General features: G+C 51.9%; 77 protein-coding genes (1 of these 77 running past the window's edge). 31 read left to right on the top strand and 46 right to left on the bottom strand.

Annotated elements, in window-relative coordinates; genetic code table 11:
- The 4 genes from BM123_RS06100 to BM123_RS06085 form a co-directional block, all read right to left on the bottom strand.
- Positions 1–417 carry the beginning of a SusC/RagA family TonB-linked outer membrane protein gene (locus tag BM123_RS06100; RefSeq protein WP_090166345.1) on the bottom strand. It extends 2,868 nt beyond the left edge of the window, so the window shows 417 of its 3,285 coding nt (coding positions 1–417); its start codon is at positions 415–417; its stop codon lies off the left edge, out of view.
- 281 nt (positions 418–698) lie between these two features.
- The gene (gene glgX, locus BM123_RS06095; RefSeq protein ID WP_090166569.1) at positions 699–2,975 is read right to left on the bottom strand and encodes a glycogen debranching protein GlgX; all 2,277 of its coding nucleotides are present in this window, start codon (positions 2,973–2,975) and stop codon (positions 699–701) included.
- An 87-nt stretch (positions 2,976–3,062) separates the two neighbouring features.
- On the bottom strand, positions 3,063–3,998 hold the full coding sequence (locus BM123_RS06090; protein ID WP_090166343.1) for a T9SS type A sorting domain-containing protein: 936 nt from the start codon (positions 3,996–3,998) through the stop codon (positions 3,063–3,065).
- A gap of 182 nt (positions 3,999–4,180) precedes the next feature.
- Complete coding sequence (locus BM123_RS06085) at positions 4,181–5,041, bottom strand: family 16 glycosylhydrolase (protein WP_090166341.1); 861 nt, start codon at positions 5,039–5,041, stop codon at positions 4,181–4,183.
- A 273-nt stretch (positions 5,042–5,314) separates the two neighbouring features.
- Between BM123_RS06085 and BM123_RS06080 the strand changes: the two genes are divergently transcribed.
- The gene (locus tag BM123_RS06080; RefSeq protein WP_175489265.1) at positions 5,315–6,436 is read left to right on the top strand and encodes an NHL repeat-containing protein; all 1,122 of its coding nucleotides are present in this window, start codon (positions 5,315–5,317) and stop codon (positions 6,434–6,436) included.
- On the opposite strand, the gene BM123_RS06075 is transcribed toward BM123_RS06080, so the two are convergent.
- Together BM123_RS06075 and BM123_RS06070 are read right to left on the bottom strand one after the other, a co-directional pair.
- A complete protein-coding gene (locus BM123_RS06075; protein WP_090166339.1) occupies positions 6,437–7,402 on the bottom strand; it encodes a hypothetical protein in 966 nt (321 codons plus the stop codon).
- 9 nt (positions 7,403–7,411) lie between these two features.
- On the bottom strand, positions 7,412–7,777 hold the full coding sequence (locus BM123_RS06070; RefSeq protein WP_090166337.1) for a CoA-binding protein: 366 nt from the start codon (positions 7,775–7,777) through the stop codon (positions 7,412–7,414).
- Between the two features lie 91 nt (positions 7,778–7,868).
- On the opposite strand from BM123_RS06070, the gene BM123_RS06065 reads away from it, so the two are divergent.
- The 3 genes from BM123_RS06065 (at position 7,869) to BM123_RS06055 (ending at position 14,903) form a co-directional block, all read left to right on the top strand.
- Positions 7,869–8,972, top strand: a complete 1,104-nt coding sequence (locus BM123_RS06065) for a hypothetical protein (RefSeq protein WP_090166335.1) — start codon at positions 7,869–7,871, stop codon at positions 8,970–8,972.
- Positions 8,972–9,907: an AAA family ATPase gene (locus BM123_RS06060; RefSeq protein WP_090166333.1), complete on the top strand. Its 936-nt coding sequence runs from the start codon at positions 8,972–8,974 to the stop codon at positions 9,905–9,907. Before BM123_RS06065 ends, BM123_RS06060 begins: the two co-directional genes overlap by 1 nt.
- Positions 9,908–10,139: 232 nt before the next feature.
- A complete protein-coding gene (locus tag BM123_RS06055) occupies positions 10,140–14,903 on the top strand; it encodes a hypothetical protein (protein ID WP_090166331.1) in 4,764 nt (1,587 codons plus the stop codon).
- Positions 14,904–15,024: 121 nt separating this feature from the next.
- Here the strand turns inward: BM123_RS06055 and BM123_RS06050 are convergent, their stop codons facing one another.
- From BM123_RS06050 to BM123_RS06025, 6 genes are all read right to left on the bottom strand, one after another.
- The gene (locus BM123_RS06050; protein ID WP_090166329.1) at positions 15,025–15,831 is read right to left on the bottom strand and encodes an MOSC domain-containing protein; all 807 of its coding nucleotides are present in this window, start codon (positions 15,829–15,831) and stop codon (positions 15,025–15,027) included.
- Between the two features lie 93 nt (positions 15,832–15,924).
- Entirely contained in the window at positions 15,925–17,178 is a 1,254-nt protein-coding gene (gene lysA / locus BM123_RS06045) for a diaminopimelate decarboxylase (RefSeq protein WP_090166327.1), read from the bottom strand.
- A gap of 176 nt (positions 17,179–17,354) precedes the next feature.
- The gene (locus BM123_RS06040) at positions 17,355–18,131 is read right to left on the bottom strand and encodes an SDR family NAD(P)-dependent oxidoreductase (protein ID WP_090166325.1); all 777 of its coding nucleotides are present in this window, start codon (positions 18,129–18,131) and stop codon (positions 17,355–17,357) included.
- Between the two features lie 49 nt (positions 18,132–18,180).
- Positions 18,181–18,531, bottom strand: a complete 351-nt coding sequence (locus BM123_RS06035) for a hypothetical protein (RefSeq protein WP_090166324.1) — start codon at positions 18,529–18,531, stop codon at positions 18,181–18,183.
- Positions 18,528–20,702, bottom strand: coding sequence for a bifunctional alpha,alpha-trehalose-phosphate synthase (UDP-forming)/trehalose-phosphatase (locus BM123_RS06030; RefSeq protein ID WP_090166322.1), 2,175 nt, complete (start codon positions 20,700–20,702; stop codon positions 18,528–18,530). The genes BM123_RS06035 and BM123_RS06030 overlap by 4 nt, the downstream gene beginning before the upstream one ends.
- 161 nt (positions 20,703–20,863) lie before the next feature.
- Positions 20,864–22,267: a hypothetical protein gene (locus BM123_RS06025; RefSeq protein WP_139211784.1), complete on the bottom strand. Its 1,404-nt coding sequence runs from the start codon at positions 22,265–22,267 to the stop codon at positions 20,864–20,866.
- Positions 22,268–22,611: 344 nt separating this feature from the next.
- On the opposite strand from BM123_RS06025, the gene BM123_RS06020 reads away from it, so the two are divergent.
- Complete coding sequence (locus tag BM123_RS06020; protein ID WP_090166318.1) at positions 22,612–23,577, top strand: SPFH domain-containing protein; 966 nt, start codon at positions 22,612–22,614, stop codon at positions 23,575–23,577.
- A gap of 101 nt (positions 23,578–23,678) precedes the next feature.
- Entirely contained in the window at positions 23,679–24,251 is a 573-nt protein-coding gene (locus tag BM123_RS06015) for an AAA family ATPase (protein WP_090166316.1), read from the top strand.
- Between the two features lie 15 nt (positions 24,252–24,266).
- Here the strand turns inward: BM123_RS06015 and BM123_RS06010 are convergent, their stop codons facing one another.
- The 5 genes from BM123_RS06010 to BM123_RS05990 all read right to left on the bottom strand — a co-directional run bounded on the left by BM123_RS06010 (position 24,267) and on the right by BM123_RS05990 (position 29,833).
- Complete coding sequence (locus tag BM123_RS06010; protein ID WP_090166314.1) at positions 24,267–24,578, bottom strand: low molecular weight protein tyrosine phosphatase family protein; 312 nt, start codon at positions 24,576–24,578, stop codon at positions 24,267–24,269.
- A 5-nt stretch (positions 24,579–24,583) separates the two neighbouring features.
- On the bottom strand, positions 24,584–25,624 hold the full coding sequence (locus tag BM123_RS06005; protein WP_090166312.1) for a hypothetical protein: 1,041 nt from the start codon (positions 25,622–25,624) through the stop codon (positions 24,584–24,586).
- Between the two features lie 78 nt (positions 25,625–25,702).
- Complete coding sequence (locus BM123_RS06000) at positions 25,703–27,220, bottom strand: M20/M25/M40 family metallo-hydrolase (RefSeq protein ID WP_090166310.1); 1,518 nt, start codon at positions 27,218–27,220, stop codon at positions 25,703–25,705.
- A gap of 176 nt (positions 27,221–27,396) precedes the next feature.
- Positions 27,397–29,076 carry a hypothetical protein gene (locus BM123_RS05995; protein WP_090166308.1) on the bottom strand — a complete coding sequence of 560 codons (1,680 nt, stop codon included), beginning with the start codon at positions 29,074–29,076 and terminating at the stop codon, positions 27,397–27,399.
- Complete coding sequence (locus BM123_RS05990) at positions 29,069–29,833, bottom strand: ABC transporter ATP-binding protein (protein WP_090166306.1); 765 nt, start codon at positions 29,831–29,833, stop codon at positions 29,069–29,071. The genes BM123_RS05995 and BM123_RS05990 overlap by 8 nt, the downstream gene beginning before the upstream one ends.
- A 205-nt stretch (positions 29,834–30,038) precedes the next feature.
- Here BM123_RS05990 and BM123_RS05985 point away from each other — a divergent pair, with 205 nt between their 5' ends.
- Positions 30,039–30,416: a nuclear transport factor 2 family protein gene (locus BM123_RS05985; RefSeq protein WP_090166304.1), complete on the top strand. Its 378-nt coding sequence runs from the start codon at positions 30,039–30,041 to the stop codon at positions 30,414–30,416.
- A gap of 27 nt (positions 30,417–30,443) precedes the next feature.
- Here BM123_RS05985 and BM123_RS05980 read toward each other — a convergent pair whose 3' ends face one another.
- Positions 30,444–31,589 (bottom strand): S1C family serine protease, encoded by a 1,146-nt coding sequence (locus tag BM123_RS05980; protein WP_090166303.1) that lies wholly within the window; start codon positions 31,587–31,589, stop codon positions 30,444–30,446.
- Between the two features lie 102 nt (positions 31,590–31,691).
- Between BM123_RS05980 and BM123_RS05975 the strand changes: the two genes are divergently transcribed.
- A complete protein-coding gene (locus tag BM123_RS05975) occupies positions 31,692–31,919 on the top strand; it encodes a hypothetical protein (RefSeq protein ID WP_090166301.1) in 228 nt (75 codons plus the stop codon).
- Between the two features lie 39 nt (positions 31,920–31,958).
- Positions 31,959–32,741: a diaminopimelate epimerase gene (gene dapF, locus BM123_RS05970; protein WP_090166299.1), complete on the top strand. Its 783-nt coding sequence runs from the start codon at positions 31,959–31,961 to the stop codon at positions 32,739–32,741.
- Positions 32,742–32,805: 64 nt separating this feature from the next.
- Here dapF and BM123_RS05965 read toward each other — a convergent pair whose 3' ends face one another.
- A complete protein-coding gene (locus tag BM123_RS05965; RefSeq protein ID WP_139211783.1) occupies positions 32,806–33,267 on the bottom strand; it encodes a 3-oxoacyl-ACP synthase in 462 nt (153 codons plus the stop codon).
- Positions 33,268–33,498: 231 nt separating this feature from the next.
- On the opposite strand from BM123_RS05965, the gene miaB reads away from it, so the two are divergent.
- From miaB to BM123_RS05945, 4 genes are all read left to right on the top strand, one after another.
- Positions 33,499–34,944: a tRNA (N6-isopentenyl adenosine(37)-C2)-methylthiotransferase MiaB gene (gene miaB / locus BM123_RS05960; RefSeq protein ID WP_090166295.1), complete on the top strand. Its 1,446-nt coding sequence runs from the start codon at positions 33,499–33,501 to the stop codon at positions 34,942–34,944.
- An 81-nt stretch (positions 34,945–35,025) separates the two neighbouring features.
- On the top strand, positions 35,026–36,402 hold the full coding sequence (locus BM123_RS05955; RefSeq protein ID WP_090166293.1) for a sigma-54 interaction domain-containing protein: 1,377 nt from the start codon (positions 35,026–35,028) through the stop codon (positions 36,400–36,402).
- A gap of 254 nt (positions 36,403–36,656) precedes the next feature.
- Positions 36,657–38,852, top strand: coding sequence for a peptidase domain-containing ABC transporter (locus BM123_RS05950; RefSeq protein WP_090166291.1), 2,196 nt, complete (start codon positions 36,657–36,659; stop codon positions 38,850–38,852).
- Complete coding sequence (locus BM123_RS05945; protein ID WP_090166289.1) at positions 38,852–40,144, top strand: HlyD family efflux transporter periplasmic adaptor subunit; 1,293 nt, start codon at positions 38,852–38,854, stop codon at positions 40,142–40,144. Before BM123_RS05950 ends, BM123_RS05945 begins: the two co-directional genes overlap by 1 nt.
- Positions 40,145–40,156: 12 nt before the next feature.
- Here the strand turns inward: BM123_RS05945 and BM123_RS05940 are convergent, their stop codons facing one another.
- The 4 genes from BM123_RS05940 to BM123_RS05925 form a co-directional block, all read right to left on the bottom strand.
- On the bottom strand, positions 40,157–41,389 hold the full coding sequence (locus BM123_RS05940; protein WP_090166287.1) for a hypothetical protein: 1,233 nt from the start codon (positions 41,387–41,389) through the stop codon (positions 40,157–40,159).
- Between the two features lie 32 nt (positions 41,390–41,421).
- Positions 41,422–42,426, bottom strand: coding sequence for an HlyD family secretion protein (locus tag BM123_RS05935; RefSeq protein ID WP_090166285.1), 1,005 nt, complete (start codon positions 42,424–42,426; stop codon positions 41,422–41,424).
- Positions 42,427–42,430: 4 nt separating this feature from the next.
- Positions 42,431–43,171, bottom strand: a complete 741-nt coding sequence (locus BM123_RS05930; protein ID WP_090166283.1) for a DUF4956 domain-containing protein — start codon at positions 43,169–43,171, stop codon at positions 42,431–42,433.
- 214 nt (positions 43,172–43,385) lie between these two features.
- On the bottom strand, positions 43,386–44,945 hold the full coding sequence (locus tag BM123_RS05925; protein ID WP_139211782.1) for a T9SS type B sorting domain-containing protein: 1,560 nt from the start codon (positions 44,943–44,945) through the stop codon (positions 43,386–43,388).
- A gap of 623 nt (positions 44,946–45,568) precedes the next feature.
- Here BM123_RS05925 and BM123_RS05915 point away from each other — a divergent pair.
- The 4 genes from BM123_RS05915 (at position 45,569) to BM123_RS05900 (ending at position 52,042) form a co-directional block, all read left to right on the top strand.
- Positions 45,569–47,623, top strand: a complete 2,055-nt coding sequence (locus BM123_RS05915) for a S9 family peptidase (protein ID WP_090166277.1) — start codon at positions 45,569–45,571, stop codon at positions 47,621–47,623.
- Positions 47,624–47,867: 244 nt separating this feature from the next.
- Complete coding sequence (locus BM123_RS05910) at positions 47,868–49,649, top strand: LptF/LptG family permease (protein WP_139211781.1); 1,782 nt, start codon at positions 47,868–47,870, stop codon at positions 49,647–49,649.
- A gap of 368 nt (positions 49,650–50,017) precedes the next feature.
- Positions 50,018–50,767 (top strand): phosphatase PAP2 family protein, encoded by a 750-nt coding sequence (locus BM123_RS05905; protein WP_175489264.1) that lies wholly within the window; start codon positions 50,018–50,020, stop codon positions 50,765–50,767.
- 66 nt (positions 50,768–50,833) lie between these two features.
- Positions 50,834–52,042 carry an NAD(P)-dependent oxidoreductase gene (locus tag BM123_RS05900; RefSeq protein WP_090166273.1) on the top strand — a complete coding sequence of 403 codons (1,209 nt, stop codon included), beginning with the start codon at positions 50,834–50,836 and terminating at the stop codon, positions 52,040–52,042.
- Between the two features lie 12 nt (positions 52,043–52,054).
- Here the strand turns inward: BM123_RS05900 and miaA are convergent, their stop codons facing one another.
- The 10 genes from miaA to BM123_RS05850 all read right to left on the bottom strand — a co-directional run bounded on the left by miaA (position 52,055) and on the right by BM123_RS05850 (position 65,924).
- Complete coding sequence (gene miaA / locus BM123_RS05895; protein WP_090166271.1) at positions 52,055–52,945, bottom strand: tRNA (adenosine(37)-N6)-dimethylallyltransferase MiaA; 891 nt, start codon at positions 52,943–52,945, stop codon at positions 52,055–52,057.
- Positions 52,946–52,982: 37 nt separating this feature from the next.
- The gene (gene trpA / locus BM123_RS05890; protein ID WP_090166269.1) at positions 52,983–53,774 is read right to left on the bottom strand and encodes a tryptophan synthase subunit alpha; all 792 of its coding nucleotides are present in this window, start codon (positions 53,772–53,774) and stop codon (positions 52,983–52,985) included.
- A gap of 103 nt (positions 53,775–53,877) precedes the next feature.
- Complete coding sequence (trpB, locus tag BM123_RS05885; RefSeq protein ID WP_090166267.1) at positions 53,878–55,080, bottom strand: tryptophan synthase subunit beta; 1,203 nt, start codon at positions 55,078–55,080, stop codon at positions 53,878–53,880.
- 145 nt (positions 55,081–55,225) lie between these two features.
- Positions 55,226–55,825: an anthranilate synthase component II gene (locus tag BM123_RS05880; protein WP_090166265.1), complete on the bottom strand. Its 600-nt coding sequence runs from the start codon at positions 55,823–55,825 to the stop codon at positions 55,226–55,228.
- A 2-nt stretch (positions 55,826–55,827) separates the two neighbouring features.
- Positions 55,828–57,255, bottom strand: coding sequence for an anthranilate synthase component I family protein (locus BM123_RS05875; protein ID WP_245748450.1), 1,428 nt, complete (start codon positions 57,253–57,255; stop codon positions 55,828–55,830).
- Between the two features lie 493 nt (positions 57,256–57,748).
- Positions 57,749–59,599, bottom strand: a complete 1,851-nt coding sequence (gene argS, locus BM123_RS05870; RefSeq protein ID WP_090166263.1) for an arginine--tRNA ligase — start codon at positions 59,597–59,599, stop codon at positions 57,749–57,751.
- Positions 59,600–59,795: 196 nt separating this feature from the next.
- A complete protein-coding gene (locus BM123_RS05865) occupies positions 59,796–60,464 on the bottom strand; it encodes a hypothetical protein (RefSeq protein ID WP_139211780.1) in 669 nt (222 codons plus the stop codon).
- A 97-nt stretch (positions 60,465–60,561) separates the two neighbouring features.
- Positions 60,562–64,197, bottom strand: coding sequence for a BamA/TamA family outer membrane protein (locus tag BM123_RS05860; RefSeq protein WP_090166259.1), 3,636 nt, complete (start codon positions 64,195–64,197; stop codon positions 60,562–60,564).
- Positions 64,198–64,394: 197 nt separating this feature from the next.
- On the bottom strand, positions 64,395–65,144 hold the full coding sequence (locus tag BM123_RS05855; protein WP_090166257.1) for a hypothetical protein: 750 nt from the start codon (positions 65,142–65,144) through the stop codon (positions 64,395–64,397).
- 315 nt (positions 65,145–65,459) lie between these two features.
- Positions 65,460–65,924 carry a hypothetical protein gene (locus tag BM123_RS05850; RefSeq protein ID WP_245748449.1) on the bottom strand — a complete coding sequence of 155 codons (465 nt, stop codon included), beginning with the start codon at positions 65,922–65,924 and terminating at the stop codon, positions 65,460–65,462.
- 101 nt (positions 65,925–66,025) lie between these two features.
- Between BM123_RS05850 and BM123_RS05845 the strand changes: the two genes are divergently transcribed.
- The 5 genes from BM123_RS05845 to BM123_RS05820 all read left to right on the top strand — a co-directional run bounded on the left by BM123_RS05845 (position 66,026) and on the right by BM123_RS05820 (position 74,690).
- Positions 66,026–66,952, top strand: coding sequence for a DUF58 domain-containing protein (locus BM123_RS05845; RefSeq protein ID WP_090166255.1), 927 nt, complete (start codon positions 66,026–66,028; stop codon positions 66,950–66,952).
- A 397-nt stretch (positions 66,953–67,349) separates the two neighbouring features.
- Positions 67,350–69,095, top strand: coding sequence for a DUF4331 domain-containing protein (locus BM123_RS05835; RefSeq protein ID WP_090166253.1), 1,746 nt, complete (start codon positions 67,350–67,352; stop codon positions 69,093–69,095).
- Positions 69,096–69,167: 72 nt separating this feature from the next.
- A complete protein-coding gene (locus BM123_RS05830; protein WP_090166557.1) occupies positions 69,168–71,225 on the top strand; it encodes a DUF4331 family protein in 2,058 nt (685 codons plus the stop codon).
- Positions 71,226–71,407: 182 nt separating this feature from the next.
- The gene (locus BM123_RS05825) at positions 71,408–72,649 is read left to right on the top strand and encodes a tetratricopeptide repeat protein (RefSeq protein WP_090166555.1); all 1,242 of its coding nucleotides are present in this window, start codon (positions 71,408–71,410) and stop codon (positions 72,647–72,649) included.
- A gap of 259 nt (positions 72,650–72,908) precedes the next feature.
- A complete protein-coding gene (locus BM123_RS05820; protein WP_090166251.1) occupies positions 72,909–74,690 on the top strand; it encodes a T9SS type A sorting domain-containing protein in 1,782 nt (593 codons plus the stop codon).
- 240 nt (positions 74,691–74,930) lie between these two features.
- On the opposite strand, the gene BM123_RS05815 is transcribed toward BM123_RS05820, so the two are convergent.
- Positions 74,931–76,025 (bottom strand): acyltransferase family protein, encoded by a 1,095-nt coding sequence (locus tag BM123_RS05815; RefSeq protein WP_090166249.1) that lies wholly within the window; start codon positions 76,023–76,025, stop codon positions 74,931–74,933.
- A gap of 332 nt (positions 76,026–76,357) precedes the next feature.
- On the opposite strand from BM123_RS05815, the gene BM123_RS05810 reads away from it, so the two are divergent.
- Positions 76,358–78,772, top strand: a complete 2,415-nt coding sequence (locus BM123_RS05810; RefSeq protein ID WP_090166247.1) for a hypothetical protein — start codon at positions 76,358–76,360, stop codon at positions 78,770–78,772.
- On the opposite strand, the gene tmk is transcribed toward BM123_RS05810, so the two are convergent.
- From tmk to BM123_RS05750, 10 genes are all read right to left on the bottom strand, one after another.
- Positions 78,762–79,391 carry a dTMP kinase gene (tmk, locus tag BM123_RS05805; protein ID WP_090166245.1) on the bottom strand — a complete coding sequence of 210 codons (630 nt, stop codon included), beginning with the start codon at positions 79,389–79,391 and terminating at the stop codon, positions 78,762–78,764. The genes BM123_RS05810 and tmk overlap by 11 nt on opposite strands.
- Positions 79,392–79,543: 152 nt before the next feature.
- Complete coding sequence (locus BM123_RS05800; protein WP_090166243.1) at positions 79,544–81,943, bottom strand: SDR family oxidoreductase; 2,400 nt, start codon at positions 81,941–81,943, stop codon at positions 79,544–79,546.
- 37 nt (positions 81,944–81,980) lie between these two features.
- Positions 81,981–82,961, bottom strand: coding sequence for a threonine ammonia-lyase (locus BM123_RS05795; protein WP_090166241.1), 981 nt, complete (start codon positions 82,959–82,961; stop codon positions 81,981–81,983).
- 116 nt (positions 82,962–83,077) lie between these two features.
- Positions 83,078–84,004: an alpha/beta hydrolase gene (locus BM123_RS05790; RefSeq protein ID WP_090166239.1), complete on the bottom strand. Its 927-nt coding sequence runs from the start codon at positions 84,002–84,004 to the stop codon at positions 83,078–83,080.
- Positions 84,005–84,408: 404 nt separating this feature from the next.
- Positions 84,409–86,940, bottom strand: a complete 2,532-nt coding sequence (locus tag BM123_RS05780) for a carboxypeptidase regulatory-like domain-containing protein (protein ID WP_090166236.1) — start codon at positions 86,938–86,940, stop codon at positions 84,409–84,411.
- Between the two features lie 289 nt (positions 86,941–87,229).
- The gene (locus BM123_RS05770; RefSeq protein WP_090166232.1) at positions 87,230–88,234 is read right to left on the bottom strand and encodes a vWA domain-containing protein; all 1,005 of its coding nucleotides are present in this window, start codon (positions 88,232–88,234) and stop codon (positions 87,230–87,232) included.
- A gap of 184 nt (positions 88,235–88,418) precedes the next feature.
- Positions 88,419–90,800 (bottom strand): endonuclease MutS2, encoded by a 2,382-nt coding sequence (locus BM123_RS05765; RefSeq protein WP_245748448.1) that lies wholly within the window; start codon positions 90,798–90,800, stop codon positions 88,419–88,421.
- Positions 90,801–90,954: 154 nt separating this feature from the next.
- Positions 90,955–91,845: a class I SAM-dependent methyltransferase gene (locus tag BM123_RS05760; protein WP_245748447.1), complete on the bottom strand. Its 891-nt coding sequence runs from the start codon at positions 91,843–91,845 to the stop codon at positions 90,955–90,957.
- A 43-nt stretch (positions 91,846–91,888) separates the two neighbouring features.
- Positions 91,889–92,767 carry a hypothetical protein gene (locus BM123_RS05755; RefSeq protein ID WP_090166226.1) on the bottom strand — a complete coding sequence of 293 codons (879 nt, stop codon included), beginning with the start codon at positions 92,765–92,767 and terminating at the stop codon, positions 91,889–91,891.
- A gap of 449 nt (positions 92,768–93,216) precedes the next feature.
- A complete protein-coding gene (locus tag BM123_RS05750; protein WP_090166223.1) occupies positions 93,217–95,907 on the bottom strand; it encodes a prolyl oligopeptidase family serine peptidase in 2,691 nt (896 codons plus the stop codon).
- Between the two features lie 270 nt (positions 95,908–96,177).
- On the opposite strand from BM123_RS05750, the gene pbpC reads away from it, so the two are divergent.
- The 3 genes from pbpC to BM123_RS05735 all read left to right on the top strand — a co-directional run bounded on the left by pbpC (position 96,178) and on the right by BM123_RS05735 (position 101,437).
- Positions 96,178–98,463, top strand: coding sequence for a penicillin-binding protein 1C (pbpC, locus tag BM123_RS05745; RefSeq protein ID WP_175489263.1), 2,286 nt, complete (start codon positions 96,178–96,180; stop codon positions 98,461–98,463).
- 735 nt (positions 98,464–99,198) lie between these two features.
- The gene (locus BM123_RS05740; protein WP_090166219.1) at positions 99,199–100,065 is read left to right on the top strand and encodes a hypothetical protein; all 867 of its coding nucleotides are present in this window, start codon (positions 99,199–99,201) and stop codon (positions 100,063–100,065) included.
- Positions 100,066–100,111: 46 nt separating this feature from the next.
- A complete protein-coding gene (locus BM123_RS05735) occupies positions 100,112–101,437 on the top strand; it encodes a DUF2254 domain-containing protein (protein WP_090166217.1) in 1,326 nt (441 codons plus the stop codon).
- Between the two features lie 11 nt (positions 101,438–101,448).
- Here BM123_RS05735 and BM123_RS05730 read toward each other — a convergent pair whose 3' ends face one another.
- Together BM123_RS05730 and BM123_RS05725 are read right to left on the bottom strand one after the other, a co-directional pair.
- The gene (locus BM123_RS05730; RefSeq protein WP_090166215.1) at positions 101,449–102,483 is read right to left on the bottom strand and encodes a sterol desaturase family protein; all 1,035 of its coding nucleotides are present in this window, start codon (positions 102,481–102,483) and stop codon (positions 101,449–101,451) included.
- Positions 102,484–102,583: 100 nt separating this feature from the next.
- Complete coding sequence (locus BM123_RS05725; RefSeq protein ID WP_090166213.1) at positions 102,584–104,116, bottom strand: M28 family peptidase; 1,533 nt, start codon at positions 104,114–104,116, stop codon at positions 102,584–102,586.
- Between the two features lie 285 nt (positions 104,117–104,401).
- Here BM123_RS05725 and BM123_RS05720 point away from each other — a divergent pair, with 285 nt between their 5' ends.
- The 5 genes from BM123_RS05720 (at position 104,402) to BM123_RS05705 (ending at position 115,308) form a co-directional block, all read left to right on the top strand.
- On the top strand, positions 104,402–107,779 hold the full coding sequence (locus BM123_RS05720) for a caspase family protein (RefSeq protein ID WP_090166211.1): 3,378 nt from the start codon (positions 104,402–104,404) through the stop codon (positions 107,777–107,779).
- Between the two features lie 197 nt (positions 107,780–107,976).
- Positions 107,977–108,981, top strand: a complete 1,005-nt coding sequence (locus tag BM123_RS05715) for a CHAT domain-containing protein (protein WP_090166209.1) — start codon at positions 107,977–107,979, stop codon at positions 108,979–108,981.
- A 583-nt stretch (positions 108,982–109,564) separates the two neighbouring features.
- Positions 109,565–110,347 carry a hypothetical protein gene (locus BM123_RS23885; protein WP_139211779.1) on the top strand — a complete coding sequence of 261 codons (783 nt, stop codon included), beginning with the start codon at positions 109,565–109,567 and terminating at the stop codon, positions 110,345–110,347.
- A gap of 48 nt (positions 110,348–110,395) precedes the next feature.
- Complete coding sequence (locus tag BM123_RS05710) at positions 110,396–111,712, top strand: IS4 family transposase (protein WP_090166207.1); 1,317 nt, start codon at positions 110,396–110,398, stop codon at positions 111,710–111,712.
- Between the two features lie 173 nt (positions 111,713–111,885).
- Positions 111,886–115,308: a NosD domain-containing protein gene (locus tag BM123_RS05705; protein ID WP_090166205.1), complete on the top strand. Its 3,423-nt coding sequence runs from the start codon at positions 111,886–111,888 to the stop codon at positions 115,306–115,308.
- Positions 115,309–115,343 lie beyond the last annotated feature (35 nt).

Below are 115,343 nucleotides of genomic sequence, written 5' to 3'. Positions count from 1 at the left end.
TTCTCCTTTCACGGTAGTAACGGAGCCCGTAAGGTCTTTTTTATCAACATAACCGTAGCCAACAACTACCACCTCATCAAGCGTTTCCGCATCCGTTTCCATCGTAACATCGATGGTTGTTCGGTTGTTAACCTTAATTGTCTGGCTGGTGTAGCCTGTGTAAGAAAGTAGCAATTCACTATCTCCTCCGGGAACGGTAATGGAGTATTTTCCATCAAAATCCGTTACTGTACCAGTAGTAAGATTGTCTTTTACCCGAATCGTAACCCCAATTAGTGGGTCTCCCTCGTCTGAGATTATGGTTCCCGCAACGGTAAGTTGACCGAAGACCGAACCACCAAAGCCGCAAAACAGCAATAGTAGTGCGATCGCGGGAATCCCTCGGTAACGGGTTAGTTTAGTAAGGTTTCTTAGCATGATAAACTAGTTAAGTGTGAGTGTTGAACGGCCTTTAGTTCTGACAGCCGTTAATAATGTTCCTTCCGGACATTACAAATGTGGAGCTAAGAATTTCTCCATAACGCTACGCATGGTCCTGAAAGTAGAACAAATGGTCAACCCTTGCTTTTACTGGATATTTATCGGTCCAGAGCCGATAAAAACACCCTTCATCACACACTAAACCCCAGCCATTTCCACGCGGGAAAGGCCATTTATGATACAAACAATAAATGGTCTGAATAGCTTTTTTTACGCCACTACTCCTGAATCATATCCCACAATCGACGAACCTGATCGACAATGGTGACCCGACGTTTACCCTCAGAAGTACGATTTGCCTTCCGGGCTTTCAGTCTAAACACCGAAAGACTGCGGGGGCCAAGCAAAAAGCCTTCTTTTGCCTTCACCTCCAGGTTTTGGGAAAGCTCACTGCTATCCGTATGAACGATTTGTTCCCAAATGGTGAATTCCTTTACGCCCGGAAGGGTGAAATCCACTCCTTCCCACCAGCCATTCAGGATAACGAGGAAAATATCGTCTTTGATTCGTCTCCCCCTTTCATCAAACTCAACCATTCCTTCTCCATTGAGGATCATCCCCATGGCACGGGTATTCGTACTGTTCCATTCTTCTTCAGACATCTCTTTCCCGGAGGGACTAACCCATAGGATGTCACCAATATCCGAATCATGGATGGTATGGCCGTCAAAGAAACGTCGACGGTGGAATATGGGGTTATCCATCCGGAGACTAATCATTTTTCGGGTAAAAGAATGCAACGCCCGTTGTTCCGCCGTCCAGTCCCAGTTGAACCAGCTGATTTCGTTATCCTGGCAGTAAGCATTGTTATTCCCCATCTGAGTTCTTCCGTACTCATCCCCCATCGTAATCATGGGTACTCCCTGACTCAACAAAAGCGTCGAAAGCATATTTCGCTGCATTCGCAAACGAAGTTTGTTGATCTCCGGATCATCAGTCGGGCCCTCTACCCCACAGTTCCAGCTGTGGTTATTGTTATCTCCGTCCCGGTTGCCTTCCCCATTAGCCTCATTGTGCTTTTCGTTGTAGGAGTAAAGATCCCGCAACGTAAATCCATCATGTGCCGTTACAAAATTGATGCTGGCTGAAGGTCGACGGCCGCTAAGCTCGTAAAGATCAGAAGAGCCACTTAATCGGTAGGCAAGCTCCGCTACCCCCGTATCGTCCCCTCTCCAGAATGACCGGACGCTGTCCCGGTATTTCCCGTTCCATTCTGACCATAAGACGGGAAAGTTACCCACTTGATAGCCCCCCGGGCCAACGTCCCATGGCTCCGCGATGAGCTTTACCTGACTGATTACCGGGTCCTGATGAATAGTGTCCAGAAAAGTACTCAGCCTTCCAACTTCGAAAAGCCCCCGGGCCAGTGCACTGGCCAGATCAAACCTGAAACCGTCAACGTGCATTTCCGTTACCCAGTAACGCAGACTGTCCATCACTAACTGCAGGCTCCGCACACTGGTCATATTCACGGTGTTGCCCGTCCCCGTGTAGTCCATATAATACTGCGGCTCATCGCTTTTCAGGCGATAGTAGGTAGCATTATCCAGCCCCTTCATTCCCAGCATCGGACCGTAGTGGTTTCCTTCGGCAGTATGGTTGTATACCACGTCCAGAATAACCTCCAGACCTGCTTTGTGCAGCTTCTTAACCATGTCTTTAAACTCCCGAACCTGCCCGCCGGCGCTGCCTGAAGCAGCATAATCTGCATGAGGGGCAAAGAAGCTTAGTGTATTATACCCCCAATAGTTGCGAAGTCCCATCTTCACCAATCTTTCGTCCTGGACGAAATGGTGAATGGGCATCAGTTCTATGGCCGTTACCCCAAGATTTTTAAGATATTCGATAATAGACGGATGGGCAAGGCCGGCATAAGTTCCCCGTAGTTCTTCCGGTAAATCCGGATGGGTTTGGGTTAGCCCCTTTACGTGAGCTTCATAAATCACCGTTCGGTGCATCGGGTGCTCTGGCAACTTATCCCCTTCCCAGTCGTACGATGGGTCGATCACAACACCCTTAGTAATGTACGGACCGGAGTCCAACGTATCCATCGTCAGATAACGGTCTTCGGCCGGATCATGGATGGGGTACGGAAACATGGCATCATGCCATTCAATATTTCCATCAATTGCCTTGGTAAAAGGATCGATTAATAGCTTATTCGGGTTGAAAAGTAGTCCCGCCCGCGGGTTCCACTCTCCATGAGCACGAAAACCATAACGCCAGCCGGTAGCAAGCTTGGGAATGAAACAATGCCAGATCATATCTGTCTGTTCCATCATCTGAATACGGTAAACCTCTTCGCTCGGGTCGGACTCCCGGAAAAGACAAAGGTCTACCCGGGTTGCGTTTCCACTAAAGACCGCAAAGTTCACTCCTTCTTCCGACCAGGTAGCCCCCTGAGGGTACGGCTTACCGGGCCATACCTCAATATCACCAAAAACGCCGTAGGCGTTAATTTCCTGCTGGTCACAAATTGGTGTGTTCTTACTCATAGTTTGAAGTAACCGATCCGTCAGGGAAAGGTTTACTTTCAAGACAAGGGGCCCGGGTTTCTTTTTAGCCCCGGATAGACTCACGGGTCACCTGTTTTTCACAAATGTGAAAGTGTACCGCTCTCCCTCGCCGCTGATCACACCAATATACTTACCATTTGCTAAGCTTCCTACGGCAAAATCATTAGGCAGAAAGCCCAACCATTTAGGAGGCATCGCCTCCTTGCCGTCAACACTGTATACTCTAAGCAGAAAATTACCCGATACGTAATCCCTGCAATCCAATCGTAACCTCACCCACTCATCAATGGTAGCTACCGGATTGGGGAACGCAACGACCGAGCATTCATCCTCCCCTGCCCGGGTAATAACCCTTTCCACCTCCTGTTCCATAAGTGCAAAACACTGACTCCGGGCCACAATCTTTATTTCGGGCGTGTCGCTTGCCCGGTAGGCCTCCATATCCACCCCTCCGAGGCCATCCAGATAGTAACTCCAGTTTTCCATAAAGCCCCGGTCAGGCCCCAGAGCTCCGTACATCGTTACCGGAAGATCCCGGCCAAGCCAGGCAGGCAGATTCATCTTCGCAACCGGTATTTCCACTCCGTCAATCACAGTCTCCTCCACCTCCAAAACATTAAAAGGCTCGTTATACAGCCAGGTAGTAGTCTCCTCTCCCAGCTCATAGCTTTCCTTGAAAAGAAAGACCCTGTCCAATATTTCCGGGACGTAATAAAAAACAGAATCACGGGAATGCTGAATGAGTTCCACTCCGGAGTAGTAACCATCCACGAGCCCGCTTGGCGCCAGATTTTTCGACCGGATACTCATTATTTTTGTCGGCACACCCCGTACCAGGGTATCCCGCTCGTACTTAACCAGCACAAAACCAATCGTTTCTTCCTCACCGTCATAACCCCGCAGGCACCATTCTGCACCCGGTGGAGCGAACTGCCCCTGGGCTGACAGCAAATCAACGATGAGGACGAAAGATAAAAGCGATAGTATTTTTAAATAATGCATCTTAGGGCTAAGATCGGTCTTAATTGGATATGATCACCAATTGCACCTGGCCCTGACTACTTCCTTTCTCTAAAAACCTACCACGAACGTTCATTAGACTTGTTGCGAGTTCACTTTTCGAGCGTGCGAAGGCAAATTTTGTTCTGAATGAAGCCAGAAGAAGGAACTCGCTATACCTTAGGTTAAGGCTTCTTTTGCCAAACCCGTACATATTTCACCTTCATTTTTCCATCCAGCCGATTATCGTCCGGCAAGGCTCCAAACCATTTGTTAGACTCTGCATTCAGATTAATCTCTAATGGCTGATGCCAGTGAGTGTTCTCCACTTCTCTGAACAAAACACCATCCAGAAAAAACCGGATTACTTCTTTGTTCCACTCCAGCCCCCACACATGATAGTCTTGTTGCAATTCAAAAGGGACATAGTATTTCTGTGAACGGGAAAAGTGCTTCTTCACGTCTCCTTTCCCGGGAGGTGCCCGAAAAACGTGAACGTTGGAGTTCAGGTCATGGCGATTCCATTCCACTCCGGGAGCATTTTCACAGATGTCAATCTCCGTCCACCAGTCTTTGCTCACATTAGTCATCCAGAAGCCGGAGACCCAGGGAGCATCCATTGGTTTTAACTCTGCTTCAATGTAACCGTACAATATCTTTTGTTTACTCTTAATAAAGCCTGTGGAGTGCGTGAACTCTTCAGGCAATTCTTCCTCTCCGTGTTGATTGACACGAATGATCAGTTCCCCGTTCTCCAGGGATACATTATCTCCCTGAAAGTAGGTAGGTGGACGCCCCTTCCATTTAGGATTATTGGGATACCACTTTTTTGTGTTCAACCGCTTCCCGCGAAACTCTTCACTCAGGCTGCGAACCATTTTCCAACGCCCCTCATTTTGTTGGTCACTCAAAGGCAATTTTGCAGTGATTCTCGCGGGCGCAGCAGAAAAATCAAGGCTGTCGGCATAGTTTTTCGGCGGCCGGGTTTCCTGGGCGCGGACGCAGGTGCAAAGAAGGCTGATTAAGAGCAAGGAGAATAAACGCATGTATACTGAGGTATTTTTCTGACTGCAAGGTCCTTCCTTACGCCTCTTTTAAAAAGCGCTGATACCAAACGTGATAGACTTATGGCTTTGGGTAGCATTCTTTGCCCGCAGTGAACCGAATCAATGACTGATCCAGCTTCCCGCTTCCCCTCAAAAGTATCCTGTGCCTAATACCAAGTCCTCTTTTAACCCATACGTAGTAATCTTCTGGAAAAAGCTCTCCCCTGCCCCAAACTGTTCAGCCGTAATTTGTGCAACGCAAAACAGTTGATCATGATCGGAAGAAGAAATTTCCTGCAAACAAGTGCCACAACCGCAACCGGACTACTGACCATCCCCCTATTTGCTATCGGCAATAAACAACTGGCGCCCGACGAATCTATCATCGGCCAGGGTGATTTCCGCTACCGCGTACATAAAGACTGGGCCAAAATCAATCCCTTCAACACCTTCATCGATAATTGCCACGAGATGGTCGTCGATCGTAAAGGCCGTCTGATTATGATCGGTGATGACCCGCGAAACAATATCATTGTTTTTGACCGCTCGGGAAAGATCGTCGACAGCTGGGGCACCTACTGGCCCGGAGGACACGGACTAACCCTGATGGATGAAGGCGGCGAAGACATGCTCTACGTCTCAGAAAGCGGTTGGGCCAGAAGTCAGGCCGACGGCAAGTCCATGATCCGTCAAAGTGGATTCGTCGCTAAAACAACCATTAGTGGCAGATTACTTTTCACCATCAGCCACCCCATGACCGTAGGTGCTTACACCCCAGAAATGCTGTTTCAGCCCACCGAAACCGCCGTTGCCCCAAACGGAGATATCTACGTGGCGGACGGTTATGGCTCTGATTACATCCTCCAGTACGATGAGTATGGTCGCTTTATCCGCAAGTTTGGCGGGCACGACAATGCCGATAAAAACTACAACCTCAGCAGCGCCCACGGCATCGCCATTGATCATCGGGATCCTGCGGGGCCCCGGTTGATGGTTACCAGTCGCTCGGCCAAATCTTTCAAGTACTTCACCCTGGAGGGAAAATGGATTAAAACGGTTAACCTGGCAAACCTGCAGGTTTGCCGCCCCGTCATTCACGGCAAGCAAGTCTACAGTGGTGTTTGCTGGAGCCACAACTTTGCCGAAGCAAAAGTGGATAAACCCTGGCTCGTGCAATCGGGCTTCACGATGGTTATGGACGAAAATGACCGGGTAATTTCCTGCCCCGGCGGCGAAGCACCGATCTATAAAAACAAGCAGCTACAGCCCGTTGCGCAAGACGCGCAAAAGACCTTCTTCAACGGCCACGATGTATGCGTAGACGGGGATGACAACGTTTACGTCTGCCAGTGGAACGGCAACCGGACGCCACCGGTAAAGCTGGAGAGGGTCTGATTACCCCTGCTCTTTTAACTTCCCCTGCACCTGCGGCCGCGCCTCCACTGAGCTGGCCGAACGTACCCGAATAATCGTCCACAGAGCCAGCGGCACAAAAACGTGCGGTAAACGAATAATAACTTCCGGAATCCACTGCGTAATCAAGGTTTGGCTATCCACCAGTCCGCCGTAACTCCATAGCCTGGCCAGTGTGGTTAGTATCGCCCACGGAATGATCCAGCCCAGGGCAACAACCCAGGCTTTTTTCCAGGGCAGGAGTAAAAGCCCCGCAGCCAAAAAGTCAAGAATCCCCACCAGCAAGAGCATACTCCTGGCAGCGGACTCCCCTACCCCCAGCCCGGACTGCGTCATCAACACAAAGTTCGCGGGCACGGGGTGTACGCCCGCCGCATAAAAACCATGCCCGATAAAGGTAAGCGCGATTGCCAGCCGAATCACCCACAACAAGCCTTTTCCCTCCCGCTGACCGGGCGCTGCCTTATGGCCTGACCTGCCAAATTCATTGACAAGCAGGACAAAAAACCAAAGCGGAAGAGCGATCATTTGCAAGCTATGCTCCAACAGGTTGCCTGCTTGCCAAAAAGCTTCTTTAAAATTGAGAAAATATTGGATGAGTAAAAAAAACCAAGCTGCAACAAACACCAACTTCGCAAAAGGAAGCATCCTTTTGAACGATTTAAACCTGTTGGCCAGCAGGATCATCAAACCAGTAGCCGTAAGAAACGCTCCAATTGAAAAATCAATCACATTGATCCACTGATCTACCCTTGCGGAGGTCACCCATTCTTTCCAGGTAAACCCAAACATATGAGCGAACCAGGTCCACCAACTGGCATCCCAGAAGAGCGCTCGGAGGGGAAGATCGTGCAGCATCCCGCGCAGTCCCATACCGATGAGGACACCGGCCGCTGCCAGGCGAAGGTAATTAGCTGCTCGTGGTGGGATATACTTTTGGGGGGCCATAAATGAATGTCAATACTGTCCGCTACCCAGCATGACCAGCGTACAGGCTACAGTAGTTTCAATACCGGCCTCCCGGGCCAGCTTTGCCAACTCAGGGTTTTCCGTTCCCGGGTTGAAAATAATCCGGCGGGGTTTCAGGCCGATGATCCAGTCGTAGTAAGGAGGTTGTCGTTTAGGCCCAACATAAAGGGTAACCGTCTCCACATCATCTCGTGCAGGCATTCCATTCAGGATTTCCTGCCCGGCCAACTCTCCCTGCTTGATGCCCACATTAATAATGTCGTGGCCATGGCGCACCAGTTTGTTTGCGGCCAGATAGGCGTAGCGCTCCCGGTTGGGCGTGGCGCCTAAAATGAGGGTCTTATTCTTTTTCATGAAAGCGTAACGTTTTGGGGCATCACATGGATTAATACACGATATATGCATAAACATCGTATTTTGCCTCGACCACCAGTGAAAACAGCTCATGCCCTCCCCATTTGAGGAGATCGTTAATAAGATAGGTGACACCCCGATGATCGAGGTGATCGAAGAGCTACGCGAGCTGGTGTCCGTTAGCTATCCGGCTTTTCTGGCGGAGGTCCTTGCTTTCGCTGCTGAGCAGAACGACATCGACGAAAAAACAGAGAACAGAGCCTGGACGCCTGGCTATGAAGGCCCCGCCCGCCGGCAACTCATCATTGATGTGATGAATCTGATCGAGCGGATAGAAACCCGACAAGACGATCATGAGCCCAGGCAAAAGCAGGCCGTGGACAAATACCACGCCTACGCGGTCAACCGTCATGATCAGATGGACGGCCTGACAAAGCACAAAAAGGAAGGCGGGATCTGCCAGTACTACATTCTACAAGGCAACGAACTGCACGAACACGAGCATTTTTTCCACCGGGTTGCCCGGGAATTAATGGGCTGTTACCGGGATGTAGACAACCCACTTTTGCGTAACGAATCGAAGGTGGAAATGCTTACGCCATACTTTGTCCCCTTGAAACGGGATGAAGAAGCTTACCGCAAAGCTCTACTTCAGAAGCTTTACGATAAAGCGGGCATGGATGCCAACGCCCATGCCCCGCTGCTCGAAAAAGACATCACCCATTTTTGGAAGCAAGGCCCCAGAACCGCTAACCTCGGCTCCGGTGATTACATCTGCATCTTCTTCCAATTAGATGATCCGTCTTACGATCCGGACACCGCCGTGAATACCGTCAACTGGTTCATTGACTATATCGAAAAAGCGCCCCTGCCGGAGGACGCCCCACGGCTGCTCATCTTCTTTTCCTTCGAATTTGATGAAGACGATGAGGACGAAGCACGCGATGTTCGGGATGCCATCGGTATGATTCCCCGGGCAAAATCAATTCCCGAATTTGAGAAAGTTGGTAGCCGCGATGTAATCCGCTGGCTCAAAACCTACCGAAAACTTATTGATCCCATCCACCCTAAAATTTGGGTAGAAGGAGACGAAGACGATCCCGTACGCTTTCAAAAAGGCCGGGATTATTACATGGCGGACATCAACCCCGTCCTTCAGCAATTGATCAAAGACTATAACAAAAAACAAGTCTGATGGCTTTCAATATCCGCAACGCCCGGCCGGCCCCGTTCCGCGCCAGCAACTACATTCTGACCGACGAGGTAAAAGCGGCCGTGGAAACGGCCATTGCGCTCGGGCAACCGCTGCTGGTTACTGGTGCCCCGGGCACCGGAAAAACAGAGTTAGCCTACAAGGTTGCCGCTGACCTGGCGGCTGATAACAATAAGCATGGGCTGAATTTCGGGAACGAACCACTACAGTTCAACACCAAAACGACTTCGGAGGCCCGGGACCTTTTCTACACTTACGATGCACTCGGCCACTTCCGGGCAGCCAACCTGAAGGATCAGGGAATAGACGCCAAAGTGGAAAACTACCTGCAACTGCAGGCCCTTGGCCTGGCCATTGCCCGTAGTAAAACCGGTGCAGCGCCCGCTAACGCCCTCAACGGAGAAAGTTATGAAGGAGCCAGTAGCGTAGTGTTGATCGACGAGATTGACAAAGCACCGAGGGACCTCCCCAATGACCTGCTCAACGAAATCAAGCACAATCGTTTCGAAATTCGCGAGCAGGGCAATCGAAGCCTGACCGCCGGACAAGACCGCAGTATCGTCGTCATCATGACCTCCAACTCCGAAAAAAACCTCCCCAATGCTTTCCTGCGGCGCTGTGTTTTTCATCACATCGAATTGCCGGATGAAGCAACGCTGCTGAAAATTGCCAGGGCTCAGATCAGAGAAGACCATGGCTTTAAAGACCAAGAGCTGCAGGACCTGATCGGGCGCTTCACGCAGGTGCAGGGGATGGACTTGCGCAAGAAACCGTCTACCGCCGAAATGATCGCCTGGCTGCGGATGATATCCGTCCTCGGCCCGGATGGAGACGTTAACCAGCAAGGACTAAACAACCTCTCCCTCCTCGTCAAAACGGAGGAGGACCGACGGAAGATTAAGGAACGCTTTGGGTAACATAAATCATTAAATCATGTCCCCTCAGCAAAAAACGCGAAGCGTTTTCCCTGTCCCCTCCCCCGTGGGGAGGGTTAGGGAGGGGGTTTAAAAAACAACCATCACTCCACAGTCCCACATCCTCCCCCTCGGAGAGCTATTCTCCCGCCTCGAAGCCGTTGGCTTTGATCTGTCTCCGGCCGACCGGCTGAGGGCCTGGAGGCTGCTGTCCGTTACGGAGGCGAAGGAGTGGATGACGCCACAAAGCCTGGCAGACTTTGGAAAGCGTCTTGGCCCCGTACTCTGTCGTAGCGGGGCGGAGCAGGAAATGTTCAAGTCCGTTTACAGTACCTACGTAAAGGAGTTGACAACACTGCCAACAGTAGTTGAGCGTCCGCTTACCCGGGAAGAAAAGTGGTACGACAGGTTCCTGGTGGAGAAGTGGGCCCTGGGGCTCATTAGTCTGTTATTGGGGGGAATGCTGGGGATCTATGTTGTCAATAAACTGAATACTCCCCTCGAGGTAGAGGTTGTCGCTGAAATCATTGGTCCTACTGAGGTAAGAGAAGGAGAAGAAAGAAATTTCTACAACAACAGCATTTTTCCGGGTAAAGACAGTTCTTCGCTTGAATGGGAGTGGCAAATCATAAACGATCAAACCTTAGAAGTTCTCAAGACAGATAGCAGTCACTGGACACTCTCTACCACCATTTTACCTTCCAGGGAAGGTGAAAATACGCGTCAGGTAAACTTAACGGTCACTGATCCGACAACCGGAGCTACGGCAAATGCGACTCATTCTTATCGTGTCAACTGTGCTACTCCACCGCCAATTATCACCATCCTTACTCCCAGAGAGTCAATAGAAATTAACGAATCGGAAGAGGCCAACTATTTTCTCGCCCAATTTGATTCGCTCGAACTGGCGAATTTAGGCTACACCCGCGACGACTTCAATTACCAATGGTTTCTGGATGGAACGCCGAGCGCTGACTTTTCTAATTGGTTATTTCAGCCAGAGCTGGAACCAGGAAAAACCCACGAGATTAAACTGAACGTCGGCACGAAAGCTAATCCGGATTTCTGCACCTCCAATTTCACCATTAACTACGCGCTGGAGCAGACCCGTGTCATCCTCCCCATCTACAACTACCAGCCCGTTCAATACGAGCACATCGCTGGTTTCCGTCCCTGGTGGCCACTGACCCTGATTGCCCTTTGGATAGGTGGCTTATTTTGGAGCTGGCGCCGTTGGAAACAAGAAATTGAGCGCAAGAAGGCGGAAGCCCGGGCGGCCGAGAAAAAAGAAAAAGAAGAGCCTGGCATAACACCTGCTCCTGATGCGGCCCCCTACACCATCCCCTGGATCAGTCAGGAGAACCGCCTGCCGCTGGAGCCCAGTCAACTCGCGCTGGCCCGGGCCATGCGCCACCGGGCGGGGAGCACCGGCAGGAAAGAGCTCGATGCCGCAAAGACCCTAAAGGCCACCATCGCCAGTGGCGGCTTCCCGGAAGCCCGGTTTAACGTGCGGGAGCGCGCCGGTGAATACGTCCTGCTGATCGACGAAGTCGATGGCCTCAGCCATCAGGGCCGCCTCTTCAAGCGTCTGGCCAAAGAACTTACCCGCCGGGATGTCTACGCCGAAGTCTTCTACTACCAGGGCCAGCTCAACCGCTGCTGGAACGAACAGGAACCTCACGGCCTGAACGTAGAAGACCTGGCCGTTCGTTTTGGTGGCCAGCGTCTGCTGGTCATCGGTAGCGGACACGATTTTCTTGACCACCACGCCAGTGAAAAGCCCGGGCTGACGCCCAGACACGAAGAATGGCTTAAAGCCTTTCCCGACCGGACCTTGCTAACGCCCGTGCCACCCGTCGCCTGGAGCTTTGAGGAAAAGGTATTGCACCGCCATTTCAGCCTGTTCCCGGCGGATAGCCGGGGCATTCTTGAAGCCGCTGCGGAGGTCACGGACGGCACCTCTGATGATCAACGCGACTTTGAGACGCACGAAGCTCGTCAGCTAAAGGGCCGTAACGACAAAGACCCCAGTCATATCCGCTGGCGCAGGTCAAGTGATCTGAGCAAGTATTTTGCCGGACGCCCTGATTTGTTGCTCTGGGCAAGAGCACTGGCCGTCCACCCCTCTCCCAACTTCGACCTCACGGTGGCCATCGGCCGGGCGCTGGAGCCTCACGGTGTGATCGTCAACCATGACAACTTACTGGAGCTTAGCCGCTGGGAAACCCTTAATCACGGCCATTTCCGCCGTCGCCTCCGGGAGGAGCTGTTAAAGGAACTAACCCTTGACCGAGAGGCGGAGCTTGCCGCCCGCGCCGCCCTGGCTGAACAACTCCGCAAGGCGCAGCCCGCTGCCAGCGGCGGCTTCGCCGCCCGCGAACTGGAGAATGTGCTGGCGGTGCAAACCTTTGCCCTGGATCACAGCAATACGGAAGCGAAGGCGGAAATCGCTAACCTCATTAAAGCGGATGCACTTGACCCCGACCTGCTCGATACGCTCAATCGGGAAGTAGCCTTAGAGTTTGAGCGGCCCGCTTTAATGAAGGATCCTTTCCAAAGCTTCGAAGAAAATTTCGCGCAAACTTTGGAAGAGATTAGCCCACCCGACTACCGGGACGATGGCCCCGAAGGTTGGTGGGAATTACGGAAAAAACTTGAAACCGCCAGTGAGAGCTATGAATTAAAAGAAATTCTTCAGCTACTAAAACGTGACATACCATCTACATTTAAAGGTTTTGCAGAGCAGTCTCTCCAGCTTGCGGAGCGGCTAGATTCTCAAGGCACAACCTTTGATGTAGAATGGTTCTCTAATGGTGTTACTCCGCAGGTAAGTGCTTTGCTCGACGACATCCGCCATAGCCAGGAAGTATGGACAAGCGAAACTGACCTAAAGAACTTCACAGCAGCAACGGCCGTTGATCGAATGATTTCTACGGAACGGTACGGCGCTACTCTTCCTTATTTTCAGCGCAGGCTTGGCAACACTGCTCCCGATGGTTTCGATGACCGGCTAGCAACGCTGCGAGAGTTACTTGACAAGCATCAACAAAATCAGTCGCCACCTCCTCTGGAGCAAAAAGTTGTCAAGAAAGCTGCTACCAATCCTCTGGCGGGCAACTTCTCCAAGAGACTATTGGTGAGCAACATCACGAAGCTCGCCGAAGACATCGACCAGCTCGAAAAAGAGCGACGCGAGCAAGGCATATTCTCCAACACCTCCTCCGCTTTCAGCAATATGGGCGAAAGCATCTCTGCCCGGGCGGAAACCCCTGACCTGGACACCTATTTTGCCGACGCTACTCCCCCACCCACCGAAGAAAAATCTGCTGAAGAGAAGGTAGCCGAAAAAGTTCCCCGCCCCGTGTGGTGGCCCGTTTTAGCGGCGATCAGTGGCTTGCTGTTGTTCCTCTTATTTATCTGGCTATACCCGAAGCACAATACAGGAGAACTGTACTTCGGGCCAAAGACAAAGCAAAGTTGGCTCGTCAAAGAAAAACCTCCGAAAGAGCAGGCCGTATTGAAGCATCAGGAGGCTGTTGCCAGTTTCCAGGCCGGTAACATCGAAGAAGGGATAGCTGCCGCTCGCGAAGCTGATGCCGCCTCTTCAGATTCAGACCCCGTCCTATTATTGAATGTCCTGACGGCCGTTTACAATTATTACGCAGAGCGTTACAATGATCCGTCCAAGATCAAGGGGTCTCCGGACACAATGATCTGGGATATTCTATATGAAGGAACCAATTATTTTGGTTCATACGAAGAGCTAGTAGGGAGGAACCGCTCATTAGACTATGAGCCCCTCGGCCGGATGAATAATAACTACGAACACTTACAGGCCCTGGTAGATGAAGATTATGCCGTCTTTAATGAGACGCCCATCAACTACGATGATCCTGCATCTCCACTTGCTCAATCATTCTACTCCCTTAAAGAGTCCGGTTATTTTGATACCCTCTCCTACCGGCCGAATTTATTGACCATAATCAGCAAGGAGAAAAGCAGAATTGTCGATTTTACCGTTAAAGAACTTTCGAATAACCGGCGAGGGCTGCATATATCTGCTATCATCTTTCTTTCCGAATCTCAACAACGGGAAGGGACGGAGCTCATTATCGGGCTAAAAGACAACAATGGACAGGTCGTCGACGAGAATACCTTGCTTTATTCCCTGGATCAGTCTGAGGAATGGAGGATAGAATATGACTTTCTTAATGAGAATATTCGCGGGAGAACGGATTCTGTAGTTCTGGTTCTGGCTATACCCGGCGCAGACTCTATAATTGATCGTCGCATAAAAGAATTCAATTACCGTTGGCCCCTCACCATCGGGCAGACTCAGGGCGTTGGTAACGCACCGCCTCCGGAGCGGGAGCAGCAATCCTCCCGGGACACAGCAAGTATTGGGAATGCAACACAGCAGGGTCCCCCAAGGGAAAATTCAGGCCTGCCAACGATGCCCGATGGGAGCTTGTTCTTTATTCCAAAGCCATTTTCACTCTACTTTGGCTCAAACGACCACAATGGCAAAACACCATACTCTGTAGAAGATTTTGCCAGGCTGCTGGAAGATTCCGGTGATCGTATCGTAAACAAGTCTGGCTATCAACGGCAGAGCATTGCCGGTAGTGCGGCCGTACCCAACTGGACGAACCAGGGAGACAAACTTCGGGAACTAAAAAGATCTTTAGAAGAGAACTGTAATGCAGGCACAGAAGTACGAATAAGCCTTCAAGTTCACGCTCCTGGCAGTGACGCTAAGAATACGGCTATGCTCAAGGGCTGGGAGAATCTTTTCCAACTAGCCATTCGAAATGACCCGGACTTAAAAGACTGTATAAACAACCTGGCATTGATTAGTATTGAGAGCCTGCCCGTAATTGCGGAAGAATACCCCATTGGCAGCAATGGTTACCGGCTTTCAGAAGAAGATTACCGGGTTAGAAGGCTTTATCGAATGGACGTAGAAGTTAAGCAAGTAAGTGCTTCAACGGAGGAATAACGGGTAGATCATCCCGGCATACGCGCGCTCCGCGCGCGGCCGGCCAAAGCGGCTTCCAGCCGCGCTATCCATTTGTAGCGCGTGCTGAGCACGCTTCGGCCCGTCGCTGCCGGAGGCAAGCTTACGCCGGTGGCGTAACAGTATCTCCCACCTGGAGCACGCCCTCTCCCCCTTCCCAACATCCGTTCATCCCGAACATCACCTTGTTACCCACTTTCCGGTAGCGGGAGAGTTCGGCCAGCACGCGGAGGTCCTTCTCACCCGTTTCGGGCTGGATGGTGACCATGATGCAGCGGGCGCAGGGCTTGGGCAGGCGGAAACGGTGAGAGCCAAGCTGGAGGGCTGTCCAGTCGTCTTCAGCCCAGGGAGTATCGGTGGAGACAACGATGTTGGGGCGGAAGCGGCGCTCGTCGAGAGAGGCTTCGCCGAGGCGGGAGGCAAGATCATCCAGGCTGGCCGTGTTGGTAATGAGGTAAGGGTAGCCATCGGCGAAGGAGACTTCCTCTCCCGCCTTCGCGTAGCGAGGGTCGACGGGGCGGACGTCTTCCGGGCCCATGTAGACAAGCCTTGCGCCAGGGATGCCGAGCGTTTCCGTCAACTGGTCCAGACCGGGTACATCGATCAGGCTGGCCTGAAAGTTATCATCCCAAACACTGACTTCGATGCGCTTTATCCCTTCCCTTGCACCTGCGACCGCGCCCAGTAATGCTCCGTCCGCAATGCGTCTGAATCGCAGCTCATCGCCCGCTACTTCCGCTGAAAAGAGGAGTAAGCCCGGCACCGCCCGGCAGGAAATGAACTGACCATTCTCTTCCACGAACATCCAGCGGCGGTCATCTTTGAAGCCACGGCCTTCGGGTGTCAAAGTCTGGGCAGACTGACCTCCAAGGGATTTAACGGGATAGCAGTACAGCGAGGATACAAACATATTTACCACAAATTTTCACAGGTCAGGGCACAGATTATCACGGATTATCTGCGCAAATCTGTGCCCTGATCTGCGTGGATTTGTGGTAGAACTTTAAGCCGGCACCGTACTCTTCAACACATCCACCTGCACCTGAGTGCCCAGCAGGTCTTCCATCGTTTCCCGACGGCGGATGAGGTGCGCCTGACCTTCGTAGATCAACACCTCCGCTGGCCGGTAGCGGCTATTGTAATTGCTGGCCATCATGAAGCTGTAAGCACCGGCATTGGCCATCGCCAGAATGTCACCCTCGCGAACTTCGTTTAACTGACGGTTCACACCGAAAGTATCCGTCTCACAGATGTAACCTACAACGCTGTAAATCCGCTGTTTACCTTCCGGATTGGAAACGTTTACGATATGGTGGTAAGCGTCATAAAACATGGGGCGAATCAGGTGATTCAAGCCGCTATCAACGCCCGCAAATACAGAAGCTGTGGTGGTTTTAACGACGTTCGTGCGTACCAAAAAGGTGCCCGCTTCGCTCACCAGAAATTTGCCCGGTTCAAACATCAGTTCCAGGTCGCGGCCATATTCTGCGCAAAACTCGTTGAAGCGCGCGCCTAACTGTTCCCCCAGGTCTTCAATGTCAGTAGCAATACCACCTTCTTTGTAAGGTACCTTGAAGCCGGAGCCGAAGTCGAGATAATCCAGGTCCGGAAAATCAGCCGCTGCGCGAAGCAAGATTTCTATCGCCTGCAGAAAAACACCCGAGTCGTAAATGTCCGAGCCCGTGTGCATGTGCAGCCCTTCCACCTTCAGGCCAAGAGCATTGACCACTTTGAGCACGTGCGGAACCTGGTGGATGCTAATGCCAAATTTCGAATCAATGTGCCCCACACTGATTTTGCTGTTGCCCCCCGCCATAATGTGCGGATTGATGCGGATGCAAACCGGTACGTTCGGGTGAACGGCACCAAATTGTTCGAGGATGGAGATGTTGTCGATGTTGATGCGTACGCCATGATCGACAGCTTCCTGTACTTCCTCAAAGCTGACGCAGTTGGGCGTGTACAGGATATCATGGGGTGCAAAACCCGCCAGCAAACCCATTTCAACTTCCTGCACCGAAACACAGTCAAGACCACTCCCCCACTGTTGGAACAGACGCAGAACGTTGACGTTCGTCAGCGCTTTACAAGCGTAGTTAATCCGCAACCGTTTCACCTTACTGAAAGCTTTCGTCATTCGGTCATACTGCCGTTTCATAGTAGCGGCATCGTAGACGTAAAGAGGAGCGTTGAATTGATCAACGAGGCCGAGAATGTCGACGCCGTCAATTTGATAACGGCCTTCGGAAAGCTGCATCGTTTGGTTGTTTAATGATTTGGAGTTGCGTGTAAATACAGTGCGTTCGCCCCGAAGTTGCATTTTCGGGCGCTAAACGCAGGTGCAAAAGTAGTTTTTTAAAAGCAAGGCTTGCCAATCGAAACGAAAGACTTGTCGGACGGAGACGACTATTTCTCCGATTCCTAAGCCTCCGCCTATTTTTTCATCTGCATTTTTTTGACCATGCCCATGATCGTCCTCTGTGGCACAAAGGGTAAACCGCCCTTTAAAGCGAGCTTCAATACCGGCTCCGATATTATTTCCAATTTACCTGCCTCCATGGCTTGATAGCCCTTCCGGGCGGTGTAACGGGCGGAGCGGGCACCATCCATCAGGGAGGTATCTTCCAGATCAGCGACCTCTCCAAACTCCGTTTTAACGGCTCCCGGGTTCAGGGTGGTCACCGTCACCCCGGTGCCCTCCAGCTCAGCAGCGATCGCCCAACTGAAGGAATTAACGAAAGCTTTGGTCGCGAAATAAACAGCTTGCAGCGGCCCGGGCATATAGCCGGCAGTGCTGGAGGTTTGCAAAATCTTTCCCCTGCCACGGGCTACCATTCCGGGCAGGAACAGGTGCGTAAGTTTTACCAGGGCCTTCACGTTGAGGTCCATCATTCCGTTGATCAAAGACCAGTCCTGTTCGTGCAGCTTTCCATGACCGCCGAAACCGGCGTTGTTAAAGAGATAGTCTACCTCAATACCCGCCGTGGTCAGTTCATCAAAGATTTCCTGCCCGGCATTTTCTGCCGTCAGGTCTTTAGCGATGACCTTCACGCTCACGTCATGCTTGCTTTCCAGTTCGGCTTTAAGATCGTTCAACTCCTTCTCTCGACGAGCGACAATAACGAGATCTCTACCCTTCTCTGCGTGGATGCGCGCTAACTCTTTGCCAATGCCGGAGCTGGCACCGGTGATGAGGCCTACGTCTTTCATGGTTTTAATTTACCCTGAAACGTAGCCTGAAATGGATAGTTCAAAGAGTCTACAGCAGGTGTCGGCTCGTAGGGTTCTCCACTCGAAAGCGCTCTTTGACCAGACGATAAAGCCCGAGAAGAAAGACCAGAGCAAAGCCTCCTCTCACGAGTCCTGTAATGGAGAATACAACTGGAATATCCTCCATTGGTAAATCAAGGGTTGTTATGAAAACAGACAGAAATGGATTCAGCACTGATAACACCAGTCCACCGAGGCTGCCCACGACCATAAGGGAAGTCGCTTTCCCTGGATACCTTTTTTGGGCAGACAGGGAAATGACTAGCTCGAAAATCGCCAGTACCACCCAAAGAAGTCCGGTTAAGGACCCCATTAAGACGGGTAAATCGAAAAAATTCATAATAGCGATTTAAACATCTTCCGCACCTCTGACACCCCGGAAAGGCTGTAGCGCGCCGCCGTCCGATCCGGACCGACTTTGATGCTCACGCCCCATTCCGGCAGCGCCTTGAAAATGTCTTCGTCGGTGGCATCATCTCCGATGCCCAACACGAAGGCCCACTTCTGCCGTTGCACCCAGTGGCTGGTGGCTTTGCCTTTGTTCACACCGGCGTTTTTGATCTCAACGACCTTATTGCCTTCCAGCACCTGCAAGTCCTGATTCTGGATCAGATAGCTGAGCATATCCCGAAATTCCCGGACGCGCTTGGTGCCCAAATCCCGGTCGATGGAACGATAGTGCCAGGCCAGGGAATAATCCTTCTCCTCGATGAAAGAGCCTGGTGTACGGGAAACGAGGTTTTCAAGCAATTCTCTCACCTTCGGCATCCAACCGTCTACTACGTTGGGATTGAGCTGCCACTTACCGTTTTCTTTCATCCAGACACCATGTTCGGCGGCCATTTCCACGTCCAGGTGGCCTAGCCATTTCTCCAGGGTATCCCGATCCCGACCGCTGTTGATTACCACGTTGTTTTTGGGATCAGCAGCCAATCCGCTCAGAATCGAAATCACTTCCTCATCGGGGCTCACGGCCTGAGGGTCTTCGTGAAAATTCATCAGAGTACCATCATAGTCAATAAAGAGGAGTCGGTCTCCTGCATCTGCATAACTTGCCTTAACGGCCTCAAGCGAATCGCCTGAGAGGTGGGTGGTGTTCGCCATTTTGTTTTTGTCTTTCAGTTTATGCTGCTCCTTGATGAAGGTAGCTGCCCAATGCTTAACATCATATTGTTTTAGTTTCTCCTGCATGAGCTCCATGCGGGATCGCTGCTCTTCCGGGCTCATTTCAAGGGCCTCCAGTAAGGCCTCCTCGATATCCTGATGGCTTTGTGGATTAACCGTTATTGCGCCATCATTGAGCTCATAGACAGCACCGGCCATTTCACTCAGGATCAAGACTCCTTCTTTAGAATCCTCTTTGGCGGCAATGTATTCCTTTGCCACCAGGTTCATTCCGTCCCGCAAGGGGGTAATTAGTGCGATGTCCGCCTCTTTGTAGAGGGTCGTTAGCGCAGCAAAATTGAGTGAACGGTAGTAGTAATGAATCGGCATCCAGTCGAAGGTTCCGTATTCTGAGTTCACCTGGCTTACCAGTACATCCACTTCTGCTTTCAGGCTCTGGTACTGATCGACGTTAGCCCGGCTCGGGACAACAATCATGATCAGGTTAACCTTACCGATATACTCCGGGTTATTGCGGATAAACCGGCCGAAGGCCCGTACGCGATGCGGAATTCCCTTGGTGTAGTCCAGTCGGTCAACGCTCAACACAATCTTCCGGCTGGCGTGCAGCCGGCGAATTTCCCCACTGCTTTGGTCGCTGGCAGCATCCACGTCAGGGTGTGCGTATTTGTCGTAGTTGATCCCCATCGGGAATACATCGACGTTTACTTCCCGCTCGTCGATCTGAAGACGGCCGAACTTGTGCTCATGGCCCGTAATCCGGTAAGCAGCGGACAGGAAGTGCCGCATATATCCGAAGGTATGAAAACCAATCTGATCCGACCCTAGCAAACCGTCTAAGATCTGCTTGCGCCAGGGTAGAATCCGGAAAACCTCGTAGCTCGGAAACGGGATGTGGAGGAAGAAGCCAATACTGATATTCGGGAATTTGGCCCGGATTAAGGCTGGCAGCAGCATTAATTGGTAATCATGGACCCAAACCATGTCATCCTCCCGGAGGTGCTTTTCCGTTTCCTGGAAGAACTTAAAGTTTACCTCCTGGTAGGCGTCCCACATGTCATCATTGTAGGCGGTGTATTCCGTGAAGTAGTGGAAGTGGGGCCAGATGGTTTTATTGCTAAAACCCTCGTAATAAAGGTCAATTTCCCGTTCGGTCAGAAACACCGGAGCCAGGCTTCGCTTGGCCAGATCGTTTCGAATTCCCTCTTTCTCCCACTCGTCAGCAATGTCCACTCCGGGCCAACCGATCCATAACTTGTTGTAGCTGGCATCAAGGGAGTTCAGGCCCGTAGCCAGACCTCCGGCGCTTGGGTGGTAATGAAGCTCACCCGCTGAACGATTTATTGTAATGGGTAAGCGGTTGGAAATAATAACAAGTCTGGACATAGATGTGTCTGGGTAGATGGGTGAGTTAGTAGAAGCCCGGACCAAATAAGCCAATAATAATTGGTAAAAAAGAAAACGGCCGGACCTTTATTAAGGAACCGGCCGTTTTTTTTGATGTTCGGAGTTTCAATCGCTTTTTCACGACCAAACCTCAACTACTCTTATTCTTCAATTTTCTTCTTTCGTGGCGTTTTAAAGAATTCTTTGAGTTGCTTCTCCGTCATGAAGCCGTAATCCTGCCAGGTAGCCATCGTAGTTTTCTTAATATCACGATAGTCTTTACCCCGCTTATTGGTGTGAACTTTGATCAAATCTTTGGTATACTTCCGTGCCAGAGCGCGCAGTTGTTGGTTAAAGCTCTCGTTGCCGAAAATTTTAATGTAGGCAGGGAACTGCTTACCCGTGATTTCAAACCACTCCATGTAGTCTCGCTCGTTCGTTCCAAGACCTTTGGCCAGCTGACTGAAATAACCGTGAATAGTTTCCCGGATGTTTTCATTGAAGGGGCTAAGACCAGGGTGTTTGCCCTGTTCTTCCATAATGGCTTCGTGTACGTCGGGGTTAACGTAGCCGTCTCCGTGTATTTTATCTGTCAGGTTAAAGTAAGCGGAGAGGTCATCATCAATCGTCCGGTCAATAACATTACCGAGGCGCTGTTCCTGCTCCGGGCCGAAGGGGACTTCGCGGTTCTGCTTAAGCTCCAGGATAAAGGATAGAATAGCATTTGCCATTCCTTCGGGGTCTGCTTTGCGTTCGCGGTTAATGGCTTCCATAAACTCCGGCAGGCCTTCTTCACTCGGGGTAAAGTAAGCGCCGTAGATCGCCATTGGGCGAAGAATCTCCTTACGACCCGCAAATTCCGGACGGGTTACCATTGCGTGCAGCGTAGGCATCAGCGCATCATTGGGCAGATCTCCACTTACGCGGAAGAGCAAAAAGTCAATTAGCGCTGAGTTGTAGGTTGTTAGTTCAGAAGTAGTAACCGGGAAAGGAGCGTAGTGATAGTTCCGGTTACGGAACTGCTTGCGATAGCGACGTTCAATCCGGCGGCGACCTTCCATCGTCCGTGCATCACTGCTTCGCTGGGCCTGCAGGAACTGACGTACGCGTTTGCTGGGCACACCGTCTACCAGCCCCGTCACAAAAATATCGCTGCTTAGGGCAAAGCCACACTGAACACTCTGACCGATGCGGCTACTGAGCTGATCGAAATTGCTGTTGACAGCAATGGCCTTCAGGATAGTCCCGAAATGATCGTTCTGGCGGGCGTAGTAGTAATGCTCCGTTACCTCACCACGCAAGACAGCGTAGCCCAGGGCCCGGGGAAGGAACAAGCCTTCAAAGCGTTCATCAAGCAGATACCTTTCAAACGCCTCAATCTCCAGCGGGCTGTAATCAATCAGCTGCTGGTGCGCCTGTTCAATCTGGGGTTCAAACTCCAGTTTCAGCGCATCATAAAATTCATCTTCTTCCTCTTCCAGGAAGGTGGCCAGATTTGGGCTCGCCTGGATGGCCTCCGCAATGGCTTCCAGGTGCTGTTTGTAAGCATCGTTTAAATCGTACATGGTATCGTATTCTTGGTAAAAGAAAACCTGGTAATGCATCTTTCAGCATTACCAGGTTTGTCCACTCCCGTGAGTGTTCCGCAAATGTACGCTTTTGGCAAGAATATTGTTGCAAAGAAGATTCACTTTTGTTGGCGGGCGCGGACGCAGGTGCAAAGATTTGCGCAAAAAAGCAGCGGGCAGTTGTCCACTCCTTGCTTTCAACAACTTTCCCTGCACCTGCGTCCGCGCCCATTACTTTACTGTTCGTCGGCTTTCCATCCCGCTCCGTCGAGCCTCTCAACACCAGGTTCAACTTACTTCGCGGGTAAAACATTATATTGGCACAAATACACAGTAACATCATGGAATTACCCATTATTGGCATCATTGCCCTTTTCGCCTTTTTGGTTTTCAACGGCGCTTTTTACATCGTCAAGCAACAATCAATGGCCGTTCTCGAACGCTTTGGTCGTTTCAGCAGCGTTCGCGGCCCGGGCCTTCACTTTAAGGTACCCTTTATCGATCGGGTAGCGGGCAAAATGAGCCTTAAAGTCCGGCAATTGGACGTAAACGTGGAGACGAAAACCAAAGACAACGTTTTCGTTAAACTCAAAGTAGGCGTTCAGTACGTCGTTGGCGAAGACAGTGTGTACGATGCCTTTTATAAGCTCGCCAATCCGGACGAGCAGATCAATTCCTACATCTTCGACGTGGTTCGTGCCGAAGTACCGAAAATGAAGCTGGATGACGTTTTCGAGCGTAAGGACGATATCGCCAACGCCATTAAATCCGAACTTCAGGACGCTATGGAGAGCTACGGTTACAACATCGTCCGCGCCCTGGTAACCGACATCGACCCTGACGCTACCGTAAAATCTGCCATGAACCGGATTAACGCCGCCGAGCGCGAAAAACTGGCCGCCGAGTATGAGGCCGAAGCCGACCGGATCCGCATCGTCGCCAAAGCCAAGGCCGAAGCAGAATCCAAGCGCCTGCAGGGTCAGGGTATTGCCGATCAGCGCCGGGAAATTGCTAAAGGTCTGGAAGAGTCCGTAGACATCCTCAACTCCGTTGGTATCAACAGCCAGGAAGCTTCCGCTTTGATCGTTGTAACCCAGCACTACGACACCCTGCAGAGTATGGGCGAAAACGTAAACTCTAACCTGATCATGTTGCCCAACTCCCCTAACGCGGGCTCCGACATGCTCAGCCAGATGACCGCCAGCTTCATCGCCAGCCAGCAAATGGGTGAGCAGATGAAAGAGTCTACCGACAAACTCAAAGCCGGTAAGCAAAAGCAAAAGGAGAAGATTAAGTTGGAGCGGTAAAAAACACGTTGCTTTTTTTTAGACGCTACGCTTTTAGAAGATCGCTTCGCGATCTTGTAGACGGCTTCGCCTTTTAGGCGCGACCACAACCTAAACCAGAAATGATGAAGTTGGCCCCTAAAAGCGAAGCGTCTAAAGAAAGCGAAGCTTTCTCCATCCTCATAACCGGCCCCGAATCCTCCGGCAAAACCACCCTCGCCAGAGATTTGGCCTTTGCCCTGGATGGCCTCTACGTGGAAGAAGCTGCCCGTGCCTATTTGTTAGAACGAAACGGAGATTACTCCGCAGCAGATTTACCCGCCATCTGGCAAAAACAAAAAGAAGCCGAAGACGCCGCCCGTGCGACTTCGGCTTCTTTTGTGATCTGCGACACCGGTCCGGAAGTGATTCGAATATGGGCGGAGGTGAAGTACGGCAGCTGCCCGGAGGAGGTACTGCACGCTGCCAAAACCCGTCACTACGACCTGATCCTGCTCTGTTACCCGGACTTACCCTGGGAAGAGGATCCTCTTCGGGAGGCGCCGGAGGCAGAAGACCGGTTAATATTGTTCGAGCACTACCTGGCTGTTTTGCCAAAGGAACGTACGGTAATCATCGAAGGAGAAAATCGGCTGCGACAGGCACTGGTTTGTACCGCCGACTTCAGTCGGCGGAATCGGACGTTCGCCGACTGAAGTCGGCGGTACAAACTACACCACATCTTCCAACTCCGCAATCAGCTCCGGGTCCATGTATTTGTAGTTATCCGGAATGTCCAGCACGACGATGTTCTTGTGCTTGGTCAGGCGGGAGAAACGGGTGAGCAGGTAGCGTTCATGTTTGCGCTCCATCACGTAGATCGTGTCCGCCCAGCGGATCATCCCCTCGTTTACGCGGATGCGGGCATTGGAGGCAGTGCCGGCGGATTTCACGTCAAGATCGTCCCGTTTCCGGAAGATGGTTTCAGCGGTTTTGCTTCGCCATTGGTTGCGGGAACAGATAAAAAGAAGTTTACGGGGCATATAGATTAATCAATCACTTGCAGTGCCCCACGGAAACGGCCCTCGAGAACGGGGTCTCCGGAGATAGCCGCTGACGAAAAGTGGATTAAGAAATTCTCTCCCTGGGTTTCCACCGTAGCGGAGATTGTTTCTACTGACTCATCTGCTTCAGCAGTACCCGTAGTGAAGTTTAAGCCTTTACAGTAAAAGGCAGATTGTACCGTTTTACCATGAACTTCTTCCTGATAGGTACGCGACTCACCTCTCGCGGCCACCGTACCATCCAGCAATTCGCCATTACTGCTGACGACCAGCATCAGTAAGTCGCTGCTGCCAACGAATACATTATTCTCAACGATCTCTTCGGTAGAGAGGTAGAGGTAATACCAGAGTTCATTGGAGGGATGATTTTCCATCGGTAGCAGGTAAGCATAATTGAGGTCATGCTTTACCCCGTAGTATGAAAACTCATTAGGGCCCTGAAACAATTCAGGATTAGCAACTTCCTCTTTAGGCAAGGTGAGCGGGATAATCGGACCGACGTACTGCCCCTTCAAATCTTCCGCCTGGTATTCGGAACCGAAGTCAACATCAATGATATAACTGTCTCCATCTTCCTCAATTCTTAGCAGTCCCTGGCTTAAGCGACCGTTGTTGGCCTCCATTTGCTGCGGAAATTCCGTGGTTTCTTTACCGCCATAGCCCAGTACCCCGATCGCAGTATATCGATCCGCCCCTTCACGAATCAGTGGGTGGTTACCTACGATGCTGCTACCCCGGGTACGGAAATTGATCACGATCGCCTGACTGCTTCCCCGTAAATCATTGTTGACATAAACATCAGAGGATGTAAGCACCAGGTGATGGAAGTACTCCTCATCGAGGGATACTTTTTGACTGCTGATATAGGCATGATTAACGCTGTAATCCCGAACACGGAAGGTAAAGTTCGACGCTGTGATGGTGGGTTCTTCCACCATGGGAGGCTCTACAAACGAGGTGGAGACTTCTTCCGTACAGGCAGAAAAAAGGCCAACAGCAAGCAGAAAAAGGAGCAGAAAACGCATCTTAGGAGTGTTTAGGAAAGAGGAAAGCAGTGGCGCATCGCGCAGGTTCAAGGGTAAGTTAGGCAAAGCAATGGGCACTTACAAGCTTTCCGTCAGAACTCCCAGGCAAGTACGGATGCCTTCGAGATAGTTTCCGACGCGGAGATTTTCGTTAGCAGCGTGGATGTTGTTGTCCGGATTAGGGATACGAACAGACACGGCAGGCAGCCCCAGTGCCTGAATGAAGGGTGAGATGGGTTGCGAGCCACCAGTCGTTCGCATCTTGACCGGCGGCGTGCCGAAGGCACGCGTCAACGCCCGCCCCAGCCAGTCTCCAATCGGTGCATCCAGCGGCGTCCGGTAAGCGGCGTAAGAGACCTTCCCGTAGAGGGCGGCGATCTTGTCGTGGGTCCGGCGCTCCGCTTCCGTAGGTTCTTCCTTGACGAGGTAATAGCCCTGCGCCTCGACGTACTCCCTTAGGGCATCCAGCAGGCGCTGACCGTCTGATTCCGGAACGAGACGGATATCGATCATGGCAATGGCCTCCTCCGGAATAATCGTCCGGACAGCCCCACCCACGTAGGCGGCCTTCAGCCCCCGAACGTTGAGCGTGGGATAGGCCAGGGCTTCCTGGTAGGTCTCCCCTACCCGCTCCGGACGGGCAATGCCGATGCGGGCGGCAATGCTGTCGGCGTTTTCGGGTACGGCGTTCATCCGTTTCTTCTCTTCTTCGGAGAGCTCAATACCATCGTACCAGCCGGGAATGAGGACGCGGCCGTCATCGTCTTTCATCCCCGCCAGCAGTTTGGACAATCGGAAGACCGGGTTAGGGACGAAATTACCGTACTGACCGCTGTGCATCGGCTGGCGAGGGCCGAATACCCGCAGTGTCGTCGTAGCAATCCCCCTTGCACCAAAAGTGAGTGTTGGCATGTTGGATACGTGGCGGGTGCCGTCCATGACCACCAGACGATCCGCTGCCAACTCCTGACGATACTGCCTGACCAACTCTGGCAACTGCGGGCTACTCATCTCTTCCTGAAAGTCGAGGATGAGCTTGACGTTAAAGGCAGGCTTTTTGCCTCTGTCCCTGAGTATTTCCAATGCATTGATCAGTGAAAGTGCTGGCCCCTTGGAGTCAGAAGTGCTACGGCCGAAGAAGCGATCATCGGGCTCGGGCACCTTGTCTCCTGCAGGCCAGGGAATGGTCTGCCATTGCCCATGGGCGTCCATCCGTTTTAGCGCCACCTCGAAGGGAGAAGGCTGATCCCACTGGCTGGCATCGACGGGCTGCCCGTCGATCTGGAGGTAGAAGAGTACCCAGGGGCGATCCGGGTGATATTCCTTTGTGGCCAGCACGAAGGGGACTTCGTTGACGGTCAGTACTTGTGTGTTGAAATCCAGCGAGCCCAGCCTTGGGCCTGCCCAGTTGACGTTTGCCAGGATTTGCCCGGGGTAATGGCCATCGTTGGGAATCGCGACGAAGTCGCGGAGGTCCTGAATGGCCGCCGGGAAGCGGGCCTCACTGGCGGAGGTGATGGCTTGCTCGGTCCATCGTTGACAGGAAGTAGTGGAACTTAGCAGGGCAAGAAATACCAGGAAGCAGAATCGGGGCATTTTTCTGGAAAGATAAGAATATACCGCAGGCTAGTCATTGGTCGAGACGCTATGCGTCGAGCCGGGCAAGGGAGCGAAAGCGACTTTGACCGTGTCAGCAACCACTGCTCAAAAACGAAATACACTCCGGGAGCCTTCGGCCCCGTTCGCGGATCGACGCATAGCGTCTCCACCAATCACCACCCTGCTCCTTCAACTTCCATGGCACCTGCGGCCGCGCCCTTCGCATTCCTCATCCAGTACATCCAGCCGATGACCATCCCCCAGACGATCACCGCTGACACCGGCAAGGCATAGGGAATCTCCCGGAGGTAATAATGTCCGAAGCCAAAAAGGGGAGCCAGGAGACTGACGATCAACAGAGGACCGAAATTGGAAAACTTGGAATCATCCTTAGCCCGGGAGAAGGGATGGCCACTATCCACCACATTGTAGATCATGGCAAACAGAATGGCATTTCCGCAGCCAAGCACAACATCCAACCAATAAGACGGGCCCCAGTAGGCTAATACCACGCTATACACCAAAATGGCGGTTGGCAAAAAGAACATGCCCAATACGGCCATCAACTGACCATACTTAATGCGATGAGGATAGGGATTGGCCGTTGCCTCAAAGATCCAGGCAGCGCGGTATTGGTCACTGACCTTGGTCTGCCCGAGGGGAATGACGATAATCCAGATAACGAAGTAAAGCAGCATCAGCATCGTCCCTTCCCCAACAGAAAAGGCTTCCTCTCCGGTGAAGGCATCCCGGAAAACCGTGATAACTAAAACGACCGGCATATAAACCATGGCGGGGTAAGTCCGCTGCTTGAAGGTGAGGTCCCGCAGCATAACGTTCCAGTGAAAGTTGAAAGACACCCGCTCCAGATTCGGGGCTGTAAGCCAACTGGCCAGACGATCCCGGATGGGTGAACCCTTGATCTTTTTCCCGCTGGCGGGCAGATCATCAACCGTAACGGAGCCTACCTCCCGAAGCGCTAACAAACGGTCTGCATAGCCCCTGCTTTGCCGTACATAAAACCATAGGCCACCAACGGCCGCGACGACGGCTATTCCTGCCTGGGCAAAGGTCATCCAGCCTCCCCCCAATTGTGTCATTGCCTTATACAGCCCACCCAGCCATAAGCCGGGAAAGGCAAAGCCTAAGGGCTCTCCGACCAGCACCAGTTCTTTAAACTGGGAAATGTCACCCACCAGGCTGGGCAGTTGGTAAGCGATGAAGAAAATGAACGTTGCCACAATCTGGAAATAGCCGACTATTTTTTTCACCCGCTCCGGGGCTACCCGCCGAAGTAAGATCAGGTAAAACACCAGGGTGCCCGTCATCGTAATCAATAAGGTAAACACCGAAAGCAGCAGGTAGACAAAGAACGGCCACACTCCTACCCAGCCCAGAAAGTAGATGCCCGTTGGCACTCCAAGACACAGCCCGAACTTACTGGCAAACACCCCAATGTGCAGGATGCGGGATAAACTGAGCGTCAGGTCATTAATGGGGCGACTTAGCAGTACGTATAAATCCCGCTGATCAAAGAGGTTTTCACTCATCTCCGTAATGAGCATCAGGCCGATGTAGATCATCCAGAATGAGAAGACGAACCCCAGAGCGGTGGGCACGTCATTCACCAAATTAAAGATCATAACCAAGAAGACGCCGAACATGGCGATGAAGAGGTAGACAAAGGCCTGCATCCCCGACTTTTTCGATTGTTGGCGCCCCATGGCGAAGCCACCCCGGTCATCCATTTTAAGCTTGGCGGAGAGGATAAGAGAGATCGCTTTGGGATCCGCCCCCAGGCGGCTCCAGAGAGGGTTGGCCAGACCTACCAGCCAGACAAACAGCTTATTCATCGGCGGTAAAATCAAAGTCGGAGATGGACTCGTTACCAGCACCCGTCAGTTCAGAAAAGAGGTTCTCCAGGCTGCCACTACGCACCTGGGCGTTGATCTCGGCGAAGGTGCCATTGGCAACGATCTTGCCCTTGTCCAGCAAAATGATGCGGTCGCTGATTTTCTCGACCACTTCCATGATATGAGAGCTGTAGAAGATGGTCTTGCCACGCTCCGTCAGGTTCTGCAGCAACTCTTTGACACGGATGACGCTGTTGGCGTCCAGGCCGGCCAGGGGCTCATCCAGAAAGATGAGGTCAGGGTCGTGCAGCAGTCCGCTGATGAGCAATACCTTCTGTTTCATCCCCTTGGAGAAACTGTCGATGCGTTGATCTTCACCATAACTAAGCTGCAGGTATTCTTCCAGTCGTTGAGATCGCTTCAGGGTAATTTCCCAGGGTAGATCCTGCAGCCCACCCACCAGTTCATAGAATTCCCTGGGGGAAAGCATCTCGTAAATGTCGGCTGCTTCGGGGATGTAACCAATCCGTCGCTTAACTTCGATGGGGTTCTTTTGCACGTCGAACCCCATGACTTCCACCTCGCCATCAAAACGGGAATCCAGCCCGGCTAAAATGCGGATCGTCGTTGATTTCCCCGCTCCATTACCACCGATATAGCCGACGATCTGACCGGCCTCTACCTCAAGATCAATGCCGTGCAGAACTTTCTTTTGGAAATAGGCCTTTCGGAGATTACGTATGCGGATAACTGACATTGCTTGTCGAAGAGTTGGTGTAGGCCAAAGATAAACGTTAACGAGTCATCGGCTGGCTAATTTTCGATGAACAATCAGCTTTATATAGACGACGAAATGAAAACGACAAACCAACTACCAGCACGGCGGGTTTTATCTTCATAGTTGTCATTGTAGTACTTTTTACCAGCGGTAAACAAGTCTCAATGACTTAAATCAAACCAATATGGACACTGACAAAAATAAGAAGAATGCCGTAGCGTTTTACAAAATGGCCTACGAGGGAGACCCCACAAAAGCGGTAGAACTTTATGTTGGTGATCAATACATCCAACACAACCCGGACGTAGCCGATGGACTGAAGGGATTCATCGACTATTTCAACCGAATGCAGAAAGAGTACCCCGAGAAATCCATCAAATTCCTGCGGGTAATCGGAGAGGGAGACCTCGTAGCCTTACACACTCATCAGATTTGGCCAGGGAATGACCAATACGTCACCATGGATTTTTTCCGCTTCAACGAAAACGGCAAGATTGTGGAGCATTGGGATGCGATTCAGCAGGTGCCGAAGGAAATGGCGCATGGGAATGGGGTGGTCTAGTGCAGCCTCTGAAAAAGCCTTCGGCTCCTAATCCTGCACCTCCTCCCGCCCCACCAGCTTCCGGGGGTTATTGTTCTTATCCCTCAGCAAAACTTTCAGTGACAGTGCGCGACCATTGCGGACATAATTTACCCGAATCCGGTCACCGGGCCGGTAGCGGCTGAGTTGTTCCTGAAACTCGCTGGCGGAGTTAATGGCCGTACCGTTGATTGCGGTGATGACGTCATCAACTTTTAGTCCGCCGCGGAGCGCCGGACTGTTATCCCGTAATCCGGTGATCAGGACTCCACGGGCCGCCTTTAGCCCCAGGCTTTTTGCCTGAGCAGCATTCACGCCCTGAATGTAGGCGCCAAGTACGGCCCGGCGAACTTCGCCAAAATCCCGAAGGTCCTCCAGCACCCGCTGCGCCAGGTTCCCCGGGATGGCAAAGGCAAAGCCCTGATGGCGGCCACTGCTGGAGAGGATGGCAGTATTGATCCCGATCAAATCTCCGGAAGTATTCACCAGTGCGCCACCGCTGTTTCCGGGGTTTACGGCAGCATCCGTTTGGATGAAGCTTTCAATTCGGTCTTCTGGCTCCAGTACATCAATACTTCGTCCTTTCCCCGAAACAATCCCGGCCGTGACGGTAGAATTCAGGCTAAAGGGATTTCCCACCGCCAGTACCCATTCTCCTACCTGCAGGCTATCGCTGTCGCCGAAAGTCAGGTAAGGGAGCTTGCCTTCCGGCTTGATCTTCAGCAAGGCAAGATCCGTGCTTTCGTCTTCCCCAATCAAAGTTGCGTCGTATTCCCGCTTGTCCCCCAGTACAATACGAATCCGGTTAGCGTCTTCAATCACGTGCCGGTTAGTGGCAATTAAGCCTCGTTCATCAATGATCACGCCGGAGCCCGTAATTGATCCTCTTGGTCCTGGTTCAAACCGGCTGACGGAGGAAGGATAAGCACGCAGGAATACTACTGCGGGCGTAACCGCTTTGGCCGAAGTGGTAAAATCCGCGGGCAGACCTTTGGCAAAAGACCGCCTGGCTACATCATTCCTTTCTGCAACTGACAGGGAGGAAGAATCAGGGGCGCTTACCGCTGGTGCAAAGAAGGTTTGTTGAGCAAGGAGAGCCAGAGCTGCTGACAAAAGACAGCAAGCAAAAAGGGTTATTAACTGAGATACTTTCATTCGGGTAGGGAAACGTCCGCCACAGATGGAATAGTGTAATGCCCCGCGGCATAGAATTGTCAATTTCATCATTCTATCCCATGATCGCTCTATCTTTGCGGCATGGAAGACAAAGACCCCTACGACGGCGAATACATCGGTAACATTTTTGGCTGGAAGATTTCGTTTATTGGCCTGGGGGTAATCCTTCTCTTTTCGGCCGTAATCGCCTACCGCCATTACACGATGGATGTTCCACTCGGGTTTGATGACCCGCTGGAAAGTGAGGAAGAGAAAGCCCGCTACGCGCCGGCCGGTGCTGCCGATCAGGACACTACCTTCCGCCAATAGAACAACTTCTCCGCCGCTAACTCCCAGAAATACCGCAAAATGCCCACCTTTCACAAATACCATGGCGCCGGCAACGATTTCATCTTATTGGACGACAGGGACGGCGACCTGCTGACACAGTTGGATCAGCCAACCATCGCCGGCTACTGTGCCCGCCACTTCGGCATCGGAGCCGATGGCCTTATGCTATTGAGAAGCCACGCTGAGTACGACTTTGAAATGGTCTATTATAACTCCGACGGAGCGCCGAGTTCGATGTGTGGGAACGGAGGTCGCTGCATTGTGCGCTTCGCGCACGACCTTGGCATCCATAAGGACGAATACAATTTCCTCGCCGTTGACGGACCTCACCGGGCAAAGATCTTACCCAACGGGAACGTTACCCTGGAGATGATCGACGTAGCCTCCATCAGCAGCCCTAGAGCAGAAGCTTTTGTGCTCGACACCGGCAGCCCGCACTACATCGCTTTCGTGGCGGATGCGGCCTTGGTAGACATTGTCTCCCGCGGCCGGGCCATTCGGCAATCTCCGCCCTACGCGGCGGAAGGCATCAACGTCAACTTTGTTAGCGGAGACATTAATGGATTAAGCATCGCGACCTACGAGCGTGGTGTGGAAGACGAAACGCTCGCCTGTGGCACCGGCGTAACGGCTGCGGCCATTGCTGCAGTGCATCGTATCAATGCTCCGACGGGAGACTTCCGCATTCCCGTCCGGGCAAAAGGAGGCCTCCTCGCCGTCAGCGGAACGCATAAAGAGGGGCAATACAGCAACATCTGGCTGGAGGGGCCTGCGGAGAGCGTGTTTAAGGGAGAAATCTGAAGTGTAGAGCTTAAGCTACCTTGCTCCTTTAACCCCGCTACGCACCTGCGGCTGCGCCTTTCTACTACACCACCCCCAGCACTTCAAAGTCCAATTCATTAAACGTAAAGGACTCCCCCACCTGCTTACCGTGTAGTTGCAGCCCGATGGGAGCCGTCAGAGAAGTGCAGAAAATCGTTCTGCCGCCGAGCTTAACCTTACCGATTCCAACGGCCAAAAAGTACAAACCCCGGTTGGTAGCCACCAGGCTGCCCGTGGCAATGCGATCTCCGGAGGCCGTTTCTTTCACTCCCGCCATGGTCTCCCGCAGCTTCATCACTTCGCCCAACTGCGCGTTAAGTTTGGCTTCCTCCATCTGCATCATCGCCCGGCCGGTTTCGAATTTATCTCCGGCACTGGATTTAGTCTCTCCATTCCGGGACTCTTCAATGCTCCGCAAAGAACGGGTGATGGTTGACATTCTTTCGTCTACATGAGCATGACAATGCTCAATAAGCCCCTTCTTTAGCTGTAATCCTTCTTCCATCTGCTTCCGTGCTGGTTAAGTCCGCAAAGTAAGCAAAGGTCTAAAAGAAGGTGGAGAAAAGTATCTGTATCGCAAGATGCTCCGGTAAGCTATACCCCTTACCATCCGTATACCCGCCCACAAGGCTGAGGAAAGATCTCCAGGCTTACGGGACAATCAAAACAACTTTGCATTTCCTGCCAATCTGTCAGCTAATCGCCGTACCTTTGCCCCACTAAAGGGTGCAAACAAATGTACAACGACAATCCAACCATCGCCGGCCTTGATAATAAGGTCGTTGATGAAAGCAAGCAAGGCCAGGTATTTGGTGCTGAATTCGCGGTAAAGAAGCCGGGCGACAAGCATTTCTACATAGAAAGTTATGGTTGCCAGATGAACTTCAGCGATTCTGAAATCGTCGCGTCTATTCTCGGAGAAGCAGGCTACGGCCCGACCCGGGACATGGAGGCTGCGGACCTGATTCTGATCAACACCTGCTCCATTCGCGAGAAAGCCGAAGACACCGTGCGTAAGCGTCTGCGGGTTTTCGACAAGGTTAAACAACGCAAGCCCGGCACAATGGTCGGCGTACTCGGCTGCATGGCGGAACGGCTGAAAGCTAAGTTTCTCGACGAGGAAAAGCTGGTCGATATCGTTGTTGGTCCCGATGCTTACCGTGACCTCCCCGGCCTGGTGGCCGGTGCCGAAGAAGGCGAAAAGGGCGTCAATGTTTTCCTGAGTCGGGAAGAAACCTATGCTGATATCAGCCCCGTCCGGTTACAGAGCAATGGCGTAACGGCCTTCATCTCCATTATGCGGGGATGTGACAATATGTGCTCCTTCTGCGTCGTCCCTTACACCCGTGGGCGGGAGCGGAGCCGCTCCGCCTTCAGTATCGTAGCCGAAGCGACGGACCTTTTTGACAAGGGCTTCCGGGAAGTGACCCTGCTGGGCCAGAATGTCGACAGCTATAAATGGACGAATCCCGAAACTGAGGATACCGTCAACTTCGCTGAGCTGCTAGCGATGACCGCCGCCGTAGACCCGGACCTGCGCATCCGCTTCAGCACCAGCCATCCGAAAGACATCACGGATGACGTGCTCTACGCCATGCGCGACCATGAGAATGTGTGCAAGTACATCCACCTGCCCGTACAGTCCGGCAACAGCCGGATCCTCGACCTGATGAATCGTACTTACGATCGGGAGTGGTATAAAGCCAAGATTGACCGCATCTACGAAATCATGCCCGACTGTGCGATCAGTTCCGACATCATCACGGGTTTCTGCACAGAAACGGAGGAAGAACACCAGGACACGGTGAGCATGGTAGATTACGCTCAGTACTCTATGAGCTACATGTTTTTCTACAGTGAACGGCCTGGCACTCCTGCAGCACGCAAACTGGAAGATGATGTTCCGCTGGAAGTGAAAAAGCGCCGTCTGACGGAAATTATTGAGTTACAGACCAGCATCGCCCGCAAGCTTAACGCTGAACAGGTGGGCAAAACCTTCAAGGTCCTGATCGAAGGCGACTCGAAGAAATCGGACCAGGAATGGAAGGGCCGGACGACACAAAACCGGATGGTAATTTTCCCCAAACTGGAAGGGCAAAAGCCCGGAGACTACGTTACGGTAAACATCCACGATTCTACCAGTGCTACCTTATTTGGGACACAGGTAGAACCACAGAAGTAAACCACAGAGGTCCACAGAAATTCGCTCCGTGAACCTCTGTGTATACCTCCGTGAACCTCTGTGGTTAAAAAAAGCTAGAAAATGCCCAAGATAGACTCCATCAAACGCCGCTACGGCATCGTCGGTCGTTCTCCCGCTCTGGAGAATGCCTTGCAAACGGCGTTGCGTGTTGCCAGTACTGACCTATCGGTTCTGATCACCGGAGAAAGTGGTGTGGGCAAAGAGGTCATGTCGCGGATCATTCATGACAACAGCACCCGTAAGCACGAAGGCTTTATCGCCATCAACGCCGGTGCCTTACCTCCCGGCACCATCAACAGCGAGCTTTTTGGCCACGAAAAAGGAGCCTATACGGACGCCCGGGCAGACCGTAAAGGGTACTTCGAAACGCTGAACGGCGGCACCATTTTTCTCGATGAAATCGGGGAGATGCCCCTGGAAACCCAGTCTTACCTGCTGCGGGTACTGGAAAGCGGGGAGTTCATCCGGATGGGCTCCAATAAAGTACAGCGGACGGATGTACGCGTTGTTGCGGCCACCAACCGCAAACTGATGGAACGGGTGGCAGACGGTAAATTCCGCGAAGATCTGTATTACCGTTTGGCGACGGTGCCGATTGACATGCCTTCTTTGCGGGAGCGGCCCGAAGATATCTACCTGCTCTTCCGTTACTTCGCCAACAACTTTGCGGAGAAGCAAAGTATTGAATCCATTCAACTGGATGAAGAAGCCCGCTGGCTGCTGGAGAATTACACCTGGCCGGGGAATATCCGGGAGCTGAAGAATGTCGCAGAGCGGCTTAGCATCCTGTCCGAAAAGCGGGAAATGACAGCCGTGGACCTGGCCGAAATGATGCCACAGCTGCTGAAGCGTAATTTGCCAGCCATCCGCAATGAGGATAGTCCTGCTGCCGCTGGCGGGCCGTCTATGCAGGAGCGGGAAATTCTCTACAAAGTTCTCTTTGACATGAAAGAGGACATGGCTTACCTGAAAAACCTGGTTCGGGAGTTGATCAGAAACAACGACCTTCGGGTACCGGATGCGGCCCAGGCCCGTGCGCTAAGTATGCCGGGCAATTACCCTGCGGCAGCAGAACAGATTGACCGCTTCATGGACGATGTTGAGCTGAATGATGTTGATCGGCCGTCAGTAACACTGAACGATCTGGGCAGTATGGCTGGCAGCCGGGACGGCCATCGCCGGCCCCATGCACCCTCAGCTCCTGTGTACTCCTCCCCTTCGGCAGCAGACCCCATTATTGTGGATCACAGTATGCGCCGGGCCTACGATGAGAGTGAGGTTGTAGACGAAGACCTCAGCCTGGCTAACGCTGAAAAAGAACTCATTGGCAAAGCTTTAAAAAAGCATAACGGCCGCAGGAAAGAGGCGGCAGCGGAACTGGGTATCAGTGAACGGACCTTGTATCGGAAAATTAAGGAATACGAAGTGGAAGAATAGCCGGCGCACACGCAGGTGCAAAGGAGAGTTGAGGAGCAAAGTGAGGGCTTGCCCCCTGTGTTTTCCCCTGCACCTGCGGCCGCGCCTGAGCTTGCTAAAAGTATCCGTCGCCACAAAGCTTATTCTCTCTCCGAAAAAACTTTCAGGACAAGCGACACCTTTTCCTCACGAAACGGTAGCTGATTACTCGGGAACGGGCTGCCTTTCAGGCGACTGAACTAATTAGCGTTCAAGGCATTATCTTTACTCAACTTATGCTCGGCTTTACCTATTACCAGCAATTGGAGGAAATGGATTGTGGCGCGGCCTGTCTTCGGATGGTAGCCCGGCACTACGGCCGTTATTACAACCTCGAATACCTGCGCGAGCAAACCCGCATCAGCCGGGAAGGCGTGAGCCTGCTGGGCATTAGCGAAGGAGCCGAAAGTATTGGTTTACAGACGCTTGCCCTGCCCGTTTCGCTGGAACAGCTGGAAAGAGACATTCCCCTACCCTGTATTTTGCCCTGGAATGAAGAGCACTTTGTGGTTTTACACAAAGCCAAGAAAGGGCGTTTCTATCTGGCCGACCCTGACCCGGCAAGAGGAAAGTACGATGTTGGCAAGGCCGAGATGCTGCGGCATTGGGCTACGCTGAATAATGATCAGGGCACCTACTCCGGAAACGTTCTGGTGCTGGAAACCACACCTGACTTTTTTGCTAAGGACCGCGAAGGCATTGACAAAAGCAGCTGGAAATACGTACTGGACTACTTCCGGAACTACAGCATTTTACTCTGGCAGTTTGGTGCAGGATTGGTACTGGCCAGTATTCTACAGATCCTCCTTCCCTTCCTGCTGAAGAATATGGTCGATTTTGGCATCGTTCATGACGATTACAATTTCGTGCTCCTCGTTGTGATCGCTCAGGGTATTCTGCTTTTATCCACTACTCTGCTGGGGGCGATGCGGCGTTACATCATGCTTCACATTGGTGGACGGGTGAACGTGAGCCTGGTGAGTGATTACATCCGCAAACTGACCCGCCTGCCGCTTGAATTCTTTGACAGCCGCAGCCGCGGAGACCTGCTGCAGCGCATCAATGACCACGAACGACTGCAGAACTTCCTGACCGGCCCGACGCTCGTCCGGGTCTTCAGTATCTTCAACTTCCTGGCTTTTGCGGTCGTGTTAGCACTTTGGGACAGTATTCTCTTCCTGATCTTCCTCATTGGCACGGCCATCAACATCGGCTGGGTCAGCTGGCAGGAGAGCCGTAAAAGAGACCTCGATTTCCGACTGTTTGAGCAAAGTGCGGCGGGCAAAGAGCAGTTGATGGAAATCATCGACGGCATGCAGGAGATCAAGCAAGGAAATGCCTCCCGCCAAAAGCGATGGGCCTGGGAACGGCAGCGGGCCGGGCTCTACCGTACGCGGCTGCAACTGAGCACCATTGACCAGTGGCAACGCACTGGAGGTACGGCCATCAATCAGGTTAAAAACCTGATGATTACGCTGGTGGCGGCTACTGCCGTGTTAAACGGTGACCTTACCCTTGGCACACTGGTGGCAATCCACTACATCCTGGCACAGTTAGATACACCAATCGAAGATTTCAACGAATTCGCCCGTGGCTACCGGGAAAGTATGATCAGCCTGGAGCGGATGAACGAAATCCATAACAAGGCCGACGAACAGGAAAGGGTTCACCGTTTGGCAATCATTCCTGGTGATGGAAGTCTTCAGTTGAAAGACGTTGGCTTTCATTACAACCTCCCCAATGCCCCAAGAGTATTGAAAGGCATCAATGCTACGATTCCTCCGGGCAAGGTAACGGCTATTGTTGGTGCTTCTGGTTCGGGCAAGTCGACCCTTCTCAAGCTAATGCAGGGCTTTTATCAACCCACTGAAGGAGAAATTTTGTTGGGTGGAACGAATCTATCGACCATTGACCGGACGTACTGGCGATCCATCTCTGGCGTTGTCAGCCAGGAGGGGTACATCTTCAGTGACACCATTGCCCGCAACATTGCTTTGGGCGAAGATTACATTGACCAGCAACGGTTGATACAGGCCGTCAAAATTGCGCAGATTGAACGGTTCATTGACCGTTTACCCAACGGCTACGGAACGGTTATCGGGGAAGCGGGCGTAGGGCTCAGTCGCGGGCAAAAACAACGCCTCCTCATCGCCAGAGCGATTTACCGGCAGCCTAAGTATTTGTTCCTCGATGAAGCGACCACGGGGCTTAACGCCTTTACGGAGGTGACCATTATGGATGAGCTCTTCGAATACATGAAGGGGACTACGATCGTTATTGTTGCCCACCGTCACTCTACCTTTGAACGGGCTGATCACATCGTTGTGGTAAACGACGGAGTTATTGTGGAACAGGGCAAACACACGGAGCTAATGGAGACTCGTTCCAGTTACTTCCGGCTGGTCCGGAATCAAACCCTGTTGGGTAATTGATGGCAGGCCTGGAAGAAAACAGCTCCCTGCCGGTTACTCAGCCGGAGCTACGGAGTCAGGATGTAGAAGAAATCATTGGCACTCCGCCAGCCTGGCTGGCTAAGTCCGGGACGTTCATTCTTGTTATCATCATGTTTTTGCTTGTACTTATGACGTCGATGTATACCTACCCCGACGTTGTAACCGGCAAACTGACCCTTACCACCATTGACCCGCCACGCCCCCTGCGTGCGCCGAAGGATTTTCTTGTTGACCGGGTGCTCATTAAAGACAACGACTCCGTTTCTGCGATGCAGATACTCGTGGTGGCGAAAACTATTGCAGCATTCGACGATGTATCCTCTCTGGATACCCGACTGTTCAACCCCGTTGATGAATCAGACAACGGGCTGGCAAACTTCGACATTCCTACCAACTGGAATCTGGGAGAGATCAAAGAGGCCGTCTTCGAATTTCGGGAGAAGCAAGAGATTTACAAAAACCTGAAAGACCGTCGGCTGGACGGGCTCACTACCCGGGAACTTCAACGTCGTATTGATCAGCAGGAGCGTAAGATCAGAACCGAACGGGCCCGACAGGGCAGACTGGAAGACGAGTTGCAACGAGAGCGGGAGCGGCTAACACGGGAAGAGCAGCTCGCCTCTGACGGGCTGAACAACGACCAACAGCTTACCCTTGCCCGCCGGCAGGTGGAAATTGCGGAAGACAATCTGCAGCGAAGCAGGGCAGCCGTTCGGGCTGCAAGCTTTGACATTGAGTTGATGCGTAACCAAATCGAAAGCTACCGTGGAGGTTTGCCCAGCACGCTCAATCAGGCGGCGGATGACCTGCGCAACAGCTATGACGCTCTGCGAGCGGGCGTTTCCAACTGGATGCAAAAATATACGCTGGTAAGCCCCGTAAATGGTGTGGTCGTACTCGATCAGGAGGTTAGGGCCGAGCAGTACATATTACAGGGAACCAAGGTGGCTACCATCATCCCCGCTAACCCGGGAGACATTATTGGCCGTATCGATTTACCCGTGAGAGGCTCCGGTGCTGTAGACATTGGCCAAAAGGTCATGGTCCGCTTTGCCAGCTACCCTTACCTGGAGTACGGCTCGGTGGAGGGACAGGTAATAAAAAAAGGCAACCTGCAGAGCGAAGGTCGGATCAACGTTGAAGTCGGCTTCCCTAAAGAGTTACTTACCACAACCGGTAATCGCCTGGAAGCCAGTCCCTTTATGGAGGGGGAAGCGAGCATCATTACGGATAGTAAACCGCTGTTATCACGGTTTTTGGATCGGTTTTAGGAGATTGGTCTACTACCGCAATAACTCCCCACTAGTTGCTGTACATAGCTCCCCGCCCCGTTCTCTTATCTTCAGGTAGCTCTGGTACAGATCGGTAGAGACATCGAGCAACTTTAGTTCGTTCCTGATGGCTCTTTCCTGAATAGCTAACAACGGTAGCGGGTTGAACCCTTCTTTCTTTTTTAATTGGTTACTGATCAGCCTCAGTTCTTCTTGTTCTTTACGATGCGTAGCGGTCATAAACCTGAAATGCTCATATTCAATCAGCCATCCGGCTACTTCTGCCTCATACACTTCTTTATCTGTGGCTACCTCTACTTCCTGCTCTTTCCTAAGGCTTTGTACTTCCAATTCCAGCTCCCGCATTTTCAGTTTTTTGTCGCCAGAGTTTGGTAACTGAAAGGCCAGGCCGACGGAAAAACGTTCTTGCAATTCATCGGTGTGTGGCCCCTGGTATTTCAATTGGGCAAAATCAAAGAACTGTTTCTGCTCCGCTTTTTCTAACTCCAGCTCATGGGCAACCGTCGCCAGCTCATAGTCTAGCTTAGGGTCAAGACCTTTTTTAAAATTCCCCGGAAAGGCTTCTCCGATTTCAGACAGAGAGATGAAACCCTCGAAGGAAAAGAACGGATCTTTGAGCCCCAGCTCTTTATTGATCCGGGCCTGCACCGTCTTTAACCGGGACAGCCGCAACTCAAAATCGGAGATATCCTGCCGTAGCCCGATCAGTTTAGACCAGTCAAAATCCAGATTGCCGGCTTGCCGGCTGAGCACTAATTGCCGATCATCCAACACTACTTTTAACCTGTTGAGAATATCCAGCTCCCGGTCCATCAGATAGAGTACCAGCCACTGGTAATACCGATCTGCTAAGTCATCACAACTCGACTCCTGAGCTTCAAAGTCCGGAGCCCTTTCCTGATGATTATACAGTGCCGTTAATGCCCGCCTTTTTCGCCCGGTACTGGGCGAAACCCGAAAAGTGTACTCCTGCCGGTCAATGTCAAAATCTCTGGTTTCTGTTCTCAGTTCATATTCCTCAATCCATGGCATTCGGGAAGAAGAAATTGAATGCTTCTCAGCAGCTAATCCGTTTTCTGCTTCCTGGCCAATCTGAAAAAAATCCGTTGCGTCAATTACATCCTGGGCGAGCAGATCAACTGAGGGAAAGAGAATCAAAGACCATAACAGTAAAGAGAAGAAGACTCTTTGTAGATCAACGGTAACGATGTCCGGTAATACCATGCTTAATTATTGGTTGTTATGGGGGGAGAAGCTTAAGGCACGGCCGTTACCCGCCTGATACCAACTTTTTCCTTTTGCAGGAATAAATTTTCGGGAGAGATTTCCACAATTACCTCCCGCCCGTAAGTTTTAAAGTCGGGCAGTTTTCGTAATCTCGTAGGGGTCTCCACTATGCGGGAGCCCAAACCAATCACCTTTCCAGAATAGATTTGCCCACCTGTTTTTAAGGAATAAACCTCCAGGTCATCACCCAATGCGACTTTTGCCGTCAGGTCTTCATGAACGTAACCACGGACCAAACTGGAATGCGGCTCGTAGAAAGAAAGCAACGTAGAATAAGACTGGACGTGCTCTTCTTCCCTTACTTCTATATTCCCAACGATCCCATTCTCAGGAGCCTTTACGATAAAGGGCTGCACCTTCTGATCATCCTCGAAGGCAATTTCAGCTTCCAGCCGGCGAATTTGTTCGGCATATGGGTTTTGCCCCAGGCTTAACTCCTCTCGAAGGTTCTCCTTGTTCAATGTACTGGCATTGAGCACTCGAGTCTTCCTGGCCTCTAAAACGGAAATCTTGTCCTCAATCGGGCGGTAATCACCAGCCGTAGCAGCAATAGATCCCAGGCCTTCAGCTAGCGATTTTCTGTAGTCGAGTTCTTTTCGCAGGGAAGTAATTTCTTCTTCTACCCGGGCTAACTCATCCATAGACTTTCCAGTCTTTTCCTCTAACTCACTTTCTTTTCGTTGCCGCCACAGCTTTTCTTCCGCCCGTAGTTCTCTGATTCTAAAGGTTTGATCAGCCATAGTTTCTTTTGACTTACGACGACTCACCCTCATTAGTGCTTCTCCTTTCTTTACTGCCTGTCCGGGGCGAACGAGTAACTCATCAATCACGACCGGGTAGTTGTAATTGACCGTTATCTCATTGCTTTCAGCAAAGCCGAAAAAACTCAGATCATTTTCTTCAGGTGGGCGAAAAAGGAAAACGAGTGACAGCCCCAGCACCACAAGAACCAGGTAAAATAAATTGAACCGCATAGCTTTATAGTTTTGTAGGGCGTTTACGGAAATTAAGTTTAAGATCTTCCAGGCCTTCCAATTTGTAAAGATCAGATGACATGTCGTTGATCGATGCCCGGTATTTCAGTCGGATGAGGTAGGTAAATTCCTGAAGGTTTTCCCGGGAGAACTCTTCTATCTTAGGAATACCTTCCTCCGTGTAAGTCTGGACTCTTTTATCGGAGAGAAACCTTATTTGCTCCAGCTCCAAATCCCGACAATGTTGCTTTAACAGCTTTTCAATGATTGACTGTTGCTTATCTTCCTTAGGCACTTTAAGCTTGATCTCCCCAATAAACTCATTGTTGTTGCTCATGGGAGAGAACCGAAGAATAATTGCCCCCAGGCAGAAAACCACTGCCCCCGTAAGAGCGACGCTAAAGCCCAGGACTCCTGTGGCAATGCCTGTACCCAACGAGGCGAACATAAAGGTGATATTACGCGGATCATCCAGAACCGTACGGAAGCGAATGATGGAAAGCGCACCAATGATTCCCAGCCCACGGGCAAGGCTATCACCGATGGCCTGCATCACCGTGGCGGCCACAATCCCGATCAGAATCAGTGATTGTAAAAAGTGTGCTCTTCGGTAAATACTCTGGGTCGTCAGCTCATAAGTGATGGCGATGAGGGAGGATAGAAAAAACGAAAACAAAGTGGTCAGCAACACCACGTAAAAAGAGGGTGTGTCTGGGTTGTAGCTCAACCATTCAATATCGAACATGCAATCTTTTGAGTTTAAAAAAGCTCTGTAAACTTACATTAAGTTTACATTACGTTTACAGTGAATCGTTTTTCAGGCCTGCTCATGCTGCCCGTTGAGACCTTAGACTCTGATTTTAACGATTACCTTCGGTTGAGTTAACATTAGTGGTTAAATGTTCTCCGATCCGCTCATAGCTTGCCGATTTCCCCCTTCGGCGGAGATGATAAAAAATCTACTTCACGAGGGTCAAAGCTCCATTAAACAGTCGGGAGTAGCCGCCCACAAAATCGATGTTGATGGTGTACACGTACACACCTGCCTGTTGATCCCGACCATCCCACCTTTCTCCCTGAAATACCAGACCTCCCCAGCGGTCGAAGACCTGCATGTCTATTGACTCCACCTCCTCTGCCGGAACGAATGGGAAGAAGGTATCATTAACGCCATCTGCATTAGGGCTAAAAGCCGTCGGTATGTAGACATTAAAGTTATTTAGTCGTAAAAGCACAAGACTATCGCAGCCGATGGAAGACACTAATCTGACTTCATATTCCCCTTGAAGGAAAAAGTCATTATCGTCAATCACAAACGCCTGCCCCGTCAGGACTGACGCCTCCACCGTATCGTAACCCAACCCGATCACCTCCAGCTCCAGCGCAACGATACTGTCGCAGTTATTGACATTCTTAAAGGTATCCAGATAGGAGCCGGGCTCCGTAATCCTTAAGTCTCCAAAATCATAATATTCACCTTCACAAATAGCGACAGCGGGAAAGGTATTAACCTGAGGCAGAACATACTCATACTCCATAGAAACCCTGCAGGAGGCTCCATCTAATACCCGGACCTGATAAATTCCTTCCCCATAGTTTTGCGTCAGCTCAGGAAAAACCTCTCCGGAAAGAGCCACACCTGATTTATACCACTGGTATTCAAAAGCATCGTTCGAGGGAACCGACAGGGTGAAATTGTCATTGCAAGGATGAAGGTTCTCAGATATTTCAAAATCGAAAGATTCGATATCCGCCAGCAGTAAGTTGTCAAAGAAGTAGTAAGTGCTAATGGTCGTTGAACCGGCACTACATCCAGGCCCGATGGCAATGGCGGCGATATCTATGTCGGGGGTAATTTCAATGAAGGTATTTACCCAAACGTTTCCGGTACCTCCCGAGACACTGACCTCCCCCAGTTGCAACCAGTCAGGCCCATTTGTAGGACAACCAAATGCTTCATCTCCAACGCCAAAGGGTAAATTATCACAACTACTCGTGCCAAAAAATGTGATATCAAGCGGAGGTGACCGCTGCGAATCAGAAAACCCTACATCAAACTCAAACCGATAGGTGGAACCCGCCAGAAGCGGACTAATCAAACAAGCCCCGGCGTATTCTTTCCAATTCGTTTCCGCCGTAGTATTATTTCGGACACGACCATCGCGAAAACCCATAATGCCATCCCCATCGGGGAATGGTTGAGGTGGCAGGAACTCATCCCTGCCGCCCCATCCGCAGTTATGGATATAATCCGTTGTAGGCTCTGAGGCCTGAATCCAAAGGTCAGCACATTCCAGCTGGCTACGCTCCGTGGGGCAGCAATTCATATCTTCGAAGGACGGATTGGGAATTACGGACACCGGCTCAATTACGGTGCAGGCGCAGTCATCATCATTCAGATCGATCAGGCCGTCCTGGTCATCGTCGATACCGTTGTCACATATTTCGATCTGCCCAAAAACAACAATGGGTGCCAGAAAGCATATTAAACCAAGAAGTCTTCGTAAACCTCTACCCATTTTTCCGTCTTTCAGGGCCAATTAGTGACCATCAAAACTACGCATCCATTTTTTAATGAGAATGACAAGTTGGGACTGACTACAGGGCAAACGCATCAAATCTAAAACTGTAATCTAATAGTTGATTTTTGTTTCGATCGAACGCAGTGAGCTGTCACTTGCGGTAGCAAATCAAGAACCCCGAAGGGCTCAGCGAAGCTAATCAAATATCGAGAATCGCCAATCGCCAATCAAAAACGTAGCAAACGAAGTTTGATGCGTTTGCCCTGGGACTGACTACCCGTTAGGCCTTTGGAACAAACAAGAGCGTTTCGTTAGTGCATCTGGCGATACGCAGCAGGCAGCACTCCATCGATAGACTCAATTATTACCATTTTCCTTCGGACGGTACATGTTTACCGCTTGCTTTAGAGAGAGACTTCAAGTTACGATCCTTTGCTCTTTAGTCAAGCCCCTCCCCTGCTCCCTTAGTTGCTTCCCCTGTACCTGCGGCCGCGCCCGATCTTGCCATGGGGCGCCGTTGCCCAAATCCCGTCTGTTGTTCAACCCTGCACGCTTCCCTGCGTTTCCCTCCAGCGGCTACAGCCGAAAAGACACAAAAACAAACTGACCAACCGACCAGCATGACCCCACCTTTGGCAAAAAAAGTTCCCCATACCCTCACGGCTCACAGCCATGATCGCATCGACAATTACTACTGGATGAACCAACGGGAAGATCCTGAGGTGATTAGTCATCTGGAAGCCGAGAACGCCTATTTTGAGGCGCAAACGCAGGAGCAAAGTGAGTTGCGGGAGACACTCTTTCAGGAAATCAAGGGGAGGATCAAGGAAGACGACAGCAGCGTCCCCTACATCAAAAACGGTTACGAATATCAGACGAAGTACGAAACCGGCGACCAGTACCCGCGCTATCTGCGTCGGAAAGTCGAAGAGGAAGAAGCCCAGCTCATGCTCAACGTCAATGAGATGGCGGAACCCTACGACTTTTACAAGGTCGGCGGGCTGAACATGTCAGACGATAACCGCTACCTGGCCTACGGAGAAGACACCGTCAGCCGTCGCATCTTCACCATCCACGTAAAAGACCTCCTGACCGGGCAGAACCTGCCCGATCAAATCCCCAACACCACCGGTGGCTCCGTCTGGAGTGCCTGCGGGCAATACCTCTTCTATTCCGTGAAGGACGAAGCCCTGCGCCCCTACAAAGTCATGCGCCACAAACTCGGTACTGCTCCGCAGGACGACGCCGTGGTCTACGAGGAATCCGACGAAACCTTCCGTGCTTTCGTCTACCGCTCCAAGTCGAAGAAATACATCATTATCGGCTCCGCCCAGACCGTCAGTAATGAATATCATTTGCTGCCGGCCGACGAGCCGCTGGGCGAATTACGTCTGTTCCAGGCCCGCGAGCGCGACCTGGAGTACAGCATTGCTCACCTCGACGATCAGTTTTACGTACTTACCAACTGGAAGGCCCGCAACTTCCAGCTGATGACTACCCCGGAAAACGCGACGGCTAAAGAGAACTGGACCACCCTTATCCCCCATCGGGAAGACACCCTGCTGGAAGACGTTGACCTGTTCAAAAATTTCCTTGTCCTCAGTGAACGCACCAACGGGCTGACGCGCTTACGAGTGCTGACCAACAGCGGTAGTAAATCCAAAACCGAGAATCGAGAATCCCACTATCTCGAATTCGAAGACGAGGCCTACATGGCCTACACCTCCGTCAATCCCGAATTTGACACCGAAACCCTCCGTTTCGGCTATCAGAGCATGACGACGCCCGCCAGCACCTTCGACTACAACATGGTCACGCGGGAGAAAACCCTGTTGAAGCAGCAGCCCGTCCTCGGTGATTTCGACGCAGCCAACTACGTCAGTGAGCGCCGCTTCTCCGAAAGTCGGGACGGGACGAAAGTGCCCCTCAGCATCGTTTACCGGAAGGGAACCCCAAAAGATGGTAGCGCTCCCCTCCTTCTCTACGCCTACGGCAGCTACGGCTATAGCATGGACCCCTACTTTAGTGTGGCCAGACTGGCACTGCTGGACCGGGGCTTCATTTTCGTCATCGCCCACATTCGCGGCGGGGAAGAAATGGGCCGCCATTGGTATGACAACGGTAAGCTATTGAAGAAGAAGAATACTTTTTGGGACTTCATTGATGCCGGCGAGTGGCTCATCCAAAATAACTACACGACAAAATCCGGTCTTTACGGCATGGGTGGAAGTGCCGGCGGATTGCTGATGGGTGCCGTGGCTAATATGCGCCCCGACCTCTGGGCCGGGCTCGTGGCTCAGGTTCCTTTTGTTGACGTAGTGACGACGATGCTCGACGACTCCATCCCCCTCACCACCGGCGAGTATGACGAATGGGGCAACCCCAACGACAAGGAGTACTATGACTACATCCTCAGCTACAGCCCTTACGATCAGGTGGAAGCCAAGGATTACCCCAATATGCTCGTCACCACCGGCCTCCACGACAGCCAGGTCCAGTACTGGGAACCCGCCAAGTGGGTCGCCAAACTCCGGGAACTGAAAACCGACGATCATCAGCTCCTGCTCCACACCGACATGAAGGTCGGCCACGGCGGCGCCTCCGGCCGCTTTGACTCGATCAAGGATATTGCGCGGGACTATGGGTGGATTTTGACACTGGCGGGGCGTGGATAAGTCCGGTAATCAGTGGGCTTTCGGTTCCCTGACCCAGGACAATCGCTAGATATCCGCCGAGACGCTCAAAGGTCCCTTAAGCAAGGCAAAGCGGACCTCGAAGCGTCCCGCAGTATTGCGGGACCTTCGAGCGTCCGCGTTACCCTGTTCCCCGACCTTCCTCTGGTCATTATTTTCATTAAACCTTCGTTAAGGGCTGTATCATTTTCTCCCTTCCCCCTTTCCCCCCTTACTTTTGCCTCCCATGATCATCAAACGTCTCGACAAATTAATGGCTAAATCCTTCGCAGGGCCCTTCGTGGTAACCTTCGCGATCGCCATTTTCGTCCTGATGATGCAGGTGCTGTGGGTTTACCTCGACGATATTGCGGGTAAGGGACTTGGTTTCTTCACGGTCCTCGAGCTGATGGCCTACAAATGCGTCGGGCTGGTGCCGCTGGCGCTACCGTTGGCCTTGCTCATCTCCTCGGTGATGGTGCTCGGTGGGATGGCGGAGCATTATGAGCTATCCAGTTTCAAGTCAGCGGGGACCAGTTTGCTAAGGGTGATGCGCCCGCTCATCCTGTTTGGTATTATCTCGGCGGGTGTGAGTTTCGCCTGTGCAGATTACGTTATTCCGGCAGCCAACCTTCAGTTCGGTGCCCGGATGTACGACATCCAGCAAAAGAAACCAACGCTCTCCATGGAGCCCGGGGTATTCAATGATGACTTCAGTCAGTCATCGATCAGGCTCGGAAAACGATCGGAGAATGGCCGGGATATTGCTGACATCCTGATCTATGACCACACCAAAGCCTCTACTGGTGATCTTGGCCAGATTGTAGCAAAAACCGGAGAGATGTACTCCGAGAACGACGGTAGCTTCTTCGTCATGAAGCTCTACGACGGGTATCAATATTCAGAGCGAAAAAACACGGGCAAAAACCGCAGTAGCTTGCCCTTTGTACGTACTCGCTTTGACAGTTACACCAAGGTCTTTGACCTCAGTGAATTTAAACTCGGTAAAACGAACGAGACCTTGTTTCGAACGAACCGGAGTATGCTGGCTACCTGGCAGCTGCAGGAGGGGGTGGATTCGATTGACATTGACATTGCCGTTCGGAAACAGACCATCAGCAATCACGTGGTCAACTACCTGCCCCTGGCGCGTAAAGACACGACAGTATACCGGGAAAAATTTGCCCCCCAGTTTGAATCTCCTGATGAAGATGACGCCGAAGCGCGAACACGGATAGAAGGAGACTCAACGGCTGCCACCAGCAGTATCAAAGACATTGTTGATCAACCAGCTACGAGCTCTCAGACCCAACGACAATTGCCTCAGGTTGCCACCAGGGTGAATAAAACCCCCAGCAACATTGTGCGAATTGAAAATGCGCCAACGACCAAGCCAAAGAACGCGACGAAGAGTAAAGATGAGAAGCGGGCTGAGGTAACCTTTCGTCAGACAGAGGCTAAACGACGTTCATTGGAAAACCCATTGGTTCAATACGGGAAAGATTGGCCTGGCGTATCCTCAATAATGGATAGTCTGGAAAAGACGGCCTTTACCCGGGTCATCAACCGGGCGCGATCTGCCGCCCGATCCATTACCAGTCAGGCACAGTCAACGCAACGCATCTTGCCCGGCGTACGGGAGAGCCGCGTAAAGCATATTTATGATATGCACATGAAATACAGTTTATCATTGGTGTGCATTATCTTCATTTTCATCGGAGCACCAATGGGGGCCATTGTTCGCAAGGGCGGTTTCGGCTACCCCATCCTGGTGAGTATTATCTTTTTCGTCATCTTCATCATTCTTACCATCTTCTGCCGAAAGCTGGCGGAGAGCTTTGTGGTCAATGGTGCTTTTGCGGGTTGGTTACCCTGCATCATTCTCTTTCCCGTTAGTCTTTACATTACATCCCGGGCCCTGAAAGACGCCAAGCTGGTAAGTACAGACGGCATAACCCGATTGTTTTCCTGGGCAAAAGGACGGGTTAAGAAGCAGGAAGAACCGGGCGACGGGGCGCAGGTGCAGTAGAAGGTTGCAGGGAAGCAGTGGGGAGGAGGAGCTCCAGCTCCGACCATAAATGAGCCAGTCCCCCGAAGCGGGCAACTACCACAGCTTATCCCGATAGCTTTTCGTGATATGGCCAAAGTCTCTCCGCCCTCTTACCCGATTCGGAGCTGGAGCTCCTCTGCCCATGGTAATTTTGATGCTGGGAACAGGACGTTCGCCCAAGGCGAAATTCGTGAACGGCCACACTTTGGCAGTCGGCTCCTGAGCGTAGTCGAATGGGTGTGGAGGGCGTAGTCAAGGGGCTTGTAATCATTTATTCCTGCAACTTGTTACCCACACTAAGCAAATCCCAACCGACGGGCTTTTCTAAAATTCCATACCTTCACGGCATGCTGCAAACTTCCCCCAATCAGCAAGTCGAAACATCATTCTCCAGCTTCCTTCGCAACAACTGGCTGTTCATTGGTGGGACGATGTTCTTGCTCCTGATTAATGGTTATCTGTGGGCAACCTCTAATCAGGGAGATACGCTGATAGCCATCAATCGGTTACGAAGCCCTTTCTGGGATACTTTCTTTAAACTTGGCACCCAGTTGGCGGAGCCCGTGGCTTACGTGGTTGTGCTAATTATGGTCTCAGCCTACAGTTACCGGAGGGGGATATTTACGGTGGTTGCCGGTGCGACGGCCGGCATTGTAGCCGGCGTTCTGAAGCTCCTTTTTGCGCAGGCCAGGCCCATGCGTTGGTTCTTCGACAACTACGAAGAAATCTGGCATTCGCTTAATCACTTTGAAGAGGCTTACCGGAACTGGTCCCCCGATAGCAGTTTCCCCAGCGGGCATGCCACCTCAGCCTTTGCCCTGTACGGATTTCTGACCTTTTCCGCCCGCAGAGGGAAGCTTTGGGTAGCCCTGCTGTGTTTCGGGCTCGCCGTATTGGTAGCCTTTAGCCGGATGTATCTCCTGTATCACTTCCTTCGGGACGTAACGGTAGGTGCCGGGCTGGGACTTTGCCTGGCCACTATTGTCTATCTTATTCAGCATCGACTTTTCCCCCGTGCTTATAAACTGGACAGGGGCTGGCTTTCCTTCTTTGACAAAACCCCGGCAGCCAGGCGAAGTGTTCCGCCTCCAGAGTAGCCTTTCCTTTGCTCTTTATTCTTTTCTTTGCACCTGCGTATATCGCCCAAATAAAACCAGTCCGCCTTGAAGTATCCTACCATTGCCGTAATCCGTGAAGGAAAAGTTCCACCCGATGCCCGGGTTCCATTAACCCCGACTCAAGTAGCCGGTCTTCGAAAGCAAGGCATCGATATTGTCGTACAGCCGAGCCCGGGACGAACCTTCAAGGATGAGGAATACGCTGAACTGGGTATTCCGATGGTGGAAGACATCTCTGACCGGGAACTGCTTCTGGGTATCAAAGAGGTCCCGATTTCTCAATTGATCCCCAACAAGAAATATTGCTTTTTCGCACACGTAGCTAAAGAGCAACCTTATAATCAGCCACTGATGCGCGCGCTGCTTGACAAGGGCATCACGCATATGGATTACGAATACTTCACCGACGAAAAAGGCAAACGCCTCATTGCTTTCGGCTACTGGGCCGGCATGGTGGGCGCGCATAATACCGTGTGGACCTACGCTCAGCGTACGGGAGCCTTCCAACTCCCCCGCCTGAAGGATTTATATGATTATGCTGCTGCTAAAGAAGTGTACGCCAAACTGACCTTACCTCCAATCCGCATAGTACTTACTGGCACCGGTCGCGTGGGCCAGGGTGCTGCCCAGGTGCTGGAAGATATGGGCTTCACAAAAATCAGCCCTGCAGCCTATCTCAATGGCGAAAAGAAGGACGAAGCGGTCTTCACCCAATTACACGTCCGGGATTACGCCAAACACCCCAAGGGTGGCCCCATTGACAAACAGCATTTCTATCAAAACGGGGAAGAGTACCAGTCAAATTTTGCGCCCTACGCAAAAGTGTCCGACCTTTTCATCAATGGTATTTTTTGGGATGGGAAGGCCCCAGCCTTCTTTACCCGGGAGGAAATGACAACGGATGACTTCCGTATTCGGGTAATCGGCGACGTTACCTGTGATATTGCCCCGGCGGCGAGCGTTCCTTCTACTCTGCGGGCCTCCACCATCGCGGATCCGGTTTTCGGTTATGACCCGCTGACGGGCGAAGAAACAGAGGCATACAGAACGGATGGCATTGATATCATGTCCATTGACAACCTTCCCAGTGAGCTCCCCCGTGACGCCAGCGAAGCCTTTGGGAAAGTGTTCATTGAGAAAATTTTGCCCGAATATGCCCGGGAGAAATCCGGCATTCTGGAGCGGGCCAGTGTAACCGTAGACGGAAAACTGGGCCCTCACTTTGGCTATTTGGAGGAGTATGCTAAAGGGTAAAGCCACAATGTATTAGTTAGCATCAGTCATTTTCTCGACAATGTCTGCCAGATCATTTACCGGTTGATAAAGTCCTCCTTTTTTAAACCATGTCACCTGCCTTTTGGCATACCGCCGGCTATTTTGTTTAATCAGCTCAATGGCCCGGTCACGGGAGTATTCTTCCTCAAAATAAGGCCACCACTCCTGATATCCGACGGTTTGCAGAACGGGTAAATGGCGAAAAGAGGAAAGGGAGCGGGCTTCAGCTTCGAGGCCGGCTTCCAGCATGAGGTCTACCCGTCGGTTAATACGATCATAGAGGAGCGGACGGGGAAGATTGGTGGTAAAATACCGGCAATCAAAGGGGCGTTCGGGGCGATTACCCAGGAAGGAGGAATAGGGTTTACCGGAGGAGAGGCAGACTTTCAGGGCCCGCTCCAGGCGGCGGGCGTTTTGATGATCGACCACTGCGAAATAAGCAGGGTCCAGTTCCTGGAGTAATGCCTGCAGGCCGGTGATTCCCTGCTCCTCCAACAGACCCTGCACCTGCGTTTGCGCCTCCCCGGTGACTTCAGGAAACTCATCGAGCCCTTCACAGAGTGCGCGAAGGTATAAGCCACTACCTCCGGTAAGCACTACTACCTGATGGCGCTGAAACAGCTCCGTGAGCAAATCGAGTGCCGCTTCCGCTAATCTCCCCGCCGTAAGTGGATCCATCAAACTTCGGTCCGCCACAAAATGATGGGGCACCTGCGCCAATTCCTCCTCCGTCGGGCGGGCATTCCCGATTTTCATCTCGGTGTAGAACTGACGGCTGTCCGCACTGATGATTTCCGTCCGGTAATGCTTAGCCACTTCGATGGCAAGGGAAGTTTTCCCGCTGGCCGTTGGGCCTCCGATAACGATGAGCCTGGGCTTCATGATTTGCTTTGTAGCGCCGACTTCAGTCGGCGAAAGTTTATGCGCCGACTGAAGCCGGCGAAAGAATACCGTGAACAAAGCTACGGGTCGCCGCTGCTACATCGTCCACGTCCTTCAGGGCCCGTATAAACGCACTACCGATGATGGCACCATTGGCATACGCACAGGCTGTCCGGAAGCTTTTCGCATCACTGATGCCAAAACCGATCAACTTCGGTTGAGTTAAATCCATGGCTGCAATTCGCGCGAAGTAGGCCTTCTGTCCTTCCGTAATTTCGCCACTTTTGCCCGTGATGCTACTGCTGGATACCACATAGATAAAGCCCGTACTTAGCTTGCCGATCTGACGAATTCGCTCTTCGCTGGTCTGCGGAGTAATCAGGAAAGTTACCTGCATATCGTAGCGATCTGTAATCTCCCGGAATTCCTGCTCGTATTCAAACACCGGCAGGTCGGGCAGGATAAGCCCATCGACACCCGCTTCCCTGGCGGCTTTGACAAAACGCTCCGGGCCATACTGCATCACCTGATTGAAATAGCCCATCAGCACGAGCGGAACCTGGGTATGGTTTCGGGCTTCGGTCAATTGTTGAAACAGTGTTTCCAGTGTCATACCGTTCGCCAGCGCCTTCATGCTGGATTGCTGGATGGTCTCTCCATCCGCCATTGGGTCAGAGTAGGGCATGCCAACTTCAATCAAGTCAGCGCCGGCTTCTGCCAGGTTCCTGATGATGGTTACGGTGCTATCCAGTTGGGGGTAGCCCGCCGTGAAGTAGACGTTTAGCAGATTATCTTTCTTTTTATCGAAGAGTTGAGTTAATCTATTCATGTTTAACTTTTTAGCCCCGGAAGGGCGTCTATCGTAGTGATGGCTGACCGTGGGTTGTTCCGCAGGACAATCCAAAGGAGCACATCGCGATTCGTTTTATTGGTTAACCGGCCAGTCCGTTCAAATAGGTAGTAAAGGCGGCCAGGTCCTTATCTCCCCGTCCGCTGAGGCAAACGACAATTACGTCGTCCGGCCCATATTCCATTTGGTCGAGCGCTGAAAAAGCGTGGGCGGTTTCCAGAGCAGGAATAATACCTTCCGTGCGGGCAGTAAACAGCGCTGCGGCCAGCGCATCTTCGTCGGTGACGCTGATGGCTTCGGCGCGCTTTGAGTCGATCAGGAAAGCATGGAGTGGGCCAATGCCAGGGTAATCCAGTCCGGCAGAAATACTGTAAGGCTCGATGACTTGTCCGTCTTCCGTTTGCATCAGCAAGGTGCGGGAGCCGTGAATAATACCCTCGGTGCCCAATACGGAAGTAGCGGCGGATTCACCGGAATCCACCCCAAGCCCAGCCGCCTCGACGGCGACGAGCCGTACGCGCTCATCGTTCAAATAGTGGTAAAAGGCGCCGGCTGCATTGCTACCACCGCCTACACATGCGACGATGGCGTCCGGATAATCCCGACCGAGCTTTTCCTGCAACTGCCATTTCATCTCCTCTGAGATGACGCTCTGGAAACGGGCGACCATGTCCGGATAAGGATGCGGACCGACGACCGAGCCAATGATGTAATGGGTATCTTCAGGGTTGTTAATCCAGTCGCGGATGGCTTCATTAGTGGCATCTTTGAGCGTTTTAGACCCGCTGAGCGCTGGGCGCACTTCAGCGCCCAGCATCCGCATCCGGGCTACATTGGGTGCCTGCCGGGCGATGTCCACCTCGCCCATGTAGACGATGCACTGCAGCCCGACAAGAGCACAGACGGTAGCGGTAGCTACGCCGTGTTGTCCTGCGCCGGTTTCGGCAATGATCCGCTTTTTACCCAGGCGCTGCGCTACCAGAATCTGACCGATGGTGTTATTGATCTTATGGGCGCCGGTATGGTTCAGGTCTTCCCGCTTCAGGTAAATATTGGTACCGTAATGCTCACTCAGTCGTTTAGCAAAATAGAGCGGGCTTGGCCGGCCGACGTAGTCTTTCAGCAGCGCATCGAACTCTTTTTTGAAGTCCGGGTCAGCCGTCATCTCACGATAGGTGTTCTTCAGCTGCTCAATGTTAGGGTGCAGCATTTCAGGGATATAGGCTCCGCCGAAACGGCCGTAGTAGCCTCTTTCGTCGACGTCTATTTGGAGGTTTTTGGTCATGATGTTTTATGTTTCGGGTACATCTGTACTTGTACCGGTTTCTTTTTCGGGTACATCTGTACTTATACCCGGTTTTTAGCTTATTGTTGTGAAAAATGCGGTGCCTGCTGATTCAGCGTATATCTACCGATATACTCTGCATCCGCTAAGCAACACCCTCTTCCACCCGGTCTTTAGCAAATCTGAGCAAATTCCGGATCATCAATCGCCCGTGTTTCGTCATTATGCTTTCCGGGTGAAACTGAACACCGAAGATCGGATACTCCCGATGTTGAAGGGCCATTACGCCGCCATATTCTCCCGTTGCGGTCATCTCCAGCTCTGCGGGTAAGGTTTGCGGATCGATGACCCAGCTGTGGTAGCGGCCGGCGTTGAAGGCTTCAGGAACACCCGCCAGAAGCGTATCATCGGTTTTCGTGCGGGTCATTTCTGTTTCAATACCGTGGTGGACTTCATCGAGATTAATCAAAGTGCCGCCGAAGGCCTCACCGATGGCCTGATGGCCGAGGCAGACGCCGAAGATCACTTTCTCGCTGGCGTAGCGTTGCAGCAGAGCGGGCATGATGCCCGCCTCTGCGGGTACACCCGGCCCGGGAGAGAGTACAATCAGGTCGTACTCCCCTACGGCCTCCAGGCTGATTTCATCGTTGCGGAACACATCAATATCCTGCCCGAGTTCTTCTTCAATGTACTGCACCAGATTATAGGTGAAGCTGTCGTAATTGTCTAATATTAATACTTTCATCATTACAGATTTTCGGCTTTATCAAGGGCTTTGGTAAGAGCTCGCAGCTTGTTATACACTTCTGCGCATTCGCTCTCTTCATTACTGGCGGCAACGACGCCGGCGCCGGCCTGGTAGTACAGCTTGTTGTCCTGACTGAAGAATGACCTGATCAGAATCGCCTGGTTCATCCCTCCTTTGAAGTCAATGAAGCCAATGGCACCGCCGTAAAAGCCACGTTGTTGGTTTTCGTATTGGTTGATCAACTCCATCGCCCGGTACTTTGGTGCGCCCGAAAGTGTGCCCGCAGGGAAGGTATCCCCGAAAATGCGGACCGTCTCATCCGCTTTCACACTATCTCCTTCCACCGTTGACACCAGGTGAATAACGTGGCTGTAATAATGGACTTCCCGCAAACTGGTCACCTTCACATTCTTGGTATGCCGGCTCAGATCGTTGCGGGCCAGATCCACCAGCATAACGTGTTCTGCGTTTTCTTTAGGGTCGGCCAGTAAGGCTTCGGTCGCCTCCTGATCTTTCTTCTTGTCTCCGGTACGCTTGTAGGTGCCGGCAATGGGGTTCAATCTCGCCTTCCCCTCCCCAATGACCATCTGGCTTTCCGGGCTGGAGCCCATGATCCGGTAATCACCGTAATCAAAATAAAACAGATAAGGCGAAGGGTTGATGCTGCGGAGAGCACGGTAGACTTGAAACTCATCCCCTTTGAAGCTTTGCTTAAACTGACGACTCATAACAATCTGAAATACATCACCTACCCGACAGTGGTGCTTTCCAGCAGCTACCAGCTCCATAAAGCCTTCGTCGGTCAGATTGCTACTCTCTTCTCCCATCCGGCTGAAAGGGTGAACTCCCCCACCCCGTTTAATGGCTGCTTCCACTTCTTCCAGGCGGCTTTCTTCGCCTTCGGGAAGATTTTCAATCAGGATCAACTCATCCCGGTAATGATGAAACACCAGAATAAAACGGTATAAATGATAGCGCAGATCGGGTGCGCTCAAGACTTTAGGGTTATCAAATTTCAGGGTATCAAAATACTGTACTCCCTCAAAGTTGGTGTGTCCGATCAGGCCGTTAAACTGCCCGATGATCGGGTCTTCGTCGTCAGGGGAAAGCTCAAAAGAGGCTAAGAATTCGTGCAAGCGCCTGGACACTGTCTCCACATCTTCGACTCGTTCTTCCTGAATCCAATGCCCCAGGTGCCGGCGCTCCATCACCCCTTCATTCACCTGAAAGGAAGCCAGGGTTTCCAGGCCAACAACGGAATAGTAGTGCTCATTATCGCGGCTCTCATTAGACTCCAGCAATACCGGATCTGTGAAGTTGTCCCGAACGGACAGGTAAAGCCTTACGGGAGTAAGATGGTCAGCGGTAATCCGCTTCGTCAGCACCCGAATATTGGTTTTCACCGAAGGTTTAAGAATCGTTTCCAAATTTTACGTTTTATGTCGCCTGCTACAATCGGAGCACAAAAAAAGCCCGACGGAGCAATCCGACGGGCTTTAAATTTTTCTGTTTTACACAAACAAAGGCCTGATCAGGATGCTCGGAGAGATCTGTTCAGCCACCACCAGTTGTTGAGGTTCTTGTTGTGCATGGCGTAAAGGTAAGTGGCGCCATCGAAATAGCAAAGGATTTTAGGAAAAGAGCGTTTTTTGGGCGCGAACGCGGGTGCAGGGGAAGGTTGGAGTGCATAGTTTTCCCCGGATTACGACTCAGGCTCCGCCTAAGTCTTCATCCGGGGCTAAGGATATTGGATCCCTCCGGGATCGAAATACAGACTCCGTAGGAGTCGAACATCCTTAGCCCCGGATAAAGGTGGAGGCATTGCCTCCGCCGCAATCCGGGGAAGTGCGCCCAGCGCACGCAAAGAAGAAACGCTCCTTGCTCTTTAAGCTTTCGCATCCACCTGCGGCTGCGCCCTTACTACATCCGCTCCGGCACCTCAATACCCAGCAGGCCCATTCCCTTTTGCAAGGTATTGCCCACCGCCTTACACAGCTGCAAACGGAACGCAATGGCTTCGGGAGACTCCGCGCTCAGGATACTGTGATCGTGCCAGAATTTGTGGAGGCTCTTCGCCAAATCGTAGCAGAACATCGCGACGAGGCTCGGGTCATAGCTCTCCGCCGCCGTTTTAACCAGCCCAGGAAAGGCGTAAAGCTGATTGACCAGCTCCCGCTCTGCGGGTGCCAGTCCCGTGTAGTTTTTCGCCAGCGACACATCCGGGTTGCCGGCCTTCCGCCATACCGCCCGGGTCCGGACGTAAGCGTTTTGCACGTAAGGGCCGGTTTGCCCCTGCATATCGACGGACTCTTTAGGGTCAAAAGTCATCCGCTTCTGTGGCCCCACCTTAATGATGTGGAACTTCAGTGCCGACATGCCGATCTGCCGGATAATTTCATCCTGTTCTTCCTGGCTCAGCTCACTGGTTGCCGCCCGCTCCTGGCTCATGAGCCGGGCTTCGTGGATGACTTCCTTCATCAGGTCATCAGCGTCCACCACGGTGCCTTCCCGGCTTTTCATCCGGCCGGAAGGGAGATCTACCATGCCGTAACTCAGGTGATAAAGACCATTAGCATAGGGCTCCTCCAGGCGCTTGAGCAGTTCGAAGAGCGTCGCGAAGTGATGGTTTTGCTCATCGGCAACGGTATAAATCATCCGCTTAGCGCCGAAGTCATCGTACCGCAACCGGGCCGTCCCTAAATCCTGGGTGATGTAAATGCTCGTTCCATCGGCCCGCATCAGGGTTTTTTCGGAAAGCTTGGCGTCGGTCAGGTCCGCGAAAACAGAGCCGTCTTCCCGCTTTTGGAATACTCCTTTCTCCAGGCCGAGTTCCACCATGTCTTTACCCAATACGTAGGTATTGGATTCGTAGTACAGCTTATCAAAACTTACGCCGAGCTTCTGGTAGGTCTCTTCGAAACCTTCGTATACCCAACCGTTCATTTTTTCCCACAGGGCTCTCGTCTCAGCATCACCGGCTTCCCACTGCAGAAGCATGTTCTTGGCGGCAGCACCCAGTTCACTGTAGTCGTTGAAGTATTTCTTGGCGTAGCCCTTAAAGAAAGCTTCTGGCGTTTGCTTTTCCTTTCCAAGCTTAGCAAAAACCTCCTGCCCCTCAGCCGTTTCCTGCCAGGCTTTGTACTCTGCCTGAAACTTCTGTTCAAAAAGCACGTAGTAATCTCCGACGAAGTGATCTGGCTTCGTACCCGTCGACTCCGGTGTAGCACCTTCCCCGAATCTCTGCCAGGCCAGCATGGACTTACAAATAGCGATTCCCCGATCGTTGATGATCTGAACCTTCTTCACGTCGTAGCCCGCCGCTGAAAGCATTTGGGCAGAAGACCAGCCCAGAAGAATATTCCGGACGTGGCCCAGGTGCAAGGGCTTGTTGGTGTTAGGGCTGGAAAACTCTACCACCACACTTTCGCCGTTGGCGGGGGAGCTACCGTAGCCCTCTTTAATCGGGGCTTCCAGCAGGAAATCCCGCCAGTAGTCATCCGCGATGACTAAATTGAGGAAACCTTTAATCACATTATAATCCGCGATTTCGGCCACCTTTTCCTTGAGGTAGGCACCTAATTCCTCCGCAATCTCGTCGGGTTTCTTCCGCGCAAGGCGCGTCAGTGGAAAGGTTACTACCGTAAACTCACCCTCAAACTCACGCCTGGTGCTTTGCAGGGTGATTTCCTGAGAAGAACCATCCGCCTGATACAGGTCGGTGATAGCGGCTTTAACACCGGCTTCGATAATTTCGGGGAGCGTTTTTTCCATAGCGGGGCAAAAGTAAGTAGGATTATCAGGAACGAAGCAGAGTCGTTCCTACTTTATTGAAGGAAAGCCTAAGAAACAGCTGACGGTTTTCTTTAATGAAGCGGTCTGTACTCCATTAAGATTGTTCCCCTTCCGTAACGAAGTGAATAGGTAGTACCGCAGCCAGGAAGTGCAAAATGTGACAGATCACCCTTGGTTAAATCGCCGTAAATCCACCGATAACCGTGAGGAGAAAGAGCAGAATCCAAACGACGAAGATCAGGGAGACAAAAACGATCGCCGCCATTTCAATTTGCTTCAACATATTCTCATCGAAAAAAGGAGGTGGCATATTAGCAGCATCCTCGTTTTCGAAGGTTGGCCTTTGGGCGGAGGGTTCTGTGTCTACTGTGAATTCACGGAAGAAGCGTCGAATCACTTCTTCACGGGTTTCCGGCGTCAGGTCCTTATTGTAGAAAACGGGTTGTGCTGAATCCAGCAGGTTAAGGTCCTGATCAAGTTCGTCAAGGCCGCTGACCATGATGATCTCTTCGTCATAGGCAAGTGGCCGGACTTGTGCAAAAGCCGCTTCCGGTTCAATTTCTCCGGCGATGACGCGCTTTCTCAAATCAGAGATGTAAGCTTCTAAGGCCAGCTCTTCAACATCATATACGACCAGGTTTTGGTCCTGGCAAACTTCAAGGAATTGTTCCAGCTGGAACTCCCGGCTATCTCCTCTCATGGCCGAAAGAAAATGCATTGAATCTGAGGCATGTCCCTTAGCGATCATTGACTCCGCCCAATCCACCAACACATGCTTATCCCATCGGTGTAAATAGAACTTACCGAGAGCAATCATGGCGGATTTAGAGGGATTGAAAGGCATCTTGGGATATTTGCAATTATAACGCCATGACAAGCCGTCTTGGTTGCCTTTTTCGGGCAAAAAATGACCGATTTACCAATCCTTTTTTCAATCGATTTTAAAAATTAGTCCCGGCCGAAACATTAATGACCGAAGCTTCTTCTTTCGTGAAGCCCATTACCGCACTAACCGTAAAAGATCTCGACAGGGGAATCAGGTAAATTCCGAACCCATAAGCAGACTTAAAGTCTCGTGCTTCTTCGCTTTTTTGCAGAATGACCCCACGATCATAGAAAGTTCTCACGCCTACGGCAAAAGGGACAACCCGACTTTCGATCAGGGCTACCGGGCTTCGGAACTCGACGTTGTAAAAGAAGTAGCCATCTCCGACAAAGCGATTGCGCTGAAAGCCCCTCAGACCATTGGCACGCCCCAGGCTGGGCTGTTCGTAAAAAGGTACGGTACCCTGAGTAAGGGCTAACCCGGTCCGAAAACTAAGCGAAATGGGGAAGCGTCTGGTGGAAAAATGTGTTTCCCCGGCGATTTTACTCACCCCGAAGTTATTATTGAAATCGCCAAAGCCCCATTTCTGACTCGCCTCCAGCATTACCCCTTTGGAAGGGAGTTGTGGGTGATCCCTGAGATCAAGCTGTAGCTCCGGCCTCAGGTAGGCAAACCGTAGATTACCGTCGCCGTAGTAGTCCGTCCCGGCGTTCAGGATGGTATTTTCGGTTTCTATCGTTTCATTGATCTGATAGCCAGCTAACAGATTAAAATAACTCCTTCCGGCAAAGCGTCTTCTCAGGCCACCTTCAACGGAAAAATGCTTTAAGCGAATTAGGTTAAAATCGTTGCGAACCCGATCAGGATCAATAACGGTATTGTTGCCCAAGCCGTAAAAAAAGTTAAAGAAATCGGGAAAGCCAGCTCTCGTTCTGGCGATCAGGTCAGCTTTGCCAAAAACTTCTCCGAACTCAGCGGAAGCTTTAACGGCAGCGCTGCCAATGGCGCGCGCCTCGGCAGCAATCCGGTATCGTGCACTAAAGTCCCGACGCGTAAAATTCCGACGGGTGAACTGCACCCCAAGACCAAGCTTAGGCCCGGAAAAACCATTGAAGCCTACGCTTACCAGAGGGGAAATCTCATTGTATTCATGCGCCGTCCGGTCGTAGTAATAGAGCTCATCCCGCCAATTATTCTTGTATTTAAGACCGTTACCTGATACGATCTCCTCCTCCCTGTCATTCTCGTAAATGCTGGCTTTGACCGATTTAGTAGTTGATTCAGCAGTGTATATATCTTCCCCTTCACCGCCAATAAACCGCAGTTTAATGCTGCTTTTGTTTTCACCGGTGATGGTAAACTGATCATCATCGCCCAATCCATAAACCCTGACTTCTTTTGTCTCTTTAGGTGAGAAGACACGGTCATAGAGCACCATTCCTTCGCTCTTACCCTTTAGGTCTACAGAACGGATCCGCAGGGAGCCATCACTCAAACCTTCAGCCGTAAAGGCTTCCTCGTCATTAGTTCCAACGATATCTACCACACTGGCGTATAACTCGTAGTAGGCTTCTGCATAGTCTTGCAGATCATCCCTTCGACGCTTCAACTTGGCAATAATTTCTTCTCCGGAAACAGCAAAAGCGCCCGCAGGCATTTGCTTTACCGCTTGTTCGATGATCTCATCCGTAAGCTCCGTTTGAATTTTTTGTGCTTCCCGTTCAAAGTCAGTGCGCTTCAACGGACTTAGCAGCAGGCGGTCCATATGCCGGGCCTGATGAGACAAGCTGCGGATGTCCGGCGTACGGAAGCCAAAATTTTCCAGATTGGGAACGGCCCACGAGCGGGAGGCAAACCAGGGAAAAAAGCCATCCATTCTGGAGAAGGCATTGTCGCGGTCACGGGGAATAGGACGAATATGGTGAACTCCCCCAATTTTATAGCTGGCCCACTTCCAGTTTTCTTCGTGCCGGCTCCAGTCTCCAATCAACAGGTCAAAGAGACGGGCTCTCAGAAACTCCCGGTTATTGACCACTACTTCCTGGTCATCATAGCGCTCCCGGAATAGTTCATAACTCTTTAGAATATCATCCGCTCCGAAGGTGCCCGGGCGGTCGCTCTTTTGTTTCTCGTCCTGGGGAAAAACCTCCAGTGTACCGAGCATATTGGCAAAGCGGGGATTAAAGTTTCCCAGAGTAGGGCAAGCAGCCATGGAATACACCTGAGGGCTAACGTGCAACACCCCCAAATGATCCAGCAAAGGGGCTACAATCAGGCTTCCGAATGGATGACCACTGGAGGTTTGATCCCGAAAGGCATCACCAATGATGGTAGGTCGAATCTGCCAGTCCAGTGTTACCGCCGGATCCTTATCTATCGAGCGAAAAATATAGGCCGTTCCGTCTTCTGACCTCAATTTAAGGGAAGTCGTTTGTCGGCCGCCACCTTCCCGTTCGGGTGTAAGACCTCCAAAAGCGGTGGAAACATCTAACACCGGAACTTTTACCGGGGTGGCCCAGGTGTCCCGGTAGTGCTTACCTAAAAAGTTTTCACCGAATTTACTGACCTCATACTGGGCACCGGGGACAACTATCTGGCTATCCGGAATATCCACCTTGAACTCCGTCATATCTTCTTCCGTAATTCCACAGGGGCGGAAAGCAGGGTTGACCGGCAGTGTATCCTGAGCATTGTCGCAGGGGGCATGATACAGGATCCGCTCCGCCAGGGGCTTAGCGTCCTTTGCGTCCAGATAGATGTAGTTAACCTCTCCGTCCTCAGAAAAAGTTATTTCCGTAAAGCCCGCCTCGCGGCTGATGTGTTGGGCCGGCTTGTGCTGCGCCGACCAGCGCCCCGGGCCGGAGGCTCCGGCATTGAGGATAAAATTGCGGCGAAACCGGATCAGCTGCTGGCTCTTATCTTGTGCTCCGACAAAAAGAAGCCCATCGTAAAAACCGTTATAGTCTTTCATGGCTTTGGCCAGGGGAGCAAACCTTTCATTGGTAAGTTCTTCCGGCGTGCCTACATTTTGCCGCCAGGAAAGACGTATGCCACCAATGATTGGAGGAGCGAAGTGATCCCTGGCGGGGAATTCACCACCGTAACGCCCTTGTGATTTAGGAGGAAAGTGGCCAGCAACGATAATGTTCCGATCCCGGTTTTCCTGAAAAATACTCTTCATTTCATCCAGGACTGTCCCTGGATCTGCAAAGTCGCAGGAGGACTCAGCGGGGAGCGGCTTGTGGTGAGGATGATTCCACCATTGCGTGTTGATGGGCATCAGCAATACGCTTTCCGACAACTGGATAAGTTCCGGCCCGGGACAGCCATTTTTGAGGGGCCAGATTAAGTTGTCAAGCAACTGGTCTTCCAGATAGTTTTCCATGGCTTTCACACAAGCGAGCCCGTTGACTCCGGACTTGTCCCAGTCCCGATCACCAGGAATGAAGTAAAAATCCGTTTCCGGATTACGGCGAACTAAATCAAGCAGAGGCGCTAAGGAGGAGAATACCTGATCGCCATTACCCTGTTTCCGTTTCCAAGCCGACATTTCTTCGGTGCAGCCATCCACAAAATCACCCGCAAAAAGGACCGTTGCGGGCAAATCAGCTTGCTGTATTCGAAGATCGATTGCTTCAAACAGCCCGGGAACAGCATCGGCAGTGTTACCCGCTACAATCAGGCGAACCTGAGCGGATAAGCAAGAGGACAACAACAAGCAGAGAAGGGTCAGACGGGTGGAATGGAGCATTAGACGAGTAGCGCAGGCTTGAGGTAAGGGGATAGTAACGTCCCCTGGCCAGTTGTATTCTGTGTTTCAGAATATAGCGCAAAAATAAGCTCTCTGGTTCGTTAGCTCCCGGCTTTCTTTAGACTGTTCTTTGCACCCCGTAAGGAACAGGACCCAGAACCTGCGTGCGCGCCGCCTGCTTTGAAAGCCTGCCCAAATCATGGCTTGTAAACCCGTTGGCTAAACGGAAAACGAAAATCTTTTCCCTGCACTTCCAGGTTGAAAGAGAAAGCTGCTGCTTCGTCATTTCGGGGAAATACAACTTTGCCTACCGCTTTTTCGCCCGGACGTATTGTCGTATATCTTACTGCATGATCGAGCCAGAAGAATCGGTTTTCGGGCACTGGTATTTCGTCTGCGTACGGAATAGCATTTCTTCGAAAATCGCTGGCCGCCTGTGCGTTGACCACCGCAAAAGCAAGATTCTCCGTAACGGAAAAGGCCAGCTCGCTGGCAAAAGAACTCCCCACAGGATCGAGACCTTCAAGGCCTGCATCAGAAGTTATCGCCACCACCGTTCCGGCCACCAGTGCACCGGCACCAATCCAGCCCCAGGTCCGTCGTGTTTTTTCCTGCTGAATCGTCTGGATATCCATGCTTAGCAGCTCCATCTCCGGATCGATCGCCAAAGATACCGGACCGACATCGGGCACCAGCAGGCAGGTTGCCGGATCAAAATTAAAGGGTTCCGTGCCCTTATTTTCTACTTCAAGGTTAAAGACGATGTAATTGGGAGAGGCATCATAGTAGCTAACGGCAACGGCCACATCAGCCTGTTCATCCGTCACTATTTTTTCACCGTAACGGTAATGGTCTGGTTCTGCATCAGGCTCTAACCGGACCACCCGAAGGGGCGTGCAGGAGGAAATCAGCAAGGCTAAAAGGACAAGGGTAAATAAAGGTTTCATGTATAGTGGGTTAAGTCAGGTTTGGTAAGAATATTGCTTTAGCTACAAGATAACCAAGCAGTTGCGTTCTATCCGTTTTACCAGCTGCTTTAAAAAATGTTTAAGACTTTTCCCATCGCTACTGCAGCGAAAACTAAATTCTACGGTATAAATCCAGCACCATCGGGCACTTCCTGGCGCACCGGCAAAGTGGCCAATGAAAAGGGAAAGGCTTAGAGAACAGACGCTGGAAGTCGTAGCGCGCTACTATTTATACACCTTGATGCGAATTACAAGCAAAATCGGTGAAGTTTAAGCCCCTCGGTGCACACCTTGTTATTCCCCCAGAACCTTCTTATCAAAAGGATTAAGCCCGACACCCCGCACTACGGCCTCCGCCTCAATCCGGTATTCAGAAACGGCGTTTCTCGTTTTCCTGGCTACCCAGGCCAGGCCGCGGAAAAGAATGTTTCGGTTGCCAAAGTCATCTACTTCAGAAGTCATCGGGGTAAACCTGACCGTAAAGGGATAGTCTACCTCAACGCCATCTCCGGGCACCTCGATGGTGTCCCGGATGATCTCCGTTCCCAGCTCGTATTCATCCACGAGGACTTCAGCATCCCGACCACGGGAGTACTTTTCAATAATCGCCAATTTGATGGCCGTCACCGTCTGCGGGTTTTTACTCATCAGTCGGATCGTCCCCTGAAGGACGCCCTGACGAGGATCAAAATCTTCCGGTAAAATGAGCTCGAGTTTGACGCCCTCGATGCCCAGCCATTGTTTCACTTTGCCTAACATAGTGGAAAAGATAGTACGATGCGTACTTTCGCATTCGTTATACTCGACGAACACCCGCCGCCATCCGATGGTTGGGTCTTCTTCAGCCCCAAATAGCCAACATGCAGTTTATTGACAACGATCAGGTCCGCAACTTAGGTAACTTCGAACTCCTCGCCCGGCAGGTAGTGGAAGGCTTCATCATCGGCCTGCACAAAAGTCCTTTCCACGGTTTTAGCGTAGAATTCGCGGAACACCGGATTTACAACCCCGGTGAACCGACTAAGAATATTGACTGGAAGGTTTTTGCCCGCACGGACAAGATGTACACCAAGCGCTACGAAGAGGAAACCAATCTGCGTTGTCAGATTGTGATTGACACCAGTTCTTCCATGTTCTTTCCCGAGGTAACCACAACTTCTGAGGACCACGTCAATAAAATCAGGTTCAGTGCGCTGGCCGCAGCGGCCCTGATGAACCTGCTGAAGCGGCAGCGGGATGCCTTCGGCCTTAGTTTTTATGATGAGTCCGTCAATCTGCACACCCGTCCAAAATCAAGCACCACGCACTACCGCCTGATGCTTACTCACTTGCAACGGCTGATCGAAAACCCTACCCGGGAGGTCAAAACCACCACGGCCGCCTCTCTGCATCAGATTGCCGAGAGTGTCCACCGACGGTCATTGGTGATCATTTTCAGTGACATGTTCGACGATACGGAGAAGGAAGATGAGCTCTTCGCGGCCCTCCAGCACCTTCGCCACGCCAAGCACGAAGTGGTACTCTTCCACACGGTCGACAAGAAAAAAGAAATCGACTTCGAGTTTGAGAACCGCCCCTACGAATTCATCGATATGGAAAGCGGAGAACGGGTAAAACTGCAACCCCATCAGGTAAAAGAGTACTACGTGGAGCAGGTGGTCGCTTATAAAGAACGGCTGCGCCTTAAATGCCTCCAGTACAAAATTGACTACGTAGAAGCAGACATCAATAATGGCTTCCGAACCGTACTACAGCAGTACATGGTGAAGCGGAACCGGATGGGGTGATGGGGTGCGGGTTGCAGGGTGCAAGTTGCAGGGTGCGGGTTGCAGGGTGCAAGTTGCAGGGTGCGGGTTGCAGGGTGCGGGTTGCAGGGTGCAAGTTGCAGGGTGCGGGTTGCAGGGTGCGGGTTGCAGGGTGCAGGCGAACTGATTACTAAACGGCTTTGGCAGATTCAGCTGGGGGCGCGGACGCAGGATGCAAAGACAGCTAAGAGTAGCAATGTTTTAGGCCATGCCCCTCCGATCATGTGGGATTCATTTTCGTAGGGGCTGATCACTTATTGAAAGCAACCGTACTGATTTAAATAGCCCTTCAGCAAATCCAACAGATAGCTTTTTCTCGTAACTGAGTTTGACAGGTCCGAAATGGCCACTTTTTGCACATTATTCAACTCAGTTTTCAATGAAAACATCCTTACATCAACGTTTGGTGTTTTTCGCTTTGTTTTTCGCACTGACTTTCAGTTTAGCGGCTTCCTCTCACCGGGAAGCGCCCCTGATTGCCGACGATCCACTGGCGGACAATACCGACGTCTATGCTTTTAGAAGCCCGGACGACCCCAGCACCATCACCCTGATGGCTACCTATATTCCCATGCAGCTGCCCCAGGGTGGCCCGAACTATTACACCTTCGGGGAGAATATCCGTTACGAAATCCATGTAGACAACGACGCCAGTATTCCCGGAGATGAAGTGACTTACCGCTTCACCTTCACACGCGTAAACGAAGACCCTACTACCTTCTTCAATATCCGCCTCGGCGCAGAAAACCTCAAGGCTACTTACACGCTTGAGCGTAGCCTCGATGGAGGCCTAAGCTTTGAGACCATTGTGGAAGACGGCCCCGTGCCAGGTTACAACATCGGCCCACGCTCCATTGAGTCTCCGGTTGGTTATGACTCCACCTACACGGAAATGATGACCAACGCCATCGTAACCGCCAGCAGCGGAGAAAAGGTTTGGGCCGGCCCGTCAGACGATCCTTTCTTCGTTGACCTCGGCGGCATTTTTGACCTCGGCGATAGCCCCCGGCAGGGAGACGACGCACAGAATCGTGATGGTCTGGCACAGTTCAATGTCCACACCATCGCCCTTCAGGTTCCTATTTCTACGCTGCTCAAAGCGGGTGCGTCCGTAGGAACGGCAAACATCCTTGACCCCGACCACATCATTGGCGTCTGGGCATCCGCCAGCCGTCCGGCAGTCCGGACGCTTACCGCCGGAGATACTTCCGTCTACTCCGGAGAATGGGTACAAGTTTCCCGCTTGGGTATGCCGCTGACCAACGAAGCCGTCATTCCCGTTGGCATGAAGGATTACTGGAATGCAATTACTCCCTACGAAGAAATTGGCGACGTCCTGCTGGACAGCTTCTTCTTCAATCCTGAACTCGCCCTTTACATGGACGATGATGCTTTCGGCGGGGCTGTTCCTGCCTTCGCGCCTCTACGCATACAGACCAATAGCCTGGGCCAGTTTGACTTCAGTAACGGAGCCGATGGCTTATTCGGCCTGAAGGGAAACGCCGCTCTTGACGGTACGGCACTGGCAGAAGCTGCTTTTGGTAGCCTCTTACTTCCCGGCCCGGGCTTACCCCGCTCCGTGGATCTTTGGCCCATCTTCCATACCGGCGCTCCGAACCTGCCGCCTTACCAACTGGCTACCGGCAAAGCGGGTAATCCGCTGGCAGCGGGCAAACCCTTCATCAACAATTTCCTGCCCAACGGTGGTGATATGCTCCGGCTGAATATGGCCGTGCCCGTAACGCCCAGAAACAGCGAAAGCTTCAGCTCCCTGGGGCTTGTACAGGCAGCTGTTCTTGGATTAACCGACCCGCTTTACAATGGTACGGCCGACATGCAACAGATCCCCAACATGGACGGATTCCCCAATGGTCGCCGTCTCGAAGATGATGTCACCCGCATTGAACTGCAGGCCGTATCGGGTGTCGTTCTTGCCGCCATCGGACTTTGGTATGATGACTATGACCCCACTACCAGCCCTAGTCCGGTAACGGACAATCTGGTGAGCGTACTCTCTTACAGCACTCAGGTAGAAGAAAACGACAAGCCGTTCACGGCCAGTTTCCCCTACGTAGCGGCTCCGTGGAGAGGTACGGTGGTTAAACACACCAACCCAGGAAACTAATCCGGGACTACCACGCATCCAATTTTAATGATCGTTCCGGACTATCCGTTCGGGACTCAGCATACAACCATAATGAATTTATTAACCAACTTTAAGCGGACACTCGTCGTGCTGCTGGCGGTTATGAGCAGCACTGCGCTGTTTGCGTCCAGTCACCGGGAGGCACCGCTCATTTCAGATGACCCGCTGGCGGACAACGTCGACGTCTACGCCTTCCGGTCTCCGGAAAACGAAGACATGATTACCCTCATCGCCACCTACATCCCCATGCAACTCCCGCACGGTGGCCCCAACTATTATCATTTCGGAGAAGACATCCGCTATGAGATTCACATCGATAATGATGCTGCCGTTGCTGGTGATGAGATTACCTATCGCTTCACCTTCACGCGGGTGAACGAAGATCCTTCCACCTTCTTCAATATCCGCCTGGGTAAGGAAAACCTGAAGACCACCTACACCCTGGAACGTAGTGTTGATGGTGGTGCTACTTTTGAAACAGTAGTGGCCAACGGGGAAGTCCCCGCCCCTAACATCGGCCCCCGCTCGATTGAGTCTGCCGTTGGTCTCGGACAGGAAAGCTACGAAGCTTACTGGATGAGCAAGGTTACTACCGCCACCAGCGGTGAACAGGTATTCGCCGGCACGGTGGATGATCCCTTCTTCGTCGACCTGGGTGGTATTTTCGACCTCGGTGACGCTCCTCGTCAGGACGGAGAATCCATCGACGGCCTGGCTTGTTTCAACACTTCGGCCATTGTACTGAATGTTCCGATTGCGACCCTCCTGAAGGATGGTGCAGCGGCGACCCCGGCGAACATTCTCGACGGTGACTACGTGATCGGCGTATGGGCTTCCTCCAGCCGCCCGGCCATTCAAACGCTGCAAACCGACGGCAGCAAGCCAGCAGTAAGCGGCGACTGGGTGCAGGTCTCCCGCCTCGGTATGCCACTGACCAACGAAGCCGTTATCCCCGTAGGCATGAAAGATTACTGGAATGCCATCTCTCCCTACGAAGAGATTACGGATACTCTGCTGGACGGTTTCTTCTACAACCCGGAGCTCGCTCTGTACATGGACGACGACCTGTTCGGCGGAGCCGTTCCTGCTTTCGCTCCACTACGGATTCAGCAGAACAGCCTCGGCATGGGCCTGGACTTCACGAACGGTGCGGACGGCCTCTTCCCGCTGAAGGGTTCCGACGCCGTAGCCGGAACCGCGCTCGATGATGCGGTATTTGGCACCTTACTACTCCCCGGTGCCGGCAAGCCGCGTTCCGTTGACCTGTGGCCCATCTTCCACACCGGTGTCCCCAATGCACGTCCGTACCAACTGGCTACGGGCAAAGCGGGTGATCCGCTGGCGGCAGGTAAACCCTTCATCAACAACTTCCTGCCCAACGGAGGTGATATGCTTCGCCTGAACATGGCCGTTCCGGCGACGCCGCGAGACGATGAATCCTTTTCTTCTCTTGGCCTGATCCAGGCAGCAGTGCTTGGCCTTACGGACCCCACTTACGCTGCAACGGCCGATCTGCAGTTGATCCCTAATATGGATGGCTTCCCTAACGGACGCCGCCTGGAGGATGACGTCACGCGCATCGAGCTACAAGCGGTTTCCGGTGTGGTACTCGCCGCCATTGGCCTTTGGTATGACGATTACGACCCTGCCACCAGCCCGTCCCCCGTTACCGCTCAACTGGGCGGTGTACTGGGTTACACGACTGGTGTTGAAAGCAACGACAAGGACTTCCGCGGAGCATTTCCCTATCTGCCAATGCCCAACAGCGGAACCGGAGAATGTGGTGGCGGACTCGTAGCCACCAGCAATGATTTCTTCGCGCCCGGTGTCGGACTTAACGCTCCGGACGTGGTGGGGATCAACTTTCCGAATCCCTTTTCTACGCAGACTTCCCTTAAGCTTCGCGTAAGACAGCCCATGGCCGTCTCCGTTGACCTCTACGACATGAACGGTCGCCTGCTGAGCAACCTTAGCCGTCGTACGCTCCCCGAGGGTGAGCACGTCATTCCGGTTAACGCAGGCAGGCTCCCGCAGGGAACTTACATCGCCGTTATTTCCGGTGGCAGCGGACAGATTCTGCAAACCATCCGAATGGTTAAGTCAAATTAATCAACCCAATGGAAGATCAGCTTCCGGATTTGCAGAAGCCGATCTTCCAGAAAGTGATTAGTTAAAGATTTAACCTACTCCATTTTATGCGGTGCGGTAGTTCAACTCAACTCCGCACCGCTTTTTATTTCCTCCGGAAAATTCTGACCAAGGATCAGAATGACCAACCCAAGCTCAACAACATGAAAATCACATCATTAACCTTATGGCTATTCATCGGCCTGACGATGATAACCCTGACCAATTGCGGCCAGACAAGCGCAACCAACACAAGTGCCCAAACGGGTACAAATCAAGTTGACATTCCGGAGCTACTCCCCCGCCCCAAAGCGTTGCAGGATGCTACTGAATGGGAACGCACTCAAAGTGGCTACATGAAACTAAGCAGCGATCTTCGCCTTAAAAACGCCAATGCCGTAGAGCCCCGGGTAACGCTGGCGCAGATATTTGTCAATGAAGCCAGGGTGACTGGTGAGCACGGACACTACTACCCTGCAGCTTTGAAGATGGTCGATCAGGCCCTCAACATCAACAAAGGTCTGGACCAGAACCTGGAATTCCTCGCACTCTCCACTAAGGCAAGTGTGCAGCTCTCGCAGCACGATTTTGCCAGTGCGCTGGAGACGGCTAAGCGTGCCATCCGCATCAACCCACATAATGCACAAATCTATGGTGCACTCGTAGATGCTAACGTTGAATTGGGAAACTACGATGCAGCAGTGGAGGCATCAGATCAGATGGTCAGCATTCGCCCTGACCTCCGTTCTTACTCCAGGGTATCCTACCTCCGGGAGATTTACGGCGACGTGGACGGCGCCATCGAAGCCATGGAAATGGCCGTCAAAGCAGGCTACCCAGGCTATGAATCAACCGCCTGGGCACGACTTACCCTCGGTGAAATCCACCAGCGCTACGGCAACAAAGAAGCCGCCCGCAAACAATACGAAACCATCCTCAAGGAACGGCCGAACTACCCTTTCGCCATCGCTGCACTGGGCGACCTCGCGCTGGCCGCAAAGGACTACCCCAAAGCGGAAAAACTACTCAAGGAAGCGGCTGGCATCATCCCGGAAGTTGGCTATTACATGTCTTTGGCTAAGCTCTACAAAGCCACCGGCCGACAGGAGGAAATGAGGTCCGCCGAAGAAGAAATCTTCGTCATGCTGCAAGACGATGTTGACTCCGGCCACAACATGGACCTGGAATATGCCTCCTTCTATCGAGACCAATTCGAGGACTACGACAAGGCGATGGAATACACCCGGCGGGAATACGAGAAGCGCCCCCGGAATATCGACGTTAACCGGTTGATTGCCGCTTTGATGCAGGAAAAAGATATGAAAAAAGAAGCGCAACCCTACCTCGAAGTAGCGGCTTCCACTAATTCCAGGCATCCCGAACTGACGGAGATGATGGCCCGGTAGAATAAGCAGTAAAGGTTGGTTTTTTCCATCCGGCTTTATTGTTTTAGCGAACAGCAATAAATCAGGGCGCGGACGCAGGTGCAAGGGCTGGTTAAAGGGCAGCGTTCAGCGGGCAAAGCATTGTCGCGGAGAACGAACGGCCAACTCCCCCCTGCACCTGCGACCGCGCCAAAAAATGTCGGACACCTGCCAGAACCTGAATACTGACTGCCCCGTCGTGGAGTATTGACTTACCTTCAAAAGGTAAACCCCATACACCATGACTACCCTGTACCGCAAAAGCACACTCTCAGTTCTCCTCATTTTCGTTCTGCATTCTGCGCTTACCGCTCAGCAACGGTCTACGGATTGTGCCAACCCGACCGCCACGGAATATCTGGACATCAACGGTGTCCGCGCGCTCATCACCAATGGTGGCGACCTTTGGTTCGACGGTCAGGATGGCCGTTATGAAGTCACCGCCAGTGCAGACTCTCCTGCCAGCAACCCTGCTGTAGCCATCTTTGCCGGGGGGCTCTGGCTTGGTGCGGAGGACCCCGGTGGAGGACTCAAAATCGCCGCCCAACAGTATGGCCGCGGCCAGGGAAATTTCGATTACTACCCTGGCCCCCTAAGCGATGAGGGGCTGCCGGTAGAAGGCGATTGCTCCGATTGGGACCGACTATTCAAAGTAAACCGAACGACCGTTGATATTTTCCAGACCGTTTACGCAGAAGCTGTTGCTGAAGACAATCTTCCCATCCCCTTCAACCGAATCCCCCTGGAGGTACTGGGCTGGCCGGGCGCAGGCAACCCCAACTTTGAGGGAGTATATGGATTTACACTCCCCCTTAGCCCGCAGGGGCTGGCCCCGTTTTTTGATGTGGACCTTGACGGAATCTACGACCCGCGCAATGGAGATTACCCGCTATTCTGCGGAGATCAGGCTGTTTGGGGGGTATTCAATGACGCTGGTGCTCCTCATGAGGAGAGTGGTACGGTTTCACCATTGCAGGCCGAAATCCATCTGCTTGCCTACGCCATTGCCTCCAACGACAGTATTCTGCACCGGACAACCTTCTACGACTACAAAATCATCAACCGCGCCCAGGAGGACGCCCTGAATCTTTACGCCGGACACTGGATCGACTCTGACCTCGGCTGCTTCACGAACGACCTGGTGGGAAGCTCTCCCGAACACGAGCTGTATTATGTGTACAACCAAAACGGTTTGGAGCCCGAAACTTGTGAAGGTGGCGTGGCGTCCTACGGCAATACTGCTCCGGTAAACATTTTCCAGGTTGTTCGCTCCGATGTTGGCGGTGGAAACACGGAGGTGGAAGATCCTTTGATGCGTTCCGTCACGAATATTTACCGCGCTGACCTGAACCCGCCGGCGCCGGGAACTACTTCGCCCAGAGTAGCAGTCGATTACTACAGCACGCTGCGGGGGCTGTGGGCGGACGGAACTCCCATTACCCGGGGAGGCAGCGGTTATCAGGATGGCAGTGACACCACCCTGTTTGTCTTTGATGGACAGGAGGCAAATGGAGTACCCTGGTCGCAGTGTAACCTCCCTCCCGGAATTGCCGACATCCGCCAGGTTTATGCGACCGGCCCCTATGAATTGCAGCCAGGAGAAGTGACCGGTTTCACCCTGGCAGTAACTACCATCTTCGGGGTAGATTACCCTACCGATTCCTGCCCGGACACTACGGCCATTTTTGCTGCGGCTAAACAGATAAAGGATTTCTACGACGAAGAATGCACACCTTCCGTACTGGTCAGTACCCAGACACCCGACGCGCCCGCTACCATTGGTCTGGAAGTATACCCCAATCCTAGCCCGGGGGAAGTGCGTTTCCGCCTGCCGAATCCTGCCGGTATTGATCAATTAGAAGTATATGACCTGGCTGGCAGACAACTCCTTGTATTACCCGGTCGGGGCAGCCAGCTTCATCTGAATCTGACTGCTTCCGGTCTAAGGCCGGGTGTTTACCTCTACCGCTTGCATAGCACGAAGGGAAAAACCGTTGCCGGACGCATAGTGCTGCAGCAATAACACAAGGCGTCCTTATCCTTACCTCCAGGGCAAACGCATCAAATCTAAAACTGTAATCTAATAGTTGATTTTTGTTTCGATCGAACGCAGTGAGCTGTCACTTGCGGTAGCAAATCAAGAACCCCGAAGGGCTCAGCGAAGCTAATCAAATATCGAGAGCACGAAGTACTGCGAAGCAAATCGCCAATCGCCAATCAAAAACGTAGCAAACGAAGTTTGATGCGTTTGCCCTGCCTTACCTCACACTTTGAAGAATATTCCCCGCCTGTACAACAGGTTTCCGAGCCACAGATAAAAAGCCACCACCGTCAGTCCATACAGCAAGCTGCTCAGCTTTGGCGGGAGGAAATCGTGGACGTAAATCGTTTGGTACATCCAGCCATGCAGGGAGCTGTCTTCAGTTACCTTCAGACGGCCAAACACCTTAGCGATGAAGCTCGACAAAAAGTAGAGAATCAGGGCATTCGCCCCCACCCTTTTGAAGAGCTCTCCGAATTGGAGTTGCCGCACGTCCCGTAAATAGTAGATCAGCCCCAGCAGCAGGCAGGCCCAGCCTGCGGTTACCAGCACGAAACTGCTCGTCCAGAGGGCCTTATTGATCGGGAACACCGTATTCCAAAGGTGGCCGGCGGCCAGCATGCCGGCGCCTGCCATCAGCAGCACCCGCAGCTTATCCTTGCGTCCGGAAAGAAACATCCGCCCAACCAACACACCGATCAGAGCAGAAGCAATACTCGGCAGGGTACTGAGCAGGCCCTCCGGGTCATAATCCGGCTGCCAGGTGTGGGAGCCCAGGATGGCTTTGTCGAGATACATTGCCCAATTGTTGGGCGCTCGCTCGTAGGTCGGCGCGCTGCCATCCGGCAGCGGCAGAAAACCCATGATGCCCCAATAACCCAGCAACAGGGCGGCAACGGTGCCCAGCACCACTTTCCAGTTCCCGTGCAGGGCGATCAAAGCCGCAAAGAAAAAGGCCAGTCCGATACGCTGTAAAACACCCGGAAAGCGGATGTCCGCAAAGTCTTTGACAAAGGGAAAATTAAGAGTAAACGCCCCCAGAAACAGTCCCAGGCCGATCAACTTCAGCGCCCGCACGCTAATCTTTCCGTAAGTCGCCCCGCTGGCCGTTTTGCCGCTGTAAGAAAAGGCAATGGAACAACCTACGATGAACAGGAAGAAAGGAAAAACCAGATCCGTCGGCGTATAGCCGTGCCACTCCGCGTGCAGCAGCGGCGCATAGACGCTGCCCCAACTCCCCGGATTATTCACCAGCATCATGGCGGCAATGGTAATACCCCGCAGGATATCGATGGATTCAATTCTGTTCTTTAGCATGATGACCCTGGATTAGTAGGAGGATAATTTAGGGGTAAATAAGGAGATGGAAGTCAAGTTAAGCTTGCTGTTTAGTTATTACAATATCAGGAAAAGCATGTCATTTCCCGGCACAAAAGACATATTGAAACAAATAAAAGACCCATTTGGGACCTATTCCTCCTTTTTCTCTCTGCGGCTTTGTTATGGATGCCGAATTTAGTTTATTTTGTGGACGACCGCTGAGTTTTACGCGAGTAAATTGATTGAAGCCTATAGAAAGGGCATTGAGTGATGATTTTTCATTCAGACTAATGTCAACAATTTTTCTTACAAATTTTCAAAAACATCGCATGTCCGAAATAGAAAGTTTCTACGAACAAGGTTTATTAAGTCTAGAAGAGCTGATTAGATGGTATAAACTAAGTGACATGACAAGGAACGAAGCGACTACGAGACTTCACCTTATTGATGTCATCCTGAAAGAAGTGTTGAACTGGGAACCTGAAAATATTATAGCTGAAGAATCGCACAACGGTGAATATGCTGATTATGTCCTCAAGTCTACTCGAAGGTTAGCAATCTTAGAGGCGAAAAAAGAAGGTCTATCCTTCGAACTCCCAGTAAAACATAACCGGCTAATTTATTCGCTTAAATCATTATGTAGAGATCATAAAGATTTAAAAATTGCATTAGACCAAGTTCGAGGATATTGCCAAGAAAGAGGAGTTGAAATTGGAATTGTTTCAAATGGCTGGCAATTCGTTGGATTCATTGCAAACAGAACTGATGGGACCCCACCTCTAGAGGGCAATGCAATAGTTTTTGATTCATTTGATAGAATTAAAAATCATTACAAGGAATTTTGGAATTCGTTTTCGTACTCTGGAATTAGTGAAAAATATTTAAAATATTCACTTTTAGGCAAGTCTATTGAAAATTTACCCCCTAAAAAATCTTCTAGAATTCCTGTTTATCCCGGAATAAAGGGCAGAAACAATTTCCAGACGGAGATGCAACTTTTAAGCGAGTTAGTCCTAGAGGATGTACTCAACGAATCAGAAATAGAAGAAATTTTCTTAAAAGAATGCTATGCCAAGAGTGGCGCACTTTCCAAGTATGCATCCCTAAGTAAAGACATACTAACTAGCAGATACAAGTACCTATATGAAGACAATGAAAGTTCTTTTGTAATCGATGAGGCTGCAAATCGAAAAGGCATATCTAGCGACCTTAAAGAAATGTTTGCAAATAGCTTGACTAAAAGGCCTATCATGTTGATCGGTGATGTAGGTGTTGGAAAATCTACATTTATTGATAATTTAATGAAGGTTGAAGCAAAGGAAGTTATAAACAAAAGTATAGCCCTAAAAATAAATCTAGGGTCAAGTGCGATACTCAAAGTCGATTTAGGAGAAGCTATATTAGATGAAATATACAACATCCTATTATCCAATTACGATATAGACATAAACAGCGATGGATTTGTTAGAGGTGCATACCATTCAGAACTAAAAAGATTTAAGAATGGGCCTATTAAAAGACTATTTGAGATTGACGAAAAGGCTGCACTTTTAAAAGAATATGACTTTTTAACCTCTAAGGTTAACGATAGACCTCAGCATTACTTAGTTGCATTTAATCACATTACTAAAGCAAGAAAGAAGCAAGTCGTAATATTTCTTGACAATTGTGACCAAAGGAGTTACGAAACTCAACAGCAGGCTTTTTTGATAAGTGAAGAACTTGCCAACAGCTGGCCCGTTCTGGTATTCTTAGCGCTTCGTCCTGAAACCTTCCATTTATCGCTAAAAAAGGGTGCCCTATCCGGGTACCACCCAAAAGCATTCACAATAGCACCTCCAAGAGTAGACGATGTCATTCTGAAACGTTTAGAATTTGCAAGAAATATAACTCAAGGAAGATTAGAATTGAAGTCTGCACAGGTCACTACTTCTTTTCATAAATTAGACCAATTAATTGAAGTACTACTATATTCTTTAAGAATAAATCCAGACCTATTTGAATTCATTGACAACATTTCAAATGGAAATGTCAGAATTGCAATTGGTTATGTAAAACTATTCCTAGGAAGTGGGCACGTCAATACAGAAAAAATATTAAATATAAAGGAAAAAGATGGGTCCTACCTTATTCCTCTCCACGAATTTCAAAGAGCTGTCATATTTGGCGATAATAGTTATTACAATTCCAGCAATACTACTATTACAAATGTATTTGACATTATAAGTAACGATAAAAAAGAGCATTTTATATCTCCAATACTTTTGGCTATTGTTAAAAACCAATCTACTAATAAGAAGAGCAATGGTTTTATTACTGTTGAAAAAATTTACAATGAATTACAAGGGCTAGGATTTACGGTAGGGCAAATAGACCATGTAATCTCGTACAATCTATCTCGAAAACTTATAGAATCAACGAGAAGAGGAGACGTATTTAGTGAAGACAACATGCCATCAATGATAAGAGTTACAAGTTTGGGAGCTTATCATATCGATAAATTAATCGAACAATTCACATACCTAGATGCAATTATAATAGACACACCTATATTTAATTCAGATAATAGAAAAATAATTAAGACTTCAAGCGACATTCGGGCTCGAGTGAATAACGTATCATTTTTCCAAAAATATCTCGATGAAATATGGCTAGAGCATGACTTAGGGAATCATCTTGACTGGGAAACAATTTCTAGTAACATATCAGCTAATACAGAGAGGGTCTCAAGGATTATTCGATAGTTTCCAGCACCCCCTCCACAATCCCCCATATCTCCTCAGCAATCGTCACCGGATCCCGGGAGGCATCGACAATGTGGATATTTTCGCCTTCTCCGAAATGCTCGAAGGCCAGGTGAAAGCTTTCGCGGACGTGGGTTAATTTCTCTCGCGTTTCGAAGAGTTCTTTTTCTTCGCCTCTGGCGGCGATGCGTTCCATGCTGAGGTCAGGCTCCAGGTCCAGGAAGATGGTGACGTCGGCGGGGAGGGTTCGTTTGGCTTCCATGTTGAGCAGGGCGATCCAGCCCGGATCGGCGAACTCGCTCTGGTAGGCGAGGCTGCTGAAGTAGTAGCGGCTGGCAATCACGTGATACCCCTCTGCCAGCTGGGCCAGCATCCCCTGTTCGGGATGATGAATATGCTCGATGCGGTCGGCGGCGAAGAGCGCCGCCACCGTCTTGGGGTTAGCGGTAATTTCGTGTTGGAGGATAGACCGGATCAGCCGCCCGGTGGGCAGGTCCGTTGGCTCTGCCGTCAGGTGGCAGGCCGCTCCCCCACCCTGAAAGCGGTCGCGAAGCATTTCGATCTGGGTGGTTTTGCCGCTGCCGTCAAGGCCTTCGATGACGATGAAGAGTGGACGCATGGGGAGTATGATAGTTTGGTAGTATGGTAGAGCGGTAGACGGTAGAACGGTAGACGGTAGAACGGTAGACGGTAGAACGGTAGACGGTAGAACGGTAGACGGTAGAACGGTAGACGGTAGAACGGTAGTATCGCCGTCTACCGTCTACAAGACTATTCCTCCTCCGGAGCGAACCGTTCCCGCCCGCTGCGGTCTACTACCGTAGAACTGGCCTGCTGGGTGCCTTGCAGAACGATATCGAGGATGTTCACGTGTCGGGGCTGGTTGATCATAAAGCGAATCGATTCCGCCACGTCCGGTGAGCGGAGGGGCTGAAAATCGCCGTAGATTTTGGCACGTTCGGCGTCGCCGTCGTAGCGAACGAGAGAGAACTCCGTTTCTTCCACCATGGCGGGGGCGACCTGTCCGATCCGGATGCCGTGTTTGACCAGGTCTAGGCGCATAGCGCGGGTCAGAGCGTCCACCCCGTGTTTGGTGGCGCAGTAGACATTTCCGTTGGGGTAAACTTCCTTGCCTGCGGTGCTGGCCACGTTGATCACCATACCGCTCTTCCGGGCCACCATGCCCGGGGTAATGGCGCGCGTGAGGTACAACAGGCCCTTCAGGTTTACGTCGATCATTTCGTCCCAGTGATCAAGACTTCCCTCATGGATGGGGTCTACACCTTTCGCCTTTCCGGCGTTATTGATCAGCACATCGATGGTGGACCAGGCTTCCGGCAGGGAGGCAATAGCTGCCGTAAGGCCGTCTCGGTCCCGTACGTCAATGCTAAGTAAATAAGTTTCCACGCCATGCTTTTCGTGCAGCTCGGCTTCCAGTTCTGAGAGTCTTTCCCGTCGCCGGCCAAGCAGAATGAGGCGGTAGCCGTCTTCGGCCAGGGCGCGGGCGGTAGCCCGGCCGATACCAGCCGTAGCGCCGGAGATGAAGACGGTTTTTCCGGAGCCGATTTTGGGCGAGGACGCAGGTGCAGGGGAAGACTCCGCGGCAGCAGCGTCCCGATCTTTAATCATGGCCTCCAGGTCGGCAATGCTTTTTTTCAGGGACGCCAGAGCATCCTCTTCGGCGGGAGTGCCCGCCACCACGACTTCAGGCATTTCTACTGCTGCCGGGGCCGAAGCGAAAGCCTGTCGGTTAACGGGCGTATCGTAGGCACGATCAAGCCCTACCGCTGTCTTGAAGGCGTTTTGGGCGCCTACGAGTTCTCCTTGTCCGTGCAGTAAGACCGCCAATTGGTAGTGGGCGGCAGCGTGAGAGGGACTGATCTCAATGGCTTTTTTTAGTTGTTTGATGGCTTTTTTGCGGCGTTCAACCGGCCCTGCCAGCAGGACGGCATAGCGGTAAAAAGCATCTCCCGAAGCTTCTTTGGCTTTGGTTGCCCGCCGGAGGTAGGCCGCTGCATCCAGGTAATCTTCCGGAAAGTGATCCGCCAGCAAGACCCCCAGGCGGTAATTCAGGTCCGGATAGAAGGGTTCTACGTCGCTGAGGTTCTCCCAGTTGTCTCTGGCTTTTTGGAACCGACCTCCTGCTTCGTGCAATTCTCCGTTGAGGAAAAGGGCATCGGGGTGGTCGGGGCTTTTGTCCAGCAGCGCTTCGATTTCGCGCTGGGCGGCCGTAGCTTCTCCGGTAGTGGTCGCCAGCAATAAGGCGTAGTGGTAGTGCAGACTGAGTTGGTCGGGCAAGGCTTCGCGCCCCGCATTGAGGAGTTCCAGGCCGGAGGCAGCATCTCCGTCATCAAACAATGCCCAGGCCCGTTCAATCCAGATGCCTGCCTGATCATCCATTCCCTGCATAGGTGCAACTTTTTCTTTGGGTGGCTCCGGGCCATCATTATCATCCATCGGAGGCGGCGTTTGCGCCTCACTGACCAAACTCTGCTCTTCCACCTCCCCCTGCACCGGCGCTCCGGCGCCCAGCATACTCAGCCCCGGTATATCGGACACGTCAATGGGAGGTGCTTCTTCAAAGGTTTTGAACTCCTCCCACAGAGCGGGTCGCTCCGCAAAAATGAACAACTGGTGGTAGTGGTTAGCCGCAAACTGCGCCTCGGTCAATGACCAGCTGTCTTTGAGTGAATGCAGCAGCTCTTCGGCCTGGGTGCTCGTTTCCCGAATTTTCTTCAGGTACTGTTTGAATGATTCGCCCCCCTGGGCCGTAAGCTCTTCGGCCTCTCTGCGCAGGTCGATGTAGCGATCTTGCCAGTGGTTGACATAATGCATTACCTCCGCCTGGTTAGCCAATGAGGTTTGTCGGGAGATCACCTCATCCGCAGCCGCGTCGTAGCTATGGCTTCGGATAAAAACGGGAAGTGTTTCTCTCTGACCATCGAAGATCTTCCGCCCCCGCAGCATACAATTCGGGTTCGTCAGGAAATCATCGCTGATGAGCACCAGCACGGGCGTTTCCACCGGCTCCAACAGGTCGGCCAGCACCGGTCCTTCATTCGCTTTGCCCACCACCACGTGCTCAAAATTGACGTGAGAGGACAGGTCTCCGGTCAGCCGATGAGCCGTTGATTGATTTTCACTGGTGTACGCGAGGGTAATGGTTAGCATGGCGGCAAATTAGGAAGAATATGAGACTTTAACCCCTTCAAAAAGGCAGCTTGTCCACATCCACATTACCTCCCGTAAGAATGATGCCTACTTCCTTGCCCTCAAACATTTCCGGATAACGCAGAACTGCGGCAAAGGGCACCGCGCAGCTGGGCTCGATGATGATCTTCATCCGCTCCCAAATCTGGCGCATGGCGTGAACGATTTCCTCTTCGGACACGACCAGAATTTTCGGGACCCGCTTATGAATAACCTCAAAGGTCCGTTCGCCCAGATTCGTCCGCAGGCCATCCGCTACGGTGAAATTGGTTTCGTTAACCTCAATTTTTCCGCTCTGCAGGGAGCGGGCAGCATCATCTACTTTTCTGGGTTCGGCGCCCCAGGCGACGGCCTGCAGGCTAAAGTAGCGGGCCGCCAGAGCGGTACCCGCCATCAGGCCTCCGCCGCCTACGGGAGCCATGACGATGTCCAGTGCTGCTTCTACGTCTTCGATCAGTTCCATAGCGGCCGTTGCCTGCCCGGCGATCACCCCATAGTCGTTAAAGGGATGAATAAAGGCAGCACCGGTTTTAGCCACGACCTTCTTCAGGGTTTTCTCCCGCTCTGCGGGGGTATTTTCGCAATAGGTGATGCTGGCACCATAGCCTTCCACGGCTGCCACCTTTACTTTAGGTGCATCATGCGGCATGACGATATGTGCGGGTATATTTAACAACTTTGCCGTCAGGGCCACTGCCTGCGCGTGGTTACCACTGCTGTGTGTAGCCAGCCCCTGGGAACGTTCCTCTTCGGTTAGCCGCAAGGCTGCCGATACCGCACCGCGCATCTTGAAGGCACCGATCCGTTGAAAATTCTCACACTTAAAGTGCAGGCTGCAACTCGCCATTACGTTCAGGCTGTGATTGCGCATCACCGGTGTACGGTGTACGAACGAATGAATGGCCTCGTGGGTAAGCAGCAGATCTGCCTGATTAGGCGGCTGAGACAGGGGCTGAAGGTTGATGAGGGAGTTGGGCATAATTTGTTTTCTACGTGTGCGTGTAAAATTGTAACGCAAATGGAAAGCTAAAGTAGCGTTTCAGCGCGGACTTCAGGGCAATCGCAAAACACCGGGACGTTCTTCGGTCTGGCGACCTATTCTACAAATCCCAAACTCTCCAACCAATCCAGCGCCCGATCCAGCCAGTTTCTTACCGGGCCGGAGGAATCTTTGCCTGAGCCGAAGCCGTGCCCTCCATTAGCGTAGATGTGCAGGCTGGCCGGAACTTTATTAGCCACAAGTGCCCGGTAGTAGCGCAGGGCATTTTCTGGTGGGACGGCCTGGTCATCACTGGCGTGCGCCAGGAAGGTAGGTGGAACGTCGGGATGAACCTGCTCCGGGAGGTTGTAGTAGCTCCGCAACTTATGGCGGAGGTAATCCTCTCCCATCAGGCTGACGGCGCTTCCGGAATGTCCGTAGCCACTATCATCCATTATCGTTACGGGGTATATCATCATACTCGCATCGGGGCGGCTGGAGTACCTCGCTGCGGGGAGAGAAGACGTGCTATCGGCCGGCAGCGGGTGGACCGCTGCGGACCCCGACAAATGCCCTCCGGCACTAAAGCCCATCACCGCAATTTTGGCGGGGTCGATCCCTAATGAATCAGCCATTAGCCGAATGGTTTGCACTCCTCTCCGGGCATCGTCTAAGGCTACGTGGCTTTTGCATTCGTCCGTTTCCCAGCGTGGCAGACGGTGCTGCAGGATAAAAACCTGCAGGCCGGCATTAGTAAATCGGTTAGCTATGTCAACTCCTTCAAGATCCCAGGCCTCCACTACGTAGCCTCCTCCCGGAATAACCATGAGGGCGCTTCCCGAGGCCATTCTTTTCACGGGCGCATAATGATGTAATAAGGGCGTATGTACTTTAGTGAGCATTTTGCCATTTGCTGGCCGGTCCTCCATTTCGTCTGCCCAGGCATTTGCGCAGGGAATTCCCTCCGGGTATAACTCAATTACAGACTGTGCATTCATTGACGTGATGGTGACGATCGTAAGAAGTACAAGTAATCCTCTCATGGAAAAGGTATTTCAGGTGGAAGATAGGACTGTGGGCATGATTAATAAACCTGCCTCAATAAAAAACACGAGTCCTACCAGATTTTCGCCAGGAGAGTCCGGCACCAAAACATGGCTCATCCCGGAGTTTGGGCAGCCTTTTCTGTGTTTTCTCGGATGGAACCTGGTTCAGTCGGTATAAAAAAGCGATCAGCGGACAGCATTCAGGCCAAACGGCTCTGAATGCTGTCCGCTGATCGCTAAAAATCCCATTATTTGCCAGAAAACACCGTCATCTAATCCGAAAATTAGGGATGACTCATGTTTCAGAACCGATCTCCTTCGCCTGGACTGTCAAACCCTGGCGGAGGTGGTTTGTTCGATCATAAACAGGGGTGATTCATGCGAATCAGAGGGGATACGCTTTAGTTACTCACCTTCACTAACTGCCCATTCACCCGTTCCAGCACGAAGGCACCGGAATAGCCCATGGACTTAGCCTGCGCCTGAACGCTACGGGCCTCGCTGAGGGAGTAAAGGTTACCGATCATAAAGAGCGTAAGGTTGCCACGGGTAGTGGTCTCCACCGAACCAAGCTGACTGGCTTTACTCCGGTCAAAATTCTCTGGCTTACCGTAGGCGCCAATCTGTACTTTGTAGGTACCGCTGGAAGAGGTGGTCGTGGTCGTGGTGGGTGGTGGCGTGTAGGTAGTCGTAGTCGTACTGCCCGAAGGAATGTAAGTCCGGCTGTTGGAAGACGACGTAGAGGAGCCGTCTGCACGAGTTCCGCTATCCGGAACGATGAAAGCTCCGCTATACCCCGCCTGCTTGGCACGGGCGGCAGCAGCTTCCGCAGCTGCGCGGGTAGTGAAGACACCAAGGCGCACCTTATAGGAATTACCGTCATTCACGTCGTACACCCGGCCCAGGTTAGACACATTGTTGAATTTATTCAGATCGGGAGACTTGCCCAGGCTGGCCAGCTGCACGGAATATCCACTCACCTGAGTATAAGAGACGTTTTCGCCGCCGGTGCTCGGACTGCCATTGCTGGTCGTCCCCGTAGAACTTCCACCGCCCTGAACGGGAAGCAGCGTCATGTTACCAAGAATATTCGGATCGCTGCCATCATTATTCGTGATCGGGAAACGTACCGTCTCGTAACCCGGAGCCGAAATGACCAGGTCGTAAGTATTGTAAGGTTCGAAGGCCATGATGTAGGTCCCTTCGATGTTCGTCAGCACATTCGCTGACGCGCCGGTCGTCCGTTGCGTAATCTGAACGTTAGCTTGTGGAATCGGGGTTCCCGTTTGTGCATTCGTTACCATTCCACGGTAAGTACCCGGAGGTAACACACCTCCAGGAATTGGTGTGGACGTGTTCGGTCCACCTCCGGGGGTAGTGTTTCCGCCACCCTGGACAGGCCCACCTCCGGCAACGCCGCCTCCGGCAGCATTAAGGGAAACGCGAACGATGTTCTGTGCGTCGGGCTGCAGGCTCTGCAGCGGAATACGAACGGCCTGGAAGCCGTCAGCACTAATCACAATATCACAGCTCAGTCCGGCAGTGGGCTGCAGGACGTAGCGTCCGCCAGCGTCCGTAGCGTATACCTGGCCGCCACAGGCAGAAAAGTCAAGCGCTGCGTTGGGAATGAACGAGCCGTCAAGAGCGGACTGAACCACCAGGACTTTGTTGGTGCTCGCACGACCTACGCGGTATACATCTTCCTGTCCGCTACCGCCAATGCGGTTAGACACAACGTAACCACTGCTGGTAACCGGGTCATAGATAAAGCCCAGGTCGTCGCGGTCAGAGTTGATGCCCTTACCCATGTGGTAAAGCGTCGTTGGGCGGTTGTTAGCCATTTCAGCACGGAAGACGTCGTAAGAACCGAGGCCATGGTGCCAGTTAGAGGAGAAGAACAGACTTGCACCGTCGAAGAAGGGAGTGATTTCGTGTCCGACAGAGTTAACGACGGTTCCCAGGTTCTCGGGGATGGTCTCCCAGCTCTGTCCCTGCCGCTGTGCACGGTAGATGTCAAAGCCACCGTAGCCTTCGCCCCGATCGGAGGAAAAGTAGATAGCGTTACCATCAGCAGAAAAAGTACCGAAGCCCGTGCTGAAGTCCGTTCCATTAAAGGGCAGTGGACGAGGATTCACCCAGTTACCGTTCTGGTTCACGTCGGCAATCATCAGGTTAAGGTTGATGCCTGCTTCGGGGATCATCCGCGTCCCGGCAGTGAAGTTATTGCGGGTAAAGATGACCTGGCGGCCATCGGGGGTGTAGCTCACCGGGCCAACGTTGCCAGCAGCATCCGTGTATCCTGTTTGCAGTTCGAAGGCCTGCTGCAGGCTGCCATCAGGTCCGATGGCTGCTACGTAAGGCTTGTTGCGCGCCTGACCGTCAAAGGCCTGACCGGCAGCGGTACGGGCAGAGTTGAACACCAGTTGGCCAGGAGAAGGCGTGGAGGGCCCGAAGTCTGATACCGAAGAGTTGATGTTAGCAGACTGTACCGTAAAGCCGGCATCTGCATTGGCTTGGGCTTTCGCAAAGTCACAGCTCTGGGCGTAGTGGTTACCAACGACGGGGTCATGGTCACGGGCGTAAACCAAATACCATTGCTTGGCTTCGTCATACCGGCTGAGGGCCTTCAGCACGTGGGCGTGCTCCAGGAACACATTTCCTTCGGCCTTCCGCTCCCGAACGGCTTGCTGGTAGTATCCGTGGGCGGTCTGCATCTGGTTAAGCATGCGGTACGAATCCGCTATCCGACTCAGGGCAGTTACGTCACTGGGCCGACGGGCCAATGCTTTTTTGTAAGACTCAACCGCCAGATTATAGGCCTTGAGTTCGTACTCTTTGTTCGCCGTGCGCATTTCCGAACGGAACTGGGCATGAACGGGAACCGCCACGGCCAGCAGAAGCAGGACGAGGAGGGATTGGATTAATGATTTCATGTTTTGAGTGGTATACAGTAAGAAAAAACAGGGCGACTGCAATAGGGCAGCGGCTGATAAAGGGCGCTAAAACCCGAGACTTTCAGGCCTTAAACATAACAAATTTAACTATGTTCGGGGGGATTGAGCGGTTTTGGGGGAAGTTTTTGCAGGGAAAACTAACATCAAAAGCTTTCCTAACAAGCTACAGACCAATGAAAACAATGACTTTAGTCTCTGATTGAGTAATTTGTTTTACTTCTTAAAGTGATGCAACATGAAAGATGTTGTCAAAATCATGACAACAGTTCTACTCAATTTTCTCAGCCTCAATACTTATTCTAATATCCACAGATTCGGTGGAGTTCAACAACTGATCTGATCTTCTGTAGCGGATTTCATAGACTGAAATCACACCTCTTCCTACGTTCCTGAAAATCTCCTCTAATGAACTGATATCGTCTGCTACTTGAAAGTTACTCTGTTCACTAACGATTGACCTAAGGCTGTTTTCTTGAAAATCTGATCCTCTTAGGCCAATAGCAAATTTTTCAACATCGCTCCCATTAATTTGTCCGAGTAGTTCAGTTGGGTTGTTACTATCATTATCGCCACCATCCGTAAATGCAACTATAGATTTTTGTCCGTCAAAGTTAATCGAGCCTAACAAGTCAACGCCTGTCTTTACAGCCTGAAACAGAGCTGTTCTTTCCTGATAATTTCTAAAATTATCTATACGGCTATCTAGTTGGTTAATAGTGGAAGATGTAAAAAAAAGAGTTGACTCGATTGCGTCCCGGTCAGAAAAAAAGACGACTGCTACTGTAGAATTCGGTGAACTGTTAACCACAAATCGAGCATACTGTTTTGCATACTGTTTTAATGTGTTAATATTGTCTTGTAATGAAGTACTCATGTCTAACACAAGAACAGAAGCTATATCTGTCTGAAAACTCGACTGATCATTTGCGAATTCATTCTGAAAAATGAAACAATCGTCGCCCCGTTTCTTCTCATCTATTTTAAATCGTGTAATTTCATAATTATTAGATTCTGTCCTTATTCTAACTCCAGGAACTACAATATCTACTCCATTATTTACAGGTTCCGCAAATGCAGGATCAAATGATATATTACCCCTACTTTGTTGAGGTGAAGAAGTAACAGTAGGAGTTCCATCATTGAAGTATCCATATACAAGCAGCTCATCACCAATAGTCCCTTCACAACCAGGGATTATGACATCATCATCACTTTTACATGTACTTAAGCTTAAGATAGTGAGAATGAAAAATAGAGAAGCAAACTTTTTCATAACAGAATATCGGGTTTCTAGAGTTTCTTAATTAAGAATACACTTACTCAATTGTATTTAACGTAAATATATAAAAAATTTGGATTTTAAGCATCTAATTTTTTTACAAAAACCGCAAGCCTTCGATTTCTCTAATTCTCTATTCTATAGCTTTTTATCTCCCAACCCGCAATTGCCAAACGTACTACAACTCCACAATCGTCACTCCATCCCCCCCTGCTTCCCGCGGCGGTGTACTGAGTGTAAAGGAGTGGTTATACTCCGCCAGCTTCTGGCGGACGGCCCGTTTCAGGGTTCCGGTCCCCTTACCATGGACGATGCGTAGTTGGTTCGCATTGGCCATCAGCGCCCGGTCAATAAAGGCTTCCGTAGTCGCCAATACTTCCTCGTAGCGCATGCCCCGCACGTCCAGCTTGCTGCTGAAAGTGTCCATCGCCGACAAATTGCTGCTCACACTTCGTTCCCGGCGCAAGGTCATCGGGTTGTTGGCGGGCTCGAGATCACGCAGCTTGACCGTCAGGCGCAGATCACCAACGATCACGGTAGCGCTCTTCTTATCGATGCGCTCTACCTGCCCCGTCGCGCCTCCGGCCCGCAACTTCACAAAGTCACCCACCTCGATGGGCTTTTCCTCCTTCGGTGAAGGTGCGTAGTAGATATCCTCCACCAGCTCATTGACCTGCTCACTGATTTTCGTGCGCTTCTCCCGCAGTTCTTTCGCCTTTTCCTTGGCTTCTTCGATCTTCTTCCCCTCACGAAGCTTACGGATCAGGTTCTCCATCTCCTTATTGTACTTGGCGGTCTCTTCCAGGGCCTGTTCTTTTGCCTCCAGCTTGAGTCGCTTCCGACGTACCTCCATACTCTTGTGCAACTCTTCGTAAGTGCGCGTAAGGGCATCCAGGGTTTTCTGCTTCTGGGCTAACTCTGCCAGCTTTTCTTCGGATTCTGCTTTCTCCCGTTGCAGGTCAACAAGCAGCTGATCCACGGCCCGCTCGTTCTTGCCGGCACGCTTGCGGGCGTAGTGCAGGACCCGGTCCGGCAGACCGGACTTAGTCGCGATCTCAAAGGCGTAGCTTGACCCCGGACGGCCCACCCGGAGCTCGTAGGTAGGATCGAGGGTCTCCGTATCAAAGTGCATCCCGCCGTTGAGAATGCCCTTGGTCTTGTAGGCGAAAATCTTAAGGTTCGAGTAGTGAGTGGTGATGACGCCGAACACCTTGCGGTAATTCAGCCCATCAAGGATGCCTTCGGCAATAGCTCCGCCGGAAGCAGGGTCCGTGCCGGAGCCAAATTCGTCAATCAACACAAGAGTGGAATCATCCGCCTCCTTCAGGAAAGCCTTGGCGTTCTTCAGGCGGGAGCTGTAAGTGGACAGATCATCCTCGATCGATTGCTGATCCCCAATGTCGGCAAACAGCTTCTTGAAAACGCCCATCTCGGACTCCGCATCAGCAGTTACCAGCATACCGCACTGCACCATAAGTTGCAGCAGGCCAACACTCTTCATCGAGATGGATTTACCGCCGGCGTTAGGCCCGGAAAGCATCAGGATGCGATTCTTACCGGTCATCTTCAGATCGAAGGGGACGGTCTTTTTTCCGTAGGGTTTATTTTTCAGTAATAGCAGCGGGTGGCGACCTTCCTTTATGCCGATGGCGGGGCGATGACCAACCTTCGGGCGTTCAGCTTTTAGTTGCCGGGCAAAAATGGCCTTCGCCTGCACCAGATCCAGGTAAGCAATCAGGTCGCGGTACCCCTCAATATCTTCGAGGTAGGGCCGCAGTTTGGCGGAGAGCTCCCGCAGAATGCGGTAGATTTCCCGCTTTTCTTCCTGCTGGTAGTCGAAGATGTCGTTATTAATGCCAATCACTGCGTCCGGCTCAATGAAAGCCGTTTTACCGGTGGCCGATTCATCATGGATGATACCCCGGATCTTCCGCTTGTGCTCTGACGGCACCGATAGTACCCGCCGGCCGTTACGGGTACTTTCCACCGTGTCAGACAGATAGCCCGCCCGGCGATATTTTTCAATTACCTGCCGGAAGGTCTTCTCTACTTCCCGTTGTTTACTGAGAATCAGACGACGAATACGGCTCAATTCCTCACTGGCGTCGGAACGAATTACGCCCTCAGCATCAATCACGCGCTCGATTTCACCTGACAGCTCGTAGTTGTAATTCAACTGGCGAACGAGGCCGTAGAGCGCTTCGTAATTCGTCTGCCGTCCCTCGCTGCTGAAAAAGGTAAAAATCTCTTTCGCCTGCAGCAACAGCACATTGATTTTGGCCAGGCCGGATTCGCTGAGCACGTAACCTTCGATGCCGAGCATCCGCAGCTCTTCGCTGATATCATCGTAGGCCCCTACGGTGAACATGTTGCGGTCATCCGTGCCCTGCTTAAATTCCGCCACTTCGTCGAGCCAGCGGTTAATCTCCCGCACACTGGTGGAAGGCTCCAGGTTCCGGACAAAACTCTGGCCCATTTCGCCAGTACACTTCTCTTCCAGGAGGAGGAGAATTTTGTCGAATTCCAGCTTTTCGTAGGTATCGCGGGGTAGTAAAGTCATACAGCGGTAAAGGTCGGGAATTGCTAACGGTTTTAGTCAGGGTTTAGTTCCCAAATTATGATTTTCGCGGCGCGAACGCAGGTGCAAGGTTTGTTATAGTGCCGGCTTCAGCCGGCGTGCCGCTCGACTGAAGCCGACGGTACAAATCCCCCCTCTACTTCTTCACACACACATAGATCACCGAACTCCCCCGCTCCGCATCGCTAAAGCTCGTAGCGAAAGAACGAAGCCCCTTCAATCCGCCAGAGATCAACCCGCCGCCGGAGGCATACTTCTGGCTCATGATGGATACGTAAAAGGGGTCTAATGGCATATGATGGGTCTCCGACACCCGGAATCCTGCCAGGCCAACCATCATCTTCATCGTTGCCGGACTAAAGTGCCACAGGTGACGGGGAACATCGTAGGCCGCCCAGTCGGGGCCGAAACTCGTCGCATCCTTGCTTTCATGATTAGGAACGGCAATGACCAATACTCCCTCCGGACTAAGGACATCGTAAAACTTCTCCAGGTAACTTTTAGGGTTGTACAGGTGCTCCAGCACGTGCCAAAGTGTAATGACATCAAAGGTATTATCAGCAAAGCCCGTAAAAAGAGCCTCCGGGGCATGTACCGAAATGCCAAATTTCTCCGCCCCGTAGCGGCGGGCATTTTCGTCAATCTCAATACCCTCGGCGCTATACCCTTTCCGAACCATGAAGTCGGTAAAATATCCGGTCCCCGTGCCGTAGTCGAGTAAGTGTTTTCCTCGGGCAAGACGGTCTACCAGCTTGAACTTCTGCCCCAGCATGAAGTCACGCGCCTTGTGGTAAAGCTTATTCACCACACCCTCCTGGTTATCACTATGACTGATGTACTCTTCTCCCTGATAGTAGGCCCCGGCCTCCTCCGGAACCGGAGGGTCCTGAGTAAAAAGAAAATCACAGGAAGCACAGCGCCAAAGCTCGAATACCTCCTTGGTGATGCTATGGTCTTTCACCTCCATTTGAGCGGAAATAACGGTAGAGGCGCACAGCGGGCAATAATCGTGATGTAATCTGGCCATGCCGCGAAGGTATCATTCAGGAACGGCAACAAAAAGTTATCCGCTATCTCCTAATCGAGTGATAGCGCTTCTTCCCCGTGCCCAGATCGATTACTTCCAGCATAAAGTCCCCTTTGGGCAGAGCCAGCAGGCTCACTTCGTCCAGCTGCCTGCCTACGGTTACCTTCTTAAAGGGCCGGCCCTCCCGATAAATCGTCATCAGCTTTTCGGTGGATTCCAGCCGAAGATAAAGGACTTCCCTTCCTGCCGGCACCAGCCAGGGGTTCTCCATCGCCTTATCCCAATCAGTCAGAAAATCGTCTTCCATCAGGTCATAGCCCAACAATACGAAGGTGAGCTCAAGCTTGTTCCCGCCCTGTTCATCCTCCCATTCCAGCATCGTAGACTTAGAGCCAGGAGGAAGACGGGTCTCCGCCTGAAAAGCGGTTTTCTGCTTAGCCGGGAGCCGAAACTCCTCCGAGGAAAACTCAATCTCTTCACTATCGTCCACCCTGCGAAGAAAACGTTGCCTATCTGCATCATTCCTAATCTCGATATCGTGATCAGTTAACTCCCCCACCCGACCGGTGAGATAAATGTTTTTCTGATATAAGTAAAAATCTGGTCCTGGAGCATTTTCTAAAGGTCTTGGCTTACTATTGGTATTGGTATTACGGTTCCAGAAGTCCTTATCCTGCTTCTGCCGCTCCCCGGCCTGATTGAAAACCACAATGCTGTCTAATCGATCCCAGACGGAAGCCACCACTCTGTCGTTCTCCCGGATACCGCGCATAAACATCTCCGATTTTGACATCGCAGAATCGGCGGGCATTTCCGAAATATACCGTAGTGCATAAAGTTCGCCCTTCTCGAATTGAACCGTATCAATTCGCTGCTGCGAAAACATCATAAGGGGAAAAAGCAGGAGGAGTAAAAAGCGCATAGCTAAAGGCTTATGTTAATGTTAAGTCGTATACCTTAACCGGAGTGGTTGGAGACAAGGCAAAAACGTAGGCAAAGCCTTAGCTAGCGTCGGTTGGGTAAAGGTTCCCACACGTAAGCAGGCTTTTTTACTAAGTCAGGAGCCGCGATAGCATGTGAGACAGGCCCTGCATGAATATTGCGCCGCGAAACCACGCTGACTTAGGTATAGGATGCTAAAATTGGTGTTTTTGGTGCTGGGGAGAGTCCTAAAGCCTCTAATTTCTAGTACAGTGTAATATAAGTTGAGTTAGGCTTCTGCGCCGGGATTTTGGCCGCTGGCTAGTTGAAAAAATCGGTGCATCCCGCAGTATTGCGGGACGGACCTGTTTTTTCATGACGCCAGCGGGCAAAAGACCAAGCAGAAACCAGCGAATACTTATGTTACACTGTATTAGTGGCTACCTCTTGCTAATCCACCACCACGCGAAAGCCCATCCCTTTGTCGCCCGTGCTTAGGCCTTTTCCGGCCGGGTCCACAAAGTCATACGCCCCGTAACCATAGCTCTTGCCTCCGGCAGCGTATTCTGCCACGTTGCCGCCGAGGTCATACACCAGGGCGCTACCGACCTTTACGCCGGCGAAGCTGCCGACGGATTTGAACAGGCTCAGGGCATCAACCTCTTCCATCTTGCGGCGGAAGTCCGCCACCTCATCCGGGGTAATGGCGTAGCCCGCCCAGTAGTTCAGGGTGTTTTCTTTAGCGCCCACTTTGGTGGCCTGCTTGTGCAGCGCAGCAGCTTCTTTAGCGTTGGGCAGGCGAGCTGTTGTGCCCAGTTTAGCACTCAGCCACTTCAGGTATTGCTGCGCCTGCGGGCGGGTAACCCGGGCGGGGTGATTGCCCTCCGTGCGCCCATAAGCATGCTCCGGGCTGAAGGCGGCAAACTGTGCGTTCGTCACCTCGAAGCGACCAATGCTGATCGAATCCTTGCTCACTTTAACCATCTCCGGCACCAGCGTCCGCGCCAAATTCTGGCCATACAGCCCATTGACCCTGCTCAGCGAGTCTTTTTGCAACAGCATCGCCAGCGGGCTGTCTTTCTTGAAGGTCGGATTTTTCTTATCTGCTTTTCCGAACAGGTACTTATCAATCCAGGCCAGCTCCTCGTTCATCTTCCGCTGTTGATGGGTAATCTTACCCAGGCCATGTGGCTGGCCGGGGAACCACAGGAAGCGCACCGGTGCCTTGCCCACCTGTTGCAGTGCCCGGTAGTATTCCCAGCCCTGATCGCGCGGCACGGCGCGGTCTTCGCTGCCGTGAAATATAATGGTCGGTGTCGTCACCTTCTCCAGCTCGAAGAGAGGAGATTTGGTGATGTATTTTTCGTTGTACGTCTTGCCGTCCAGGTCGTCCCAGGGCGCACCGCCAAAGTAACTCTGGTCAAAAGACACCCCGAAGCCGCAGGTTCCGTAATCACTCGTCCAGTTCACGTCGCCGGCTCCCGGGCAGGCGACTTTAAACATCTCGGGGTAGCGAACCGTCAGCATCGTCGTCAGGATAGCGCCGTTGCTCCAGCCCATCGTTCCCACCGAGTCTTTGTGCACTTTGCCTTCCTCAATCAGCCAGTTGATGCCGTTCATGATGTCCTCCATCTCGGGGTCGTAGTAGTTCTCCTTGATGCTCTCCACGAAGGCCAGGCCGTGGTTATTCGATCCGTGGTAGTTCGGCTTCAGCACGAAGCTGCCCCGCTGCGCCAGCAGCTGAGGATAAGTACTCCAGCGTTCACTCCAGCGGTCAAGATCGGCGCTGGAAGGACCGCCGTGAATGCTCAGCATCAGCGGATAGCTGCGGCCTTCCTGATAGTCCTCCGGGTAATATAAAATGCCGGTCACCATCTCACCCTTCCAGCCTTTCCATTCCACCACCTCGCTGCGGGTGATCTTCTTTTTGGCAAGCTTTTTGTTGAGCTTCACGACTTCCTTCGGGTTGCTGATGGCCGATCCTTTGCGGTCCGCCAACAGGTATTTCGGCAACTTGCCCGCCGTGCTGTAATTCAGGATTACCCGGTCGTCCTTTTTTGAAGTCGCCACCAGACTCACGTGGTCTTTCATCTCCCCGAGGTCGATGTCTTTACGCGTCCAGCCATTGCCGTTCTTCACGTACAACGCTTCGCGGCGGGTAGCGCGGTTGGCCAGCGAGACCCAGACGTCGTTGCCCATCACTTCAATACCGCCACCTACGCCGAGGTCCCAGTCGAGGTCCACCTTGACGGGCTTCTTATCGGCCACCGTCATATAATACAACTCCCCGATGCCCGCGCCGTCCCACTCCGGATTGCTACTGAGTTGAGAGACGAAATAAAAGGCCTTGGAATCATCCGTAAAGGCAAATCGGCCCGGGGTTTGCATCCCTTCCAGGATGCGGGTTTTCGCGCCCGTCTCCACGTTCAGCAGGTAGTAGGGCGACTTCGGCTGGGCGTCTGCTCCCTGGTGCGGGCTGCCGCTCAGGGAATAGATCAGCCACTTTCCGTCGCGGGAAAGCGTGAAGCCGCGAACGGGCTTTTTATCGTCCGTCAGCCGCTTGATTTCCTTCTTCTTCACATCGAAAGTATAGAGCCGGTTGATGGTCCAGCTCGTCGTATCTTCCACGACAATCACGTTATCTTTCTTTTTCTCCAGCTCCATTTTGCGGAGGTCCTTGCCGTCAAAAGATCGGAAGACGAGCGTATGATCGTCCTTCCACTGCGGGCTGCTGATGCCGTTGGGGAACTCATGAACGGCTTCGGTTTCCCCGCCGTAGAGGCTCATACGCCAAAGCTTTTTGCCCTTCTCGCGGGAGCTGAGGAAATAAATCGATTCTCCGTCGCGACTAAAGATGGCCGAATGATCACTGTCGTCCGTCCGTGTCAGCTGGGTGGTCAGAAAAGTGCTGTCTTTCTGCTTGTCGAGTCGCGTCAGGTACAGATCGCTCACGTAACTGTCCTTCTTTTTCACGCCGCGGCGCTTGCTCCAGAGCAGCATAGTGCCGTCCGGGCTGAAGGTGACGGAACTCATGGATTCCTGAGAGAGGATGTCATCCACCGTCCAGTCGGTCTGTTGGGCGCGGACGCAGGTGCAGAGAAGGACCAGGGAGCAGAGAAGGTAAAAGCTGAGTTGTTTCATCTTGGATGGGTTGGATTGGTGGGGGTAAATTACGATGTTGGAGAGGAATGGCGCACGCAGGCGCCGCCCGCGAACGGGCCGAAGCGGCTTCCAGCCGCGCTACTAACTAAAATATAGCGCGCGCGGAGCGCTCTTCGGCCCGGTCGCACGCGGAGCGATGCTTACGCCGGGTGCCGTACCTTAGTCGCCTAAAAACCGCCCTCCATCCGACCCCGAAAATACATCCCCCTCACCCTCACCCTCCTGGTATTCCTGTGGTGGCTTTTTTGCTTGCCGCGGCCGCTTTTTGACGCGCCGCTGTCGACGCAACTGCTGAGCGCGGAGGGAGAATTGCTGAGTGCGCGGATTGCAGCGGACGGGCAGTGGCGGATGCCGGCGGCGGACAGTGTGTCCTCGCGGCTGAAGGCCGCAGTATTGGTATACGAAGACCGCCGCTTCCGTCAGCACTGGGGCGTAAGCCTCTCCGGTATCGGCCGGGCGATACGAGACAACTGGCAGGCAGGGGCCGTCGTTTCGGGCGGCTCAACGATCACGATGCAGGTAGCGCGGATGGCACGGGGGAACAAATCGCGCACCCTCGGGCAAAAGGTGATGGAGGCCCTGTGGGCCACCCGGATGGAGTGGCGCTACGACAAAGACGAGATTCTGGCGTTCTGGCTGGCGAATGCGCCCTTCGGGGGGAATGTAGTGGGCGCGGAAGCCGCCGCCCGCCGCTACTACGGCCGCTCTCCGGAGGAGCTGAGCTGGGCGGAGGCGGCAACACTGGCGGTGCTGCCCAATAGTCCGGCGCTCATCCACCCCGGTCGCGCGCGGGATGCGCTGCGGGACAAACGGGACCGGCTGCTGGATCAGCTCGCGGCTGCGGGCCATTGCTCAAGCGAGGAAGTCGGGCTGGCCAGGCTGGAGCCGCTGCCCGAGCGCCCACACCCCCTTCCGCGTGAAGCGGGGCATTTGTTGGAACGTCTTCGCTCGGACAAGGGAGCGGGACGCTACCGGAGTAGTCTGAACGCCGCGCTGCAGCGGCGGGTGGCGGGGATGGTCCGTGAGCATCACCTGGCGCTGGCGGGCAATGGCATCCACAATGCGGCGGCGATGGTGACGGAGGTATCCAGCGGAAGAGTGGTGGCCTACGTTGGTAATGTACCGGACCTTGCACCTGCGTTCGCGCCTGATGTCGACGTTATCACCTCCCCAAGAAGCCCCGGCTCCTTGCTGAAACCCATGCTCTACGCCCTGGCCCAGGAGGAAGGCCGCATTTCCTCGAAGCAGTTGCTGCCGGACGTGCCGACCTCCTTCGGCGACTTCCGCCCCGCCAATTTTTACCGCGACTATGACGGGGCGGTGCCCGCCGATGAAGCACTCGCCCGGTCGCTCAACATTCCCTTCGTCTATTTGCTGCAGGATTACGGCACCGAACGGTTCCACGCCGCTTTGCGAGAGTACGGCTTTAAGCAATTGCTGCGCGGCCCGGACCACTATGGCCTTTCGCTCGTGCTCGGCGGCGGGGAGATCACCATGGAGGAAATTAACGCCTGGTTTCTGGGGATGGCGCGGCAGCAGCGGTACTTCTATGAGCGGCAAGGTTGGTATGCGGAGGCAGATTTTCAGCCGGCCACGCTGCTGGATGCGGAAAGCCGTGATCCGCTAGCCGATCTCAACCAGGTCGCCGGCGCCGTTGGCGCCGGGGCCGGGTTCAAAACCCTGGAGGCCCTGACGGCCCTGAATCGACCGGACGAAACGGGCGCGAGCCATCGCTTCAGTTCTCACCAAAAAGTAGCCTGGAAAACGGGTACCAGCTTTGGCTTCCGTGATGCCTGGGCGGTGGGCTGCACCCCTGCTTATGTGGTAAGTGTCTGGACGGGAAACGCAGACGGCGAAGGGCGGGCGGGCCTGGTCGGTGTCCGGGCCGCCGCTCCCCTGCTCTTCCGCATTTTACGCGCCCTGGAGCAGGATGGCGGAGAGGCGCCCCGCTGGTTTGAAGCGCCCTATGACGATATGACCGAAGCCACCGTCTGCCAAACCAGCGGATACCTGGCTGGGCCCGACTGTCCGACGACCGCCGAATGGCAGGCTGCTAATGCAGAACGCGCGAGCGTGTGTCGTTTTCACCAACGCATCTTTACCACTCCGGAGGGCGATTACCGGGTTAATCAAGACTGTGCGCCGGGCCAGTTAGTGACCGGACGCCAATTTCAACTCCCCTCCCGCCAGGCCTATTTCTATCGGCGGAGACACCCCGAGTATCGGTCCCTAATTCCGTGGCACCCGGATTGTGCCAACGCAGCGGATGCGGGCTCTCCGATGCAGTTTATCTATCCCCACGGCAACGGCGCCATCAGCGCCGGCAAAAACTGGCACGGGGAAATCGAGCCGGTCTTTTTTGAACTGTCTCACCAGAAAGAGGAAAGTACCGTGCATTGGCACATTGACGGGGAGTTTATGGGCTCCACCACCCGCTTTCACTCGTTGGCCGTTGAGATAACGGAAGGGCGGCATACCATTACGGTCGTTGATGAAGATGGGGCGCGGTTGGAGCGGAGGTTTGTGGTGCGGTGAGCCTGGTGGAGACGCTCCAGCGTCGAACGCGAACGGGGCCGAAGGCTCCCGGAGCGGGTTTGTGCGGCAGCTTCCTGGAGTGGCAGATGTTACACGAGCAAAATCGCTGGCGCTCCCTTGCACGGCTTGACGCTGGAGCGTCTCGGCCAGGGTGCACGATCTCTGGTCGAGACGCTCCAGCGTCGAACGCGAACGGGGCCGAAGGCTCCCGGAGCGGGTTTGTGCGGCAGCTTCCTGGAGTGGCAGATGTTACACGAGCAAAATCGCTGGCGCTCCCTTGCACGGCTTGACGCTGGAGCGTCTCGGCCAGGGTACACGATCTCTGGTCGAGACGCTCCAGCGTCGAACGCGAACGGGGCCGAAGGCTCCCGGAGCGGGTACTCGCGGCAGTTTCCTCGCGAGGCAGATGTTACACGAGCAAAGTCGCTGGCGCTCCCTTGCACGGCTTGACGCTGGAGCGTCTCGGCCAGGGTGCACGATCTCTGGTCGAGACGCTCCAGCGTCGAACGCGAACGGGGCCGAAGGCTCCCGGAGCGGGTACTCGCGGCAGTTTCCTCGCGAGGCAGATGTTACACGAGCAAAGTCGCTATCGCTCCCTTGCCCGGCTCGACGCTGGAGCGTCTCGACCAGGGTGCTTACCAAACCGTCGCCAATTAGACGAAGTAAGGCTGTGTTTGCCTGCTTACCGCTTCACCAACTTACCTTTACCACGATTTCCACCCACACAAATTCAACATGCGTTTTTCACTCCTGAGCATTTGCCTGCTGATTAGCGGTTCTTTACTGGCCGGCCCCTGGCCACAACCCAAAGGCAAGGGTTACTTTAAGTTTTACGAGTGGTGGACGTCTTTTGACGAGCACTACACCTCTAACGGAGAGCTGGACCCCAACGCTACGTTGGGTCTTTACAATACCAGCATTTACGCGGAATATGGCCTGAGTGACCGGCTGACTGGTGTGATCAACCTTCCCCTATTCAGCAGGGCAACGATCAACACTCAGCTTTCAGGTACCCGTGGCAACGTAATTCTGGACGGCGACGCTATCAATGGACTGGGCGATACGGATGTCTCCCTGCGCTACGCCCTGAACAAGCCGGGGTCAACCTTTCCGGTGGCGGCTACGCTGACCTTAGGTTTACCACTCGGCGAAGATGCCGGCGGAGAGCAAGGTAATCTGCAAACGGGCGATGGCGAATTCAACCAGATAATTAGTCTGAGTTCTGGTCTCAGCCTCGATTTTGGTGGAGAAACTTCCGGCTACGCCAGCGCCAACATTGGCTTCAACAACCGAACGCAGGGCTTCAGCGATGAATTCCGCTTCGGGCTGGAAGCGGGTGTCGGGCTGCTGGATCGCCGCCTCTGGTTTATTGGTCGGATGATCGGCAGTGAATCTTTAATGAACGGAGAAACAGCCGCCAGTAACCCAACGACCAGTATTTTCAGCAACAATGCGGAATACCTGAGCCTGGGTGGTGAGGTCAACTTTTATGTAGCGGACAAGCTAGGCATCAGCGCCGGCGTGGCGACGGCATTGAGTGGCCGGGTGATTGCAGCGGCACCGGCGTTTACGATTGGGGTTTTCATCGATATGAACAGATAGGCTAAGAACTACCTTTAGGTAGTATTGACTTCAGACTACCGAATCCATGCAGAAGCTATATCGTCGTATTATTACCTGGGGCAAGAGTGCCGTTCGCAGCATCGCCTTTCTCCCCGTGCCGATGATGCTTACTGGCTTGTTGCTGGGCATTGGTTTATTCTATTTCGAGACGAATACGGAGCTGAGCGCCAGGGTCGCCGAAAAATTTCCGGCCCTGATGATCAAGAGTCAGGAAACGGCCCGCAGCATTCTGAGCATTTTTATTGGCGGATTGATTACGCTGGTGGTATTCACCTTCACCCAGCTGATGTCACTCTTTAACCAGGTGGCGAACAGCTATAGCCCTAGGCTACTTCCACTCTTTACCGGAGACCGTTCCCTACAGTTTACGATGGGCTTCTATCTGGGCACTATCGTGATGACGCTGATCGTACTGCTCAGCATCCGTAGTGATGAGGCGGGGTATGTCCCCAATCTGTCCGTTCTGTTATGTATCATCAGTGGCGTGGCGAGCCTCATGATTTTCGTTTACTTCGTCACCAACATCTCGGGCAAAATCCGGGTGGACGCCATCATCGAGCGCGTTTACCGACAGGGAGTTGATGCGGTAAAAAAAGAGCGGACGGCAAAGGGTTTTTCCGAGCAATCCCTCCCGGAAGAAGTTGTTAACTGGCCTGTGATTCCTTCGCCCATCGACGGTTTCCTGGGGTCCGTTGATTACGCAAAACTATCGGAGTTGGCCAAAACCTTCAACACACGCCTGTACATTTGTACCGAAAAGGGGGAATACATCCCTAAAGGCCTTCCCCTGCTACAATGCGAAGATTCATTAGAGGAGCATCAGGTTCAGCAATTGATCGAGGCTGTCTCGCCGATTGCGCAAAAGTTTGGCGACTGGTATTTACCTCCCGTCCGCTTATTGGTAGACATTGCCCTTAAGGCTATGTCTCCCGGCATAAATGACCCCGGCACTGCCATTAACGTTATCGAACGGCTAACGGGCCTGCTGAACCGATTGATGCATACGCCCATCCACAACCACTATCAGAGCGAGGCAGGCGGAGAAGTATGGATGAGTAAACGGAACTTTCAATCCATCCTGATGGAAGTGATGCAGCAGTTGCGCACTTACTGTAAGGAAGACACCTTAGTCACCCGTCGATTATTCCGGATGCTCTACCAGCTGTATTCGGAAACAGGAAACCATCATCGGAACAAAGAGATTGTACTGGAGGAAATCCGTTACTTGCTGGCGGATAGCCGGCAGCACATTAGCCATGCCGGAGACCGGCGCTCGATTGCGCAGGACATCCGTTATCATCGCCGGCAGAGCCAACGTTACCTCCACAAGATGGATTTCCTGACGGAATAAAGCTGCCCCGCTCAGACGAGTACGTTCCCACGGGTTTCTTCTTCCAGGGCTCCTTCAACTTTCCCTGCACCTGCGGCTGCGCCTCCTGCGTAAGTCCCATCAGAGCCATCGTTCTTGTAAAAACCGTAGTATTTCTCCTTATCCAGCGTCAGCCCCGGGCCGTGGAACATAATGCGCCACCAGGCTTTCGGATGACGATAAGTGGCCATATCCCGCAGCATATCTACGTGCTCATGAAAAACCAGCGTGATGGGATTGTAGCTATTGACGGGTTTCAGGATGCCGTAGTTAGGCGTTTCCTCTTCCGGACAAAAAGTACCGAACATCCGGTCCCAGATGATGAAGGACGAGCCATAGTTTTTGTCCAGATATTTCTCCTCCGTAGCATGGTGTACCCGGTGGTGGCTTGGGGTCACGAAAAAGAATTCAATGGGCGCCCACATTTTATCAATCATCTCGGTGTGGATCCAGAATTGGTAGAGCACACCAATCTGCATACAGATAAAGAAAACGAAGGGATCAAAGCCCAGTAGCGCTGCGGGCACGAAGAAGATCACCTTGATGTGCTGGGTCCAGCTAAGCCGGAAGGAGACCGTAAAATTGTACTGCTCGGAGCTGTGATGAGTAACGTGGGTAGCCCACCAGAACCGCTGCTCATGCGCGATACGGTGCGCCCAGTAACGGCAAAAGTCGACGACAAAGAAGCAGGCGATGAAGCTCCACCAGGTGGTTGGAACGTAAAGCGGTGTGAGGTTGTAAAAGAAGAGAATCACACCAAAGGTGAGTGCCTTTACCATGGCGGTGCTGATCAGGTTTCCGATACCTACACCAGCGGCCGCGAGGCCATCTTTCACGTCGTATTTATACTTATCGGCAATTTCCGGAGAAGTGCCTCTGGCAGCGGCTTCGGCCAATTCGTGCTTATATTCCCGGCGGCGTAGAAACCACTCCAACAGTGTGAGTGTCACCATTACGGGCACCGCGTAAACAATCAGGGGCGGAAAGTCAAGCGCAAGGATGTCTTCGTAAGAATAATAAGGCTTCATTAATGCGATAGTCTATTGGTGTCAGGTGCATGATTTTCTTCATTGCACCTGACACCTAACACTTAGGAGAATAGGATGAGAACACTTCGGCGGACCCAAGCTATTTGCGGGTACCGTAGAGTTTCTTGCCTGCTTCTTCGTACTTATCTTCAGCCACCCAGAATGGGACCGTATCGCGATTGGCGATCAAGCGGGCAGCCAGGGCGAAGGCCTGACAGTATTCCTTGAGGTAAGTCATGTCGATGGTTTCGGGATTGTCCGTCACCTGGTGGTAGTACTTGAATAGCTCGTCGCTAAAGCCCGTAATACCAGGAGAGAAACTAAGCGCCGGCACACCCTTCTTTGCGAAACTTACGTTGTCAGACCGGTCGAAAAGACCCTGTTCCGGCGCAGGGTCGCTAATTACTTTCTTACCAAAAGCGGCAGCAGCCTTCTCTACCTGTTCATCAATTCCCGTACGGTTAGCACCAATCAGAGAGATACCGGAAGTATCGTCGTAGCCAGCTCCATCCGTGTTGAAATTAAAGATGGTCTTTTCCAGTGGGATGAGTGGGTTCTCAGCGTAATACTGGCTTCCCAGCAATCCCATTTCCTCGCCGGTTACGGCGAGCATAATGATCGGTCTGCGGGTAGGCACTTCCGCAAAGGCGCGGGCGGTAGCCAGCAGCGAGATCGTACCGAAGGCATTATCCCGTGCACCGTTAAAGATGCTGTCCTGCTCCGTGTACGCTCCGCCGCCCTGGGCGCCGACACCTACGTGGTCAAAGTGCGCCGTAACGATCATGTATTCGTCTTTCATTGCGGGGTCCGTTCCTTCCAGGATTCCGCCAACGTTCATGCTCTCGATGCGTTCGATCTTAATACCGGTGCTGGCCATGCTTCCCTTCAGGCCCTTCTTCTTTTCCTTGAGTGCGGGCAGGAAGTTATCGTCGGCTTTGACAAAACCATAAGGAATCGTTGCCCCTTCTTCTCCGGAGTCGAGGCCCATCCGGCTTCCACCGAAGTAGCCCTTGAAGCTAGACCAGGGAAACGGCAGGGAGTAGAGCTCGAAGATGGCAATGGCACCGTTCTTCGCGGCGAAGTCTGCTTTTTCGCTGACCCCACGGAAGATGCCCCGCTGGCTGATGTCTCCGGGAATACCGGCGCGGGTAATGACGATCTTACCTTTCACGTTGAGCCCCTCATAGTCGTTGTGGCCCGTCTCTTCGTCTACCCAACCGTAGTTGGCGAAAACGACGCTGGCTTCGCCACTCGCGGCGGGGCCGCGCATCACGAGCAGGTCTTTGCCGTGGGTGAAGGTAAAGTCACCCGCCATCAGCTTACCGGATTCAGGAGACTCGGTCTGCATCAGGGGTACGGGCTGAAAGTAGCTATCCCCATTGATGGGTGCGTAGCCGAAGCCCCGCAGCTGAGCGGCGATGTAATTGGCGGCGATGACGTTTCCGGTGCTGCCGGTACGGCGGCCGGCCAGGAAATCAGAGGCCAGGAAATGCATTTCGCCGGCAAGTTCTTTTTCGCTGAAAGAGAATTCGGGGAGGCTGCGGTCAATACCGTCGGCGTTGTCGCTGTCGGTTTGGGCAAAAAGGCTGATTCCCAGGAGGAATAGCAGAGTGGTTAAGGCTGTTTGCTTCATGGGGCAAAGATAGGGAATCGGATTTTTTTACTTAATCCCTATCTTCACCCATGTGAATAACCATTTGCACTAACGAAAACACCGGGCGCTCAGCAATGCAGTGAGGGACGGTCCTTCGCCTACCGGGAAATCGTATGCCGGGAAAATGGAGGACGCTGGGGTAAGGCGGACGCTCGAAGGTCCCGCAATACTGCGGAACGCTTCGAGGTCCACTTAGCATCGCGTAGCGACTTTTGAGCGGCGCCGGCAAACGTTTTCGCCTCCCACCAGAAACACCATAGACACATGACCATCTACGCTTTATTCGTCGCTATCTCGGAATACCCGAAGGGAATCAGTGACCTGCCCGGTTGCCTCAACGATGTAGCCGCCATGGAGGCCTTTATGCAGGAGTATGCTGAGCGGAACGGCGTAAAGACGAATTTTAAAAGCCTGCGTAACGCCGAAGCGAGCCGGGCGGGCGTGCTCGAGGGCTTCCGCCACTTTGAAGGAGCGGGAGCGGAAGACATTTGCCTGCTTTACTACACTGGTCATGGCGCACAGATGATGGCGCCGAAGGAATTTCAGCACTTAGAGGTAAAACGCCGCTTACAGACGATGGTGCTGCACGACAGCCGTCTGCCCGGCGGCAAGGACCTGGCTGATAAAGAGATCAGCTACCTGATCGCTAAACACACGGCAAATGCCGGTCAGGTGCTGGTCATCGCCGATAGCTGCAACTCCGGCTCCATCAGCCGGCTTTCCGTCGGCGTGCCAAGGACGGTACCCGAGAACGGTGCCGCAATGCGGATCGAAGACTTTCATGGTCATAAAGAATATGCCCGGACCGGAGAGCACTACACCCCTCCGGTCAGGACTCACATCACCCTCTCCGCCTGCCGGCCGGAGCAGGTAGCGATGGAGATGCCGATCAAGGGTGTCCGGCGGGGCTTATTTACCCATTACCTGATTGAAGTAATGAGCAGTATGGACCTGGCCAGCTGCAGCTACGCGGAACTGATGGCCAGGGTGCGCGTGCGGGTAAAGAATCATCATCGCGGACAAGACGTTTATACCCAGGCAAGCGGAGCGGCGAGCATGGACCAGCACTTCTTCAACGGCGCGCTGAAGATGAGCCGTGACTTCGTGCTGCACTACGATGAAAAAGACGGTTGGCTCATCCATGAAGGAGCAATGGCGGGCGTGGAGCCCGGTGCCAAAGTAATCGTTCTGGACGGAGAAGAGGAGCGGGAGCTGACCGTCCAGCGGACGGACGCCGGCCGTGCCTACCTTGCTCCTCAACCTTTCCTGGCACCTGCGTCCGCGCCCTATCCGCTGGTAAGTGTGGAGAAAAAGATGGATCCAATGGCGATCTATGTTGCGGATGACCTCCCTGCCCTGGCCCGCGCCTCCGTCGTCAATCTGATCGAAGACGAAGGAGATTGTCTCCGCCTGACGGAGGATGCCGCAGCAGCTAAATATCACGTCGTTCGTCTGCCCGTTTATGGCATCAGTATGGTGCTGCCGGGCGAGCAACGGCCACTCTTCGAAAGCGTCCCAAAACCGACCGACGGCTGGGCCGTAGATTTTGTCGATAAGCTCGCCAAAGTAAGCACTTACGAAAGCACGCTCAACCTCGCCCCGAAGGCCAACATTCTGGATCTTGACCAGGCCGTTGACATCACCCTCGAGCAAGTCATCCCGAATGAATACGGGGAGATCATCGACAGCGAGAACAAAGCGCTGGACGGCACCGCCGTTTTCTCCTACACCAAGGTCGGCGACCAACTGCTGCCCGCCCTCCTTCGACTTCGGGTCAAGGTAAAAACCAATCAGGTGAAACCGCTTTATGTGGGTATGCTTTTGCTCGATGAAGCCTTTGGCGTAAGCGGCAAATTCCTGCCCGTCATCAAGCTGGAAGCCGGCGACGAACCGACCACCACCCGTACGGAACCCGATGAGAGTAACGATGGTAGCCCGCCGGTGGAATTCATCGTTTTAGAAATCTCTGAGGAGCTGCAAAGCTGGGGGGTGACGGACATCACCAACTACCTGAAGGTGATCGTCTCCGAAACAGAATTTGAGCTCAACGAATGGGAACAAACCGGGCTGCAGCAGCAAGTCAGGCTCGATGACCTGACGAAAAACACCCGCGCCGCCGGCAGCCTTGGCGGCCTGTTCAAGCGTCGGCCCGATCGCTGGGGGGTGAAGGATATACCGGTAACCATCTTCCGTCCGCTTTTCGCCGGCGGGGTTAAAACCTACGGCGGAAATGATGCCGCTGCGCCGGTAAGTGTCGCCAATGCCCCCGAAGGCTTCAGCTTCGGAGAAATGACCCTGGATTCCTCGATGAGTACCACCCGCGCGATGTGCGGAGCTGGTCGTGCGCTCTGCCCCGTCCGCAAAAATCTCCTGGAGCCCATGAGCCTGATGGCGAGCCGGTCTGCCCTGGCCGACGAGACGCCGCTGGACATGATCCAGCTCTTCAACGTGAACAAGCCTGAAGCCGTCACGGAGCAGTCTCCTCTGGAACTGAAAACAAACATGGCCAGCCAGGGCGCGCTGATTTTTGGCTACGATGAAGACAGTGGCCTCTACTACCCCGTCGGTTTTCCGGATAAAGAGAAGGGCGTCATGGTCCTGCACCAACTGCCCGATGCCCAACCCGAAGAATACACCCGGAGTTTGGGCGGCTCCATCAAGCTGTTCTTCCGGCAAGTGATCAACGACTACCTGCCCTGGCCCGTCGGCGAAGTCAACAAACTGCGCGTCGCCCGGGTAAAAGAGGATCTGACGACGGAATACCTTACGGATGACCCGAAAACGGCCATCAGCCAGGCGGACGGTCCGATCGCCCTTTTCATCCACGGCATTATTGGAGACACTACGACCGCACCGGGCATTTTGGAACGGGCAAAATTTCCGGACGGCAGCTCTTTGGGAAGCCGGTATTCACTGCTACTCACCTACGATTACGAAAACCTGAGAACGCCCATCGGGAAAACCGCCGAGATACTGCAAAGTCAGTTGAAGGACGCAGGGCTGGGAGAAAACCACGGAAAAACGCTGCACGTTTACGCCCATAGCATGGGCGGGCTGGTGAGCCGGTCGTTTATCGAAATGCTGCACGGCCGTCAGGTAGTGAGCCACTTGATTCAGTTCGGGACGCCCAACGGCGGCAGTCCTTACGGTAATGCGGCGCAGTGGATGACGCCGCTTTTATCCCGGGCGCTGGAAGGAGGAGCCGCCTCCGCCGCCGCTCCCTTTGTGCCCGCAATTTTAGGCCTGCGCTGGTTCATCAACACGGCACTGGCCACGCTTAAAGAAATGAGGATTGGCTCCGATTTTCTTAAACGGCTGGCCAAAGACGGCGACCGGGGAGCGGTCAGGTACACCCTCATCAATGGAGATATTCGCCTGCTGCCCGACGTCAATGAAGAAACCATGGGCTTTTTCCGCCGAATTATCGCGAAAATCGATTATCAGAAATTGGTGGATGCGACCTTCTTCCAGGCACCAACGGATATTGCCGTTTCGGTGAAAAGCCAGCGGGAGGTGCCGGGGCTGGAGATTGAAGAAGCTCCCGTTCCGTCCGATCACATGAGCTACTTCGTCACGCCGGCGGCCATTGAACGATTAGAAAGTTATCTTAGGGATATCTTTCCGGAGGAGCCTCCTGTTTAGGCCCTTTTGTAAGCTTAGCCGGGGGCGCGGACGCGGGTGCAAGGGGGAGTTTTTAGAGAGCAATGGCTATGGCTCTTAACATAGCCCTCAAGCATAGACCGAAAGTGCCCGGTTGAGGGGCTTCGCCCCACTTCCAAGTAAAAGTTACCAGTATAGCTCTTCGTCTAAATCACGGGCTGTACACCATATCAATAAACATGCCCACCATTCTCAGTCAACTAGAAGACCTCACCGCCGAAAATCACCTGCGCACTGTCATCGATTTCCTGCGCGAACAGCCTGAGATCAATGCTAATCGGCGGGCGAAACAGCAAATTTCCTTGTTTAGCGGCCGCCTGCGTGGCATCGAAGATGATGAGATGAACCAAACAAAAGAACAGCGGCTGATCGACATTGACTACAATCAGGCCAGAGGGGATTTACTCAAAATACTGAATCGCCACCGGAGAATCATCGACACCATCACGGCTGAGGTTCCCGCTCCTCCCGCACCCCGGCAACCGGCACCCGGCAACACGCAACGGGCACCCGGCAACTCGCAACCTGCAACTCCCAACCTGCAACCTGCAACCATCCTCTTCCTCGCCTCCGACCCCCGCGGCGTTGGCGACCTGATGGTGGACACGGAGATCTCCAAAATATCCATCGTCATCAGCGACAGTGATCTCCGCCTGAAGCCCGAAATGGACCTCCGCCGCGACACCCTGACCCAAACCATCCTCGACGCTAAGCCCCGTTTTGTACACTTCTCCGTTCACGGCGTAGACGACCAGGACGGCTGGAACCCCGAAGGCATCATCCTCCAGAACCGGGAGCGTAACCCGGAGGTGGCCTCCACCGAAGACCTTAAAGACATCTTCAGCACCCTGCAGGAAGTACTTGATCTGCAGCTCGTCTTCCTCAACGCCTGCCTGAGCGAAAACCAGGCCCGGGTGATTTCGGCTTACGTCCCCTACGTCGTCGGTATGTCCGACGAAATCGAAAACGGTGTCGCCATCAGTTTCGCCCAAGGCTTTTACCTCGGTCTCTCCCGCTATCCCGACAATATTCCCTTTGCGTTCAAGATGGGCCTCCGGCAGCTGAAAGAAGACGGCCATCTGGAGCAGGAACTTCCCAGGTTGTTTCATTTAGGGGTGGAGAAGACGGTGGTGGTTTTGGAGGAGGGAGGGGATTTGGAAGTCCAAATAGATTTAGCGAATTGATAAAAAAATGCTAGTGGCTTTATGTTGATTCGGCAAAAAAAATGTACATTGATGTAGTTGAGTAAGTCTTCATGTTTACCACACAATTTAATCACCTTAAAATAAACTATTAACATGCGTTTATCGCCCCCCCCATACCCCAATCCTGGGGTTTACCCGATTCAGCTCATTATTCCTTCTTATTTGCTTATTCGTTTCAAGTGTCACGGTTTTTGCACAAAAACCAGATAAGCCTGGCGGACAAACCACACTTTCTTTTTGTGGTTCGCTTCATCCAGCCTCCAATCACAATGAAAAACCGGACATTCCAATAGCCGAAGACGGCGATCGTGTTTATTCTGATCGTTTTGGCAATTATTATTCAGCAGAAGATATCTCCCTTCCTGAAAGTACACTTGATAGAGTAAGTGAATATGGAGAACCTATTAAATTTCAAACGGGGTACTTTAATCCAATTTATAAAAACGTACCGGAAGAAGTACAATCTCTGATCAATGCGATATTACTAGAAGTATCCACTCAATTTACTCAGACTCAAGGAGTAGATGAATGCAGCCAAAACTATCAACTCAACTTAGACATATTGTGGGGGGATTTTGGAAACCCTGACGCCGAAGTTTGGGAGGAAAACAACATAGATACCCTTCCTGCACCTGATACCGGAGTTTTGGGAATTGGCTCTCCATTTTACGAAAGAACAGTTTCGTCTTTTTGTCTGGGTATTGCAGCAGACCGACCTTTTTCCAAAATTAATGGAGGATGGATTCGCTCCCCAGGCACACTTGATGGAAGAATACTCCTAAACAGTAATGTATCTGACTATTCCGGAGGAGATTTCACTTACTTAATAAACTCAGTAGACAATCCATCCACCCCTACACAATCTCAATTTGACTTACATTCTATTTTTCTTCATGAGTTATTACATGTACTCGGAATTGCTTCACGTATTGATCCATCACTTAATGGATCTTCAAGATATGATTTAGAATTACGGGTTCAAGATGATGCTGGCATAAACTCACCACTCGTTATTCCTAATCCTACTGAACCAGGCTGTTACACCTACCATCCTGATATAAATGATTTTCTATTTAATGATTGTAATGATGATCTATCTATCGGCTTTTTGGCTTCTGATGAAATAGCTATGCAGAGTGGTGGATTTCCGATAGAAAGAATCGGCAATGGGTTTAGTCATTTTGTGAACATTTGTGGAGAGACTGTAAATTACGTAATGGGCCCAGGTTTATCACCAGGTCAATCCGTGAGGACTATCAGTGCAGAGGAACAGGCGATATTTTGCGCAATGGGGTATCAAACACCATCTATTGATTGTGAGGGGTGCTTTGTTCACGCCCATTAAGCTAAGCCCAAACCCAAGATAGTACAATTGCACCTAATTTAAGGAGCCATGCAGCACGCTCCTATATTCAAAGCCATTCGAGATATCCGAGAGTTCCTGGAACTAGATACTCAAAAAAGACACGCTTATCTCTATGAACCACATCGCTGGTTTATAAGAGAAAGCCCATTGCTATTTTCTCGGACAGTTCTGCTCGTTCTTGGTCTTCTCCGCAATAGCCTTAGTATTGAACTCTTTGATTTCTTTGGCAGATTGAAAATAGACAGCGTCACTAAGAGCGCTTTATGCCAAAGACGCCAGTTGATTAAGCCTGCTTTCTTCCGGGATTTATTCGTAGTCACTGCAGATGTTTTCTATAAAAGATTCAAAGCAAAACGCTGGAAAGGCTTCCGGCTAATAGCTATTGATGGCACTGGATTTAGACTACCTGAGGACAATGACATTGGAGAAAGTTATGGGTGGCACGGGAATCAACACAACAGAGTCCCTTCCACCAGAGCACTCATTGCTTTTGATGTTCTCAATAAAATCATATACGATGTAGAGCACCACCCTCGGGAAGTATCTGAGGTTAAAGTTAACTATGCTTGGATTCCTGACTTCCCCAAAGACTTCCTGGCCGTTTATGATCGAGGTTTTGCCAGTTATGCTATTCCATTATTACATCTCCGATATGGATCCAATTGTATTGTAAGACTAAGAACAGACGTAAGTCCCGTTGTTAAGCAGTTCATCCAAAGCACTGATAAAGAACGACATATAAACGTATCGCCTAAGCATAAATGCCGTAGAACCGTAGCTCAACAAGGCGTCCGTATCGATCATGATGAGTTCGTCAAAGTCAGGCTCCTCAAAATTCTATTGCCCACAGGCGAAGTTGAAATACTTATGACTACTCTCTGCGATAAAAGGAAGTATCCACACCGGTTTTTCGCAGGGCTGTACAACGCTCGATGGGGTGTTGAAACAGCTATCTTTTGCATTAAGAGCTACGGGAAATTAACGGCATTCTCCTCTTATAAACCAGAGGGCATAGAACAAGATATTTGGGCACAATACGCCATGTACAACATTCAGTCCATGATGATCACTTCCCAAGAGGATGAGGTAAAAAAAGTAAGCCAAAAAAGAAAATATCCCGCCACGATCAATCGAAATGTGACCCTCGGGCTGATCAAGCGTAATCTAACCTATGTTTTCCTAGACCCAATGAGGAAATGGAAAGCACGATTGTTGGTTCTACTGGATAAAATGACACATCACCTGGAAGCTAAAAGGCCCCGACCAAGCCGACCTAGAAATCGAAAAATTTTAAGGGGCCAAGGACGACATATTTATGAATCAAATTATAAGCCAACGCTCTAAACATCAACTTTATCGGGTCACAAAAACACCAGCCACCTTATGCCTGGACGGGCACCTTATTGTCTAAGATACAGCATTAGGGCAAAATGCTGTTCCAGTACAAATTTTTGTGTTTGTAGTAAGCTGAAAGCAGAGCCTGAAAATGCTTAGCTTAACGAGCTTGGTGCTTTGTTATGGGGATAAGCAATAATAACGGAAGATTAGCGATTGCAGACCCTTGCTCTTTTATACCAAACATTTGTGCCGGTGACAGCACCACATTATCGTTGTCAGAACTCACTAGAATACATACCAATAGTGAAAATTTTGAATGGGGAGAACCTATTGTACTAATTGAAAACGGTGATGATCTGGTGGACAGCACCATTGAAATTGACATCAATGGTGATATGATTACAATTTTTGTAAGCCCAAACTCTCATGGAGACATGCTTGTGCAATTTCCCGTAACAGCTTGTGATAATGGTGAAACGACTGTGCTTAATCATGCCTTTTTTGTAAATGCAGTTTGTGACGACTGTAGTGATATCCAAGAAACAATTTGCGGAAATATTTCTTGCAGTACAGACTTTGAAAATTACCCTCGGACGAATTCTTTCATTAGCCTTGGTGAAATTACTCGGCAAATTAATCGCGACGCATTGGGGCTTCCAAGACTTGGATTCTCAACCTCCCCTCCTAACAATCACGTTTATCTTTTCACCAGGACTCCATTAACTATTGAATTACTGAACCCTATTCTCCCGGGTTGCGAAGTTACCATTGGTTTTGACGCTGTCTTTTCGGGTAATTCGGGATTACTTGACTTCTGGGGAAGTCAAGTAAGGATGTGTTCAGCTAATGAAATCCCAGTTGGTGTCCCCGCAGATTGCAACGACCTTGGAACTGACTGTGGAGATGATGTTTTTGTTCCTTATTGTTTGGGGCAATCCAATGATGTAACAGGAGGAGCAGATACATATAACCGGAATAGAGTATTTGAATCTCCTCCTCCATTTGAACCTTACACATTTACTTTCAGCAATGATTCTGAATCCCCTCTTAATTTCATATACGTTTTAGTTTCACCTGAAAATCCGAATACAACCAGAGGGTTTTACTTAGACAACATAGAAGTCACTACACGTTGTCCAATAAACATTGAAACAACTCAAATATCCTCGAATATTCTATGCCGAAGCACTTCTGAATTATTATCGTTTGAGATATGCAACAATGCTACTGAATCAGTCTCTCTTTCCTTGGGTATAAACAACCTTCCTGGTTGGGAATTCAGTATTAGTGATGACAACTTCGAAATATTAGGGAACAGTTGTTCTACCGTCACATTCAACGCATTACCAAACGCAGAAATTAATGAAGGCGATCATTCAATCGCACTTACTCTTAATGCAGAAAACCAGTGCGGCGCGGTGGAGTCACTAACGGAGCAATTTACTGTGTCCGTAACAGAATGTAACGATTCGCCATTCACTTGCGCCTGTGAGGGAACCAACGCCATCAACCTGGATGCAGGTGACGGCACCCTACTAAGTCAGTTTATTGCCCTAGGTGAAATCACACCTAACAGCATCTTCAAAAAATGCCTCGCTATTTCTGGTAATTTATTTATTGACGAGGCGGCTATGGGAAGTAATGGATTCTATAATATCAATTCCAGTGAAGTTCGCATGCAGCCCGGCGCGCACATTATTATCGAGTCGGGTGCAGCCCTTTCAGTTGGCTTTAGCACTAACGGTGGCATCCATGGCTGCGAAAACCTATGGCACGGGATTTCTCTGGCCCCCCAAACAACCAATAGACCTGGAGGTAGATTGAAACTAACCGGTGCCAGAATCGAAGACGCCGTTCATGCGGTTTCCCTTAGCAATGGTAGCTCTTTCGAAATGATTTATTCTACCTTAAACCGAAACCATATTGGTATTTACAAACGACCTGCCCTTACGCCCGGCACAGAGGTCGTATTTCAACCAACCCCCATCCATTATTCAAGTATTCAAGCTTCAGGAGACCTGCTACCTCCTTACCTCGGCCAGGAAGTACAGACAACTGGCAAGAGCTACGCGGGTGTAGAAATAAACGATTGTAAGAAGTTTCAGATTGGTGCCAGTAATATTGGCATCAATATTACTGGTGCAAATTATGGCGTCATCGCTCGTGGTTCCAATGTAAGTATTGTTTCCTCAAGTATCTACAACACCATTCCTTCACTGGATGCCTCTGGTGGAGATGTTGGTATATTGGCGGAGTCTAACTCTTGGATTGGCTTGCGAAACAGTCGGTTATATGACATGGAACATGGCATATTAGGCAATCAATCTTCTCTCGATTGCCGGAATAATATTATTGGAGAAAACTCATCGGGTGATCGGGGCAATATCAAAACAGGTATATCCTTAGGTATGAGCATCGGACACACTGCCTCAATAACCAACCAGAATAGAATTTATTCCCGAAAATTTGGCATCTTAATTTCTAATGCTCAGCATGCCAACAAATTGTTCATTGAAAACAACACAGTAGAGCTTTACCCCCCAGAGCCTGGCCTTGAAATAAGTCCTATTTTCACTTCAGCGATAAGGTTAGAGGATGCTATGATGTCAGGGGAAAACCTAGACAACCTAAACTTAACTGGAAATACTATTAATCTACGCAGGTTTGGAAATGGAATAGCTCTCCACAATGTAAATGGTGTTACTATTGCAAATAACCAAGTTAATTTCTTACCCACCTACAGTGAGATTCATAGTGGATCAGGACTTTTTCTTCGTTCATCAAGTGACAACTATTTATATGGCAACCTAGTATCTGGCAACGGACTAAGCCATAAGGAAATAGCGATTACCGTTGATAGTGGGGACCGTAATGTATTATGCTGTAACAACGTTGAGGATGCTGAGTTTGGAGCAATATTTTTTGGCATTTGTGATGAGACCAAACTTCGTCATAATACTTTTAAAGACAATTTGATTGGTCTTATTTTAAGCCAAGGCGCTAGAATAGGTCCACAAATTGCCGCAGGGAACGCTTGGAGTGAAAGCGTTTGGAATGACGCTATGCATCTTAGTGAAGACGGCTTTAATGTTGCCCAGTCTAGATTTTTTGTTATTCCCCCCGAAGGAACACCTGTTTGGCCAGAAGACATCTTTGTAGCAGCTTCAACTACAGAATGGTTTGTGCCAGGCCAAGAATCATTAGTATGCGAAGACGATGCAGATAATTGTGAAAGACCTTCGCTCAATCGACTGGCAGCAGATAATGAATTTACCCAAAAGGTGTTGCAAGACAACTTCATTTATGGGAATTTTCCTGAGACTTCTGATTGGGAAGCCAAGCGCGTTTTCTACCGTAGCCAGCAAGCCACCAAATCAGAAGAGCGTTCCCAATGGTCCACCATAGGATTAGCTTTCTCTGAACAACAAAAAAATCAAAACACCACCTTACACCGGTTAACCAAAATAGAGCAGTTACTGGAAGTAGCAATGACCGCCGATCCTTTGGTCACTGAAGCAACTTCTAATTTAGGTTTATTAAACGTAAGCGTCCGACCAACCACATCTTGTCAACCCCAACTCCGCGCCAGAGCTTTGCCCTAAACCAAAGCAAAAAGCCATGCGCCACAGCCCCACCG

Source organism: Neolewinella agarilytica (assembly GCF_900110645.1).
Lineage (GTDB): Bacteria > Bacteroidota > Bacteroidia > Chitinophagales > Saprospiraceae > Neolewinella > Neolewinella agarilytica.
Note: the sequence above shows the minus strand (reverse complement) of the source record. Positions and strands in the feature narration are given on the sequence as shown.

Coding starts and splice junctions, on each gene's coding strand:
- BM123_RS05815 (WP_090166249.1), bottom strand. CDS start 76,025: ATGCTAAAGAACAGAATTGAATCCATCGATATCCTGCGGGGTATTACC.
- BM123_RS05735 (WP_090166217.1), top strand. CDS start 100,112: ATGCAGAAGCTATATCGTCGTATTATTACCTGGGGCAAGAGTGCCGTT.
- BM123_RS06015 (WP_090166316.1), top strand. CDS start 23,679: ATGATGAAGTTGGCCCCTAAAAGCGAAGCGTCTAAAGAAAGCGAAGCT.
- BM123_RS05730 (WP_090166215.1), bottom strand. CDS start 102,483: ATGAAGCCTTATTATTCTTACGAAGACATCCTTGCGCTTGACTTTCCG.
- BM123_RS05925 (WP_139211782.1), bottom strand. CDS start 44,945: ATGGGTAGAGGTTTACGAAGACTTCTTGGTTTAATATGCTTTCTGGCA.
- BM123_RS05770 (WP_090166232.1), bottom strand. CDS start 88,234: ATGAAAAAGTTTGCTTCTCTATTTTTCATTCTCACTATCTTAAGCTTA.
- BM123_RS05790 (WP_090166239.1), bottom strand. CDS start 84,004: ATGAGAGGATTACTTGTACTTCTTACGATCGTCACCATCACGTCAATG.
- BM123_RS05725 (WP_090166213.1), bottom strand. CDS start 104,116: ATGAAGCAAACAGCCTTAACCACTCTGCTATTCCTCCTGGGAATCAGC.
- BM123_RS06085 (WP_090166341.1), bottom strand. CDS start 5,041: ATGCGTTTATTCTCCTTGCTCTTAATCAGCCTTCTTTGCACCTGCGTC.
- BM123_RS05965 (WP_139211783.1), bottom strand. CDS start 33,267: ATGGAAGAAGGATTACAGCTAAAGAAGGGGCTTATTGAGCATTGTCAT.
- BM123_RS05760 (WP_245748447.1), bottom strand. CDS start 91,845: ATGGCCAGATTACATCACGATTATTGCCCGCTGTGCGCCTCTACCGTT.
- BM123_RS05765 (WP_245748448.1), bottom strand. CDS start 90,800: ATGACTTTACTACCCCGCGATACCTACGAAAAGCTGGAATTCGACAAA.
- BM123_RS05780 (WP_090166236.1), bottom strand. CDS start 86,940: ATGAAATCATTAATCCAATCCCTCCTCGTCCTGCTTCTGCTGGCCGTG.
- BM123_RS06090 (WP_090166343.1), bottom strand. CDS start 3,998: ATGCATTATTTAAAAATACTATCGCTTTTATCTTTCGTCCTCATCGTT.
- BM123_RS05795 (WP_090166241.1), bottom strand. CDS start 82,961: ATGCCCAACTCCCTCATCAACCTTCAGCCCCTGTCTCAGCCGCCTAAT.
- BM123_RS06080 (WP_175489265.1), top strand. CDS start 5,315: ATGATCGGAAGAAGAAATTTCCTGCAAACAAGTGCCACAACCGCAACC.
- BM123_RS05935 (WP_090166285.1), bottom strand. CDS start 42,426: ATGCGGTTCAATTTATTTTACCTGGTTCTTGTGGTGCTGGGGCTGTCA.
- BM123_RS05910 (WP_139211781.1), top strand. CDS start 47,868: ATGATCATCAAACGTCTCGACAAATTAATGGCTAAATCCTTCGCAGGG.
- dapF (WP_090166299.1), top strand. CDS start 31,959: ATGCCCACCTTTCACAAATACCATGGCGCCGGCAACGATTTCATCTTA.
- BM123_RS05845 (WP_090166255.1), top strand. CDS start 66,026: ATGCAGTTTATTGACAACGATCAGGTCCGCAACTTAGGTAACTTCGAA.
- BM123_RS06010 (WP_090166314.1), bottom strand. CDS start 24,578: ATGCCCCGTAAACTTCTTTTTATCTGTTCCCGCAACCAATGGCGAAGC.
- BM123_RS05715 (WP_090166209.1), top strand. CDS start 107,977: ATGCCCACCATTCTCAGTCAACTAGAAGACCTCACCGCCGAAAATCAC.
- BM123_RS05755 (WP_090166226.1), bottom strand. CDS start 92,767: ATGCGCTTTTTACTCCTCCTGCTTTTTCCCCTTATGATGTTTTCGCAG.
- BM123_RS06035 (WP_090166324.1), bottom strand. CDS start 18,531: ATGAATTTTTTCGATTTACCCGTCTTAATGGGGTCCTTAACCGGACTT.
- BM123_RS05940 (WP_090166287.1), bottom strand. CDS start 41,389: ATGGTATTACCGGACATCGTTACCGTTGATCTACAAAGAGTCTTCTTC.
- lysA (WP_090166327.1), bottom strand. CDS start 17,178: ATGCAGCTTTCCGAAGGCCGTTATCAAATTGACGGCGTCGACATTCTC.
- BM123_RS05980 (WP_090166303.1), bottom strand. CDS start 31,589: ATGAAAGTATCTCAGTTAATAACCCTTTTTGCTTGCTGTCTTTTGTCA.
- BM123_RS05820 (WP_090166251.1), top strand. CDS start 72,909: ATGACTACCCTGTACCGCAAAAGCACACTCTCAGTTCTCCTCATTTTC.
- BM123_RS06000 (WP_090166310.1), bottom strand. CDS start 27,220: ATGCCCCGATTCTGCTTCCTGGTATTTCTTGCCCTGCTAAGTTCCACT.
- BM123_RS05985 (WP_090166304.1), top strand. CDS start 30,039: ATGGACACTGACAAAAATAAGAAGAATGCCGTAGCGTTTTACAAAATG.
- trpA (WP_090166269.1), bottom strand. CDS start 53,774: ATGAATAGATTAACTCAACTCTTCGATAAAAAGAAAGATAATCTGCTA.
- BM123_RS05945 (WP_090166289.1), top strand. CDS start 38,852: ATGGCAGGCCTGGAAGAAAACAGCTCCCTGCCGGTTACTCAGCCGGAG.
- BM123_RS05740 (WP_090166219.1), top strand. CDS start 99,199: ATGCGTTTTTCACTCCTGAGCATTTGCCTGCTGATTAGCGGTTCTTTA.
- BM123_RS05995 (WP_090166308.1), bottom strand. CDS start 29,076: ATGAATAAGCTGTTTGTCTGGCTGGTAGGTCTGGCCAACCCTCTCTGG.
- BM123_RS05830 (WP_090166557.1), top strand. CDS start 69,168: ATGAATTTATTAACCAACTTTAAGCGGACACTCGTCGTGCTGCTGGCG.
- miaB (WP_090166295.1), top strand. CDS start 33,499: ATGTACAACGACAATCCAACCATCGCCGGCCTTGATAATAAGGTCGTT.
- BM123_RS06030 (WP_090166322.1), bottom strand. CDS start 20,702: ATGTCCAGACTTGTTATTATTTCCAACCGCTTACCCATTACAATAAAT.
- BM123_RS06075 (WP_090166339.1), bottom strand. CDS start 7,402: ATGGCCCCCCAAAAGTATATCCCACCACGAGCAGCTAATTACCTTCGC.
- BM123_RS05825 (WP_090166555.1), top strand. CDS start 71,408: ATGAAAATCACATCATTAACCTTATGGCTATTCATCGGCCTGACGATG.
- BM123_RS06025 (WP_139211784.1), bottom strand. CDS start 22,267: ATGTACGATTTAAACGATGCTTACAAACAGCACCTGGAAGCCATTGCG.
- BM123_RS05955 (WP_090166293.1), top strand. CDS start 35,026: ATGCCCAAGATAGACTCCATCAAACGCCGCTACGGCATCGTCGGTCGT.
- argS (WP_090166263.1), bottom strand. CDS start 59,599: ATGGAAAAAACGCTCCCCGAAATTATCGAAGCCGGTGTTAAAGCCGCT.
- miaA (WP_090166271.1), bottom strand. CDS start 52,945: ATGAAGCCCAGGCTCATCGTTATCGGAGGCCCAACGGCCAGCGGGAAA.
- BM123_RS05720 (WP_090166211.1), top strand. CDS start 104,402: ATGACCATCTACGCTTTATTCGTCGCTATCTCGGAATACCCGAAGGGA.
- BM123_RS06055 (WP_090166331.1), top strand. CDS start 10,140: ATGACGCCACAAAGCCTGGCAGACTTTGGAAAGCGTCTTGGCCCCGTA.
- BM123_RS05810 (WP_090166247.1), top strand. CDS start 76,358: ATGTCCGAAATAGAAAGTTTCTACGAACAAGGTTTATTAAGTCTAGAA.
- glgX (WP_090166569.1), bottom strand. CDS start 2,975: ATGAGTAAGAACACACCAATTTGTGACCAGCAGGAAATTAACGCCTAC.
- BM123_RS05800 (WP_090166243.1), bottom strand. CDS start 81,943: ATGCTAACCATTACCCTCGCGTACACCAGTGAAAATCAATCAACGGCT.
- BM123_RS05975 (WP_090166301.1), top strand. CDS start 31,692: ATGGAAGACAAAGACCCCTACGACGGCGAATACATCGGTAACATTTTT.
- BM123_RS05880 (WP_090166265.1), bottom strand. CDS start 55,825: ATGAAAGTATTAATATTAGACAATTACGACAGCTTCACCTATAATCTG.
- BM123_RS06040 (WP_090166325.1), bottom strand. CDS start 18,131: ATGAAAGACGTAGGCCTCATCACCGGTGCCAGCTCCGGCATTGGCAAA.
- BM123_RS05930 (WP_090166283.1), bottom strand. CDS start 43,171: ATGTTCGATATTGAATGGTTGAGCTACAACCCAGACACACCCTCTTTT.
- BM123_RS05835 (WP_090166253.1), top strand. CDS start 67,350: ATGAAAACATCCTTACATCAACGTTTGGTGTTTTTCGCTTTGTTTTTC.
- BM123_RS06020 (WP_090166318.1), top strand. CDS start 22,612: ATGGAATTACCCATTATTGGCATCATTGCCCTTTTCGCCTTTTTGGTT.
- tmk (WP_090166245.1), bottom strand. CDS start 79,391: ATGCGTCCACTCTTCATCGTCATCGAAGGCCTTGACGGCAGCGGCAAA.
- BM123_RS05850 (WP_245748449.1), bottom strand. CDS start 65,924: ATGTTAGGCAAAGTGAAACAATGGCTGGGCATCGAGGGCGTCAAACTC.
- BM123_RS05915 (WP_090166277.1), top strand. CDS start 45,569: ATGACCCCACCTTTGGCAAAAAAAGTTCCCCATACCCTCACGGCTCAC.
- BM123_RS05710 (WP_090166207.1), top strand. CDS start 110,396: ATGCAGCACGCTCCTATATTCAAAGCCATTCGAGATATCCGAGAGTTC.
- BM123_RS05750 (WP_090166223.1), bottom strand. CDS start 95,907: ATGAAACAACTCAGCTTTTACCTTCTCTGCTCCCTGGTCCTTCTCTGC.
- BM123_RS05705 (WP_090166205.1), top strand. CDS start 111,886: ATGGGGATAAGCAATAATAACGGAAGATTAGCGATTGCAGACCCTTGC.
- BM123_RS05865 (WP_139211780.1), bottom strand. CDS start 60,464: ATGCCTTTCAATCCCTCTAAATCCGCCATGATTGCTCTCGGTAAGTTC.
- BM123_RS05990 (WP_090166306.1), bottom strand. CDS start 29,833: ATGTCAGTTATCCGCATACGTAATCTCCGAAAGGCCTATTTCCAAAAG.
- BM123_RS06065 (WP_090166335.1), top strand. CDS start 7,869: ATGCCCTCCCCATTTGAGGAGATCGTTAATAAGATAGGTGACACCCCG.
- trpB (WP_090166267.1), bottom strand. CDS start 55,080: ATGACCAAAAACCTCCAAATAGACGTCGACGAAAGAGGCTACTACGGC.
- BM123_RS06060 (WP_090166333.1), top strand. CDS start 8,972: ATGGCTTTCAATATCCGCAACGCCCGGCCGGCCCCGTTCCGCGCCAGC.
- BM123_RS05905 (WP_175489264.1), top strand. CDS start 50,018: ATGCTGCAAACTTCCCCCAATCAGCAAGTCGAAACATCATTCTCCAGC.
- BM123_RS06005 (WP_090166312.1), bottom strand. CDS start 25,624: ATGCGTTTTCTGCTCCTTTTTCTGCTTGCTGTTGGCCTTTTTTCTGCC.
- BM123_RS05855 (WP_090166257.1), bottom strand. CDS start 65,144: ATGAAACCTTTATTTACCCTTGTCCTTTTAGCCTTGCTGATTTCCTCC.
- BM123_RS05860 (WP_090166259.1), bottom strand. CDS start 64,197: ATGCTCCATTCCACCCGTCTGACCCTTCTCTGCTTGTTGTTGTCCTCT.
- BM123_RS05950 (WP_090166291.1), top strand. CDS start 36,657: ATGCTCGGCTTTACCTATTACCAGCAATTGGAGGAAATGGATTGTGGC.
- BM123_RS06050 (WP_090166329.1), bottom strand. CDS start 15,831: ATGTTTGTATCCTCGCTGTACTGCTATCCCGTTAAATCCCTTGGAGGT.
- BM123_RS06070 (WP_090166337.1), bottom strand. CDS start 7,777: ATGAAAAAGAATAAGACCCTCATTTTAGGCGCCACGCCCAACCGGGAG.